Source organism: [Actinomadura] parvosata subsp. kistnae (assembly GCF_900323885.1).
Classification (GTDB): Bacteria; Actinomycetota; Actinomycetes; order Streptosporangiales; family Streptosporangiaceae; genus Nonomuraea; species Nonomuraea composti.
In genome coordinates, this window is record NZ_OOHJ01000022.1 from 168746 (window position 1) to 280600 (window position 111855).

A 111855-nucleotide genomic window follows, 5' to 3' on the forward strand; every position below is an offset into this window, starting at 1 on the left:
GAGATAGGAGGACAGCAGCGACGTGACCACCGCGAACCCGACCGGCCACCTGCGCCGCAGCCACACCCCCGCGCACGCCAGCGCCCCCGTCACCTGCTCCACGAACAGCAGCGCCTCCGGCTGGCGCTGCGCCTCCAGATCCATCAGCGACAGGAAGGTCAGGCCGCAGGCGAACAGGAACATGAGGATGTCGACGATCCAGTCGCGCGTCGAGCGCCGCACGCGCCCGCCCGCGCGGCCGTCGCCCAGCAACACCGACGGCAGCGCCCACCGGTATTCCTGGGCGATGGCGCCGTCTCCCCGCAGTTCCGTCACGTTCATCGAGGTTAGGGCCTTCCAAGGGTGCGGCGACAGCGACCAAAGTCGGTGTCCTTCTCGACCAACGGCGGACGCGGGCGCCCCGGCCTCCGGGCGAGGCTGGACGGCATGCAAGCGGTGCTGAGGGTGTCCGGCTGGCTGCTGCTCCTGCAAGGGGTGGGCGGCCTGCTGAACACCCTGCTCGGATGGTGGCAGTGGGCCCGTGCCCTGCTCGTGGTGGACCTGCTGCCGGTGTTGAAGGGATATGAGGTGTTCGCGGCCATCGTGATGGGGGTGCTCGGCTTCGCGCTGCTCGCCGTCGCCGAGTCCCTGGAGAGAGCGGAGGACGGCGAATGAACGCGACCCGGCTGCGGCCGCCGCGCCACCAGGTGGACCCGCGGGCCGTCGCCTGGTGGACGGTCCAGTGGCTCATCCTCATGGTGCCCGTCGCGGGGGCCGGCGTGGCCGCCTACTGGTTCCTCACCGAACGGCCCGGCTGGCTGGGCGCGGTCGTGGGGGTGTTCGCGGCGGGCTGCCTCGGGCTGGCCCTGGTCGCGCCCCGCGCCTCCTACCGGGTGGAGCGGTGGGAGGTCACCGACGAGGCCGTCTACATCCGGAAGGGGTGGCTCACGCACACCTGGCAGGTGGCGCCCATGTCCCGCATCCAGCGGGTCGACACCGCGCGGGGGCCGGTGCAGCGACTCTTCGGACTGGCGGACGTGACGGTCACCACGGCTTCGTCGGCCGGGGCCATCAAGATCGAGGCCCTGGACCACGAGGTGGCGGCGCAACTCGCCGACCGCCTCACCACCCTCACCCAGGCAACCCGGGAGACGCCACGTGAACGGCCCCTATGCCTCGGGAGGGGCACACGACCCGGGAAGGGCGGACGGCCCTGAGGGCGCGCACAACCCGAGAGGGACGCACGACCCGGCAGGCGCGCACGAGGTGGCGGGCGGCGCACCCCGTCCCACGGGCGGTGCACGTGATGCGGGAAACGGCGCAGGCCACCCGACAAGCTGGACGCCTGATCGGGGAGGCCAGGTGCCCGACGCGGGCAACGGTGGAGTTGCCACGGGCGGCACGACCCGCTGGGCGAACGGCCAGCCCAGCGCGGCGGGCGGCCCGCACGGCCTGGCGAGCGGCCCGCACGGCCCGAACGGCGGTGCGCATGGTGCCGAAGGGCGTGTGTCCGGGCCGGAGGGCGGGAGTCTGTGGCGGGGAGGCGGCGGGGCCTGGGCGGTCGGCGACGCGTCCCGGCCAGGGGCCGACGCGGCCTCGTCCTCCCCTCCCCAAGGGACAGCAGCCCGTACGGGCGTGAGCGGGCCGACGGAGTGGCGGGGGTTGGCGGCGCGGAGTTTGTGGGCGTCCGGGGTGAAGTCGCTGGCGATCGTCGCGGGGGCTTCCGCCGGGCTGGTGCGGTTCCTGGCGGGGCGGGACTGGCCGGTGGGTGGCGTGGTGGCCGCCTGCGCGGGTGCGGCGGTGCTGATCGTGGCCGCCGTGGTCGCGTACGACGTGCTGCGGCTGCGTGCCACGCGCTGGCGGCTCACTCCGGAACGGCTGGAGCTGCGGTCGGGGATCACCGTCCGGCAGCACCGGTCGATCCCGCGCGACCGGGTGCGGAGCGTGGACCTGCGGGCCGATCCGGTGAACAGGTTGTTCGGGCTGACCGTGGTCAAGGTGGGCACCGGGGAGCGGGCGGAGGACGGCGCGGAGCTCGCGCTCGACCCGTTGAGCAGGCACGACGCCGAGGCGTTGCGGCGCACGCTGCTGCACCAGGGCGAGGAGGCCGAGGAGGGTGGCGGGCCGCTGGCGGAGCTGAGCTGGGCGTGGATCAGGTACGCGCCGCTGTCGGTGTGGACGTTCACGGGCGCGGCCGTGGTGCTCGGCACGCTGTACAAGGCGCTCGACTCGTTCGGGCTGAAGGGGTTCACGACGCGGCTGGCGGTGGAGGGGTGGGCGTGGCTGACGGCGCGGCCGCTGGTGACCGTCCCGCTGGTGCTCGCGGTGAACCTGCTGGTGGGGGTGGTCGGCGCGGCGCTGCTGTTCGCGGAGTCGTGGGGACGTTACCGGCTGGAGCGCGAGCCCGGCCGGCTCCGGCTGCGCAGGGGGCTGCTGACCAGTCGTTCGCTGACGCTGGAGGAGCGCAGGCTGCGCGGGGTGGAGATCGGCGAGCCGCTGCTGCTGCGGCTGGGCGGCGCGGCCAGGCTCCGGTCCATCGCGACCGGGCTGGGCAAGCGCGCCGACGACGAGACCGAGGACGTGGCCGCCCTCACCCCGCCGATGCCGCGGGCCGTGGCGCTGCGGGTCGCCACCGCGATCACGGGTGCCGGGCTGCCCGCGCTGGCGGCGCATCCGCCGGCGGCCAGGCGCAGGCGGCTGGTGCGCGCGCTGGTGACGGCGGCGCTGATGATGTTCGTGATCGTTGCGGTGGCGGCACTGGACCGGGTGGGTGCCGGGCTGGGCGGCTGGGTGTGGCTGGTGCCGGTGGCGGTGCTGGCGTACGGGGTGTGGCATGCGGTGGCCGGGGCCGCGAGCCTCGGGCACGCGCTGACCGCTCGCCATCTGGTCGCCAGGAAGGGTGCGGTGGTCAGGCGTACGGTGGCGCTCGATCGCAGGGGCATCGCGGGCTGGACGTTCACCGAGTCGTACTTCCAGCGCCGCGCCGGCCTGCTGACGGTCTCGGCGACGACGGCGGCGGGACGGGGTCACTACGAGGTGCTGGACGTGGGCCGCGGCGGCGGCCTCGACCTGGCCGCGCGGGCCGTTCCTGGGCTGCTGGAGCCGTTCCTGACCCGGGAAAAGCAATGAGCCGCGAGATCCCCCACGGTTTGCCCATGCCCCTGTACTGGACAAACATGATCGCGCGGCTCAGGTGCTTGCAGACATAACGCTATTTGTCCCGCTTGCAACCGGGTTGCAGCCGCATTAACCGTTGCCACAAATCGTGAGTCAGAGTCACGATAGGCGGGACGCCGGGCGTGCGCGGAGGGGCGCCGCGCGGCATCGACCGGGGCGCCTCTCCTGGCGCCCCGGCCCTGCCCAGCCGAAGGCCCCGCCGGTCGCGAAGGCCCGAAGGGTACGAACCTACCCGGCCGACTTCTCCAGGTACGCCTTGATCACGGTGAGCGCGCCGGCCATGGCTTCCTTCTCCGGCATCATCACCACCTCGGGCGAGTTGGTCGCCTTGTCCTTGGGCCGCTGGTGGCCGCTGTAGTCGACCTGGATGACCACCGGCCCCTTGCGCACGATCACCGAGCCGCTGGAGGCGGAGACCTCGCCGCTCCTGCTCTGCACGTACTGCTGGTACGCCTGGTCGCCCAGCCCCTTGACGTCGGTCAGCGCACCCCAGGTGATGCCACCGATGGAGGACTTGGCGGTGGTCTTGGTACGCCCGTACTCGCTGGCGTAGAACGCCTTGGCCGCGGCCTCGTCCGCCGCCCCCGCCCGGTTCGTGAAGCGGTGCACGGTGATCAGCACGCTGCGGATCTTCGTGACGCCGGGGCCGCCGGACAGCTCGCGGTTGAGCCAGCGGCACTCGGTCTGGGTGTCGGCGCCGGCCGCGGTGCCGCGCGCCCGCGTGGCGGGCTGGGGCACGAGCCGGGTGGCCGTCTCCGTGACGGCCTGGCACTCGGCGGGGAAGGAGGCGAGCACGGTGGGCGACGGCGTCGCGCTGACGGTCGGCGAGACGGTGGCGGCGGCCGACGGCTCGGCCTTGGCGAGCACACCGGGGTTGCTCGCCTGCCAGGCCGCCACGCCCTTGGCGAAGTGCCCGATCAGGCCGCTGACCTCGCGGATGGCGTTGGCCTCCGTGACCGCCTGCGCGCTCTCGTTGCTCAGGATCTGGGCGTCCTTGCGCTGCTGGCCCGCCTGGAACTTGACCTCGATCGTCATGTCGCCGACGCGGGCGTGCGCGGTGCCGAACGCGTACCAGAGCAGCTTGCCGTCGCGGCGCCAGGTGTACTGGGCGAACGCGGCGTCGCCGACGCCCTGGACGTCCTTGACCGGGGAGACGTACTCCTTCTCGTCGGGGTCGAGCGACGGCTTGGCGGTCTCGCCGTACTTGCCGCCGCGGTACTCCATCTCGTACGACGTCTGCGCCATCGCCCGGCCGGTCTTGGCGCCCTCGCCCTTGTGCTGCTCGACCTTGACGTCGATCTCGCGGCTGCGCCAGAACTCGCCGAACGAGATGCGCTGGTTGATCCAGTTGCAGCCGAAGTTGACCGTGTAGTCGCTGTCTCTGGACGACCTGGAGACGGTCGCGCCGGGCACGAGCCGCTCGGCCTCCTCCTTGGGCAGCATGGCGCACACGTCGGGGGCCTTGGCGGCGGACGCGGGCTGCTGGGCGGGCGACGACGAGCGGGTGCCGGACGGGGCCGGGCCGCCGGAGCGCTGGCCGTACAGGAGGTAGGCCCCTACGCCGCCCGCCGCGACGAGCACGACGAGTGCGGCGGCGAGGGTGGGCATGAGCCAGGCCGGCCGCCGCTTCTGCGGGGGCTGCGGCATGGGCGGCACGGTCGGGGGCAGGTGGGGCGGCCCGCCCGGGTACCCGCCGGGCGGCGGTCCAGGCGGCCCAGGCGGTCCAGGCGGCATGGGAGGCATGGGAGGCATGCCGGACAAATACGGCCCCCAGACGGAGGCGGCCCAGCAGGTGACGGGCCAGCAGGTGACGGCCCGGCAAGCGGCGGCCCGGCAAGTGGCGGCCCAGCGGGTGGCGGTGGCTGAGGGGGCCGGCCCGGCGCCTGGTAAGGGTTGGTGGGCGGCTCGAACTCGCTACCGGGGTTCACGCGGACTCCTGAGGTTGCCCTGACTTGCGGGGAGACATGCTAGTCACGCCCTCCGCAAGGCGCCTACAGCATCTCTGACCGGCATGTCTCATTTCGCCAGCGCCGCCGCTACCAGCCGCGCCGCCGCGAGAGCGGTCTGCGGGTCCGCCATGGCGTCGGCCGCCTCGTCGCCGGGCGCGACGACGGCCGACACGTCCTCGCGGTGCCACACCACCTCTCCCAGCAGGTTGCTGGTGCGGAAGAGCAGGATGCTGTCGGCGGTGCCGCTCTCGGTGGAGTTGATGTAGAACTTGAAGCCGTTCTGGGCGATGGCCGTCTCCCCCACGCCGGTGACGTCCCTGACGGACCCGTACGCCTGCCGCTGCCCCATGCCCTCGGCGGCGGCGCGGGTGCTCTTCTCGCTGGCGAAGCGGCGCTGCGCCACCTGGGGGCCGTCGAGGTCGCCGGTGGGCCGCTCGGCCCAGACGCGGACGACGAGGCTGCGGGCGGGCAGCGTGCCCTCGCGGATGAGCCACTGGCACTCGCCGGGCCGGGTGAGGCTGCGTTTGGGGGTGCCTTTGACGAGTTGAGCGGCCTGGGCGTCGGTGAGCAGGGTGCACGGGTCGGGGGCGGTGGCGTACCTGCCGGTGTCCTGGCCGCCGAGCGTGGCGGCGGCGTACCAGCCGCCCGCGCCCAGCGCCAGGACGGCGGCGAGCGCGGCGGGCAGCAGCCACCACCTGCGGGGTCGCGCGGGGGCGGAGGCGGGGCCGGCGCCGGCGAGCCGGGTCAGCACCTGGCGGATCTGCGAAGCCGTGGGGCGGGCGGCCGGGTCTTTGGCGAGCATGGCCATGAGCAGGCCGCCCAGCTCGCGCCCGGCCCTGGCGGGGAACGGCGGCTCGTGCAGCAGCACCGCCGCGGCGACGGCGGCGGGCAGCGCCCGCTCGAACGGCGCGCGGCCCTCCACCGCCGTGTAGAGGCTCGCGCCGAGCGACCACAGGTCGGCGGACGGGCCGGACGGCTGCTCGTTGAGGCGTTCGGGAGCCATGTAGCCGGGCGAGCCGGCGCTGCCGAACACGTCGCCCCTGCCGCCCATGGGCGCGGCGATGCCGAAGTCGGTGAGCATCGCCGTGCCGTCGGACTCCAGCAGGATGTTGGCGGGCTTGACGTCCTGGTGCAGCAGGCCGTGCGCGTGGGCGACCTCCAGCGCCGACAGCACGCGCAGCCCGACGGCGGCGACGAACTCGGGCGGCAGCGGCCCCCGTTCCTTGATCACCTTGTCGAGCGAGCGGCCGGTGGTCAGATCCATGATGATCCACGGCTGGTCGCCTTCGAGCACCACGTCGTGCACGAGCACGATGGCGGGGTCGCGCAGCCGCCCGGCGGACCTGGCCTCGTGCATGGCCCGGTCGGCGAACTCGGCGCGCTCGCGCGGGCCGAGCCCTTCGGGCACGCGGACCTGCTTGACCGCGACCTGCCGGTCGAGCATCTCGTCGATCGCCCGCCACACCGTGCCCGCGCCGCCCTGGCCGAGGCGCTCGATCAGCCGGTAGCGGCCCGCCAGCAGGTAGAGGTCACTGGGCATCGCGCAACGCCCGCACGCTCGCCTGCGCGGCTTTCAGGGCCGCCTGCCTGATGTCCTCGTCGGTCGGCTTCTCGCCGAGCGTGGTGTACTCGACGTTCACGACGAGGTTGGCCAGCCGGTAGTAGACGTGGGCGGAGACGACGCGGCCCGTGGGGCCCTTCAGCTCGAAGCCGAACGCCTCCTCGCCGACGCCGGAGAGCTGCCGCACCGGCGTGCGCGCGGCCCGCATCGACTTCTTCACGCCGATCTCGGGCCAGGTCCAGTCGATGCTGTCGTACTTGGCCCAGTAGCGTTGCTGGTTCTGGAAGAGGGTGCGGGCCGAGGACTCGGTCATGGACCACGGGTCGACGGTGTCGGAGTCCTTCTGCACTTGCAGGCCCACGCCGGTGCCGGGCAGCGGCCAGCCGCACTTGGGGCCGACCTCGTCGGAGTCGGGCTGCCCCTTGGGCGGGCTCTGCGTGCGCAGCAGCCTGCCCACCTCCTGCTGGTCGATGAGCGTGCAGACGTCCATCGGCACGGTGAACGCGCCGGCCGCGCCGGCGTCGCCGCGGTCGAGCAGCACGAACGTGGTCGCGCCCGCCGCCGCGAGCACCGCGGCCCCGGCGGCGATCCAGAGCGTGGCCCGGCGCCGCCGCCCGGCCGCGCGCGGCGCCGTCACGTCGGCGTTGACCGGAAGCTGCGGCGCGGGGCCGCCCGCCGCGACCTGGCGCAGCGCTTGCAGGACCACACGCGGATCGGGCCGGGCGGCCGGCCGGTAGGCCATCATGGCGGTCACCACCGGCCCGAGCGGCCCCTGCATGGCGGGCACCGGCTGCGTGAGCGTGGCGCGGATGCGCTGGGCCGCCGAGCCCTCGTAGGCGGGCACGCCCCTGAGCGCGACGTGCAGCGTGGCGCCGAGCGACCACAGGTCGCTGGCCGGGCCGCCGGGCTCGCCCTCCAGCCGCTCCGGCGCGATGAACCCGGGCGAGCCGATCATCAGCCCCTGCTCGGTGAGCGTGGCCTGGCCCTCCTGGCGGGCGATGCCGAAATCGGTGAGCACGACCCGCCCGCTCTCGGTCAGGAACACGTTGCCCGGCTTGACGTCGCGGTGCTGCATGCCCTGGGCGTGCGCGGCCATCAGCGCCTCGAGCACGTCGGCGCCGACCCTGGCGGCGTAGTCGGGCGGCATGGGGCCGAACTCGCGCACGGTGTCGGCCAGGGTGCGGCCGCGCAGCAGCTCCATGACCAGCCACGGGCGCTCCTGCTCGACGACCACGTCGTGCAGCGCCACGATGCCGGGGTGGCGCAGCCGCGCCATGGCCTGCGCCTCGCGCACGGCCCTGGTCACCAGGTCGTGGCGCTCCTTGTCGGACATGCCCTCGGGCAGCGTGAGCTCCTTGACCGCGACATCGCGATCAAGCATCTCGTCCCTGGCCAGCCACACTTTCCCCATGCCGCCCGCGCCCAGCGGACGCAGCAGGGAGTATCGGCCGGCAAGTCTTCCCGCGGACATAAAGGGAAGGGTAACTAAGGATCAAGAGGGGTGCTTACTCGTTCCTGTCGGTCTTCGTCTCTATGGTCTTGGTTCGTGGATGCGGTTCAAGGCACTCTCGACGAGCTCGGCACGCCGCTGAGCGAAGTCACGTTCGTCGTGTTCGACCTCGAGACGACCGGCGGCGCGCCCGCCGAAGACGCCATCACCGAGATCGGGGCGGTCAAGGTGCGGGCGGGCGAGGTGCTCGGCGAGTTCTCGACGCTGGTCGATCCCGGGGGGCCGATACCGCCGTTCATCTCCGTGCTGACCGGCATCACCGACGCCATGGTGGTGGCCGCCCCCAAGATCGAGACGGTGCTGCCGAGCTTCCTGGAGTTCATCAGGGGGGCCACGCTGGTGGCGCACAACGCGGGGTTCGACACCCGCTTCATCAAGGCGGCCTGCGCGGCGCTCGGCTATCCCCCGCCGGGCAACCCGGTGGTCGACACGGTCGACCTGGCCAGGCGCGTGCTGACCCGCGACGAGACGCCCAACGCGAAGCTGGCCACGCTCGCCAGGTTCTTCCGCAGCCCTGTCGAGCCGTGCCACCGCGCGCTCCAGGACGCCAGGGCGACGGTCGACGTGCTGCACGGGCTGATCGAGCGGGCCGGGTCCTTCCAGGTGCACACGCTGGAGGAGCTGAAGTCGTTCGTCCGGGCGCCCACGCCGGAGCAGCAGCGCAAGCGGCACCTCGCCGAGTCGGTGCCGCACGCGCCGGGCGTCTACCTGTTCGAGGACGAGCGGGGCGAGGTCCTCTACATCGGCAAGAGCACCAACCTGCGCAACCGCGTCCGCTCCTACTTCACCGCCGGCGAGACCCGCCCCCGCATCCGCGAGATGATCGGCATCGCCGAGCGGGTGCGGCACATCGTCTGCTCGACCGCGCTGGAGGCGGAGGTGCGCGAGCTGCGGCTGATCGGCGGCGCCAAGCCGCGCTACAACCGCCGCTCCCGCTTCCCGGAGAAGATGGTGTGGCTCAAGCTGACCACCGACGTCTTCCCGCGGCTGTCGATCGTGCGCGATCTCAAGGACGACGGCGCCACCTACCTGGGCCCCTTCAGCAGCACGCGGCTGGCCGACGACGCCCGCATCGCGCTGCACGAGGCCGTCCCGCTGCGCCAGTGCACCCAGCCGATCTCGCTGCGCACCCGCCGGGCCGCGTGCGTGCTGCACGAGATGGGCCGCTGCGGCGCGCCCTGCGAGGGGAGGGAGAGCCCCGAGGAGTACGCCGTGCACGTCGAGAGCGCCCGCCGCGCCATGACCCTCGACGCCTCCCCCGTCTTCAGCGCGGTCGCGGCCCGCATGGAGCGGCTGTCGGTCGAGCAGCGCTACGAGGAGGCGTCGGTCGACCGCGACCGGCTGGCCGCGTTCGTCCGCACGGCGGCCCGCATGCAGCGGCTCAGCGCCATCACCCGCATCCCGCAGCTCGTCGCCGCCAGCCCGGCCTTCGGCGGCGGCTGGGACATCCACGTGGTCCGTTACGGCCGGCTGGCCGCCGCCGGGGTCATGCCGAAGGGCACGCACCCGACCCCGTTCGTCGCCTCGCTCAAGGCCACGGCGGAGGTGGTCATCCCCGGGCCGGGGCCGGTGCACGCGGCCAGCGCGGAGGAGACGGAGTGCATCCTGCGCTGGCTGGAGTCGCCCGGGGTGCGGCTGGTGGAGGTCGACGGCGAGTGGAGCCTGCCCGCCCAGGGCGCGGCCCGGCACAAGGCTCGCATTGACCTCGCTTACCGGCATCTCGACCAACGTCGCCCTCGGGAGGGGCGACCTTTGAGGTGAAACGATAGAGTTGATACATGGTCACGGCTATCGTCCACATCAATGCAGAGGTAGACCGGATCCCGGAGGTCGCCCAGACGATCGCCGAGATCCAGGGCGTCAGCGAGGTCTACTCCATCACCGGCGAGTACGACCTGCTGGCCATGGTGCGGGTCGCGGCGTACGAAGAGATCGCCGAAGTGGTGCCGGGGCGCATCAACAAGGTCGCCGGCGTCCTGCACACCGAGACGCACATCGCCTTCCGCGCCTACTCCAAGCACGACCTCGACGCGGCCTTCTCGATCGGCTTCCCCGAGGCCGACTGACCCGCGCCGGCACGTCCCACGGACAACGCCGAACGGGCCCGGACGAGATTCGTCCGGGCCCGTTCGGTTTGTGGCGTCAGGGTCAGTGCGTGATGCTGCGGTCGTCGCTCCCGCCGCTGCCGATGGCGGCGTGCTCGTCCTCGTGCTCGTGCCCGTGACCGTCGTCCAGCGGGATCTTCTCCCCGCCGTACGCCCTGGACATGCGCCCGCGCAACTTGCCGAGCGGCCCGCGCATGCCCTTCGGCGGGATGCCCGAGCTGTCCTCGTCGACCGGCAGCATGGGCACCGGCTCCTTGCCCCGCATGTGGGCCTCGATGTCCTCCGACGGCGGCGTGTGGACCTCGATGAACTCACCGTGCGGCAGCCGCTTGATCACGCCGGACTCCACACCGTGCGAGACGATCGCCTGGTCGGAGCGCTGCAGGCCGAGGCAGATCCGGTAGGTGATCAGGTAGGCCAGCGCCGGCCCGACGAAGACCAGCACGCGGCCCGCGTAGGTCGTGTGGTTCAGGCTCACGTGGAAGTTCGCGGCGATCTCGTCGTTGGCGCCCAGCAGCCACAGCACACCGTAGAACGTCATCGCGGCGATGCCGATCGAGGTGCGGTGCGGGTTGTTGCGCGGCCGGTCGGCGATGTGGTGCTCGCGGTTGTCACCGGTCACCCAGCGTTCCAGGAAGGGATACAGCGCCAGGCCGGTCATGATGATGCCCATGGGCACCAGCGCCGGGATGATGACGCTCAGCGGCAGCGTGCCCGCGTTGGCGGTGCCGAAGAGGTTGATCTCCCAGGGCGGCATGAGGCGCAGCGAGCCTTCGAGGAAGCCCATGTACCAGTCGGGCTGCGAGCCCGCGGAGATGTCGGCCGGGGTGTAGGGACCGAACAGCCAGATCGGGTTGATCTGGGTGAAGGTCGCCAGACCGCTGATCACGCCGAGCGTGAACAGGAAGTACGCGCCCGCCTTGGCCATGAAGGCCGGGTAGAACGGCGCGCCGACCACGTTCTGGTTGGTGCGGCCCTTGCCCGGCATCTGCGTGTGCTTCTGCACCCACATGAGCACCATGTGCGCCGTGACCAGCGCCAGGAGGATGCCCGGGATGAGCAGGATGTGCAGCGAGTAGAACCGGGAGATGACATCCTCACCCGGATACTCCCCGCCGAACAGGAAGAACGTGATGTACGTGCCCACGAGCGGCAGCGAGATCGCCACGCCCTCGGTGATCCGCAGACCGGCGCCGGAGAGCAGGTCGTCGGGGAGGGAGTAGCCGGTCAGGCCCTCGGCCAGCGCCAGGGTCAGCAGCAGCACGCCGATGATCCAGTTGATCTCGCGCGGCTTGCGGTAGGCGCCCGTGAAGAACACCCGCAGCATGTGGACCGTCATGCCGGCCACGAAGAGCAGGGCCGCCCAGTGGTGCATCTGCCGCATGAGCAGACCACCACGGACGTCGAAGCTGATCTCCAGCGACGACGCGTAGGCCTCCGACATCATGACGCCCTTGAGCGGCGCGTACGAGCCGTCGTAGGCGACCTCCATCATGCTGGGCTTGAACCAGAGCGTCAGGAACGTCCCGGTCAGCAGCAGGATGACGAACGAGTAGAGCGCGATCTCACCCAGCAGGAACGACCAGTGGTCGGGGAAGATCTTGCGCAGGTTGCGCTTGAGGAAGTTGGCGCCACCGAGGCGCTCGTCGAGGAAGTTCGACGGGCCGGCGATGGCCTTCGGCGTGGCCTTCAGCTCGCTCATGCCTGGCCTCCCTTCTCCCTGGCGGCGGCCTCGGCGTCACCGCGCTCCCAGTAGCTGGGCCCGACCGGCACCTCGAAGTCGCCCTGGGCGATGAGGTAGCCCTCGGCGTCGACGGTGATCGGCAGCTGCGGCAGCGGCCGCGCGGCCGGACCGAAGATGACCTTGGCGCCGTCGGCGGCGTCGAACGTGGACTGGTGGCACGGGCACAGGATGTGGTGCGTGTTCTGCTCGTAGAGGGCGGCTGGGCAGCCCACGTGCGTGCAGATCTTGGAGTACGCCACGATGCCGTCGTGGGTCCAGTTGAGCCTCGTGCCGCTCTTGATCTCTTCCGGACGGAACTTGATCAGGATCAGCGTGGCCTTGGCCAGGGCGTTGAGGTCGTGCTGGTAGCCCTCGGGGACGACCGACAGGATGCCGCCGGGCGAGTTGAAGTCGGCGGCCCTGATGGGCTGGCCGGTGCCCTCGACGACGAGCCTGAGCGGCTTGCCCTCCTTGGTCTTGGTGCCCCACACCGTGTGGCGCAGCTCCTTGTTGAAGCGCGCGCCCGGCATCCGGCTGTTGTCCAGGTCGCGCAGCAGCACGAGCGGGACCAGGCCGAGCGGCGCCGCCGCCAGCAGCAGCGTGCGGCGCAGCAGCTTGTGCTTGACGAAGCCGCTCTCGTTGGCCCCCCGCACGAAGGTCTCGGCGACGACGTCACGGTCGGCCTCGTCGGAGGCCATCGTGTGGCGCTCCTGGATCAGGGAGTACTTCGGCATGATCTGGCGGACCCAGATCACGATGCCGACGGCCAGGCCCAGGATCGCGATGGTGAGCGAGCTGCCCAGCGCCAGGTTCGAGGTGCCCGTGGCCTCCGGGCTGCCGACCTGGAAGTACACGTAGGAGATGATGAAGGCGATGGCCGCGAGGAACGTGATCGTGAAGCAGAGCGCCACGATCTTCTCGGCCTTGCGGGCCTTGACCGGGTCCTGCAGCGTCACGCCGGGGACATCCTGGTCGGCCTCTGTCGTTTCCGCGGTGCCGAGCATCGAGGTGCCCGGCGCGGGGGTGCCGATGACGCGCTTGGGCACGCGCTCATCCGGCTGCTCGATCTCGTGCTCGTTGTCTGTCATGACTTCTGTCGCTTCTTCGCGGTGATCCAGATGGCGGCGAGTGCGAGGGCGGCGATGCCCACCACAAACGCTACGAGACCTTCGGTGACCGGGCCAATACGCCCGAGGGCGAAACCTCCCGGGTCCCTCTGCTCGCGAACCTGGGTGATGTAGGCGATCATGCTGCGCTTCTCTTCGGGCGTGATCGTCGTGTCGTTGAAGACCGGCATGGCCTGCGGACCCGTGACCATCGCCTCGTAGATCTGCGTCGGCGTCGCCTCGTTGAGGTTGGGCGCGTACTTGCCCTGCGTCAGGGCGCCACCGGCACCGACCCAGTTGTGGCACTGGATGCAGTTGGCGCGGAAGAGCTCGCCGCCCTTGCCGGCGTCACCGAGCTTCGGGTCGACCTGCTCGGCCCCGGGAACCTGCGGGCCGCCGCCGAGCGACTGCACGTAGGCCGCGATCTGCCGGGTCGTCGTCTCGTTGACCCACGGGGCCGGGGGCTTGCGGGGCGCCTGCGGGCCGGGCGCGGCGGCCGGCATGCGGCCGGTGCTCATCTGGAAGTCGACGGCCGCGGCCCCGACGCCGATGAGCGTGGGCGCCGTCGTGGTGCCCTGCGCGTTGGTGCCGTGGCAGCTCATGCAGTGCTTCTCGAACAGGCTCCTGCCCTCGGCCACGTCGTCGACCTTGCCTGCCGCCAGAGCCGCGTCGGCAGGCTTACCCGCCTGGACAAAGGCGGCGTATACCATCCCGACCAGCGCCAACGCCAAAATCAGGACGGCGTATCTCGCGAGGGGATGCCGCCGCCAAGCGGTGATCCTAGTCACAGAGATCCCGTTCCTTAACGAATGATGTAGATGGTCGCGAAAAGACCGATCCAGACGACGTCTACGAAGTGCCAGTAGTAGGACACGACGATCGCGCTGGTGGCCTGCTCATGCGTGAAGCGCTTCGCGGCGTACGTGCGTCCCAGCATGAACAGGAACGCGATCAGGCCACCGGTCACGTGCAGGCCGTGGAAGCCCGTCGTCAGGTAGAACACCGAGGTGTAGGCGTTAGCGGACAAGGTCGCGCCCTCTGACGCCAGCTCCATGTACTCGTAAAGCTGCCCGGCGACGAAGATCGCGCCCATGAGGAAGCTGACGATGTACCAGAAGCGGAGCTTTCCGACCTGCCCCTTCTCTGCGGCCCACACGCCAAGCTGGCACGTCACACTCGACAGGACCAGGATGATCGTGTTGACCGTCGCGAACGGGATGTTCAGGTGAGCGCCCTCGGCGAGCTCCATGCCCGCCTGGTGCAGTGACGGGCCCCATTCGAGGCCCTTGCCCTCGCTCACCGACCGGATGGTGAAGTACATCGCGAACAGCGCCGCGAAGAACATGAGCTCGGAGGACAGCCAGACGATCGTGCCCACACTGACCAGGTTGGGTCTGCGGTACGACTGTGCTGTCGTCGTCGAAGTTATTGCGGATGCTGTCGCCACGGGCAGCATTATTGCGGCTCCGGTGGTCGGTCCGGCGCACGACCCCCCGTTAGCAGGTACAAACCGGGACCCAACCTGGGATAATTGCCACATAACACCCACCAGGCATGGTGGCCTGGGTATGTATCGCGGCACACCGGTACGATCCCAGGTGACCATACCGCTTCGACTGATAGTGAGCGCGACCGATGTCCACTGGGAGCACCGACGAGAAGATGAAGGTCCTCGTCTACAGCGACGACGCCGCAACCCGGGCCGAGGTGATCCAGGCCATCGGCAGGCGCCCCGCGGCCGACGTACCGCTCGTGGAGATCGTGGAGTGCGCCACCGAGCCCAAGGTCCACCAGTGGCTGGGCTCCGGCGAGATCGACGTGGCGATCCTCGACGGCGAGACGCAGCCCGCCGGCGGCATGGGCGTCTCCCGCCAGGCCAAGGACGAGGTCTACGACTGCCCGCCCATCTGCCTCATCATCGCCAGGCGCGACGACCGCTGGCTGGCCGAGTGGTCCAAGGCCGACGCCGTCGTGCCGCAGCCCCTGGAGCCCATGGTCCTGGCCGACACCGTGGCCGACCTGATGCGCCGCCGCAACTCCACCCGTCTCAACGCTAAGTAGGTGCCCATGGACTCCCGGACGACCTGGCCCTCCCTGCTTTCCGCTCTCCTGTCCGGAGAGCACCTCACTTCCGACGAGTCGGCCTGGGCGATGCGGGAGATCATGTCCGGCGCCGCGACGCCGTCCCAGATCGCCGGCTTCGTGATCGCGCTGCGCGCCAAGGGCGAGACCGTGGCCGAGGTCGTCGGGCTCGCCCGCACCATGCTCGACCTCGCCACGCCGCTGAGCGTCGAAGGGCCGGTCGTCGACATCGTCGGCACCGGCGGCGACCGGGCCCACACCGTGAACGTCTCCACCATGGCCGCCATCGTGGCCGCCGCGGCGGGGGCCAGGGTCGTCAAGCACGGCAACCGCGCCGCCTCGTCCTCGTGCGGCGCCGCCGACGTGCTGGAGCACCTGGGCATCCGGCTCGACCTCACCCCCGAGCAGACCGCCCAGGTGGCGCGCGACGCGGGCATCGCCTTCTGCTTCGCCCCCGTCTACCACCCCGCGCTGCGCTTCGCCGGCCCCACCCGCAAGGAGATCGGGGTGCCCACGATCTTCAACTTCCTGGGCCCGCTCACCAACCCCGCCCGCCCGTCCGCGCAGGCCATCGGCGTCTACGACCCCAACATGCTGCCCGTCCTCGCCGGCGTCTTCGCCGAGCGCGGCGTCTCCGCCCTCGTCTTCCGCGGCGACGACGGCCTCGACGAGCTCACCATCGCCGCCACCTCCACCGTCTGGGTGGTCAGAGACGGCACCGCGACCCAGACCACGTTCGACCCGGCGGTGCTCGGCATCCCGCGCGCCGACGTCGGCGCGCTGCGCGGCGGCGACGTCGCCTTCAACGCCCAGGCGGTGCACGACCTGCTGCGCGGCAAGACCGGCCCGGTACGCGACGCCGTGCTCCTCAACGCGGCGGCCGCCCTGGTCGCCCTCGACGGGCCCGGCGACGACCTCGACTCGGCCATGATCGACGGGTACGCCCGCGCGGTCCAGGCGGTCGACTCGGGCGCGGCCGCGGCCACCCTCGACCGCTGGATCGAAGCCAGCAGCTCCTTCCGCCCCGCCTCCTGACGTCCCCTCTGCCGGGCTCCCCACCTTCTCACCGGAGCCCGGCCCCTCGCTCACAGGACGCACCACCGGCGGCTCCCGCGCCCGCACGTCCCCTTTGACGCCTTTGCGCGCCCCAGAAGCATCTCAGGGCCGCACCGGGCGCAGGCGGTGGCGAGGGACGGCGGCAAGTGGCGGCGGACGGCCGCGCCGCACGCCGGCCCGACGAGAGCCGCACGCAGGCATGAGGTAGGGCAGCGCCGCGCAGCCGGTAGCGAGACGGCGGCGTCGGGCCGCCTCCGCAGCGTCAGGCGTCGGAGCCCGCGGCCCACAGGCGCGGCAACGCAGCCCGCAGGCGCGGCAAAGCAGCCCGCGTGCGCGGCCAAGCGGCTCACGTGCGCGGCAAAGCAGCTCGCGTGCGCGGCAAAGCAGCTCACGTGCGCGGTGAACCGGCTCACGTGCGCGGCAAAGCAGCTCGCGTGCGCGGCGAACCGGCTCACGTGCGCGCCAAAGCAGCCCGCAGGCGCGGCAGAGCGGCTCGCGGGCGCGGCAGAGCGGCAGCACCCGGGCGTGGGCGTGGCTTACGCAGCAGCGCCACCCACGGGGCCCAGCGTCAGCACGCAGCCGGCAGTGCGGGCGGCCTAGGCAAGACGGCGGCGCTGTCTGGCAACGCGCGCCCCAGCCAGAGCGCCTCAGCCAGAGCGCCGCAGCAGGCGCCCCAACGCAACGCCCCAGCACGCGCCTCAAGCACGGCGTCGCAGCACGTGCCTCAGGCACGGCGGCGTCGCGTGCCTCGAATGTGGCGGCGCGGGCAAGGTGGCAGCGCTCGGCGCGTGACGCGAGGGGTCCTGGCGCCGCTCGCGACCCAGCAGGCGGCCCCGTGTGGCGACATGGCCGTCCGGGGCGGGTCAGCGGAGGGCGAGGGTCGGGCCCGCCTTCAGGGAGCTCCACTTGAGCCACTGCCGCCAGTTCTGCTGCCAGTGCCCCCACCCGTTCGTGGGCTCCAGCTTCCGGGGCGACCCCGTGATGATGATCGGATCCCCGATCAGGGTGTTCTTGATGAACCAGGCGGCGTTGTCCGGGCTGACGTTCACGCATCCGTGGCTGACGTTCGAGTTCCCCTGTGACCCCACCGACCAGGGCGCGCTGTGCACGTACTCGCCGCTGTTGGAGATCCGCACGGTGTTGTACACGGTGAGCCGGTAGTAGCCGGGCGAGCCGGGCCCGATGCCGGGTGAGGTCATGACGGTGACGGGTTCGCGGGACATGGCGAGGTGGATGCCGGAGGTGGTGTAGTACTTCCACTGGCCGCCCTGCCCGGCGCTCATGGGCATGGTGCGGATCTTCTTGCCGTTGCGGCGGACGACGAGCACGTGCTCGTCGGTGCTGCCTCGGGTGATCTGCGATCGGCCGATCTTGAAGTCGAGGCGGACGTCGCGTTTGCCGTACATGCCGGGCGCGCCGCGCACTCCGGCGAGCTTGGCCTCCACGCGGACCTTGGTGTGGGCGGGCCAGTACTTCTCGGGGCGGAAGTCGACGTGCTGGCTGTCGAACCAGTGCCAGGCCCCTTCGACGGGTTTGGAGCTGTGGACGGTGAGGTTGCGTTCGATGGCGATCCGGTCGGTGATGGGCTTGTCGAAGGCGATCATGATGGGCATGCCGATGCCGACGGTGAGGCCGGTGTCGTCCTTGTTGGGGGTGATGGTCTCGATGTCGAACGTCTTGTCGCCCTTGACGGTGGAGAACGCGCTGCGGGTCTCGCTCGTCCGCCCGGCGGGGTCCACGGAGACGGCGGTGACCGTGTAGGCGGTGCCGGGCCGGGCGGTGCCGAGGCTGCGCCAGCGGGTGCCGTCGGAGCTCAGGACGCCCTTGAGCGGCCCGCCTTGCCTCCTTCCACGCGTACGCTCTTCAGCGTGCCCCCGTGGACGGACACGACCACGGGCTGGTCCGTGGGCACGTTCGTGCTCTTGTCCGCCGGAGACACCCCTACGGGGGCGCCCGCGCCCCGCCTGCCATGGCGACCCCTTCGGGGTCGTCGGCGGGGGCCGCCGAGCACGCCGTCAGCAGCGCCAGGGCCAGCAGGCCGGCCGTTCCATACGCTCCGCGCCCCACGAGTACTCCCTCGTCCACGATCGAGCCACTTCTGCCTCCTTTATTACCCTGGGTGATCAGATGGCCACATCCGCCCACTGGTAAAGAACACCAAAAAGCGGGCGTCCTCCCCCAAGGGAGAACGCCCGCTCCGGGTGTGCGTGGCTCAGTGCGAGAAGTGGCCCCGGTAGTACTGGAACACGAACCCGATCATGGCCATGATCACGAGGAAGACCCCGATCAGGAACATCCAGAAGCCGATCACGAACCCGGCGAAGGCGAAGGCCGCCGCCAGGCACAGGAACAGCGGCCACCAGCTGCTCGGGCTGAAGAAGCCCAGCTCGCCCGCGCCGTCGCTGATCTCGGCCTGCTTGTTGTCCTCCGGCTGCGCGCCGATGCGGCGCGCGGTGAACATCAGGTAGTAGCCCACCATGAACGCGAAGCCGACCGAGATGGCCATGGCGGTCGTGCCGACGGGCTCACCCTTGCCGGTGGCGGCCTTCGTCCAGAACCAGTAGGCGATGTCCACGCCGGCGAAGAACAGGCCGCACAGCAGGAACAACCATCCCTGCACCTTCATCAGGACTCAACCTCCGGGTGGTCGGACTTGGTGGAAGCGTGCGGGAACCGCTTGTCGAAGGCGGGGCGCTCGGACCGGATGCGCGGCAGCGAGGTGAAGTTGTGCCGCGGCGGCGGGCAGCTAGTCGCCCACTCCAGCGAGTTGCCGTAGCCCCACGGGTCGTCCACGGTGACCTTGGGCGCGCTGCGCCAGGTCTTCCAGACGTTGTAGAAGAACGGCAGCGTCGAGGCGCCCAGGACGAACGCGCCGACCGACGACAGGAGGTTGAGGTCGGTGAAGCCGTCGGCCGGGCTGTAGTCGGCGTAGCGGCGCGGGAAGCCCGCCATGCCGAGCCAGTGCTGGACGAGGAACGTGGTGTGGAAGCCGATGAACAGCAGCCAGAAGTGCAGCTTGCCCAGCTTGTCGTCGAGCATCTTGCCGGTGAACTTGGGCCACCAGAAGTAGAACCCGGCGAACATCGCGAACACGACGGTGCCGAAGACCACGTAGTGGAAGTGCGCGACGACGAAGTAGGTGTCGCTGATGTGGAAGTCGAGCGGCGGCGAGGCCAGGATGACGCCCGTCAGGCCGCCCAGGAGGAAGGTGATGAGGAAGCCGACGGAGAACAGCATCGGCGACTCGAAGCTGAGGTGGCCGCGCCACATCGTGCCGATCCAGTTGAAGAACTTCACGCCGGTCGGCACGGCGATGAGGAACGTCATGAACGAGAAGAACGGCAGCAGCACCTGGCCGGTCGGGAACATGTGGTGCGCCCAGACCGTGATGGACAGACCGGCGATCGAGATCGTCGCGCCCACGAGGCTGATGTAACCGAAGATCGGCTTGCGGCTGAAGACCGGGATGATCTCGGTCACGATGCCGAAGAACGGCAGCGCGATGATGTACACCTCGGGGTGGCCGAAGAACCAGAACAGGTGCTGCCAGAGCAGCGCGCCGCCGTTGTCGGAGGCGAAGATGTGCGTGCCGAGCTTGCGGTCGGACTCCAGCGCGAGCAGGGCGGCGGCCAGCACGGGGAAGGCCATCAGCACGAGCATGCTGGTCAGCAGCACGTTCCAGGTGAACATCGGCATGCGGAACATGGTCATGCCGGGCGCGCGCATGCAGATGATCGTGGTGATGAAGTTGACCGCGCCGAGGATCGTGCCCAGACCCGACAGGGCCAGACCCATGATCCACAGGTCGCCGCCGATGCCGGGCGAGTTGATCGCGTTCGACAGCGGCGTGTAGGCGAACCAGCCGAACGAGGCGGCGCCGCCCGGGGTGAAGAAGCCGGAGACGGCGATGAGGCTGCCGAACAGGTAGAGCCAGTAGCTGACCATGTTCAGGCGCGGGAAGGCGACGTCGGGGGCGCCGATCTGCAGCGGCATCAGCTCGTTGGCGAAGCCGGCGAACAGCGGCGTCGCGAACATCAGCAGCATGATCGTGCCGTGCATGGTGAACAGCTGGTTGAACTGCTCGTTGCTGGTGAACTGCAGCCCCGGCTGCGCCAGCTCGGCCCGCATGACGAGGGCCATCACGCCGCCGATGAGGAAGAAGGCGAACGACGTGATCAAGTACATGTGCCCGATGATCTTGTGATCGGTCGAGGACATCCACTTGGCGATGATCTGGCCCTTGGTGCTACCCGAGGGCCGGACCGGCGCGGTCGTCAGGGGTTCGTGAATGGCGGTCACTGGGCACTCCCAGCCTGGGTCGTAACGTACTGGTTCCACTCGTCCGCACGGACGAGCTTCACCGAGAAGAGCATCCTGCTGTGGTCGACACCGCACAGCTCGGCACAGCGGCCGGCGTAGACGTTGGGCTTGTCGAGCGTCGTGATCTGGAACTTCCGGCCGGGGTCACCCTCGGGGATGCCCGGGATGACGTCCCGCTTGAACAGGAACTCCGGCACCCAGAACGAGTGGATGACGTCGTCGGTCTCCAGGTCGAACTCGACCTTGGTGTTCACCGGCAGCACGAGCTGCGGGCCCTGGTGGAAGTCGCTCACCGGCACACCTGCGACGGGCTTCAACGTCTTGCCGTTGACGGTCGTGGTGAAGCGCCAGCTCCACTGGAAGGCCTCGACCTTGACCTTGACCGGCGCGTTGCCGTCGACCTTGGCCAGAGCCTCGCTGTCGCGGGCGGTGAAGAAGAAGAACACCGACACCATCACCAGCGGGATCAAGGTGTAGAGCATCTCGATCGGCAGGTTGTAACGCACCTGCGGCGGCAGCTCGGCCTTGGCCCTGCGCTTGCGGTGGAAGATGCACGCCCAGATGATCAGGCCGATGACGACGGCACCCGTGGCGAGTGCGGCGATCCAGGCCCCGTTCCACAGATTCTGGACGATCCCGCCCTGCTCGGTGATGTGGTCGGGAAGAAGGCCGCGAGACCAGTCGGCCTCGGGGACGTCATTAGCACACGCCGTAGCAGTGGCCAGCAGCAACGCCAAAGCGGCGGCGCGCGGCACCCTGCGCCGGGCCAACGAACGCCGCGTCGTACGGCGAGTCGGACTCACGGATCGCCTACCCCACAGATGAAGCCCAAGAGTCTTTCCCTTGGGCGCTCGTATTGCTCTTTCTGCATCAAGCACAGACTGACAAGCAGACACATTAGCGTGCAGGGGCCTCGCCCTACCGCGCGACCCCTCGGTGGCGCCGCAAGTGGGACGATGAGTCTCGTGGCTTACTTCGACGCGGCTTCGAGCGAACCGCTCCACCCTCAGGCGCGCGAGGCGCTGCTGGCGGCGATCGACTCCGGCTGGGCCGACCCCGCGAGACTCTATGGCGAGGCCCGCCGCGCGCACCTGCTGCTGGAGCAGGCTCGCACGGAGGTGGCCGAGGTGCTCGGCGCCCGCCCCGACGAGGTGTCGTTCACCGCGTCGGGCACGCAGGCCGTGCATCTCGGCGTCCTCGGCACCCTACACGGAAGGCGCAGGGCCGGGCGTCATCTCGTGGTGAGCGCGGTGGAGCATTCCAGCGTGCTGCACGCCGGTCAGGTCCACGAGCGGGAGGGCGGCACGGTCGAGACGGTGGGCGTGGCGCTGAACGGGCGGGTGCACCTCGACCGGTTCGCCGAGGCGGTCGCGCGGCCCGGCACGGCTTTGGCGTGCCTGCAGACGGCCAATCACGAGGTCGGCACGTTGCAGCCGGTCGAGCAGGCCGCCGAGGCGTGCCGCGAGCACGGGGTGCCGCTGCTGGTGGACGCGGCGCAGACGGCGGGGCGGCTGCCGGTGCCGCCGGGCTGGTCGGTGCTGACGGCCAGCGCGCACAAGTGGGGCGGGCCCGCCGGGGTGGGCGTGCTGGCGGTGCGCAAGGGCACGCGGTTCCGCTCGTACCTGCCGGAGGACGAGCGGGAGCGGCGGCGGGTGCCGGGCTTCGAGAACGTGCCGGCGATCGTCGCGGCGGCGGCGGCCCTGCGCGCGGCGGCGGCCGAGGCGGAGCGGGAGCAGGCGAGGCTTTCCTCGCTCGTCGAAAGGATCAGGGAGACGGTCCCGAGGATCGTTCCTGACGTGGAGGTCATCGGCGACCCCGTTGACCGGGCGCCGCACATCGTGACCTTTTCGTGCCTCTACGTTGACGGGGAGGCGCTGCTGGGCGAGCTGGACAAGGCCGGATTCGCCGTATCGTCCGGAAGCTCGTGCACCGCTAGTACGCTTCGTCCATCGCACGTCCTCGAAGCGATGGGCGTGCTCACGCATGGGAATGTCCGGGTGTCGCTGCCCAGGGGCGCTTCCGCCGGCGAGGTCGACAGGTTCCTCGCCGTGCTGCCCGATCTGGTGCGCCGCATCCGCCAGGACGCGGGAGTCGCATGACCGAGGTGACGCAGCCGGCTTTGACGATCGACGCGCTGGGGAAGAAGTGCCCTGTCCCGATCATCATGCTCGCCGAGCAGATCAACCACGTCCCGCTGAACGCCGTGGTGGCCGTGCTGGCCGACGATCCCGCGGCCTACACGGACGTCCCGGCGTGGTGCAGGCTGAAGTCGCACCGGCACGTGGGGTCGTACGAGCTGCCGGAAGGCGGCTGGGCGATCCACGTCATGCGGAACTACTGAGCTTCCGGCCGTCCGCAAATCCCTGATTGGGCTCTGTCTGGTGGGTAGGGGCCCTGCGTACGAGTCCATCGACATGCAGGGGAAAGCCATGATCAGCGGACAACCGAACGAGACCGCCCGCGACGTCATGAGCACGGGAGCGGAGTGCATCGGCGCGCACGAGACCCTCGACCGGGCGGCGCAGATGATGCGTAACAGCGACGTGGGCGCCCTGCCCGTGTGCGGGCCGGACGACCGGGTCACCGGCATCATCACCGACCGCGACATCGTCATCAAGTGCGTGGCCGCCGGTCACGACCCGGCGCGGGTGACGGCGGGCGAGCTGGCCACCGGCCTGGTCTGGGTGGCGTCGGACGCCACCGTGGAGGAGGCGCTGGCGCGCATGGAGGAGCACCAGATCAAGCGGCTGCCGGTGATGGACGGAGGCCGCATCGTCGGCATGATCAGCGAGGCCGACCTGGCCAGGCACCTGCCCGACGACCAGCTCGCCGAGTTCGTGCACCGGGTGTACGCCTTCCGCTGACCGCACGCGGGCGTCGATCGTCGAGGCCGTCCCCTGCTCCGGGACGGCCTCGCTCATGTCACGGGTGGTAGCAGCGGACGTGCTCGCCGACCTCGGCGGCGGCCTCGGCACCGTACGCGGCGGCGAAGCGCTCCATGAAGCCCTTCTGCCCCAGTTCGTACTCCTGCCCGCCGACGCGCTCCAGCACGTGCGTGGCGGTGAGGTTGCCGATCTGCCCGCACCGCTCCAGCGACAGGCCCCAGGCCAGGCCGGACATGAAGCCGGCGCGGAAGGCGTCGCCGACGCCGGTGGGGTCGGCCTTGCCGCGCTCGGGGGCGGGGGCGACCTGGATGGAGGGCTCGCCGGCGCGGTCGATGACGGCGCCCTTGGGGCCGAGCGTGGTGACGCGGACGCCGACGCGGGACAGGATCTCCTCGTCGGACCAGCCGGTCTTCTGCTCGATGAGCCCCTTCTCGTAGTCGTTGGAGAACAGGTAGGCGGCGCCGTCGACGAGCTGGCGGATCTGCTCGTCCTCCATGCGCGCGAGCTGCTGGGAGATGTCGGCGGCGAACGGGATGCCGCGCTGGCGGCACTCGTCGGTGTGGCGCAGCATCGCGTCGGGGTCGTTGGGGCTGATCAGCACCAGGTCGAGCCCGCCCACGCGGTCGGCGACGGGCTGCAGCTCGATGAGCCGCGCCTCGGCCATGGCGCCGGTGTAGAACGAGGCGATCTGGTTGTGGTGCTGGTCGGTGGTGCACAGGAAGCGGGCGGTGTGCTGGGTCTCGGAGACGTGCACGGAGCCGCAGTCCACGCCGTGGCGCTCCAGCCAGGAGCGGTAGTCGGCGAAGTCGTTGCCGACGGCGCCCACGAGGATCGGGTTGAGACCGAGGCAGGCCATTCCGAAGGCGATGTTCGCGGCGCAGCCGCCGCGCCGGATCTGGAGATCATCGACCAGGAACGAGAGTGACACCCTGTCGAGCTGCTCGGCGATGAGCTGATCGCCGAAGCTTCCAGGAAAGGTCATCAGGTGGTCTGTCGCGATTGAGCCGGTCACGGCAATGCGCACGGGATTCTTCTTCCTCGTTGTCAGCAGGCCAATAGGCCCCACGAGAATACGCGAAGGTCCCGCGCGCACAAAGGCGAGCGGGACCTGCTTCGAGCGCCGTTCGAGCGCTAGTTGAACGAGTCACCACAGGCGCACGAGCCCGTGGCGTTGGGGTTGTCGATCGTGAACCCCTGCTTCTCGATCGTGTCGACGAAGTCGATGGAGGCGCCCATCAGGTAGGGGGCGCTCATCCGGTCGGTGACCACGCTGACCCCGCCGAAGTCCGACACGACGTCGCCGTCCATCGAACGGTCGTCGAAGAAGAGCTGGTAGCGCAGGCCGGAGCAACCTCCCGGCTGCACGGCGACCCGCAGCTGCAGGCCCTCCTCGCCCTGCTGCTCGAGCAGGCTCTTGACCTTGGCGGCGGCCGCGTCAGTCAGGATCAGGCCCTGTGCCGTGGTCTCGCTGCTCTCAACCGTCATCTGCTGACTCCCTAACCCGGCTGTCTGTTTCTGACGTCCTACTAATGACGCTACCAACACCTGGGCGTTGCCACACATTCCCGGGGGTCCGCTCACTCCTCTGGGGCCCGGAATAACCACAAGGTCCCATGTGTCATGATGAGTATCGTCAAATCGACGATAAGGGGGTACGGCCATGGCTGCCCAGACGGGACTGCCGCTCTACGTCCTCGGCCGGGGTGCCGATCCGCACAGCGAGAAGGGGGTCGACTGCCCCGGCGAGCTGCCGCCCGCCTCCGATCCCGACCTCGTGGACCGCGCGCGCAAGGCGAAGGAGGCGCTCGGCGAGCGCCTGTTCGTGCTCGGCCACCACTACCAGCGTGACGAGGTCATCCAGTTCGCCGACGTGACCGGCGACTCCTTCAAGCTCGCCCAGCAGGCCGCCGCCCGGCCCGAGGCCGAGTTCATCGTCTTCTGCGGCGTGCACTTCATGGCCGAGTCGGCCGACATCCTGACCACCGACGCCCAGAAGGTCATCCTGCCCGACATGGCGGCCGGGTGCTCGATGGCCGACATGGCCACGTTCGACCAGGTCGAGGAGTGCTGGGAGGCCCTGGAGGACGCCGGGCTGGCCGACCAGGTGATCCCTGTCACGTACATGAACTCCAGCGCCGACATCAAGGCGTTCTGCGGCAGGAACGGCGGCGCGGTCTGCACCTCCTCCAACGCCCGCCGCGCCCTCGACTGGGCCTTCGAGCAGGGCCAGAAGGTGCTGTTCCTGCCCGACCAGCACCTCGGCCGCAACACGGCGGTGCTGGAGATGGGCATGTCGCTGGAGGACTGCGTGGTGTGGAACCCGCACCGTCCCAACGGCGGGCTCACCCAGGAGGAGCTGGAGCGCGCCAGGATGATCCTGTGGCGCGGCCACTGCTCGGTGCACGGCCGCTTCACGGCCGAGTCGGTGGACGACGTGCGCGCGCGCATCCCCGGCGTGAACGTGCTCGTGCACCCCGAGTGCCGGCACGAGGTCGTGCTCAAGGCCGACCACGTGGGCTCCACCGAGCACATCATCAAGACGCTGGAGGCCGCGCCCGCCGGGTCGAGCTGGGCCATCGGCACCGAGCTGAACCTGGTCAAGCGCCTGGCCCAGACCTTCCCCGACAAGAACATCTCGTTCCTCGACCGCACGGTCTGCTACTGCTCCACCATGAACCGGATCGACCTGCCGCACCTGGTGTGGGCGCTGGAGTCGCTGGTGCTCGGCGAGGTCGTCAACCAGATCACCGTCGACGACGACACCACCCACTGGGCCAAGGTCGCCCTCGACCGCATGCTGGCCCTGCCGTAGAGCCGTCTCCGGGCTTCAGGCGAACTCGTAGCCGAGCGTCACCTGCACCCTGAGGCTCTGGCGGCCGGGGCTGAGCGACGGCTCACTCTCGGCCGCCATCGTCTGCGGCGCCATCCCCCGCAGGGGCCGCGGGGGGCCGCCCGCGCTCTCCTGCACCTCCACCACGCGGCCCAGCGGGCGGCCGGCCAGCTCGGCGTACTGGGCCGCCTTGGCCGCCGCCTGCCGGAACGCCTTCGCCCGCGCCTCGGCCAGCGCCGGGCCGGGCTCGGACACCTCGAAGGCCACGCCGTGCAGCCTGGCCTCCTCGCCCACGCCCACGACGGTGTCGATGACGTGGTCGCCCCTGCCGATGTCGCGCACGACGATCTCGAGCCCCTGCGCCGCCCGGTACGCCGACACCTTCGGGTACGACTCGTACTCGGGGCCCAGGGACAGCTCCGACGTGGACAGGTCGTCAGGTGCGATGCCCGCCTGCCGCAGCGCCTCGCCCAGCCGCGCCGCCGCGGCCCGCACGGCGGCGAACGCCTCGCCCGCCGACGCCCTGCGCACCTCGACGCCCGCGTACAGCCGCAACGTGTCGGGCGCGACCAGGACGGAGCCCTCGCCGCTCACCGTGATGTCCACGAGATCCCAGCTCCCCTCGGGTGGGTTCGGACCTGATCCTAGGTCGGCGGGCGCGGCTACGGGGAGACCCGGCTGAACCGGAAGCCCATCCTGTCGAACTCCGCCTTCTCCCGCGCCGTGGCGATCACCCGGGCCGCCCTGCCCGCCAGATCGGTCACCACGGCCTCGTACCCGCCGCCGCGCTCCCGCCACACCGCCACGTGGCCGTCGTCCCACCAGCCGATGAGCCGGTTGCTGGCCACCGGGATCCGGACCGGCTCCGCGCCGCCCGAGGTGGGGTACGCGCACAGCGAGGTGCCGGCCGCGGCGCAGTGGGCCAGGAACCGGGTGCCCGACGGCGAGACGTCGTCGCCCTCCACCCACACCGGCGTGCCCACGTCCGACAGCGTGCGCAGGGGTTTGCCGTCGAGGTCGTAAAACCTCATCCGGCCGCCGGACCACGTGCCCACGGCCCGGCCGCCGGCGTCCCAGAAGAAGCGCCACTCCCCCGCGCCCTCGTCCGTGATCCGGAACGCCCGGCCCTTCTCCAGGGCCACGTCGACGATGCCGAAGCCGTACTCGGTGGCGTCGCCGTCGCTGCCCCGGTAGAGGGTGACCAGGCCGTACCTGCCGTCGGGGGACCAGCGGGGCGTGGTGGGGAAGATCGGCTTGCGGCTGACCTCGACGACCCGCCGGCGGCCGGTGACGTGGTCGACGACGGACACCGTGGCGAACAGGTCGGTGCTGTAGTCGACGTCGGTGCCCAGGGCCAGGTTGGTGGACGGGTCGAGGGCGTACTCGAAGTAGCGGGTCTCGGGGGTGAAGCGGCCGGTGGCGTGCTTCCTGACGTACAGGCGCCGGCCGCCGTCCACGGTGTAGGAGGCGAGCCTGATGGGGTCGCCGTCGCGCTCCTCCAGCCGTACCGACGTGCCGGGGAGGGTGAGCGGGCGGGCGGCGGGCGCGGTCGCCGGGGCCGGGAACGGCGTGCCGACGACCGCGTTCGTGCGTCCGGCGGTGCCGGACAGGCGGGCGGCGGTGAACGCGCCGGCCGCCACGAGCACGAGCACGCCCGTGACGCCGCCCGCCACCACCCAGCCGGTACGGCCGCGCCCGCCAGGCCGGCCCACCGTGGCCGTGCCCTGCCGCAGCAGGCCCGTGGCCGATCCCGTCGGGGAACCGGCCGGTGAACCCGTCGGCGCGGCGGGCTCGGGGGCGCCCGGGGGCTCCTCCACCGGCCGCCGGCCGGTCACGTCGGTGGGGCCCTCCGGATCCCCCGGCGGCTGACGGCCGGGCGCGTCGGCGGAGGTCGCGCGGCCGAGCAAACGCATGAGGGCCTCGCTCGCCGACGGCCGCCGCGCGGGGTCCTTGGCCAGGCAGTCGTTGACCAGCGCGCGCAGGGCCGGATCGGTCAGGCACGCGGTGTCGGGCTCGGCGTGCATGATCCGGTTGACCACCGCGGGCACGCTGTCCTGCCCGAACGGCGGCTGCCCCGACGCCGCGAACACCAGCGTGCACGCCCACGCGAACAGGTCCGACTTCTCCCCCGGGCCCGACTCCGAGAGCTGCTCGGGCGCCATGTACGACGGCGTGCCGATGACCGAGCCGGTGAGCGTCGAGGCGATGTCGAGCGCCTTGGCGATGCCGAAGTCGATGACGCGCGGCCCGTCGGGGGCGAGCACCACGTTCGACGGCTTGAAGTCGCGGTGCACGATGCCCGCCTGGTGGATCGCGACCAGCGCCGTGACGGTGCCGACCGCCAGCCGGTGCAGGGTGGTGCCCGAGCGGGGGCCCTGCTCGCGTACGACGTCGGCCAGAGTAGGGCCCTCGATGTACTCGCTGACGATGTACGGCCGCCCGCCGAACAGGCCCGTGCCGACGACCTGGGCCGTGCAGAACGGCGCCACCCGCCTGGCCAGCGCCACCTCACGGACGAACCGCTCCGACGCCCCGGCGTCGCCCGCCAGGTCGGCGCGCAGCAGCTTGAGCGCCACCTGCGTGCCCTCCGGGCTCGTGGCGAGGTAGACGATGCCCTGCCCGCCCTCCCCGAGCCGCCCGGCCAGGCGGTACTCGCCCACCGTCGCGGGGTCCCCTGGTCTCAGGGCCGCGAGGTCCGGCATCGGCGACTCCCCTGTACGGCGTCCTTGCCGCCATTCTTACGGGTGAGCCGGGGTTCCGTCATGTGTTCGGGCAAGGGTACGTGATCTGGAACGGCGCTCGGCGGGACCGGGCGGGCGGCTCGGGCGGGCTTCGCGGGCGTGCGGCGCGGGTGGAGGCGTCCCGTACCCGGCGGGCGCGCGGCTCAGGTGACGGCGTGGGCGACGGCCTGCGGGGCGCGGAGCTGGAGGTGGCGGCCGGCGCGCGGCAGGCGCACGTGCTCCGCGGCGAGCGCGTCCGCGAGCCGTTCGGCGCAGCCGTCCGGGTCGCCGGCGCTGAGCACGGTGACCGGCACGTCCGGGAACGGCTTCTCCTCGCGCAGCCGGCGCAGGTCGGCGGCCATGCCGCGGCGGGCCAGCCACTCCCCCACCGCGGCGGCGAGCACCCGGCCCGTGCCGTAGACCCCCGACGGGTCGGGCAGCCCGGTGAGCAGCCGGTGCGCGGGCGGCCCCGCCAGGCGGGCCAGGGCCGTCGCGCCCCAGGTGCGGCCCAGCGCGGGCAGCCACCGGCAGGCGGTCCTGGCGAACGGCAGCGGCCGGCGCTCGGCCGTGCACGCGGGCTCCACGAGGACGAGCCTGGCCAGGCACAGCGGGTGCAGCCGGGCGAACGCCTCCGCGTGCCAGCAGGCGACCCCGTGGGCGACGAGCGTCACCTGCTGGGGGTGCGCGGGCGACAGCGCGGCCAGCCGGGCGGCCTCGTCGTACAGGGTGGGCGGAACCGGCGCGCAGGGGCTCAGCCCGAGCCCCGGCCGGTCGAAGCGGATGACGCGGTGCCCGACCGCGAGCCGCGCGGCGACGGCGTCCCAGTGGAACCAGGCGCCCGCGAGCCCGGCCGTGATCAGCACCACCGGCCCGGCCCCCTGCACGACGACGTGTGCCCGCCCGCGCCCGCCCGGCCCGGGATCGGCCCCCGCGCGGCTCCAGAGGGGCTCGTCATCCGCGCGAACCCCATCGGCGCCGCTCCAAGCCGGGGCGTCGTCCGTGCGGACGCGGGCGCCGCCCACGCCTCCCATGCGGCCGGGCGCGATCCGTGGCCCGGCCTCGTCGGCGGCGGCGTCGTCGGCGACGAGCAGGCGGAGGGCGACGTACACGAGCCACACCGCGATCATCGTGAGCTGGGCCCGGTGGGCCAGCCCGACGCCGTGCCCGGCGGCCTGGGCGCCCGCGGTGAGCAGGGTGGCGCCCAGGGTCAGCCAGGTGAACAACCACGACGCCCGCGCCCGCCACCGCGCGCTGAGCAGCACCATGGCGACCAGCACCGCGATCGTGCCGAGCACCCGCGCCGCCGCGTGCGCCACGTGCGCGGCGGAGGCCCCCTGACGCCCGCACAGGGGGTCGCTGAGTGCGGCGCAGTCGAGCGGGAACAGCCCGGCCACCACCGTGAGGAGCCCGAACGCGGCCAGCGCCAGCCAGCCCGGCCACTCGCGGGCCACCCTGGGCACCAGCGCCACCCCGGCCAGGCACGCCAGCCCCGTCAGCACGTCGCTGACCCGGAACAGCCGCGTCCACGGCTGGTTCCTGGCGGCGAGCTCGCTGACGTACCCCTCGGTCCGGTCCACGGCGGGGGTGGTGAACTGGCCGGTCACCCAGGCGCTGGCGAGGACCGCCGTCACGATGAACGCGCAGGCGGCGAGCACGAACAACCTTCGCTCCACGTGACAATTAGATCACTATGGGCTACGGCCGCCCATGAGCGCCCCGGTCAGAGCCCTGGAGCGCCCCAGACAGGGAACCATCGGCCGAGGTCCTTCTCCAGTGGCAGCTCGCCTTCGAGGGCGCCTCTGGCCTGCAGTTCGAGCGGGTTGTCGCGCTTCTGCCCCGCCATCGGGGCGAACGGGTAGAAGGTGCCGCGTTTGTACAGGTAGACGACGGCCAGCCGCCGTCCGTCGGGTGCGGCGAACGACACCAGCGAGCACAGCAGCGAGGGCCCGAACCCGGCGCCCTCCAGCGTGGAGTTGACCGCGTGCAGCTCGGTGACCAGGTCGCCGAGCGCTTCCGAGGTACGCCGGACCAGCAGCCAGGTGTAGCCGTAGCCGTCGTCGGACTCCTCGACGCGCTCCCCCAGCAGCGCCTTGGCGTCGCTCTCCGCCGTGGCGAACGCGCCGCCCTCCGCCGCCCTGAACGCCACGGAGCCGAGACCGGTGGGCGTCAGCCCCGTCGCGGCCTGCAGCGTCACGGCCGCCGACGGCAGCGCGAACAGCGCGTCGAGGTTGGGCTTGACCGGTTTCGTCCGGCCGAGCAGCGCGTCGAGCCAGCCCATGCCTGCTCAGCCCCTTCCGAGCTGCTGAGAGATGGCGGCGAGTTGTTCGAGCCGGCGCTCCAGCGTCGGGTGCGTGGAGAACAGGTTCGCCAGCGACTGCCCCCTGGCCAGGGCCGGGGCGAAGTAAAAGGCGTTGAACGGCTCCGCCTCGCGCAGGTCGCGGGTCGGGATCCTGGCCATCTCGCCGCTCACCTTGGTCAGCGCGCTGGCCAGGGCCGACGGGCGCTGCGTGAGCAGGGCGCCGGCCCGGTCGGCGGCCAGCTCCCGGTAGCGCGACAGGGCGCGGGTGAGCAGGAAGCTGACGGCGTACACGACGACGGACACCAGCAGCACGATCGCGCCGACGGGCAGCCCTCCCTGGCCGCCGTTGCGGCGGCCACCGAGCCCGCTGTAGAGCGCGAACCTGGTCATCAGCCCCGCCACGATGCCGAGGAACGAGGCGATGGTCATGACGGCCACGTCGCGGTGGGCGACGTGGGACAGCTCGTGGGCGATCACGCCCTCCAGCTCCTGCGGCTCCAGGCGGCGCAGGATGCCGGTCGTCACGCAGACGACCGCTCTGTTCTGGTTGCGGCCGGTGGCGAACGCGTTGGGGACGTCGGAATCCGCGATCGCCACCCGCGGCTTGGGCATGTCGGCCAGCGCGCACAGCCGGTCGATGAGGCCGTGCAACTCAGGGGCCTCCTGCGGCGAGACCTCCCGCCCGTGCATCGCGAACAACGCGATGCGGTCGGACAGGAAGTACTGCACCAGCAGCAGGCCGCCCGCCAGCACGAGGACGGTCAGCGCCCGGACGCCGAGGGCGATCAGGACGCCGACGAACACGACGTAGAGCAGCCCGAGCAGGAACATCGTCACGACCATGCGGCTGGTCAGGCCGCGGTCGGACGCGAACCGCGTGCGCACGGGATCAGCCCGGGATGAGGCCTTGGTCGCCCAGCATCTCCCGGACCTCCTCGATCGAGGCGTCCGCGGGGGGAAGGATCAGCTCTGACGGCTCAAGGCTGTCGTCGGGAAGCGCCTTGCCCACGTGGCGCACCTTGTCGAGCAACGCGTGCAGCTTGACCCTGAACGCCTTCTCGTCGCTGGCCTCGATGGCCGCTTCGAGCTCGCTGTCGAGCTCGTTGAGCACGGAGATGTCGTCGGCGGAGATCTCCACCTGACCCTCGCCCATGATCCTGACGATCATGCGCCCTCCCCAGGCTGGCGGTACTGCTGGGTCTGGCCGCCCTGCTGCTGGGGCTGCGCCTGCGGCTGCGGCTGGGCCTGCTGCTGCGGGCGGCCCTGCTCGATCGCCGACTGCGGCGCCGGGCCCTGGCCCAGCTCGGCCTTCATCCTGGCCAGCTCCAGCTCGACGTCCATGCCGCCGCCCATGCGGTCGAGCTCGGCTTGGATGTCGTCGCCGCGGGTGCCGCTGAAGTCGTCGAGGGCGCCGCTGGCCAGCAGCTCGTCGATCGCGCCGGCGCGGGCCTGCATCTGCGCCGTCTTGTCCTCGGCGCGCTGGATCGCCAGGCCGACGTCGCCCATCTCCTCGGAGATGCCGGAGAACGCCTCGTTGATGCGCGTCTGCGCCTCGGCGGCGGTGTAGGTGGCCTTGATCGTCTCCTTCTTCGTGCGGAAGGAGTCGACCTTGGCCTGCAGCCGCTGGGAAGCCGTGGTCAGCTTCTCCTCCTCGGCCTGGAGGTTGTCGTGCTGCACCTTCAGGTCGGCCATCTGCGTCTGCAGGCTGGACCGGCGCTGCAGCGCCTCACGGGCGAGGTCTTCGCGCCCGACGGACAGCGCCTTGCGGCCCTGGTCCTCCAGGCGCTGGGCCTGCTTCTCGAGCCCGCTGATCTGCAACTCCACCCTCTTGCGCGAGGTGGCGACGTCGGCCACCCCCCTGCGCACCTTCTGCAGCAGCTCGAGCTGCCGCTGATAGGAGTAGTCAAGGGTCTCGCGCGGATCCTCCATCTTGTCCAGGGCCTTGTTGGCCTTGGACTTGAAGATCATCGAAAGTCTCTTCATCACGCTCATGCGCGTCGGCCGTCCCCTTCTAGGTCGTGCTGGTGTCAATCCCAATGCAGCGCAGCCGCCTTGGGATTACCCTACGCATAACGCACGGGGGCGTCACTAAGTTGCAGTCCAGGTAGGGTTGACGCGTGTTGCGACGCCGTTCCCAAACCTCCGTGGACGACACCCCCGTCCCCGTTGACGATCCTAAGCCCCAGGGTAAAGGTCGTCCCACACCCAAGCGCCGGGAAGCCGAGGGCAAGCGGCGCCAGTACGTCTCCGCGCCGAAAGACCGCAAAGAGGCGTACCGGCAGATGCGGGCCAAGCAGGCCGCCGAGCGCGAGAGGGCCCGCCAGGGCATGCTCGCAGGTGACGAGCGGTATCTTCCCGTTCGTGACAAGGGCCCCGCGCGCAAGTTCGCGCGCGACTGGGTCGACTCGCGGCGGCTGCCGAGCCAGTATTTCCTGCCGTTCTCGCTAGTGATCCTGCTGGCCACCTGGGTCCCGTGGCCGATGGCGATCCGCGCGCAGGTGCTCGGCTACGTCGTCACGATCGGCTGGCCGATCATGATGATCGGCGTGCTCGTCACCTCCGTCTACGTGTCGTGGAAGGTGAAGAAGCTCGTCGCCGAGAAGCTGCCGAACGAGAGCGTCAAGGGCGTGGGCTTCTACGCGGCGATGCGGGCGCTGCAGATCCGCAAGCTGCGCTTCCCGCCGCCCCAGGTGCTGCCCGGCGGCAAGCCCGTCCAGCCCAAGCGCTAGCCGCTACGCCTGCTCCCACCGCAGCAGGCCGCGCGTGACCGCGGGCCGCCGTCCTTCGAGCGGGGTGCCCTGCTCCAGGGCGTCGGCGACGGCCCGCACGAGCGCGTGGTACGACGGCATGCGCGGCTCCGTCGCGCCCCCGACCACGGCTCCGCCCGCGGAGTCCACCGCGGCGAACGTCCCCTCCTCCCGCTGATAGAGGAACGGGATCAGCCGGCCGTTCCAGTGCTCGCCGGCGGGGTCGGTGCGCTGGCGCGCGCACAGGGCGCGCCAGGCGTCCCTGATCTCGCGCGTGCTGAGGTTCGTCGCGCCTTCCGACCAGAACCCGAGGCCGAACCCGTACGCGCCGCGCGAGCCGTTGTGGCGCAGCAGGGAGGCGCGCAGGTCGTCGGGGAAGTCCACGCCCATCTGCGCCTCGGCGATCGCGATCGTGCGGGCCCTGCCGGGCGCGCCCAGCGTGCGGTACGTGCGCGGCGCGTTCGCCTTCAGCCACCGCTCGATCCGCCGCCACTGCCGGTTCACGGCCTGCCTGACCCGCGGGTCGATCGGCCGCACGGTCACGGGGCGGGGCGCGGGCGAGCAGCCGGGTCGGGCGTCGCCGTCGGCGCGGCGCTCGGCACCTGCGCCGGAGCCTGGGTCGGCGCCTGGGTCGGGGCTTGTGCCGGGGCCTGCGTCGGCGGTTGGCTCGGCGCCTGCGTCAGGGTCTGGGCTCGGGCCTGCGCCTGGCCGGCGTGCCCCGTCGTGGCCGGTCGGCCGCTGTCCGGGAGCAGGGCGGCCGTCAGGGTCACCGCGACGATTCCCGCGATGCCCGCCCACACCAGGCCCATCCGCGTGCGGCGGGCCGCAGGAGCGGGGGCCGGGGGGACGGTCAGCCTTTCTGGCATGCGGGCGCGGCGGCGCAGCCGTACCGCTATCGCGGTCAGGATGGCCGCCGTGAGCGCCAGCCGTACGAGCTTCAGCACGTCGCGCACCCTATCCCGAATCGGATCATCCCATGTGCCGGGATTAAGGTCGGATCCATGGAATTCCGTCACCTCGGTCGCAGCGGTCTCATGGTCAGCGAGATCAGCTACGGCAACTGGCTCACCCACGGCTCCCAGGTCGAGGAGGACGCCGCCAAGCAGTGCGTGCAGGCGGCGCTCGACGAGGGCATCACCACGTTCGACACCGCCGACGTCTACGCGGGCACGAAGGCGGAGGAGGTGCTCGGCCGCGCGCTCAAGAGCGTCCGCAGGGAGTCGCTGGAGATCTTCACCAAGGTCTACTGGCCGACCGGGCCCGGCAAGAACGACCGCGGCCTGTCGCGCAAGCACATCACCGAGTCCATCCACGGCTCGCTGCGCCGCCTGCAGACCGACTACGTCGACCTGTACCAGGCGCACCGGTACGACGCCGAGACTCCTCTTGAGGAGACGCTCAAGACGTTCGACGACCTCGTCCGCCAGGGCAAGGTCCTCTACGTCGGCGTGAGCGAGTGGACCGCCGACCAGATCGCCCAGGCCCTCAAGATCGCCGACGAGATGGGCTTCGACCGGATCGTGTCGAACCAGCCCCAGTACTCCATGCTGTGGCGGGTCATCGAGTCGGAGATCGTGCCGCTGTGCGAGCAGGAGGGCGTGGGCCAGATCGTCTGGTCGCCGATCGGCCAGGGCGTGCTGACCGGCAAGTACCTGCCCGGCCAGCAGCCGCCGGAGGGCTCGCGCGCGACCGACAAGAGCGGCAGCGCGATGATCTCCCGGTTCATGAACGACGACGTGCTCACCCGCGTCCAGGAGCTGAAGCCGATCGCGGCCGACCTGGGGCTGTCGATGGCGCAGCTCGCGATCGCCTGGGTCCTGCAGAACCCGAACGTCTCCAGCGCCATCATCGGCGCCAGCCGGCCCGAGCAGGTGCGTGACAACGTCAAGGCGGCCGGCGTCAAGCTGGAGGCCGACGTGCTCAAGCGCATCGACGACGTGCTCGGCTCGGTCGTGGAGCGCGACCCGGCCAAGACGCAGAGCCCGCCCAAGCGCCCGTAGCGTCCCGGGCATCGAAAACCCCTTGAGCCGCCACGGCGCTCAAGGGGTTTCTCGTGTGATCGCCCGGTCACTCCTGACGCAATGACAAACCCGTGTACTCGACGCGGTCCTCATCGAGCAGGGCGACCTGCTCGACTCCCGATTCCAGCAGGTCCCGCCAGTTTTCGCCGAGCCACGACTCCGCGTCCGCCTGGCTCGGAAAAACCTCTCGCGGCAAGGGGCGGTCCGTTACCTCACCACCGTTTGCATTTTCATAACGCCATCGCCATGTCATGCCATACGCTCCTTCTCCGCGGCTTCGCCGGCGCACCCTCCGCAGGCACTGGAACCCTACTCCCGAGTCCGCCTGACTCTCCTTTACCTCCTCCGCCGCCGCTTCACCCTCACGCGCGGGGCGGCTCGCGGCCGCTTGTACGCTCGGCGCGGTGAAAGTCCTTCTCACCGGTACGGCGGGCGGCGCGGGCTGGCCCGAGCCCGGCTGCCGCTGCGCCTCCTGCTCGGCCCTGCCTCCGGCCCACCGCCGCCCGTTCGGGCTCGTCGTGGACGGCGCGATCCCCTTCCCCTTCGCCGATCCCCCCGCCGGGTACCAGGTCCGCGCGGGCGGGCTGGGGCTGGCCGGGCCCGACGGCTCCCGGCTGCTCTGCCTGCCCCGGGACCGGCCCGTGCCTTCCGACGAGAACAGGTACGACATGGTGCTCATCGACCTCCTCGACCGGCCGGAATGCCTCGGGGAACTGCGGCGGGCCGGCCTGGCGGACCGGGCGACGACGGTGGTGGCGGTGGGGCTCGATCACCGGGTCAGGTCGGAGGAGGAGCTGTCCCGGCGGCTGCGGCTCTGGGGCGCGATCGCCGTGCCCGACGGCGCCGAGCTGGAGGTCGTGTCAGGGGGGACCGGCGAGGCAATGGTGCGGCGGGCGCTGCTGCTCGGCGGGTCGCGGTCCGGCAAGTCGGCCGAGGCGGAGCTGCGGCTGGCGGCCGAGCCGTACGTGACGTACGTGGCCACCGGGCCGGACGGGGCGGGCGACGGCGAGTGGGCGGCGCGGGTGCGGGCGCACCGGGAGCGGCGGCCCGCCCACTGGGACACCGCCGAGACGACGGACCTGGCCGGCACGATCCGCGCGGCCACCATGCCGCTGCTCGTCGACGGCCTCGGGACGTGGCTGGCGGCGGTGTTCGACGAGCACGGGGCGTGGGAGGGGGATCGCGCGCCGGTCGCCGCCCGCTGCGACGACCTCGTGGCGGCGTGGCGGCAGGCGCCGGAGCCGGTCGTGGCGGTGTCGGACGAGGTGGGGATGGGCGTGGTGCCCGCCACGGCGAGCGGGCGCGCGTTCAGGGACGCCCTGGGACGGCTCAACGAGCGCCTGGCGGCCGAGTCGGAGTACGTGGCGCTCGTGGTCGCCGGCCGCCTCATCGAGCTCTGAGCCTCGGCCCGAGGGGTCAGGAGCGGGCGGCCCGGGCGTACCAGCGGCCGTCCACGCGGTCCACGTGCAGGGGGCGGCCGAAGCAGTCGCTGAGGTTGGCCGGGGTGAGCACCTCGGCGACCGGGCCCGCGGCGAGCACCCTGGCGTCGCGCATGAGCATGGCGTGCGTGGTCGTCGCCGGCACCTCCTCCAGGTGGTGGGTCACCGTGACGGTGGTCAGCACGGGCCGGGTGGCGGCGAGGTCCTCGACGGCGGTGATGAGGTCTTCGCGCGCGGGCAGGTCGAGCCCCGCGAACGGCTCGTCGAGCAGCAGCACCGCCGGGTCGGCCATGAGCGCCCTGGCGACCCTGATCCTGGCCCGCTCCCCCTGTGAGCACACGCGGAACTTCCGCTCGGCCAGGTCCTTGCAGCCGAGGTCGGCCAGCAGCCGGTGGGCGCGGTCGTGCTCGGCGTCGCCGTACTTGTCCCACAGCGGCACGCTCGTCGCCGTGTGCCCGGTGAGCACCACGGTGTGCGCGGTGGCGCCCTCCTCCTCCATCAGCTCCTCGTCGATGAGGCGCTGGCTCTCCGCGACGAGGCCGATGTGGCGGCGCAGCTCCCGCACGTCGACCCGGCCGAGCCGGTGCCCGAGCACCTTGACGGTGCCCTCACTGGGATGGCGCACGGCGGCCGCCAGCGACAGCAGCGTCGTCTTGCCCGCGCCGTTGGGGCCGAGGATCACCCAGTGATCGCCGTAGTCCACCTGCCAATCGACGCCGTCCAGTAGCGCTTTGCCGACAACCCGGACACCTACGCCTTCCAGTTCAACCACGTGCATCCCGCCACACTAGTGGGCCCTAGGATCCTGCGTTATGCGGCTGATGGACGGGCTGAGGTTCGCCCTGGGCACGTTGAGCGTGTTACCCGTGCGGGTCGAGCGGGTGGATCGGCAGGTGGCGGGGCAGGCGATGACGCTGGCCCCGGCGGTGGGGCTGCTGCTCGGGCTGCTCGCGGGGGCGGCGCTGCTGCTGCCCGCGCCGCCGCTGCTCGGGGCCGCGCTGGCGCTGGGGCTGCTGGCGCTGCTCACCCGCGGCCTGCACCTCGACGGGCTGGCCGACCTGGCCGACGGGCTGGGCAGCGGCAAGCCGGCCGACCAGGCGCTCGACATCATGAAAAAGTCCGACATCGGGCCGTTCGGCGTGGTGACGCTGGTGCTGACGCTGCTCGTCCAGGTCGCGGCGCTCGCCGACGCCGGCGTCTGGGCGCTGGTGACGGCGTGCGTGGCGGGGCGGCTGGCCCTGACGTGGGCCTGCCGCTCCGGCGTGCCCGCCGCCCGCCCAGACGGGCTGGGCGCGATGGTGGCGGGCACCGTACGGCGCCCGGCCGCCTGGCTCACCACCGTGGCGGCGCTGCTCGCCGCCGCCGTGATCGGCCTGCTCACCGCCCCCGGCGCCGGCCTCTGGGCCTGGGACGGGAACGACGAGCCGGCTCGCGAGCTGCCGGCCCGCTACATCTGCATGGCCGGCTCGTGCCCGGAGCCCGCCGAGCCCGGCCTGCGGTACGACACCGGCCCGGACGCGTTCGCGACCGCGGTGGCCGTCTCCGAGGAGGACGCGAGCCCTCCGGGCCGGTTCTCGGGGGTCGTGGTGGCGCCGGTGGCGCTGCTCGCCGGGCTCGGGGCCGCCCTACTGCTGCTCGGGCACGCCCGGCGCCGTCTGGGCGGGATCACCGGGGACGTGCTCGGCGCCCTCGTCGAGACGGCCGCCGCCGCCACGCTCGTGGTGTACGCCATCCTCGGGTGAGGCGGGCCAGCCCGGGTGCGGCGGGCGTACCGGGAAGAAGCGGAGCAGCACGAGGGCCAGCAGCGCGAGCAGCGCCCAGCCGACCACGCCGGTGAGGCCGGCGAGCAGCTCGTTCGGCGGGTGGGCGGCGTCGCCCAGCAGCAGCGCGACCGAGGCGATGGCGTTGACCGCGCCGTGGGCCACGACGGCGGGCCACACGCTCCCGGTACGCAGCCGCAGCCACCCCATCACCAGCCCGAGCAGCACGCAGAAGCCGATGAACACCAGCGCCGCCCAGGAGCCCAGCCTCGGGTAGTTGTAGCCGAGCAGCGTCAGCGGGGCGTGCCAGACGCCCCAGATGAAGCCGGACAGCAGCAGCCCGGCGAGCACGCCGTTGGTGGAGGTGAGCCGGGGCGCCAGCCAGCCGCGCCAGCCCCATTCCTCCCCGAGCGCCGGGATCGCGTTCAGCACGGGCCCGGCGACGACGGCGATGACGATCTGCGTGATGGCGGGCGTGGTGAGGTCGGCGGGCGGCGTGACGCCCTGGGCCCGCCAGACCGCCTTCAGGAGGCTGAGGTGGTCGAGGTCGAGCGTGACCAGTCCCACGGCGGCGCTGATCCCCACGGAGAGGAACGCGAGCAGCGGCACGCCCAGCCACGCCGCCAGCATGAGGGCGACGGTGCGGCCCTTGCGCTCGCCGAGCGTCAGGCCCGTCCGCCTGGCCCACTGCCGGAACGGCGTGCGGGAGACGGCCCACACCCCGAGCACGCCCACGCTGGGCGTGAACATCATGAGCGTGCCCAGCACCATCATCAGCGGCGAGCCGAGCCCGCCGCCGAACCACAGGGGCAGCGCGACGGCCCAGGACAGCCCGAAGGCCAGGACGGTGAAGACGAGCAGAGGTCTTTTCATGAGGGGACTCGCTCCGCTATGAGGGCGTTGATGAGGGAGGCGCCGCGTTCGGCGTCGTCGATGCTGATCGCCAGCCGCCCGCCGGAGCGGTAGCGCAGGACCAGGCATTCGCCGCCGCGCAGCATGATGGTGGCGCGGCCGGGCAGCCCGCGGAAGCCCCAGCCGCCGACCTCGCCGGGCGTGAGCCGCTCGCACCAGGCCGACTCGACCTTCGACAGGGGGATCCGGCGCGCCGGCCAGCCGAGCGGGCCGAAGCCGATCGTGACCGCGTCGTCGCCGGCCCGGACGGAGAGCGCCGAGCCGGCCAGCGCGGCGACGAGCACGATGGCGAAGCCGGGCAGCAGCCGGGGCACGAGCCCGCCGGAGGTCACGCCGAGGATGGTGAGCGCGCCGGTGACGGCGACGCCGGCCAGCGCAAGGGCGCTGACGGCGGCGAGCCACCGGTTGTCCACGCGGCTGACCCAGACGGCCCGCTGGCCCGCCCGGAGCCTGAGCGCGGGCGGCGCCGCGTCCCGGGAGGACTGCTCGTCGGGGGCGCCCCTGCCCAGGTAGCCGACCAGGGACCCGGCGACGGCCGCGGCGGCGATCACCAGCGGGACGTGCCAGCCGGGCAGCAGGGTCGCGCGCCAGGAGGGGGCGTCAAGGTTGACGGCCAGTGTGGAGGCGTCCGCGCCGAGCAGGAGCACCCCGGACGCGGCCATGCCGGCGTAGGAGGTGACCCGCGCGGCGCGCCGGTCGCGGGCCCGGCCGAGCAGGAGGAACAGCAGCCACAGTCCCGTCCACAGGATCACGGTCGTGATCACGTGGACGGTGACCGAGTTGGAGCCGTCGGGCACGGCGCCCGAGGTGCCCCAGTGGGTGGCCATGGGGTCGGGGAGCCGGTCGCGCAGCGCCAGGGGCCCCAGGAGCAGTGCGGCGGCCACGGCCAGCCACCACACGACGGCGACGACACGGGCTCTCACGTCAGTTCCTCCACGATGGTGATGAGGTCTTCACGGCTGTAGCCGTACTTCTTGGCCTCGTCGAGCAGTTCGCGTGCGCGTTGCACGAGCAGGGCGCGCCCGTCGGCGCGGCGCGCCACGCTGACGCCGCGGCCCCTCCTGAACTCCAGCAGCCCTTCGTCGCGCAGGTCGCGCAGCGCGCGCAGCACGGTGTTGGGATTGATGCCCAGCGCGGCGGCCAGGTCGCGGGCCGGCGGCAGGCGATCGCCCGGCCGGTAGGAGCCCTCGCCGATGGCGCGGCGGATGGCGCCCGCCACCTGTTCGTGGAGGGGGCGCGCGTCGTTGAGATCGAGCGTCAGCAGCATGGTGCTAATGACACTAGCACCATTAATCAGATCGTGCTGACCGGCGATTGGTAGGATGAACCCCTGTTTGTGAGTACGTAGAAGACGTGGATAGCATCGGTTTACGTGACCACTGTGCGGCTGAACTCAGCAGATCCCGTCTCTGTCGACACCGACGCGTTGATCGTCGGTTTCCGCCCCGGCCAGGACGGCCCCGTGCCCGCGGTGGGCGCCGAGTCCCTGGAAGCCGCCTTCGGTGGCAAGCTCGCCGCGTCGCTCGGCGCCGTGGCGTTCACCGGCAAGGCGGGCGAGCTGGCCAAGCTGCCGACGTTCGGCGCCATCGCCGCCCCCGTGCTCGTCGCCGTGGGCCTGGGCGACTCCCCCGCACCCGAGGGTCTGCGCCGCGCCGCCGGCGCCGCCGTCCGCTCACTCGCCGGCACCGCGCGCGCCGTGCTCGCGCTGCCCGCCGGCACCCCCGAGGAGGCCGAGGCGGTCGCGCTCGGCGGCCTGCTCGGCGCCTACGCCTTCACCCGCTACCGCACCGCCGGCGAGCAGAAGGCCCCCGTCGCCGACCTCACGGTGGTCTCCGGGCAGCCCGGCGACGTGGCCGAGCGCGCGAGCGTGCTGGCCGAGTCGGTCTCCCTCGTCCGCGACCTGGTCAACACCCCGCCGTCCGACCTGTGGCCGGCCAGGTTCGCCGAGCTCGCCGAGCAGGCGGGCGCCGAGGCCGGGCTGAGCGTCGAGGTGCTCGACGACAAGCAGCTCAAGGACGCCGGCTACGGCGGCCTCATCGGCGTCGGCCAGGGCTCGGTCAACCCGCCGCGCCTGGTCCGCCTCGCCTACAGCCACCCCGAGGCCGGCAAGACGCTCGCGTTCGTCGGCAAGGGCATCACGTTCGACTCCGGCGGCCTGTCGCTCAAGCCGTCCGCCTCGATGGACTGGATGAAGTCCGACATGGGCGGCGCCGGCGCCGTGCTCGGCGCGCTCATCGGCATCGCCCGCCTCGGCCTGCCGGTCAACGCCGTCGGCTACCTCTGCCTGGCAGAAAACCTGCCGAGCGGCACCGCGCAGCGCCCCTCCGACGTCATCCACAGCTACAGCGGCAAGACCGTCGAGGTGCTCGACACCGACGCCGAGGGCCGCCTGGTCCTCATGGACGGCATCGCCCGCGCCGCCGAGGACAACCCCGACCTGATCGTCGACGTGGCCACCCTCACCGGCGCCCAGATCGTCGCGCTCGGCTGGCGCACCGCCGGCGTCATGGCCAACGACGACGCCATCAGGGAGCTCGTGGTCGAGGTGGCCACCGAGGCCGGCGAGGGCGCGTGGGGCATGCCGCTGCCCGACGAGCTGCGCAAGGGCCTCGACTCCCCCGTCGCCGACATCGCCAACCTGCACCCCGAGCGCTGGGGCGGCATGCTGGCCGCGGGCATCTTCCTCAAGGAGTTCGTGCCCGAGGGGGTGCGCTGGGCCCACATCGACATGGCCGGGCCCGCGTTCAACAAGGGCGAGCCGTACGGTTACACACCGAAGGGCGGCACGGGCGCCATCACCCGCACCCTCATCGGACTCGCAGAGCGGCACGCGAGCATCTGAAACAAATGAAAAGATGACGGCATCACGAACACCCCGACAAGGAGCCTTCCCGTGGCCTATGACATCGTCGTCCTAGGGGGCGGCAGCGGCGGTTACGCCTGTGCCCTGAGGGCGGCTGAGCTGGGCAAGTCGGTCGCCCTGATCGAAAAGGACAAGATCGGCGGCACCTGCCTGCACAGGGGATGCATCCCCACGAAGGCCCTGCTGCACTCCGCCGAGATCGCCGACGAGACCCGCGAGAGCGAGTCGTACGGCGTCAAGGCCCGCTTCGAGGGCATCGACGTCCAGGGCGTGCACGCCTTCAAGGACAAGATCGTCACTCGGGCCTGGAAGGGCGTGCAGGGCCTGCTGAAGGCCGCGGGCGTCACGATCGTCGAGGGCGAGGGCCGTCTCGTCGGGCCCGACCGGATCCAGGTGGGCTCCGAGGTCTACGAGGGCCGCAACATCGTCCTGGCCACCGGCTCGGCCCCCAAGACGCTGCCCGGCCTCGAGATCGACGGTGAGCGCGTCATCACCAGCGAGCACACGCTCAAGATGGACCGCGTGCCCAGCTCGGTCATCGTGCTCGGCGGCGGCGTCATCGGCGTCGAGCTGGCCAGCGTCTACCGCTCGTTCGGCGCCGAGGTGACGATCGTCGAGGCGCTGCCGCACCTGCTGCCCACCGAGGAGGAGTCCAGCTCCAAGCTGCTCGAGCGGGCCTTCCGCCGCCGCGGCATCAAGTACGAGCTGGGCGTCTTCTTCGACAGCGCCAAGACCACCGAGACGGGCGTCGTCGTCACCCTGGCCAACGGCAAGACCCTCGACGCCGAGCTGCTGCTCGTCGCCGTCGGCCGCGGCGCCGTGTCGGCGGGCATGGGGTTCGAGGAGCAGGGCATCGCCATCGAGCGCGGCGCGGTCGTGGTCGACGAGCACTGCCGCACCTCCGTGCCCGGCGTCTACGCCATCGGCGACCTGATCCCCACCCTGCAGCTCGCGCACGCCGGGTTCGCCGAAGGCATCATGGTGGCCGAGCACATCGCCGGCCTCAACCCGCCGCCCATCGACTACGCGGGCGTGCCGCGCATCACCTACTCCGACCCCGAGGTGGCCTCCGTGGGCCTGACCTCGGCGCAGGCGGCCGAGCGCGGCATCGAGACCGTCGAGCAGGTCTACGACCTGGCGGGCAACCCCAAGAGCCAGATCCTCGGCACCTCGGGCGCCGTGAAGGTCATCGCCCAGAAGGACGGCCCGGTCGTGGGCGTCCACATGGTGGGGCGGCGCATCGGCGAGCTCGTCACCGAAGGCCAGCTCATCTACAACTGGGAGGCCCTGCCCGCAGAGGTCGCCCAGCTCATCCACGCACACCCGACCCAGTCCGAGGCCATGGGTGAGGCGATGCTGGCCCTGGCCGGCAAGCCGCTGCACGTACACAACTAGTCCAGCCCTCGAGATCAGAACGCGAGAGAAGAATAACGATGCCGGTCTCCGTACAGATGCCCCAGCTCGGCGAGAGCGTTACCGAGGGCACGGTAACCCGTTGGCTGAAGAAGGAGGGCGAGCGCGTCGAGGCCGACGAGCCGCTCCTCGAGGTGTCGACCGACAAGGTCGACACCGAGATCCCGTCGCCGTCCGCCGGCGTGCTCACCAAGATCGTCGTCGCTGAGGACGAAACGGTCGAGGTCGGCGCCGAGCTCGCGATCATCGACGAGAACGGCCAGCCGGGCGCCGCGGCCCCCGCTCCCGAGGCGGCCCCGCGCCGGCTCCCGAGCCCGAGCCCGCTCCGGCCCCGCAGCCCGAGCCCGCGCCCGCCCCGCAGGCCTCCTCGATCCCGCAGCCGGCCCCGGCCCAGCCCGCCCCGGCGCCCGCGCCCGCCCCGGCCCCGGCCCGGCCCCGGCTCCCGCGCCCCAGGCCGCTCCCGCGCCGCAGGCCGCTCCCCCGGCCCAGCCGGCCGCGCCCTCCGGCGACAGCCCCTACGTGACGCCGCTGGTGCGCAAGCTCGCCAACGAGCACGGGGTCGACCTCGACTCCATCAACGGCACCGGCGTCGGCGGCCGCATCCGCAAGCAGGACGTCCTGGAGGCCGCCAAGGCGCAGCGCGAGCAGGCCGCGGCCGCCGCCCAGCCGGCCGCCCAGCCCGCCGCGCAGGCTCCCGCCCCGCGCAGGCCGCCGCCCCGGCCCCGGCCGCCCAGGCCCCCGCCGCGGCGCCCGAGCCCGTCGAGGTCGACACCACCCTGCGCGGCCGCACCGAGAAGATGTCGCGCCTGCGCCAGACGATGTCCAAGCGCCTGGTCGAGTCGCTGCAGACGGCCGCCCAGCTCACCACCGTCGTCGAGGTCGACGTCACCAAGATCGCGCGGCTGCGCGACCAGGCGAAGGCCGACTTCCAGCGGCGCGAGGGCGTCAAGCTCACCTTCATGCCGTTCTTCGAGATGGCCGCCATCGAGGCGCTCAAGCAGCACCCCAAGCTCAACGCGACGATCAACAACGAGACCATGGAGGTCACGTACTTCGACGTCGAGCACCTCGGCATCGCGGTCGACACCGAGCGCGGCCTGATCGCGGCCGTCATCAAGAACGCCGGCGACCTCAACCTCGCCGGGCTCGCCCGCAAGACCGCCGACCTCGCCGAGCGCACCCGCGCCAACAAGGTGACGCCCGACGAGATCACCGGCGGCACGTTCACGCTGACCAACACCGGCAGCCGTGGCGCCCTGTTCGACACGCCGATCCTCAACCAGCCGCAGGTCGGCATGCTGGGCACCGGCGCCGTCGTCAAGCGGCCCGTCGTGATCGACACGCCTGAGGGCGAGGTCATCGCGGTCCGGTCCATGGTCTACCTCGCGCTGACCTACGACCACCGCCTGGTCGACGGTGCCGACGCGGCCCGCTTCCTGACGACGATCAAGCGTCGCCTGGAGGAGGGGCGCTTCGAGGCGCAGCTCGGCCTCGCGTAACCCGGCCTCTCCGGGTCTCTGATCGGCCGGGCGGCTCCCACGGGACCGCCCGGCCCTTCACTGTCCCGGCCCTCTCGCACGGGCCGCCCACCGTCCCACGGCCGGACGCCCTCCCACGACCGGACGCCGTCCCACGGCCGGGCGTCGTCCCGCAGGCGCTCGCCGTCCCCTCGATCGGTTACACGCACGCCGTCACCGCAAGCGCGTCTCATCACCCGGGGCCCGCCCTCACGCGCGCTTGGCAGCACGCGGCGCTCAGCGCACGAGGGCGATCACGCCGGCACGCCCCGTCATCCGAACGCGCCCGTCACGTGGGCAGGCGCTGCCCCTGGGCGGGCGCCGTCACGCGGGGCGGGCGCCGTCATGCGGGGCGGGCGCCGTCATGCGGGGCGGGCGGTGGAGTGCAGCGCGGCGGTAGTGCGCGGAAGCGGCCGCGGGGTCATGAGGCGGGCGCGTTCCTGAGGTCGCCGCCCGGCGGAGGCGGTCGTGTCCCGAGGCGCTGGCCCAGCTCCCCTTCCCTGGCAGGCGCCCGTCGGAGGGCGGCGTGTGCGGGGCGTGTGGAGCGGCAGGTGAGGGGGTCCGGCGTAGTGTGAAGGTATGGCGATCATCGTGACGGGCGCGTCCGGGCTGCTCGGGACGGCGCTGGTGGCGGCGCTGCGGGCCGGTGGGCGGGAGGTGGTGCGGCTGGTGCGCAGGCCGCCCCAGGGGGACGGCGAGGCGTTCTGGGACCCGGCGGAGCAGGTGGTGGACCTGGCCGCGCTGGACGGGTCGGAGGCCGTCGTGCACCTGGCGGGCGCGTCGATCGCCGGGCGGCGCTGGACGCCGGCGTACAGACGGGAGCTGGTCGAGAGCCGCACGCGGGGCACGCGCGTGCTGGTGGACGCGCTGCGCGAGCTGTCGCGCCCGCCCGAGGTGCTGCTGTCGGCCTCCGGCATGGACTTCTACGGCGACACCGGCGACCGGCTGATCGACGAGGGGCAGGGCAAGGGCCGCGGGTTCCTGGCCGACCTGTGCGAGGCGTGGGAGGCCGAGGCGCGGCGGGCGGGCGAGGCGGGCATCAGGACGGTGCAGGCGCGCACGTCGCTGGTGCTGAGCAGGGACGGCGGCGCGCTCGGCCGGATCCTGCCGATCTTCAGGATGGGCCTGGGCGCGCCGCTCGGCACGGGCCGGCAGTACTGGTCGTGGATCAGCGTCGACGATTGGGTGGGCGCGGCCCTGCACGTGCTGCGGACCCCGGGCATCGAGGGCCCGGTGAACTTCTCGGCGCCGCAGCCGGTCACGAACGCCGAGTTCACCAGGACGCTCGGCAAGGCGCTGCGGCGCGGCACGGTGCCGATCCCGGTGCCGGCGTTCGCGCTGGCGGCGGGGCTGGGCGCGTTCGCCCGCGAAGGACTGCTGGTCAGCCATAGGCTGGAGCCGGCCAAGCTGACGGCCGGCGGCTACCGCTTCGCGCATACCCGTCTCGACGAGGCCCTGCGCGCCGTACTGTAGTTTTCCCCGTCCATCCTTCTAGCATCCTGGAGACATCCGACATGAGCCGGTCAGGGCAGTCGCACATCCTCGCCATCGGGGGCGGGTCGTTCCGTGCCAGCAGGCGCCACGGCCAGATCGAGGCCGGCGGGCTGCTGCGGTACGGCCTCGACCTGACCGGGCAAGACCGTCCGAAGCTGGGCCTGGTGGCCACCGCCACGGGCGACTCGGCCGACTGGCTGCTGAAGATGTACGGCGCGTTCGCGGGCTGGGACGTCGAGCTGAGCCACCTGACGGTGTTCCCGATGCCGAACGTGCCGGATCCGCGGGCGTGGATCCTGGAGCAGGACATGATCTATGTCAGCGGTGGCAGCGTGGCCAACCTGATGGCGTTGTGGCGCCTGCACGGGCTCGACGAGGCGTTCGAGGAGGCGTGGCGGGCCGGGGTCGTGCTGTCGGGGCAGAGCGCGGGCGCGCTGTGCTGGCACGTCGGCGGCAACACCGACTCCTTCGGGCCGGATCTGCGGGTGTGGGCCGAGGGGATGGCGCTGCTGCCGTTCTCGTGCGGGGTGCACTACAACTCCGAGCCGCAGCGGCGGGAGCTGCTGCAGCGGTCGGTGGCCGAGGGCGAGCTGCCCGGCGGGTACGCCGCCGACGAGGGCGTGGCCCTGCACTACGTGGGCACGGAGTTCATCCAGGCGGTGAGCGTCGAGCCGGCCGGTTACGCGTACAAGGTCGAGACCGACGACGCCGGGAAGGTAAAGGAGTTCAGGATCGAGCCTCGTTTGCTGACCCCCTGATTACCCTTCGAGGGTGAGGGAACGGCACAATAGGCTCATGCGCCCCATCCCCGGGGACGATCCCCACGCACTCGCCATCGTCCGCCTCGGTGTCGACGTCCCCTACGAGCAGGCCTGGTCGTTGCAGCGCTGGGTGCACGGCAAGCGGGTCGCCGGAGAGCTCACCGACACCGTCCTGATCCTCGAGCACGCGCCCGTCTACACGGCGGGCAAGCGCACCGCCCCGCACGAGCGGCCCTCCGACGGCACCCCCGTCGTCGACGTCGACCGCGGCGGGCGGCTCACCTGGCACGGTCCGGGGCAGCTCGTGGCCTACCCGATCGTGGCGGTCTCCGACGTGGTGGCGTTCGCCTGCCGCCTGGAGGACGCGATGATCCAGGTGTGCGCCGACTTCGGCGTCACCGCGAGGCGGGTGGCCGGCAGGGCCGGGGTCTGGGCGCTCGGCGACCCGGCTCTCGGCCTGCCCGACCGGCAGCTCGGCGCGGTCGGGCTGCGGATGGCGCGCGGGGTGACCATGCACGGCTTCGCGCTCAACTGCGCCAACGACCCTCGCTGGTTCAACCGCATCGCGCCGTGCGGCATCCCCGACGTGGGCGTCTCCTCCCTGTCGGCCGAGACGGGGCGGCGGATCGTGGTCGAGGAGGTCATGCCGATCGCGGAGAAGCGGCTGGCGGAGGCGCTCGGCAAGGAGCCGTTCGACCTGCACGAGGAAGACCTGCTCCGCCGCTGACGCATTGGTCCGGCGACGACCTCCTGCGCCGGGCGGATCCGTGCGGCAAGCACCTCCTGCGCCGGGCGGATCCGTGCGGCAAGCACCTCCTGCGCCGCCGGCTGGAGAGGTTGACCAAATCGGCATCTGGTAGCCGCGCGTTCCGGGCTTACCATCGCCTTTGTGACGCGTCTTTGCGCCCTCGTGCTCGCGCTCGTGGTGCACCTGCTGACGCTGGCGTTCGTCGCGCTGGGCGGGTGGATCATCCTGCGTGAGCCAGGATCGATACTGTCGTGGCTCCTCGGCGGCGTGAGCCTGGCCATCGGGTGGGCGTTGCGGCCCCGCCTGGGCCGGCTGCCCGCCGACGCCGACATGCTCGACCGCGCCGCCGCCCCCGAGCTGTACGCGGTGGCGGACCGGGTGGCCGACCGGGTGGGGGTGAAGCGGCCCAGCAAGGTCGCGGTACGTGACCTCGCCACCCGCACCGGCTACGACCGGATCGGGGTGGCGCGCACCCCCGTGCTCGTGGTCGGGCTGCCCCTGTGGCTGGCGCTGTCGCCCAAGCAGCGGGTGGCCCTGCTGGCCAGGACGTACGCGCGGCTGCCGACGGGTGACGAGCGGGTCGTGACCGAGGCGCTGGCCACGCTGGAGTGCTGGCGCGACGCCCTGGTGGGCCCGGGCGCCGGGCCGCTGCAGGCCCGCTCCGACGCCCAGGACAAGATCGCCACCACCGCCCCGATGGCGTACGACGCGATGGCCTCCCCGTTCGGCGTGACGGGGCTGCTCGGCCGCCTGGTCGGCCGGGTGCTCGGCGGCCCGGTGCTGCTCACCCGGTACGTGCTGACCCGCCTGGCGCGCGCCGGCGAGAGCCGCGTCCAGGCCAGGCACCGGGCGCTGGCATTGCGCGTGGCCACGGAGGAGGAGCTGGCCGAGCTGGAGACGCTGGAGGAGCGCGGCGGCTACGTGGCGCCGATGCAGGCGGCGGCGCTGCGGGGCGAGAGCGTGTCGGCGATCCGGCGTACGGTGCTGACGAAGTTCCAGCTCACGGCGGACGGCGTGTTCCCCTCGGCCCCGCACAGCGAGCTGCTCGGCAACGAGCAGTCCGACCGGATCGACGAGGAGCTGGCGGCGCACTACGCGCGGGCGATCCGCGGCTTCGGCCTCATCTCCTGACCCTCTACCAGGTCGCTGTCGCGGCGGACGTAAGCTGAGACCGTGACCGTTGCTCCTGAAGGCCGAAAGCTCCTCCGCCTGGAGGTGCGTAACGCCGAAACCCCTATCGAGCGCAAGCCCCCGTGGATCAAGACCAAGCTGAGGACGGGCCCCGAATACACCGAGCTGAAATCGCTCGTGCGCCGGGAGGGCCTGCACACGGTCTGTGAAGAGGCGGGCTGTCCGAATATCTACGAGTGCTGGGAGGATCGCGAGGCGACCTTCCTGATCGGCGGCGACCAGTGCACCCGGCGCTGCGACTTCTGCCAGATCGACACGGGCAAGCCCAAGGAGTACGACCGCGACGAGCCGCGCCGGGTCGCCGAGTCCGTCCAGCAGATGGGCCTGAAGTACGCGACCGTGACCGGCGTGGCGCGCGACGACCTGCCCGACGGCGGCGCCTGGCTCTACGCCGAGACCGCGCGCCAGATCCACGCGCTGCTGCCCGACTGCGGCGTCGAGCTGCTGGTGCCCGACTTCAACGGCAACCGCGAGCAGCTTGAGGAGGTCTTCTCCAGCAAGCCCGAGGTGTTCGCGCACAACGTCGAGACGGTGCCGCGGATCTTCAAGCGCATCCGTCCCGCCTTCCGCTACGAGCGCTCGCTCGCGGTGATCACGATGGCGCGCGAGGCCGGGCTCGTCACCAAGTCCAACCTGATCCTGGGCATGGGCGAGACGCGCGAGGAGATCGTCGAGGCCATGCGCGACCTGCACGCGGCCGGCACCGACCTGCTGACGATCACCCAATACCTGCGGCCGACGCCGCGCCACCACCCGGTGGAGCGGTGGGTGAAGCCGGAGGAGTTCGTGGAGCTGCAGGCCGAGGCCGAGGCGATCGGGTTCGCCGGGGTGCTGTCGGGGCCGCTGGTGCGCTCGTCGTACCGCGCGGGCCGGCTCTACAAGCAGGCCATCGAGGCCCGCCAGAACGCCTGAACGCCGAAGGGCCGTCGAGGCCCGCCAGAACGCCTGAGCAAGACCGTCGAAGTCGGCTGAGTGTGGCTTCGTGAGAGCCCCGGGATGACCTCCCGGGGCTCCTTCATGTCGGGAAATATGGCGTTTCTTCCGGGTGCGCGTGAACGGGCTAGCATGACAGGCCCCAGCCGAGGGAGGGCGACGCGCATGGCCGTTCTGATCCGCACCAGTGACCTGCCGGCCGCACGTCGCCACGACGCCTGGCGCGGCATCGTCTGCGACACGCTCGGTCCGCTCGACCTGCGCATCGACCCCGACGCGCCGTTACACGGCGAGATCGAGTTCGGCAAGCTCGGCAGCGTGGGCGTCGGCCGCATCCAGACCTCCACCCCGCACAGCGTCCACCGCACCTCCGGCCTGATCCGCCGCGACAACCTCGAGCTGTACCGCGTGGTGCTCACCCTGTCGGGCAGCCCGCGCCTGTCGCAGGACGGCCGCAACACGCAGCTCAGCCGGGGCGAGTTCGCGATCTACGACTTCTCCCGGCCGTACGAGCTGGCCTACGACTCGGCGGTGTGGCTGGCGGTGTTCAGCGTGCCGCGCGGGCAGCTCGCCGTCCCGGCCGACGCGGTGGCGGAGCTGGCCGCGCTGCCCATCACGGCCGAGTCGGGGCCGCCGCGCTGGCCGTGCCGCTGCTGCGGCGGGTGGCGCTGGACCATGACACGTACCGGCCCGGCAGCGCCGCGCGGCTGTCCAGCGTGGTGGCGGACCTGGTCAGCGCCGCCGTGGCGGAACGCCTCGACCAGGCCCGGTCGCTGCCCGCCGACGCCCGGCAGCGGACGTTGCTGATGGAGGTGCACGCGTTCATCGAGCGGCGGCTGGGCGACGCCGAGCTCGACCCGGCGACCGTCGCCGCGGCCCACCACATCTCCGTGCGTTACCTGCACCGGCTGTTCGAGTCGGAGAACACGACGGTGGCCGCCTGGATCCGGCAGCGCCGCCTCGAACGGTGCCGCGCCGAGCTGATCTCGGGCGGCAAGCAGTCGGTCAGCACGATCGGCGCCCGCTGGGGGCTGCCGGATGCCGCCCATTTCTCCAGGTTGTTCCGGCAGGCGTACGGGATGCCGCCGGCGGAGTACCGCCGCGCCCACACCGTGCGCTGACCCTCAAGGCACCCACCTCCCGTGCGCTGATCCTCAAGTTCCTTGGCACCCAGATCCAAGACCGGCGGGGCCCTCCCGCAGCACACTTGAGTCACAACACGCGCAAGAGAAGGGATGCGGAGATGCAGCTTTTCGTCAACGTCCCGGTCAAGGACCTGGACCGGTCGACCAAGTTCTTCACCGAGCTCGGCTTCAACCTGTTCGGCATGGGCCAGGGCCTCGCCTCGGTCATCATCAGCGAGCAGACGCAGGTCATGCTGCTGGAGGAGCCGGTGTTCGGCTCGTTCACCACCAAGGAGATCGCCGACGCGAGCAAGAGCACCGAGGCGATCCTGGTGCTGGGCGTGGAGAACCCGGCCGCGGTCGACGAGCTGGTCGACAAGGCCCTGGCGGCCGGCGCCACCCCGGCGGGCGTCCCGCAGGAGGGCGGCCCCGTTACCAGCGCGGCTTCGCCGACCTGGACGGCCACCACTGGGAGGTGCTGTGCCTGGTGCCGCCGGCCGAGTGAAGCGGGACACGATCATGCCTGATGTGGTGAAGTCACCCGACGGGACCCTCATCGCCTACGACCGGCACGGTGAGGGGCCCGCGGTCGTCCTGGTGCAGGGCGCGTTCACGGACCGGCGGCATCCGCTCATGACCGCGATCGCGACCGGGCTGTCGCGGTGGTTCACGGTCTACAACTACGACCGGCGCGGGCGCGGCGGCAGCGGCGACACGCAGCCGTACGCGGTGGAGCGGGAGGTCGAGGACCTGGCCGCCGTCATCGGGGCCGCCGGCGGGTCGGCCATGGTGTTCGGCGGGTCGTCGGGCGCGGCGCTGGCCCTGGAGGCGGCAGTCGCGATCCCGGGCATCACGAAGCTGGCCGTGTGGGAGCCGCCCTACCACGTGGACGACAGCGCGCCCGCCCTCCCCCTCGACCTCGCCGAGCGGCTCTCCCTGCTGGTCGAGACGGGCAACCGCGCGGAGGCGGTGGAGCTGTTCCTGGTCGAGGCGGCCGAGGTGCCGCGCGAGGCCGTGGCGGGCATGCGGTCGCACCCCGCGTGGGCGGAGATGGAGGCGGTGGCGCACACGCTGGCGTACGAGGCGGCCGTGCTCGGCCCCGGCAACGCGCTCCCCGCCGCCCTCCTGGCCGACATCACGCAGCCGACGCTGGTGCTCAACGGCGCCGACAGCCCGGCGTGGATGGCGAACGCGGGGCTGGAGGTGGCGGCGGCGGTGCCGGGGGCGGTGCGGCGCGTCCTGGAGGACCAGACGCACAACGTGGCGCCGGAGGCGCTGGTACCCGAACTGCTGGAATTCTTCGTGACCGCCTGACGCACCCGGCGCCAGGCGGGCGCATCCGACGGGGACGCCCGGCAGGCGCAGGAAGCGGACACGTCCAGGCGGCGGCCTCGGGACGGCTTTACATAACGCGAAGATAACAAACCTATCGGGCACTCGGTTTTCTGGGTGACACTGTGCTCGTGGACCTCGATGAACTGATCTCCCGCCTCGACCTGCCCACCAAGATCAGCCTGCTGACCGGCGCCGATATGTGGTCGCTGCCCCCGCTGCCCGAGATCGGGCTCGACCGGCTCGTGATGAGCGACGGCCCCATCGGCGTACGGGGCGAGCAGTGGAGCGCCGGCGACCCCTCGATCGCCCTGCCCAGCCCGACGGCACTGGCCGCCACCTGGGACGTGGAGCTGGTCCGGCGGGCCGGCCGGCTGCTCGCCCAGGAGGCGCGGCGCAAGGGCGTGCACGTCCTGCTCGCGCCCACCCTCAACCTGCACCGCTCCCCCCTCGGCGGCCGGCACTTCGAGTGCTTCTCCGAGGACGCGTTCCTGACGGGCGAGATCGGCGCGGCGTACGTCGAGGGCGTGCAGGAGGGCGGGGTCGCCACCACGCCCAAGCACTTCGTGGCCAACGACTTCGAGACCGACCGCTTCACCGCAGACGTGGTGGTCGGCGAGCAGGCGCTGCGGGAGCTGTACCTGCGGCCGTTCGAGCGGGTGGTGCAGGCCGGGGCGTGGGGCGTGATGACGGCCTACAACTCGGTGAACGGGACCACCATGACCGAGCACTCCGAGCTGGTGAACGGCGTGCTGAAGGGCGAGTGGGGCTTCGACGGGTTCGTCGTGTCGGACTGGACGGCGGTGCGCTCGACCGAGGCCGCCGCCCTCGGGGGCACCGACGTGGCCATGCCGGGGCCGTCGGGGCCGTGGGGCGAGCTGCTGGAGGCGGCCGTACGCGAGGGCCGGGTGCCGGAGTCGGCCGTGGACGACCGCGTCCGCCGCATCCTCCGCCTGGCCGAACGCGTCGGCGCCCTCCGCCCGGACGACCGCGCCGGCACCGCCGGCCCCGCGCCGATCGACGGGGTGGCCTTGGTGCGGGAGATCGGGGCCCGGGCCTTCACCCTGCTGACCAACGACGGCGTTCTGCCGTTGCGGGGCAGCCCGACGCTGGCCGTCATCGGGGCGGCGGCCCGGGAGGCGCGCGTGATGGGCGGTGGGAGCGCGCAGGTCTTCCCCGATCGGGTCGTCTCGCCGCTGCAGGGACTGTCCGAGCGCACCGGCGTCCGGTACGCCCTGGGCACCGATCCGCGCATCCGCCTGGCCCCGATCCCCGGTCCCGTCACGGCGGAGTTCCTGGACGAGGCGGGGGTGGTGCTGAGGGAGGAGCGGCTGGCCGGCGGCGAGGCTCGATGGCTGGGGCAGTTGCCGCCTGGCGTGGAGGCCGGGCGGCTCAGGAACGTCCGGTTGCGGGCGGCGTACACGGCCGAATCGAGCGGCGAGCACGAGCTGTCGGTGGCCGGGGTGGGCGCGTTCACGCTCACCGTGAACGGCGAGGTCGTCCTCGACGAGAGCATCGGGCTGGACGGTGGCGATCCGGCCGCCGCGTTCCTGTCACCGCCGGAGAGGCGGGTCGCCGTGGCCATGGCGGCCGGGGAGACGTACGAGGTGGTCGTCACGCATCCGGCCGGCACGTTCGGCGGGATGGCGGTGGTGTCGTTCACGCTCGGGCACGCGGACCCCGCGCCCGGCGAGGACGAGCAGCTGGCCGAGGCGGTGCGGGTGGCCCGCGAGTGCGACGTGGCGGTGGTGGTGGCCGCGACGACGCCGGAGGTGGAGAGCGAGGGGTTCGACCGGGCGGACCTGCGGCTGCCGGGGCGCCAGGACGAGCTGATCAGCGCCGTGGCGGCGGCGAACCCGCGCACGGTGGTCGTCGTCAACGCGGGCTCGCCGGTGGAGATGCCGTGGCTGCCGGAGGTGGCGGCGGTGCTGCTGACCTGGTTCCCGGGGCAGGAGGCGGGGCCGCGCTGGCGGACGTTCTCTTCGGTGACGCCGAGCCCGGCGGGCGGCTGCCCACGACGTGGCCGGAGCGGCTGGCGGACGCGCCGGTGTCGGCGGTGACGCCCGTGGACGGGAAGGTGTGCTACGACGAGGGCGTGTTCGTCGGCTATCCGGCGTGGCGGCGGGCCGAGCGGGCGCCGGCGTTCTGGTTCGGGCACGGCCTCGGGTACACGACCTGGTCGTACGACTCGATCGCGGCCGAGGGCAGCACCGTGACCGTGGCCGTCACGAACACCGGCACGCGCCCCGGCCGGGAGGTCGTGCAGGTGTACGCGGGCCGCGCCGGACGCTGGCCGCGTTCGACGTGGTCGAGGCGGAGCCCGGGCAGACCGTGGTCACGACGCTGTTCCTGCCGGAGCGGGCCTTCCAGGTGTGGGAGGACGGCTGGCGCACGGTCGAGGGCGGGCACCTGGTGGAGGTGGGCCGCAGCGCGGCGGATCTCAGGCTGTCGGCAACGGTGAAGATCTAGTCACAGCCGGAGAACGGCCGGGGCGCGTTTTCCATAGTGCACCAGTTGGTTTGTATCCTTCTGAGCATGGCAAAGTCCGAGGACTCAGAGAAGCCGGGGCGCATCAAGCAGCTCCGCATGATCGCGCAGATCATCAAGCAGGCCAACCCCAAGGGGATGCCGATCGTCTTCCTCTCGGCGGTGGGCACGCTGGCTGTGGTCGTCGTGATCGGTCTGGTCACGGGCTACCTGTGGTATTCGGTGTTCATCGGCGTCCTGGCCGCGCTCACCGTCGGCCTGGTGGTGTTCGGCCAGCTCGCGCAGCGGGCCCAATACTCGATCCTGCACGGCCAGACCGGCGCGGCGGCGGCCGTGCTGCAGGGCATGCGCGGCAACTGGCAGGTGACCCCGGCCATCGCGGTCAACCGCGACCAGGACCTCGTGCACCTCGTGGTGGGGTACCCGGGTGTCGTGCTGGTGTCCGAGGGGCCGGGCAACCGGGTGGCGAAGATGCTGAAGGCCGAGAAGCAGCGCATCTCGCGGGTGGTGCTGGGTGTCGAGATCTACGACGTTCAGTGTGGTGACGGCGAGGGGCAGGTGCCGCTCGGCAAGCTGCAGCGGCACCTGATGAAGCTGCCGCGCAACCTGAAGAAGCCGTCGGTCAACGAGGTGAAGGACCGGCTGCGTTCGCTGCCGCGCAACATGCCGATGCCGAAGGGCCCGATGCCCAAGGGCGCCCGCATGCCGCGCGGCCCGAAGATGCGCTAGTGCCGTCCCCTGCGTCCCGGCCGGAGAGACGCCGGTGCCGTCCCCCTCGTCACAGGCCGAGGAGGCGCCGGCGTTGTCGGCTTCGTCGCGGGCCAATCGGGGCTGGTGGGACGGCAATGCCGACGACTACCAGGTCGAGCACGGCTCCTTCCTGCGCGACGACGGGTTCGTGTGGGGCCCTGAGGGGCTCGACGAGGCCGACGCGCGGCTGCTCGGCGACGTGCGCGGCCGGCAGGTGCTGGAGATCGGCTGCGGCGCCGCCCAGTGCGCCCGGTGGCTGGTGCGGCAGGGGCGCGGGTGGCGGCGTTCGACATCTCGCACCGCCAGCTCCGCCACTCGCAGCGCATCGACCTCGACACGGGGGTGCGCGTCCCGGTGGTGCAGGCCGACGCGGAGGCGCTGCCGTTCGCCGGCGGCTCCTTCGACGTGGCCTGCTCCGCCTACGGGGCGCTGCCGTTCGTGGCGGACCCCCTGGCGGTCTTCCGTGAGGTGCGCCGGGTGCTGCGGCCGGGCGGGCGGTTCGTGTTCTCGGTGAGCCATCCTGTCCGGTGGGCGTTCCCGGACGATCCGGGGCCGCGGGGGCTGACGTCCGACCGGTCGTACTTCGATCGCACGCCGTACGAGGAGCGTGACGAACGCGGCGCGCTCACCTACGTCGAGCACCATCGCACGATGGCCGACTGGGTGAATCTGCTGGCGGCCTCCGGGCTGACGATCGCCGGGCTGGTGGAGCCCGAGTGGCCCGAGGGGCATGAGCGGGTGTGGGGCGGCTGGAGCCCCCTGCGTGGCCGTCACCTTCCCGGCACGGCCATCTTCACCTGTGTGAGTTTTTAGCGCGCGTACCTGGCGGCCATGGCGTGGAAGACCTCCTTGGGCTCCCAGCGGGTCTCGTCGAGCATCCTGATGACGCCGTACGAGCCGAGGTCGTCCTCGCCGAAGCGGTTGTAGGCGGCGTAGGTGAACCACAGGGCGGTCTCCACGCCCTCCGCCTCGAAGATGTCCAGCAGTTCGTGGAAGTAGCGGACCTGCTCGCCCTCGTCGCGCACCGCGCCCTCGGGCACCACCCAGGCCATGCCGCCCAGGTCACCCGCCCCCTTGTAGGCGCAGGTGCCGAACTCGGTGACGGCGACCGGCTTGCCGTGCGTGAACAGGGCGCGCAGCTCGTCGGTGTAGTCGTGGGCGTTGTAGGCGGCGCGGTAGGCGTCCGAGCTCACGATGTCGAACGGCGTCCAGTCGATCCGCTCCCAGGGCCCCGCGGCGTAGGTGATCCGCCCGCCGAACACCGGCCGGACCGCCTCCATCATCTGCGCGAGGTAGGCGTTGAAGCGCGGCATGACGTCCGTCATCAGGCCGCGCCACCAGTTCTCGTCGCCGGCCCCCATCATGTCGAGCCGGTCGCGGTAGCTCTCGCCCTCGATGAAGCCCTTGCCGAAGGCGCTGGTCTCGCAGCCGGTGACGTAGACGACCTCGGCGCCCGAGCGGCGCAGGCTCTCGGCCAGCTCCGCGCCCGCCGCGAGGGCGGGGATCAGCTGCTCCTGGTCGAGGTCCACGGGGAACGGCGCGAACCACACCTCCAGCCCGGCGGCGGCGGCCCGCTCGGCGGCGACGGTCATGCGCCGCGGGTCCATCCCCGAGATCCGGACCACCTCGCAGTGCAGGTCGTCGGCGATGACGCGCATGTCGCGGGCGACGGTCTCGGGGTCGAACGTCTCGCGGGACGCTGAACCCGGCAGGAACCCCGTGTCATAGTTGATCCCCTTTTTCACGATTTTTCTCCCTCGATGGATGAGAAGCCGTGCTCCAGGAGGTCGAAGGCCAGCTCGATCTCCTCCCCCAGCGACCGTTGCGCCTCCTCCAGCGGGACGCCCGTGGACAGCCGGTGGAAGAACGCCTCCTGCAACGTGGTGATGGCGGCGGTGACCTGCCCCGCCAGGAGCCACGGCACGAGACCGCGGCCGGGCATCGCCTCCCCGAGCGCGGCGGCCAGCTCGGAGCGCTCGCCCATGTTCGTCTGGTACACGCCGGCGAGCAGGGCGGGGCTCGACGAGATGACCCGCACCCGCACCAGCAGCCCCTCGACGTCGAGCCCGCCCATGCCCTGCCGGGCCATCCCGCGGTAGTGCTCGCGCAGGGCGTCGAGCGGCGACTGGCCCTCACGCCGCCCGGCCACGATCGCCGCGTGGTCGTCCTTGATCGCGTCGAGGACCAGGCACTCCTTGCTCGGGAAGTAGTTGAACAGGGTGACCTTGGCGACCCCGGCCGCCTCGGCGACCTCGTTGACCGTCACGGCGTCGTAGCCGCGCTCGTCGAACAGCCGCAGTGCCACCTCGGAGATCCGCCGCCGGGTCTCCTCCTTCTTGCGCTCCCTGAGCCCCGCCATCATGCGGACAGCATAAACCGTACCGGGTATAAATTTAAACCCGGTACGGCTTTCAGGCTGACGGACTACATCCGGACGACCATCGTGTTGGACGCGCGGTCGTGGATCCCCCGGTGGTCGCGATCCCAGATCGCGGCCGGGACGACCAGCGCCAGCAGCACCGTGCGCACCGCGACCGGCAGCAGCCTCGGGTCGCCGCCGTCCATCGCGGCGACCCTGATGCCCATCAGCCGGTGCCCGAACGTCTGGCCCATCCACCCGACCAGCACGAGGTACTGCAGCGCGAACACCAGCACCGGCGCCCACGGCGACTCGGCGGGGTTCATCCGGAGCAGCAGCTGCACGACCACCCACGTGCAGATCATCCAGTCGATGACGAGCGCGCCGATCCTGCGGCCCCAGCCCGCGATCGACCCGCTGCCCTCCTCGGGCAGCCCCAGGCGCTCGCCGGGATATCCGAGATCGATACCGGCGGACCTGACCCCGCCCAGCCAGGTCTGCGTCCACCGAGGCTCGTTCCTGCTCATGCCTCCACGGTAGCCGCCCGGGGGGCCGGTCCGGATTGTGACCCAACCGCGTCACCGACCGGCCATCATGGACGCCATGCCACACGGGGATGATCTAGACCAGCGCTTCAACGAGCTGGTCGCGCAGATAGACGCCGAGCAGCAGCGCAAGATGCGGGCGGCGGCGAAGAAGGGCGCCAGGGCGTCACGGCGGGCCAGGAACGCGGAGCGGGAGCGCTTACGCCCCGCCGCCACCGCCTGGGAGGACCCGGCGCCCCGGCGCGGGGGCAGGCGGATCTGGCCGGCGCTGGCGGGGGTGACGGCGGTGGTCACGGCCGCGAGCCTCGTCCTCACGCTCCGGCCCGGCCTGCTCACGCCGGTGGGCGCGGTGCCCGAGGAGACGATGCCGGAGGAGACGATGCCGGTGGCGGCCCCGCCGGCCTCGATGAACGCGGGGCCGGTCCCCGAGGAGACGACACCGGTGCGGCCCACCGCGCAGGGGCCGTTCGCGGGCTCACCGGCGGAGGGGTGGGCCGAGGGCGCCGACGGTTTCGACCTGCCCAAGGCCAAGGCGACCGGCGGCCTGTCGGAGAAGGACGTGGCCAAGGGGATCGAGCGGACGCGCGCGTTGCTGTCGGCCGCCCACCTCGACCGCAAGACGCTCTTCGGGGGCCATCCGGCGGCGTTCGTGAAGCTGCTCCCTCGCGACGAGCGGTCGTGGTTCACCAAGCGGCTGCACCGCGAGGGCCGCGACGGCACCCGCTCGTGGGTGACCAGCTTCGCGCCCAAGACGGCCGAGCGGGCCAGCGACGTGGTCAAGGTGCGCGGCAGGACGAAGCTGTCGTCGTTCCGGCTGGACGGGCGCAGGGGCGCCAAGCTGGAGACCGACCACATCATCGTGCACGCCGTCCAGCGGCCGGGGCAGCCGGAGACCGCCATCCGCCTGGTGACGCGCCAGCGCGGCACGTTCCTGATCTACCGGGAGGGGGAGGAGCTGGTCGTCTGGGTGCGGCAGATGGGCGGGAGCGCGACGCCGGCCCGGTGCGACGTGGACGACGCCTACATCCACCCCTTCTACGCCGACTCCGCCCCCAGTACGAAGCGGCCGGAAGGCGCGCCCGTGGACCCGTACGACCTGGACGCGCCCGACCCCGACGGCGACTGCCACGCCTCCAAGCGCACGTGAGCACGCCCCCCGCGACGGCTTTGCGGCACCCTGACCCTGCGTAACACGTGCGAAACAATCGAGACACCGTACGGAAACGGCCGCGCCCTAGCGTCGCAATGATGGCCAGTCCCCAGGGAGGTTCGAGAGTGTTCAACTCCGCCGACGACGTCCTGAAGTTCATCAGTGACGAAGGGGTGCAGTTCGTCGATGTCAGGTTCACCGACCTGCCGGGGACGACGCACCACTTCACCTTCCCGGTTGAAAACTTCAGCGCGAGCGTCTTCACCGACGGACTCATGTTCGACGGCTCGTCGATCCGCGGCTTCCAGCAGATCCACGAGTCCGACATGCTCCTGCTGCCCGACCCGTCCAGCGCCGTGGTGGACCCGTTCCGCCAGCACAAGACGCTCAACCTGAACTTCTTCGTGCACGACCCGCTGACGGGCGAGGCCTACAGCCGCGACCCGCGCAACGTCGCCCGCAAGGCGGAGGAGTACCTCAAGGGCACGGGCATCGCCGACACGGTGTACTTCGGCCCGGAGGCCGAGTTCTACATCTTCGACGACGTCCGCTTCGAGACGAAGCAGAACGCCGGCTACTACTACATCGACTCCATCGAGGGCGCCTGGAACACCGGCAAGGCCACCGAGGGCGGCAACCTCGGTTACAAGCCGCGCTACAAGGGCGGCTACTTCCCCGTCCCGCCGATGGACCACTTCACCGACCTGCGCTCGGAGATGGTGCGCAACCTCATCGAGGTCGGCATCGACGTCGAGATGCAGCACCACGAGGTCGGCACGGCCGGTCAGGCGGAGATCGACTTCAAGTTCGGCACGCTGCTGAAGACGGCCGACAACCTCATGCTCTACAAGTACGTGATCAAGAGCACGGCGCTGGAGTACGGCCACACGGTCACGTTCATGCCCAAGCCGATCTTCGGTGACAACGGCTCCGGCATGCACTGCCACCAGTCGCTGTGGAAGGACGGCTCGCCGCTCTTCTACGACGAGGTCGGCTACGCGGGCCTGTCCGACACCGCCCGCTACTACATCGGCGGCCTGCTCAAGCACGCGCCGTCGCTGCTGGCGTTCACCAACCCGACGGTCAACTCCTACCACCGGCTGGTGCCGGGCTACGAGGCGCCGGTCAACCTGGTCTACTCGCAGCGCAACCGCTCGGCCTGCGTGCGCATCCCGATCACGGGCTCCAACCCGAAGGCCAAGCGCATCGAGTTCCGCGTCCCCGACCCGTCGTGCAACCCGTACTTCGCGTTCTCGGCGATGCTGATGGCCGGCATCGACGGCATCCGCAACAAGATCGAGCCGCCGGAGCCGGTCGACAAGGACCTCTACGAGCTGCCGCCCGAGGAGGCCCGCAACATCCCGCAGGTGCCTGGCTCGCTCACCGACGTGCTCAACGCGCTGGAGAGCGACCACGACTACCTGCTCGAAGGCGGCGTGTTCACGCCTGACCTGATCGAGACGTGGATCTCGTACAAGCGGGAGAACGAGGTCGACCCGATCCGGCTGCGCCCGCACCCGCACGAGTTCGAGTTGTACTACGACGTGTAGTCGTCCCGTCACGGCCCGGCATCCCACGAGGTGCCGGGCCGTTTCGCGTTGAGGGAGGGCCCCATAGGGTGTGATGATCGCGAGATGACTCCCAGTCGAACGGATGAGACATGACCCCCTCCTCGCCGCTCACCCGCAGGGGCCTGCTCAAGCTCGGCGCCGGTGTCGCCGCCACCACCGCGCTGGCGCCCGTGAGTGCCGCCTCCGCCGCCGAGGGCCGCTTCGAGCTGACCGCCCCGTCGACGTCCCTGATCTGGCGCAAGGCCCTCCAGGACGAGACGGTCCTGCAGTCGTTCGCCATCGACAACGCCCACGGCCACATCTACACCGTCCAGGTCAAGAACGGCGCCGGCTCCGACGCGGCCGGCCACCTGTGCCTGACCAAGCTCAGCCTGACGGGCTCGATCCTCGGCCACATGTACCTCATGGGCTTCGGCCACGGCGTCCAGATCGGCGTGGAGCCGTCGGGCTCGGCCGCCTACCTGTGGACGGAGACCGACGGGGTGCCCGTGGAGAACAGCTCGCGGGGCACCCGGCTGTGCCGCTTCAAGTTCGTCAACGGGCAGACGCTGACCACGTCGTCGTCGGCGCTCACCAAGTACTCCCTCGTGCCGGGCGCCACCAACACGACGTGCACGATCGACCCGTCCACCGACCGGCTGGTGACGCGCTACTGGAGTGAGGGCTCGTTCAGGTTCGCGGTGTTCCCGCTGGCGTCGGTCAAGGCGGGCGCGCCCGAGAAGCTGCACGACATCGCCCAGCCCGCCGGCCTGGGCACCTTCCAGGGCTACGCCGCCTACGGGAACTTCGTCTACATCCTGACCGGCAACTCCTACGACATCAGCCCGCCGCCCGGCAACACGTACATCACCTGCCTCGACCTGCGCACCGGCGAGCAGGTGCAGCGGGCCAGGAGCGTGGCGGGCCAGTCGCTGAACTACCGGGAGCCGGAGGGCATGGGCATCCAGATCGTGTCGGGGGCGCCCCGGCTGTGCCTGGGCCTGGCCTCCGAGCCGGGGCCGCGGCTGGCCAGCATCTTCTACAAGAGCGAGCTGATCTGACGGGTCAGGCCGGGAACTCGAAGCGGGGCGCGGCCGGGGTCAGGATCGCCGACTTCGGGGTGACGGGCCAGAGCGTGTTGAGCTCGTCGGCGAGCGTGGCCACCAGCGCCTCGACGTCGGCGGCGGCGGTGTCGTGCAGCGCCTCCGCGACGATCAGCACGTTGGCCGTGCTGTCACGCACGGCCGAGTGGCCGCTCTGGCGGTTGGTCCAGCGGCGGGCGTGCGCCCGGCCGGCCGCGTCGGCGAAGATCACCTCGCCGGCGGGCGGCTGCTCCGTCGCGCCGCCGAAGGTCATGTACGTCTCGTCGCCCGCGGCGTACCGGACCTCGACGTGGGAGGTGATGCGGGAGACGTCGAAGACGGCGATGGGGACGGCGTAGGCGATGGACACCGCGTTGCACAGGTCGATCAGGGGGTGCAGGCGCGGCAGCGCGCCTTCCTTCCTGAAGCGGCGCAGCAGCGCCTCGGAGGCGCACCGGTATTGGGTCGGCTTGAGCCCCATGCGGGCGAAGGTGCGCCGCCACGCCTGGATCTCCGGCAGGTCGCTCTCGGAGGCGCCGGCCAGCCGGGCGGCAGCCCGCTCGGCGTGGGCGGCGATGCGCGCCCCCGCGTCGGCGTCGGGGGTGATGCCCTCGGCGTAGAGGGCCGCGGGGACGAGCTCGGGGAAATCGCGCCAGATGTCGCTCGAATGCTGGAAGAACACGTGCACCCCATCGTCGTGGCCGCTGAGCCTCTCACGATACTCCGATCACCGCGCGGCGGGCGGCAACGGCGTACCCGGCGCAGGTCAGCGCCGCCAGGACGGCCGCCGTCAGCAGGGGCTGACCGATGACGCCCATGACCGCGACGCCGAGCGTGGCGCCGACCTGGCGGAAGGCGTTCAGCACGCCGCCGGCGGTGCCGGCCGTGCCGGGCGGGGCGCTGTTGACCATCCCGGCCATGAGGGCGGGCAGCACGAAGGACAGGCCGAAGCCCAGCACCACGAGCCAGGGGATGAGCACGTCGGTGAGCGCGGTGCCCGCCAGGCCGGCCGCGATGAGGGCCAGGCCGCCGAGGATGGGCGGGCGCGGGCCGTAGCGGGCCACGAGGCGGCCGGTGAGCAGCGGGTTCACCGTCATGGGCAGCGTCAGCGGCAGGAACGCGAGCCCGGCGGCCATCGGGCTGAGGTGCTGGGTGTCCTGGAGGAGCAGGGTCAGCACGAACAGGGCGCCGGAGAAGGCGAAGTTGGCCACCGTGCCGGCGAGCAGCTCCGGCCAGGTGGCGGCGAGCAGGCCGCCGGGCAGGGCGGGGGCGTGGCTGCGCCGCTCGGCCAGCACCAGGGCGGCCAGGACGGGCAGGGCCAGCAGGGCCGCCACGGGGGCTGCGTCGATCAGCGCCTCGGCGACCAGGCCGAGCAGGGCGCAGGCCAGCACCTGGACCCACCAGTCGATCATGCGGCTGCCGCGCGGCGAGGTGACCTTGCGCATGGCCAGCAGGCTGATCAGGGCGATGGGCGGGTTGAGCAGGAAGACGGCGCGCCAGCCGTACAGGTCGACGAGGACGCCGCCGAGCAGCGGGCCGGCCGCCAGCGCGCTGCCGGTGATGGCCGCCCACAGGCCGGTGGCGCGGGCCCGGGCGGCGGGCTGCGGGAACATCTCGGCGAGCAGGCCGAGCGAGCCGCCCGTGCACAGCGCGCCCGCCACCCCGAGCAGGGCGCGCAGGCCGATCAGCACACCCAGGTTCGGGGCGGCGGCGCTGAGCAGCGAGATCACGCCGAACGACGCCACGCCGAGCTTGAAGACGCGGGCCGCGCCGTACCGGTCGGCGACCGCTCCCCCGGTGAGCAGGCAGGCGGCGAAGGCGACCGTGTACGCGTTGACCGCCCACTGCTGGCCGGCCAGCGAGCCGCCGAGCGATTCCCGCAGATCGGGCAAGGCGATCGTCAGGACGGTGGTGTCGAGGATCACCAGGAAGTAGGCGAGGGAGAAACCGAACATGCCCTTCAGCCTGCTGAAACGCGGTGCCCTGGCTCAACAGGCGCTGCCGCAGGGAGCATTCGGGAAAGCCTTATGCTGGTTCGCATGGAGTTGCGGCAGTTGAAGGGGTTCGTGGCGGTGGCCACGTCCGGCTCCGTCACGGCGGCCGCCAATGACCTGGGCCTGGCTCCCGCCTCGGTGTCGGAGCAGGTGCGCAGGCTGGAGGCCGGGCTCGGCGTCGCGCTCTTCGAGCGTACGGCGCGCGGCATGCGGCTGACCGAGCCGGGCACGGCGCTGCTCGCGCGGGCGCAGGGCCTGCTCGACCACGCCGACGAGGTGCGGCGGGCCGTGACGGGCGCGCGCCGGCGGGTGCGCATCGGCGCGCTGGAGATGCTGGCCGCCGCCAAGCTGCCCGCCGTGATCCGCCGCCTGGCCGAGCGCCGCCCCGACCTCGACGTGAGCGTGGAGTCGCGCACCCGGCAGTCGCTGCTGGACGCGGTGGCGGGCGGGCGGCTGGACGCCGCGCTGCTGCTGGACCTCGGCGACCGGGTCGGCGGGCTGGGGTTCGCCCGGCCGGCCGGGATGGACCACGTGGACGTGGGCGAGGTGCGGCTGTCGCTGGTGGCGGCGCCCGACGGCGACCGGGAGCCGCTGCTGGTCAGCCCGTCGGGCTGCTCGATCCGGCTGGCGGCCGATCAGCTGTTCGGCGCGGAGGTGCCGCGCAGGGAGCTGTCCAGCATCACCACCGCCCGCGAGTGGTCCAGGCAGGGGCTGGGCGCGGCGCTGCTGCCGGACTTCGCGCTGGGCTCCGACCTCGACTCGGGGGCGCTGGTGGAGCTGGGCCTCGACGCGCCCGCGCTGGCGCTGCGGCTGGTGTGGATGCGGGAGCGCGAGCCGTCCCTGCGCGACGTCCTGTACGCCCTGAGCGCCTCTTGACCGCTCTCAGGGCCGCTTGAGCCGGTAGAGCACGTGCCGCCGCAGCGGGCTGCCCTCGGGCACCCGGGGATGGTCGAAGTCCTCGGCCGGATCCCTCGTCATGCCGAGCCGGCGCATCACCGCCTGGGAGCGCACGTTGGACGCGGCGGTCATCGAGATGATGCCGTCGAGCCCGGCCTCCTCGAAGGCGTACCGGGCGGCCCGTCTGGCGGCCTCGATCGCGTACCCGTGGCCCCACGCCGGGCGCGCCAGCCGCCAGCCGATCTCCACGGCGGGCAGGAAGGGCGCCTCGAAGGTCTGCAGCGCGAGCCCGGCGAAGCCGATGAACGCCCCGCTCTCCCGCACCTCCAGCGCCCACAGCCCGTAGCCGAGCCGGTCGAACTGCTCCTCGATCCGGTCCACCATCGCATCGCTCTGCGCCCGGGTGAGCGGGGCCGGGAAGTGCTCCATCACCTCGGGATCGGCGTTCATGGCCGCGAAGGGCTCCTTGTCCGCCTCGCGCCATCGGCGCATGATCAGCCGTTCCGTCTCCATCCGGCCCAGGGTACGCGCCCGGGGGCGTCCGCTCAGCGCCGCGACTTGATGCCGGTGATGCGCCGGAACACGTCCCACCAGAACGGCGCCCCGAACAGCAGCGCCACGTACGTCAGCAGGAAGCCCGGCCAGTGGCTCGGCGTCGTGATCCGGCCCCACCAGACCGGGAAGTTGCCCTGCACGCTCGGGTCGCCCTGCGCCGGGATCGACACGCTGACCATCGCCTGCCCCATCAGCTTCACCAGGGCGGGCTCGCTCAGCAGCTCCGTCACGCACGGCACCGGGTCGCCGCCCGTGCACTGCTGCTTCAGCTCGTTGTACGCGTCGGGCCCCGCCTCCGTCACGGCCGTCACCGAGGCGCGGAAGGCGTTGTCGCGCAGCAGCGTCTTGGCGTACTCGAAGCCGTCCATGGAGAACAGCAGCGTCACCACGACGCCCAGCAGGGCCACCGCCCACTTGACGTAGCGGCGGTAGAGCATGGACAGCCGCTGCATCTCGCCGTCGAACCAGGTCTCCACCCCCTTCCTGAACCGGTCGAGGTCGCCCTGCGCGCTCTCCCACACGCCCTTCAGGTGGCCGTAGAGCGGGCTGTCGATGCGCTGCAGCTTGTTGAGGAACTCGGGGATGTTCCCGTTCTCGGTCGCGGCCAGCTCCATCACGGCCACCGCGAACCGCTCCGGCGGGATGTTCGCGATGCTCGTCCTGCCGCGCTTGCGGTGGTCGATCTCCCGTACCCGCGCGTACAGGAGGTTCATCATGGAGTCGCTGGTCTTCGTCGCGGGCATCTCGCCGGGGTCGGCGGGCGCCGGCTGGTTGCTGTGCTTCGGACGGGGGTCGGGGCCGAACGGCAGCGCGACCAGCACGTCACGGAGGCTGCCGGGCAGCCACGACGGCGCCTTGTCCCCGACTCCGTCCAGGGTGTCCCTGAGGTAGGCCCACAGGAACTTGCTGCGGATGGACAGCACCCGCACGAACGCCTCGTTGAGGCCGCTCACCAGCAGCGACAGCAGCAGGAACGCCACCACCAGGCCGAGGGCCAGATCCACGTATACGGATAACACCGCGCCTTGATACACCCACGCCGTGTATCAGCGCAATGACGCACGGCATTGCGCGGAAGGGGTCAGGCGCCGTAGAAGACCCGGTCCATGACTTTGCGGGCGCGGCGGGTGACGCGCCGGTAGTCGTCGAGGAAGTCCTCGGAGCCGTCGGGCGGGTAGCCGAGGGTCTGCGCGAGCATCCGGCGCTCTCCCCCGTCGCGCGGGACGCTGTCGCCGGGACGGCCCTTCATCAGCATGATCGCGTCGCGGACCCGCGAGGCGAACCGCCAGGACTCCGCCAGCACCGCCTCGTCGTCCGGATCCAGCAGCCCCTCCCCCACGGCGGCCCGCAGCGCCTCCAGCGTGCGGGTGGTGCGCAGGGACGGGCGCTCGCCGGCGTGGCAGAGTTGGAGGAGCTGGGCCACCCACTCCACGTCCGACAGCCCGCCGGGCCCGAGCTTGGTGTGCAGGGCGGGGTCGGCGCCGCGCGGCAGCCGCTCGGCCTCCATGCGGGCCTTGAGCCGCCGGATCTCCCTGATCGCGTCGTCGCGCAGGCCGCTCTGCGGGTAGCGCAGCTCGTCGATCATGGCGGTGAACGCCGCCCCCAGCTCGGCGTCGCCGGCCGAGAAGCGGGCCCGCAGCAGGGCCTGCGCCTCCCACGGCGCCGACCAGCGGGAGTAGTAGGCGCGGTAGGAGGCCAGCGTGCGCACCAGCGGGCCCTGGCGGCCCTCCGGGCGCAGGTCGGGGTCGATGAGCAGGGGCGGGTCGGGGGCGGGCAGCGACAGCAGGCGGCGCAGCTCGTTGGCGACGGCGAAGGCGGCGTCGCCGGCCTCCCGCTCATCGGCCCCGGGCCGCGGCGAGTGCACGAACATGACGTCGGCGTCGCTGGCGTAGGAGCACTCCATGCCGCCCAGCCGGCCCATCGCGATGATCGCGAAGGAGGTGACGGGCGGGACCTTGCTGAGCGCGGCGTCGAGCGCGGCCTGGAGGGTCACGTCGTTGAGCCGCGACAGGGCGGTGCCGACGGTCTCGATGTCGATCAGGCCGGAGATGTCGGCCACGGCGGTGCGGAACAGCTCTTTGCGGCGCAGCGCCCGCACCGCCGTGACGGCGCCCTCGGGGTCGCCGGCGTAGCGGGACACGGCGGCGGACGCCTCGCCGAGCAGCGACTCCGGCGGGCGCACGGCCAGCTCGTCGTCGGAGCCCAGCATCGCCACCGCGTCGGGGGCGTGCATGAGCAGGCCGGTGGCGTAGCGGCTGGTGCCGAGCACGCGCGCCATCCTGGCCGCTACGGCGGTCTCGTCGCGCAGCAGCCGCAGGTACCACGGCGTGCTGCCCAGCTTGTCGCTGACCTGGCGGAACCCGAGCAGCGCGGCGTCGGGGTCGGGCGTGTCGGCGAACCAGCCGAGCATGACCGGCAGCAGCGTGCGCTGGATGGCGGCCCGCCGGGACACGCCGGTGGACAGGTTCGCGATGTGCCGCAGCGCGCCGCGCGGATCGACGTAGCCGAGCGCCTCCAGCCGGGCCGCCGCCGCGGCGGTGGACAGCCGCGCCTCCGACTCGGGCAGCCGCGCCACGGCCTGCAGCAGCGGCCGGTAGAACAGCTTCTCGTGCAGCCGCCGCGCCTCCATCGCGTGCCGCCGCCACCGCGCCGTGAACTCGCCGACGGGGTCGGCCTGCATGCCCAGCGCCCGCCCCAGCCTGCGCAGATCGTCGTCGCCGGTGGGCACGACGTGGGTGCGGCGCAACCGGTGCAGCTGCAGCAGGTGCTCGACCTGTCGCAGGAACGTGTACGCCTCCGCCAGCCCGCGCGAGTCGTCGCGGCCGACGTAGCCGCCCCGCGACAGGGCCGCCAGCGCCGGGAGCGTGGCCCTGCGGCGCAGCAAAGGGTCGAGCCGGCCGTGCACGAGCTGCAGGAGCTGCACGGCGAACTCGATGTCGCGCAGCCCGCCCGGCCCCAGCTTGAGCTGCCGCTCGCCCTCGGCCCGCACGTGGGCCTCGACGCGGCGGCGCATGGCCTGCACGTCCTCGACGAAGTGCTCGCGGGTGGCGGCCGACCACACCATCTCGTTGACCGCCTCGACGTAGGCGCCGCCCAGCTCCAGGTCGCCGGCCACGGGCCGGGCCTTGAGCAGCGCCTGGAACTCCCACGTCTTGGCCCAGCGGCGGTAGTAGGCGAGGTGGCTGGCCAGCGTGCGCACCAGCGGCCCCGAGCGGCCCTCCGGGCGCAGCCCGGCGTCGACCTCCCACAGCGAGCCCTCGGGGGTGGTGGCGGAGCAGGCCCGCATCATGGCCTGGGCCAGCCGGGTGGCGGCGCGCAGCGCCTTGGCCTCGTCGGCGCCCTCCCTCGGCTCCGCCACGAAGATCACGTCGACGTCGCTGATGTAGTTGAGCTCTCTGGCGCCGCACTTGCCCATGCCGATGACCGCGAAGCGCACCTCGCCGGCCTCGACCTCGGTGCGGGCGACGGCGAGCGCGGCCTCCAGCGCGGCGCCGGCCAGGTCGGACAGCTCGGCGGTGACCTCGCCGAGCGTGGCCTGGCCGGTCAGGTCGCGGGCGGCCAGGTGCGCCAGGCGGCCCCGGTAGGCGACGCGCAGCGCCGTCAGCGCGCCGGTGCCGCCCTCGGCCGCGCGCGGCTCGCTCTCGCCCGGCTCGGCGCCGACCGCCCGCAGCAGCTCGGCCCTGGCCTCGCCGAGCCGCTGCTCGGCCAGGCGGGCCACCTGGCCGGGGTGGCGGACCAGGTGCTCGCCGAGCGCGGCGCTGACGCCGAGCACGGCCAGGAGCCTGCCGCGCAGGACCTCGTCGGAGCGGACGGCCTCGAGCACGGCCGGCTCGCGCTCGATCAGGCGGATCAGCGAGACCAGCGCCTGATCGGGATCGGCCACCTCGACCAGGGACTCCAGGATGTCGTCCAGGTCGGCCTCCGACTGGCGGACGAGCTGCGCCGCCCTGACGGCGTCGGCGAAGCCGAGCTTCGCGAGGCGCGCGGCGGTGGATTCGATCCTGGGCACCCCTCCATCTTGACAGCTCTTGCGTGTTTCGCCGTAACATGCGAACGCAACGTTGCGTTGTGTTTTGAGGGGGTCGAGATGGCGGCAGGACGGGTTCCGGCAGGAGTGGCGTGGGGGTTGCTGGCCGCCTGGGCGGTGCACGACGCCGAGGAGCTGGCGACGATGGCGCGGTGGACGCGGGCGGCGCGGCCCCGCCTGGAGGAGCGCTTCCCGCGGGTGCCGTGGGAGCGGATCGAGGTGTCGCAGGCGCACGCGAGCGTGGCCATCGGGCTGATGGGCGGGGTCATGGCCACGGCCTCGGCGCTGGGGGCGCGCACGGGCGGGCGGAGCGCGATGTTCCAGGCGGCGCTGGCCGGGTTCGGGGTGCACGGGGTGGTGCATCTCGCCCAGGCCGCGCTCTTTCGCGGGTACACGCCGGGCGTGGTGACGGCGCCGGTCGTCGTGATCCCGTACGCGGTGTGGGCGTGGCGGCGGCTGCGGCGGGCCGGAGTGCCGGCGACCGGGCCCGGGGCGGCCGTGGCGGCGTTCCCGCTGGTCCTGGCGGGCGTGCACGTCGGCGCGCACGCCCTCACCTCAGGGAGGAAGAAGGTCAGGCGGGACGGCCGTTCCTGACCGCACGCGAGGTGGCGCTCAGGCGGGCGTTTCGGCCCGCACGCGAGGTGACGCTCAGGCGGGGCGGCCGTTCCTGACGATGTCGGCGAACGCGCGCGCCACCGGGCGCCAGGTGGCCACCAGCGCGCTCTCGGCGGCCTTCACCCCGGCGTTGAGCTCCTCGGCCGTATCCAGGCCGGAGTCCGCCGTCCACGAGGCGAAGATCTCCGGCGTGGCCTCGGGGTGGAACTGCACGGCCCAGGCCGCCTCGCCGAGCCGGTAGGCCTGGTTCGGGTACTGGGCGCCGGTCATCAGCGGCACGGCCCCGTCGGGCAGCCGCGTCATGGCGTCCTGGTGGTACTGGATCGCCACGGCGGTGGTGATGCCCGACAGCAGGGGGTCGGTGGCGGCGGCGGGCAGCGCGACGACCTCGCGGGCGCCCACCTCCAGCCCGTTGCCGCCGCGCTCCACCGTCCCGCCGCACGCCAGGGTGAGCAGCTGCGCGCCTAGGCAGATGGCCAGCGTGGGGGTTGCGTCGTCGACGGCGCGGCGCAGCAGGTCGCGGGTGGCGGGCTGCCAGGGGCTGCGCTCGTCCTCCCAGGCCGCCGCCGCGCCGCCGAGCACGACGAGCCCGTCCGCCGCCCGCTCGGGGACCTCCTCCCCCAGGTACGGCCGCACGACCTCGCAGGCGACGCCGAGCCACTGCGCGAGGTAACCGAGCCCGGCCTCGGCCTCATGTTCGATGACGGTGATTCGCATATGAGGAATTATGTGGAGATTATGAGGATTGACGAGGTCGGCGGTCTGCGGATCGCCACGTTCGGAACGGGACCGCGCACGATCATCGCCGTCCACGGCATCACCGCCTCGCTCATGGCCTGGGCCGGGGCCGGGCGGCGGCTGCCGGAGGGCTGGTCGCTGGTGGCCATGGACCTGCGCGGGCGCGGGCACAGCGCGGGCCTGCCCGGCCCGTACGGGCTGCCCAGGCACGCCGAGGACGTGCTGCGCGTGGCCGACCACGTCGGAGCCGGCCCGGACGCGGTGCTGACGGGCCATTCCATGGGCGCGTACGTGGCGGCGCTCGCCGGCGCCCAGCGCGAGTTCGCCAGGGTCGTGCTGGTGGACGGCGGGATCCCGCTGGCGCCGATCCCCGAGGGCACGGACCCCGACGCGGCACTGGAGGCGGCGCTCGGCCCGGCGCTGGCCCGGCTGCGGCAGACGTTCCCGTCGGCGGAGGCGTACGTGGACTTCTTCAAGGCGCACCCGGCCTTCGCCGGCCGCTGGAACGCCGACGTCGAGGCGTACGTGCGCTACGACCTGACGGGCCCCGAAGGCGCGCTGCGCTCCCGCGCGGCGGGCGAGGCGGTGCTGGCCGACGGCCGGTGGCTGCACCTGGAGCGGGAGGCCATCGGGGCGGCGCTGACGGCGATCAAGGCGCCGCTGTTCCTGCTCAGGGCGCCGCGCGGGCTGCTCGACCAGGAGACGGGGATGCTGCCCGACGACCTGGTGCGGCCCTGGAAGGAGCGGCTGCCGGGGCTGCGCGACGAGGTGGTGCCCGACTGCAACCACTACACGATCCTGTTCGACGAGCGCTGCGTGGCCACCGTCGTGGACCGGCTGACCGCCTAGAACGGCGAAGGCCCCCGAGAGCGGCTCGGGGGCCTTGGTCCGTTCGTCAAAGGGAGCCCAGAAAGAGAGCTCAAAAAGGAAGCTCAGCGTGGAGCGATCCACGTGGCGCGGGCGGCGGCGACCAGCGTGCCGTCCACCTCGTAGATGGCGCTCTGGCCGAACATCTTGCGGCCGTCGCGCCCGGTCGGGCGGGCCACCACCGAGTAGCGGCCACCCGGCAGCACCGGGCGGTGGATCTGCACGGCCAGGCGGCCGAGCAGGGCGCTCTCACCGGGGCCGAAGTGCGCCCAGCCGGTGATGCAGTCGAGCACCGCGCCGACGATGGAGGCGGGCACGCCGTCCTCGCCGGTCACGGTGAACGGCACCCGCCAGCCGGCCGCCACGAGGTCGCTGCCCTCCACCGGGCCGGGGAAGATCCGCAGGCCGTCACCGGGCTCGCGCAGGCCGCAGGCGAAGCACTCCGCGAACGGGTGCGCCTTGAGCCCCGCGAACCCGGCCTCGGCGCGGGCCGCGTCGTTGAACGGCACGAACCCGGGGCCCTCCAGCTCCTCGGCCACGGGGATCGCCTCGACGAGCAGCTTGTCGCCGTGCGAGAGGGACACCGTGTTGGCCACGTGCTCCAGCCGCAGCTCGGTCTCCAGCGGCGTGGGGGCGTGCAACGTGACCTCGACGGCTGATCGGCCACCGTTCAGCGCCTCCGCCATGGTGCCCGCGATCCAGCCGCCGTTGGCGACGCCCACGGGACCACGGAAGCGCTGGGGAACGGTCAACACGGTCTGCAGGGCAGCCGTCGTCATGCCACACCCTCCTATATCGCCACACAAGGCGAGAAGTCCGGAAATATCATAAAGAGCAGGCCGATTTTACTGGACTCCCGGTTTACCTAGGATGCGGGGGTCCGGTGGCTGCTCGGTACGTCTCCATAACGCCTTGAAGGGGCCCGAAACTTCCCCCACCGGGTAACGAGACGCTAGGCGCCGCGGATCACGCGGATGTGACTCGGGGGTCAGAAGCAACGAAAATCGGCCCCACTCGGAAACCGCTCCGGGAGTGAGGCCGATCAAGGCGTTGGCAGTACCTTAACGAGGTTTCCCGGCCGCCGCGACCAAACGGCGGATTCTCGCCGATCACGGAGCGGGGTGCGCGTCTCGGCCCATCCTCGGAGAGGCTGGTACCACGCGCCCTATGCTGGCGCGGCAGGGGTAGGTACGGCGGATCGGGCGGAAGGGTGTTGCGTGTGGAGGGGGCGAGGCTTCGGTACCCGCCGGGGGCCCTGGTCATCCTGACGGGGCTGCCGGGAGCGGGCAAGACCACGCTGCTGCGGCGCCTGTACGGCATGCACGGCGCCGAGAGCCTGCCCGTGACCTCCGGCGCGGTGGCGGTGATCGACTCGGCGCAGTCGAAGCGGCACTGGCAGGGCCGGCTCGCGTGGGCGCCCTACCCGGTGCGCCGCGCGGTGGTGTTCGTCACCCATGTGACGCGCATCCGGCAGGCCCTGACGCAGGGGCACGCGGTGGTGGCGCACAACCGGGGCTGCGGCCCGTACGTGCTGCGGGGTTTCGCCTGGCTGGCGCGCCGGCACGGCGCGGACTTCCACCTGCTCCTGCTCGACGCCCCGCCGGACGAGGCGCTGGCGGGGCAGCGGGCCAGGGGCCGGGTGGTGGCGGCCCGCACGTTCGCCCGGCATCAGCGCAGGTGGGACAGCCTGCTCGCGCGGGTGAAGGGCGGCGACCCGGCTCCGGCGGCCGGGGCGCGCATCATGGACCGGGCGGAGGCCGGGCTGCTGGAGGCGATCGTGTTCGACTCGATCAGCGGCACCGGCCCGCGCCGGCCGTCGCGGACGTAGGTCAGAGCACGGGCAGGTAGCGGCCGAGCTCGAACTCGGTGACGTGGCGGCGGTACTCGCGCCACTCGCTGCGCTTGTTGCGCAGGAAGAAGTCGAAGACGTGCTCGCCCAGCGTCTCGGCCACCAGCTCGCTGCGCTCCATGACCTCGATCGCGTCGTTGAGCGAGCCGGGCAGCGGCTGGATGCCGAGGGCGCGCCGCTCGGCGCTGGTCAGGGTCCAGACGTTGTCCTCGGCGGCGGGCGGCAGGTCGTAGCTCTCCTCGATGCCCTTCAGCCCGGCGGCCAGGATCAGCGCGAAGGCCAGGTAGGGGTTGCAGGCGGAGTCGAGCGAGCGGAACTCGATGCGGGTCGAGCCGCCCTTGTGCGGCTTGTACATGGGCACCCGGACCAGGGCCGAGCGGTTGTTGTGGCCCCAGCACACGTAGGAGGGGGCCTCGCCGCCCAGCCCGGCGATGGCCTCGGCGCCGCCCCACAGCCGCTTGTAGGAGTTGACCCACTGGTTGGTGACGGCGGTGATCTCGGCGGCGTGCCGCAGCAGCCCCGCGATGAACGAGCGGCCGATCTTGGACAGCCGGTAGTCGGTGCCCGCCTCGTAGAAGGCGTTGCGGTCGCCCTCGAACAGCGACATGTGCGTGTGCATGCCGGAGCCGGGGTGCTCGGTGAACGGCTTGGGCATGAACGAGGCCCAGATGCCCTGCTCCAGCGCGACCTCCTTCATGACCAGGCGGAAGGTCATGATGTTGTCGGCCGTGGTGAGCGCGTCGGCGTAGCGCAGGTCGATCTCCTGCTGGCCGGGCGCGCCCTCGTGGTGGCTGAACTCGACGGAGATGCCCATCGACTCGAGCATCATGATCGCCTGGCGCCGGAAGTCGTGGCCGGAGCTGTGGGGCGTGTGGTCGAAGTAGCCGCCGGAGTCGATCGGCTCGGGCCGCTGGCCGGGCTCGGGACGGTTCTTCAGCAGGAAGAACTCGATCTCGGGGTGGGTGTAGAAGGTGAAGCCCATGTCGGCGCACTTGGCGAGCGTGCGCTTGAGCACCCAGCGCGGGTCGGCGTGCGACGGCGTGCCGTCGGGCATGAGGATGTCGCAGAAGATGCGCGCCGCGCCCGGCGTCTCGCTGCGCCACGGCAGGATCTGGAACGTGGCCGGGTCGGGCTTGGCCAGCATGTCGGACTCGTAGACGCGGGCGAAGCCCTCGATGGCCGACCCGTCGAACCCGATGCCCTCGGCGAAGGCCCCTTCCAGCTCGGCAGGCGCGATCGCGACGGACTTGAGGAAGCCGAGCACGTCGGTGAACCACAGCCGGATGAACCGGATGTCGCGTTCCTCGAGTGTGCGGAGCACGAACTCCTGCTGGCGGTCCACAGCATCCCCTCGTTCGACGGACGGTATCGGGTCACACACCAGCATGCCGTGTCCGTGTTTCGCACACGTTACGGGGGGTGCCGGTGCGAGCCTCGCTGACAAAGGGCCCGCCCCGACTTACTGTGATCACGCAGTCAGTCTCGGGGGAGGCATTGGTGGCCATCGACCTGCTCAATCACAAGCTCGATCGGGCGTTCGACCACATCGACGCGAGCGGCAACGGCGTCGTCGAGCGCGAGGACCTGCTGGGGCTGGGCGCCCGCATCCTGGTGGGCTTCGGGGAGTCCCCCACGTCGGTCACCGGGGCGAGTCTCGTGGAAAGCTTCGACCGCATCTGGTCCACCCTGTCGGAGACGCTGGAGCGCGACGGCGACTCCGGCATCGCGCGCCCCGACTTCCGCAGGGGCATGACGGCGGCGTTCGTCGAGGGCGACCGCTACGACGCGGTGTTCCGGCCGGCCACGGTCGCGGTGGCGGAGCTGTGCGACGGCGATGACGACGGGCAGATCGGGCCGGGCGAGTTCCGGACCATGCTGTGCGCGTTCGGGGTGGCCTACGACGACGTGGACGAGGCGTTCGACCGGCTCGACCGGGCGGGCAGGGGCGCGCTGACCGTGGAGGAGCTGGTCGTGGCCGCCGCCGACTACTACCGCGGCGACGACCCCAACGCCGCCGGCAACTGGCTGTTCGGGCCCCTGTGATGACCACCACGACGACCGGCACCACCGTGTTCGCCGCCGTGCGCAGCACGGTGCGCACCGCGCTGCGCTCCGCGCTGACGTCGCTGCTGCCGCTGCCGCGCAGGGGCGGCTCGGCCGCGCTGGCGCTGCTGCCGCTGACCGAGCGGGTGCCCGCGATGGCGGCGCCGTGCCGGATGCACCCCGCCGTGTACGCGATCGAGGCCGCGGTCATCGACTGGGCCAGGCGCACCGGCCTGCGCGCAGACCCGGGGGTCGGCTACCACCGGATGGCGGGCCGGGCGTTCGCCGAGTTCGACGCGGCCGCGGCGGCGCTGTTCGCGCAGTGGCTCACCTGGCTGTTCCACCTGGACGACGAGCTGGATGAGCACTCGGGCCCGCTCGAGATCTTCCACGGCATGCTCAAGGGCAGCTCGCGCCACCCGCTGGAGGCGGCCTTCGCCGACCTGTGGCGGGTGACGAGCGTGCGGATGAGCGACCGCTGGCGGGCCAGGTTCGCGGTGGGGTTGCAGCGCCAGTACGACGCCTGCCGCGCCGAGGCGGAGAACCGCGCGGCGGGCCGGATGCCGACCCTGGAGGAGTACCCGGCGCTGCGCAGGGGCACCGTGGGGCCGTACCTGTACGACCTGGTGGAGCCGTGCCTGCGGGTGGAGGTGCCGGTGTGGCTGCACGAGTCGGACCCGTGGCGGCAGCTCGTGGACGCCTGCAGCGACGTCACCGCCTGGTGCAACGACGTGGCGTCGCGGCCGAAGGAGCGCGGCGACGTGCACAACTTCGTGGTGCTGGCGATGCGGCAGCTCGGGCTCGGCGAGCGGGAGGCGACGGCCTGGGTGCTCGACCGGATCGCGGGGCGCTGCCTCGACATGCGCAAGGCGGCCCGGCGGCTGCCGCTGGACGACCTGGAGCCAAAGACGGCCAGGGACGTCAGCAAGGTGGCGTGCGCGTACCTGGCGGCGCCGCGCGCCCACCTGGACTGGCTGCTGGAGTCCCAGCGCTACGCGTAGGGGACTCCCGGGCGTAGGGGGCTCTCAGGCGTGGGGGGCTCTCAGGCGTGGGGGCGGGGCCGGCGGCGAGCATGTCGCCGGCCAGGGTGCGGCGGTAGACGACCTGCTTGCCGATGCGCATGCCGACCGCGAGCCCGCCGCCGCTGAGCACGCCGAGGTGCTGGCTGACCGCGCCGGGCGTGAGCGCCATGCGGGCGGCCAGCGCGGAGGTGGTGGCGGGCTCGGCGAGCGCGAGCAGGATCGCGGCCCGGCTCCTGCCGATCAGCGCGGACAGCGCGCCGGGCGCGGGCGGCGGGCCCTGCTCCCAGAGCGTGCCGACGCCGTGCACGGGGTAGACGAGCATCGGCTGGTACGGCGCCGTCATCACGGCCACGGCGGGCCAGTAGAACGCGCTGGGCACGAGGATGAGCCCGTCGCCGTTGAGCCCGCCGTCGGCGCACCAGGGCCGGTCGATGAGCAGCCGCTCCCCCGTCCACACCACGGCCGGGTCGAGCCCGGCGAACAGCTCGCGGGCCCCGCCCCGGGCGAGCTGCCGCGAGCGGCGCAGCACGTCCCGCTCCAGCAGCGCGTACACGCGGGGCCAGAACTCGGCGAAGCACTCCTCCCAGTACGTCTCCAGCGCGTCCGCGACCCTGGACACGCCGGCGGCGGGGTCGGCGGCGAAGCGGGCCAGCGCGGCCGGGTCCGTGCCCTGGATCCGGCCGATCTCCCGGCGCGCCTGCTCGGGGTCGGTGCGCCTGACCCGGTCGAGCTCGGCGGCGAAGTCGGGCAGCGGCGTGTCGGGCGGCGGGGTGATGAAGTCGGCGAGGTAGCCGGTGGGGGGCACGAGCGCGAACAGCTCCGACAGGTCGAGCCCGGCCAGCCGGGGCCGCACGGCCTTGATCCAGGGCAGGTGGATCGACTGCCTGGCGGGCTGCTGGAGGGTGCGCAGGCTCGCCACCAGCTCCCACAGCGGGGAGAACGCGAACCGGATGCGCGCGACGTCGTCGGGCGTCAGCACCCACGTGATGGACATGCTTTTAGTCTGCGCTAAATCGTTCGCCGGACAAAGCCGGAAATCTCACTCTTTGAGGCGTGTCGAGCTCTACCGTCGAGAAGACCTCTTTCCTCAAGGCGCAGGTCGCCGGGCTGCCCCGCCCGTTCTGGGCTCTTTGGGGCGGCACGCTGGTGAACCGCCTGGGGACCATGGTGATGCCCTTCACGGGCGTCTACCTCACCCAGAGCCGCGGCCTGTCCGTGGCCGCCGCGGGCCTGGTGATGGGCCTGTTCGGGGCGGGCTCGCTGCTGTCGCAGCTCGTGGCGGGCGTGCTGACGGACCGCATCGGGCGGCGGGCCACGCTGTCGGGCGGCATGCTGGCCACCGCCGTCTGCATGCTGGCGCTGGGCTACAGCACCTCGCTGCCCGCGATCCTGGCCTCGATGTTCGCGCTCGGCCTGGTGGTGGACGTCTACCGGCCGGCTTCGAGCGCGCTGGTCGCCGACCTCGTCTCCCCCGAGGAGCGGCCCCGGGCGTACGGGCTGCTGTTCTGGGCGATCAACCTCGGTTACTCGGTGGGCATGACGGCCGGCGGCTGGCTGGCGGGGCTCGGGTTCGTCTGGCTGTTCTGGATCGACGCGCTGTCCAGCGTGGTCTTCGCCGTGCTGGTGTGGCGGGCGGTGCCGGAGACCCGGCCGGAGACGAGGCAGAAGACCGGCGGGTTCGGGGTGGTGCTGCGCGACCGGGTGATGGTCGGGTTCACGCTGGTGGTGCTGGGCAACGCGCTGGTCTACGCGCAGACGATGACCATGCTGCCGGTGGCGATGACCGGCGTCGTGAAGCTGTCGTCCCAGGAGTTCGGGCTGGCCATGGCCATGAACGGGATCCTCATCGTCATCGTGCAGCCGCTGGTGTCCGGCCGGCTGGGGCGGATGGACCCGGCGCGCACGTTCGCGCTGGGGGTGGCGGTGATGGCCGCGGGGTTCGCGATGACCGCGTTCGTGACCAGCACGCTCGGGCTGGCGGTGACGATCGCCATCTGGACGGCCGGCGAGATCATCACGGCCGGCATCCCGGGCGCCATCGTGGCCGCGCTGGCGCCCCCCGAGCTGCGCGGGCGCTACTCGGGGCTGTTCGGGCTCGCGTGGTCGCTGGCGGCGGTGCTGGCGCCGCTGGCCGGCGGGCCGCTGCTGGAGCTGGGGCCGCGGGTGCTGTGGTTCACGATCGGCGGGGTCGGCCTGGCGGCCGCCGCCGGGATGCTGCTGCTGGGGCCTGCCGTGCGCCGCCGTGACCCGGTATCGTCGCTCTGACCAGGTGCGGAGCGCGTTGAGAAAATTTTGATCGGACGTTGGCAGCCCACCGATAATTTTCACCCGGTCACGGGGTGGGAAGGGCGGATGGGATGCGCCGCGCAGGTCTGGCGCGAGGCGTGGCGATCGGGATGGCCACGCTCGCCGTGGTGTTCGAGCTCACCGACATCTGGGTGACGGCACAGCTGCCCCAGCCGTCGTGGACGCCGCTGCCGCTCGCGCCCGAGGACATGGCGGGCACGGCGTTCTCCGTCTTCGGCGCGATCCTCGTGCACAGCAGGCCGCGGCTGGTGATCGGCTGGCTGCTGTGCGCGGGCGGGCTGAGCGCCGCGGCCAACATCCTGACGGCCAACACCTTCCACCTGCTCCACGGCGACCCCGCCGCGGGCCGCCCGATCATCAACCTCACGTGGCACGTGCTGCAGCTCACGCTCGGCGTGCTGCTCCCCCTCCTCTACCCGGCGGGCAGGCTGCTGTCGCGGCGCTGGCGCTGGGTGGTCGTGCTGGCCGTGGCGGGCATGGCCCTCGACTGGGCCGGCGTGCTGAGCGGGCAGGGCGCGCTCAGACACCCCGCCCACTGGACGGTGTCGGCGGCCATGACGCTGGCGTTCGTCTCGCTCGTGGTGCGGTTCGCGCGCGGCGACGCGACCGAGCGGCGCCAGCTCCTCTGGGTGATGGTGACGCTGCCGGGGCTGCTGGTGCCGTGGGTGCTGGGCGACCCCTTCTGGTGGCTGGCCACGCTCTTCATCCCGCTCATCCCGGCGGCCATCGCGGTGGCGGTGCTGCGCTACCGGTTGTTCGGCATCGACACGCTGATCAGCCGCGCGCTGATCGGCACCGGGCTGATCATCGTGACCACCGGCGTGTACGTCGCCGCCAGCGCCGCGAGCAGCATCTTCCTCGCCGAAGTGGACCGGGTGGCGGGCGTCGCGGCGGCGGTGTTCGCCGGGGCCGCGTTCCAGCCGATGCGGCGCGGCATGCAGCGCGGCATCGACCGGCTCCTGTACGGCAGCACCGGCGTGCCCGGCACGCTGGCCAGGCGGCTGCGGCACCGGCTGCAGCACGCCGACCCAGTGCACGGCCTGCTCGCCACCCTCGACACGCTGCGCGAGGGCCTGTCGGTCACGGGCGTGACGGTCGAGCTGGACGGCGCCGTCACCACGTCCGGCACCGTCTCCGCCGGCGCGCCCGCGCGGGTGATCCCGCTGGTGTGGCACGGGGAGCCGGTCGGGCTGCTGCTGGTCGGGCCGACCGACCGGCGCAGGTTCCCCGCCGCGCACGACGAGCGGGTGCTCGCCACGCTCACCCCGTACATCGCCGACGCGGCGCACGCGGTGCGGCTGACGGCCGCGTTGCAGCGCTCGCGCGAGCGCATCCTGACCGCGCGCGAGGAGGAGCGGCGGCGGCTGCGGCGCGACCTGCACGACGGGCTCGGCCAGTCGCTGACCGGCATGGCCATGTCGATCAACGCCGCGCGGCTGTCCGTGCGCACCGCGCCGGAGCGCGCCGACCTGCTGCTGGCCGAGCTGCGGGCCGGCATGGACGCCGTCAGCGGCGACATCAGGCAGCTCGTGTACGGCCTGCGCCCGCCGGCGCTCGACGAGCTGGGCCTGGCCGGGGCGCTGGCGGAGCTGGCCGGCGCCCCGGTCGAGGTCTCCGGCCGCCTCGACGGGCTGCCCGCGGCGGTCGAGGTGGCCGCGTACCGGATCGTGCAGGAAGCGCTCACCAACGCGCGCAAGCACGCCGGCGCCGCCACGATCACGGTCGCGCTGCGGCGCGGCGAGACGCTGCGGATCACCGTCACCGACGACGGGAGCGGGATCCCGGCGGACGCCCGGCCGGGGGTCGGGCTGGGCTCGATGCGCGAGCGGGCCGCCGAGCTGGGAGGCACGTGCGTCGTTCGCGACGCGGCCGGAGGAGGCACGGTGGTGGAGGCCGAGCTACCGCTCTGAGCACGATGCGATATCTCCCCATATACCCAGGCCCGTTCTCCCTCTACAGTTACGCCTGACATGCTGACTTTCACCGCTCTCGGACCGTTCCAGGCCTGGGCCGACGGAGCCCCCCTCGACCTCGGCGGCCAGCGGCAGCGGGCGGTGCTCGCGCGCCTGCTCGTCGCCGGTGGCCGCGCCGTGCCCGTGCACACCCTCATCGACGAGCTCTGGCCGGGCGAGCCCCCGGCGCAGGCCCTGTCCACCATCCAGGGCTACGTCTCGCGGCTGCGCCGCGCGCTGGAGCCCGGCCGCGCGCCGCGCGAGGAGGCGGGGGTGCTGGTGTCCGCGCCGCCCGGGTACGCGCTGCGCGCCCGTACCGAGCAGGTGGACGCCTGGCACTTCGAGAGCCTGGCCAAGTCCGACGGCCCGCCCGCGCGGGTCTGGGAGGCCATGGAGAGCGCGCTCGGGTTGTGGCGGGGGCCGGCGCTGGCCGAGTTCGCCGAGCTGAGCTGGGCCGCGACCGAGGCCGGGCGGCTGGAGGAGCTGCGGCTGATCGCCGTCGAGCGGCGCGCCGACGCCGGGCTCGCGCTGGGGCGGGCGACGGCGCTGGTGGCGGACCTGGAGGCGCACGCGTCGGCGTACCCGCTGCGGGAGGAGGCGTGGCGGCTGCTGGCCGTGGCGCTCTACCGGATGGGGCGCCAGGGCGACGCGCTGGCGGCGCTGCGCAGGGCGCGCGCCGTGTGGCGGGACGAGCTGGGGCTGGACCTGTCGGCGGGGCTGAAGCGGCTGGAGGCCGACATGCTGGCCCAGCGCCTGGAGGAGCCGCCCGTCGCCGTCACCGATCCCGTGGTGGAGAGCCCCGTGGACGGGCCGGTGCTGCGGGTGCTGGTGGCCGACGACCAGGCGCTGGTGCGTACCGGGCTGAAGGCCATGCTGGACAGCGAGGCCGGGTTCGCGCTGGCGGGCGAGGCGGCCAACGGCGAGGAGGCGATCGCGGGCGTCCGCGCGACGCGGCCCGACGTGGTGCTGCTCGACATCCAGATGCCGCGCCTCGACGGCCTGGCCGCCGCCCGCCGGATCCTGGCCGGCGAGCGCCCGCCGAAGGTCGTGATGATGACCACGTTCGGCAGCGACGAGAACCTGTACGCGGCGCTGCGGGCGGGCGTGAGCGGGTTCGTGCTGAAGACGTCACCGCCCGAGCAGATCCTCGCCGCGCTCCGGGCGGCCGCGGCCGGGGACGCGCTCATCGACCCGGCCGTGACCACGCGGCTGATCTCGGCGTTCACCGGGCGCCCGGACCCGGACTCCCCTCCGGCGCTGGCCGGGCTGCCCGACGACCGGCTGGACGTGCTCAAACTCGTCGCGCGGGGGCTGACCAACCGGCAGATCGGCCAGACGCTGGCGTTGCCGGAGGAGGAGGTGGGCCTGGTGGTGAAGTCGCTGCTGGAGCACCTCGGGCTGTTCGACCGGGCGCAGCTCGTGATGGCCGCGTACGAGTCGGGCCTGGTCACCCCTGGCGGTAAATGACCGGCTTTTCGTCGCTTTGACGATAAAAATCGGGGCGTACTAGGCTGGTCACGTGGCACAACTCCGCATTGCCCTGGCACAGACGAACCCGACCGTCGGCGACCTGAGCGCCAACGCCGACAAACTGATCGCGTGGACCCGCGACGCGGCGGAGCGCGAGGCCCATCTCGTGGTCTTCACCGAGATGTTCCTCACCGGCTACCCCGTGGAGGACCTCGTGCTGCGCACGTCCTTCGTGGACGCCAGCATCCGCACGCTGGAGGAGGTGGCACGCAGGCTGGAGCGCGAGGGCCTCGGCGACCTGCCCGTCGTCGTCGGCTACGTCGACCGCGCCGGCCTCGCCCCCCGCGTCGGACAGCCGAAGGGCGCCCCGCTCGACGCCGCCGCCCTGCTCCACAAGGGCGCGGTCGTCACCCGCACCGCCAAGCACCACCTGCCGAACTACGGCGTCTTCGACGAGTACCGCTACTTCGTGCGCGGCGACCGGCTGCCCATCTTCCGGCTGCACGGGGTGGACGTCGCCATCGCGGTGTGCGAGGACCTCTGGCAGGAGGGCGGCCCCGTGTCCGTCGTCGGGCAGGCGGGGGCCGGGCTGCTCGTGGTGCCGAACGCCTCGCCGTACGAGAAGGAGAAGGACGACGTACGACTGGAGCTGTGCGTGCGGCGCGCCCGCGAGGCCGGCTGCGGCCTCGTCTACGTCAACCAGGTCGGCGGGCAGGACGAGCTGGTCTTCGACGGCGACTCCATCGTGGTCGACGGGGCGGGCGAGCTGGTGGCGCGGGCCGGGCAGTTCAAGGAGGAGCTGCTGGTCGTGGACCTCGACGACCTGCCCGTCTCCGACGCCGAGCCCGGCACCTACCCCTACGACGCCGGCGACGGCTCCACCATCACCGTCGAGCGGCTCGTGCTGTCCTCCGAGCCCGTCGCCCCGTACCCGCCCGTCCCCGCCGCCGTCCCCGAGCGGCTCGACCTGCACGCCGAGGTCTACTCGGCGCTCGTCCTCGCGGTCCGCGACTACGTGGCCAAGAACGGCTTCCAGTCCGTCATCCTCGGCCTGTCCGGCGGCATCGACTCCGCGCTGACCGCCACCATCGCCTCCGACGCCATCGGCCCCTCGCGGGTCAACGTGGTGCTCATGCCCTCCCGCTACTCCTCCGACCACTCGCTGGCCGACGCCCAGGAGCTCGTCCGCAGGCAGGGCGTCAACGCGCAGGTCGTGCCGATCGCCGACATCGTCAACGCCTTCGAGAAGGAGATCGACCTGTCGGGCCTGGCCGCCGAGAACCTCCAGGCCAGGGTGCGCGGCATGATCCTCATGGGCCTGTCGAACGAGCACGGCCACCTCGTGCTCACCACCGGCAACAAGAGCGAGCTGGCCACCGGCTACTCCACCCTCTACGGCGACTCCGCCGGCGGCTTCGCGCCCATCAAGGACGTGCCCAAGACGATGGTGTGGGAGCTGTCCAAGTGGCGCAACGCCCACTCCGACCCCGACTTCCTCCTCCAGGCCGAGCGGCCGATCCCCGAGAACTCGATCGAGAAGGAGCCGAGCGCGGAGCTGCGGCCCGACCAGCGCGACACCGACTCGCTGCCGCCGTACGAGGTGCTGGACCGGCTGCTCGACGACTACGTCGAGAAGGACATGGGCTCGCAGGAGCTCATCGCGGCCGGGCACGACCCGGCGCTGGTGACGCGGGTGATCCGGCTGGTGGACCTGGCCGAGTACAAGCGGCGGCAGTATCCGCCCGGCCCCAAGATCACGCCCAAGAACTTCGGGCGTGACCGCCGCCTGCCCATCACCAACCGGTGGCGCGAGACCACCGGCTGAGGCCCCTTGAGGAAGCGTAACCTGTAGGTTACGCTTCCTTGGCATGGCGGCCGAGGCATGTGGAGACGACGCATGTAGAGACAGCGCACGTGGCGTTGAGGCGGCCGGGGCGCGCCTTGACGAGGTGGCGGGCGCCGTGGCCGACCCGGTGCGGCGGCAGATCCTCGAGCTGCTGCTGCGGGGCGGGCCGCGGCCGGCCGGTGACGTGGCCGAACGCTTCGCGATCAGCCGCCCCGCCGTCAGCCGCCACCTGCGGGTGCTCCGGCGCAGCGGCCTCGTCCGCGACGAACTGGTCGGCCGGCAACGCCTCTACACGCTCGACCCCGGGCCGTTCGAGGAGCTGGTCGCGTGGCTCGGCCCCTTCGTGCGCCCGTCCGGATGGGAGCACCGCCTCGACGCGCTGGAGACCGAGGTGTACCGCACGCGCCGCGAACGCCGTACCAGAGGGGACGCCGGGCAGGGCGTCACCGGACAGGAGAGCACCGCATGAGCCTCACCCCCACCGGCCGGCTGTTCAGCACCGAGCACGGCACCGACCTCGTCCTCACCCGCACCTTCCGCGCCCCCGCCGAGGACGTCTGGGCGAGCCTCACCGAGCCCGAGCGCACCGCCCGCTGGTTCGGGCCGTGGGAGGGCGACGCCGAGCCCGGCGGCACGGTCAAGGTGCGGCTCGTCTTCGAGGACCAGCAGCCCTGGTACGACCTGCGCATCGACGCCTGCGAGCCGCCCCGCCGCCTGGCCGTCTCGTCCCTCGACGAGCACGGGGCCTGGCACCTGGAGCTGGTGCTGGAGGAGGCGGGCGGGGTGACGGAGCTGCGGTTCGTCCAGCACCTCGACACGACGGACGGCGTCGGGGAGATCGGGCCCGGCTGGGAGTACTACCTGGACCTGCTCGTCGCGTCACGTGACGGGTCGCCGGCGCCCGGCTTCGACGCGTACTACCCGTCGATGCGCGCGTACTACACGGAACTCGCCGCCCCCGGCCGCTGACCGACGCCGCTCCACCATCGCACCCTGGAATTGTCGGTGGCTCCTGGCACAGTGGCCCGGTGGCTCAACCCCTGAAAGACCTGATCAACGAGCGCTCGGTGGCGGTGCTGGCCGACGGGCTGAGCGCGGCCTGGCCGGCGTTCCCGCGCGCCCGCTTCACCGCGCGGGCCCTGACCGGCCTCGACGGCCTGGAGCTCAAGGCCCGCGTGACGCACGTGGCCGCGGCCCTGCACGACGCGCTGCCCCTGCCCTATCCGGAGGCCGCCGCGCTCGTGCGCGAGTGCGCCGCCACGCTCGACATGTGGAGCGGCTGGCCGGCCACCGAGCACACCGCCACCCACGGCCTCGGCCACCTCGACGACGCGATGCGGACGCTGGCCGCGCTCACCCCCTACGCGACGGGCGAGTTCGCCGTCCGCCCCTACCTGGAGCGTTACCGCGACGACGCCATCAAGATCATGCTCGAGTGGGCCGAGTCACCCGACGAGCACCTGCGCCGGCTGGCCTCGGAGGGCTCCCGCCCGCGCCTGCCGTGGGCGAGCCGGGTCGGCTGGCTGATGACGCCGGGCCCCACCCTGCCCCTGCTCGACCGGCTGCGCGACGACCCGAGCGAGTACGTCCGCCGCTCGGTCGCCAACCACGTCAACGACCTCGCCAAAGACCACCCGCAGGTGGCCCTGGAGCTGCTGGCGAAGTGGCGCGCCGGCGGCGGCTCCCACGTGGAGCGGGTGCTGCGGCACGCGGTGCGCGGCCTGCTGCGGGCCGGCCACCCCGAAGCGCTCGCCCTGGTGGGCGCCACGCCGGGCAGCGGCGCCGTCGACGCCCTGTCCCTCGACTCCGCCACCGTCGCCGTGGGCGCCAAGCTGGCCTTCACGGTCACCGTCACGGCCGAGACGGCGGGGCCGGTGCTCCTGAAGTACGCGGTGCGGCGGGCCGGCTCGCGGCGCGTGTTCCACCTGGGGCAGCGGGAGGCGAGCCGGCCCGGCCAGACGTTCACGGTCCGCAAGACCCACTCCTTCCGCCCGGTCACCACCCGCGACGAGCCGCCCGGCGCGCGGGAGCTCGACGTGATCGTCAACGGCAGGGTGGCCGCGACCGTCCCGTTCACGCTGACCCCGGCCTCGTGACGTACCAGGGAGGGCTTCCATGACGGACGCGGCACGCGACGTGGACCTGCTCCGGATCGAGCTGGGCGTCATCTGGCGCCTGGACGAACGCGGCCGCCTGCCCGGCCCGGAGACCCTGGTGATCGGCGCGGCCCCCGACGGCCTGACCGCCGCCGTCGCCGGCCACGTCCCCGACGACCTGGCCACTCACCTGCTCTCCCTCATCACCGGAGCCGCCCTCCCGCCCCCTGGTGTGCCTCCGGGGGTCCTGGCCGACTGCCGGGAGCTGCTGGGTGGCGAGCGGGTGAAGGTGACCGGAGGCCCGAGCTACCTGGTGGTCCCGCCGGTTCAAGCCGACGTCACGGTCGAGGTGCTGCGATCCGACTCGGCCGAGCACGTCCGGCTCGTCCGCTCCTTACCGCGTCCCGCCTCCTGGGAGGAGGACGAATGGGCAGGCTCACGAGCCTCAGCGCGGGCACGCCCTGGGCGATGGTCGCGGAGGACGGCCACGTGGTCTCGATCTGCCACAGCGCCCGCCTCACCCCGGCGGGCGCCGAGGCCGGCACCTGGACCTCACCGGCCTACCGCGGCCGCGGCTACGCCGCCGCCACCACCTCCGCCTGGGCCGCCCAGTTCTCGGGGATCCCCCTGTTCTACAGCACGAGCGCGGACAACCACTCCTCACAACGGGTGGCCCGCCGCCTGGGCCTGCGCCCGCTCGGCTGGATCTGGCACCTCACCATCTGACCCCGCCCCTCACCGGCTGGCCCCGCCCCTCACCACCTGACCCGCCCCTCATCGCCTGGCCCCGGGCCTCGCCGCCCGGCCGCGCGCCTCACCTCCTGGCACAAGCCTCCCCGTCGCCGGAGAGGCGCGGACGTGCGTCCCCCTCACGCACCCGTGTGCAGGACCTCGCGTTCCCAGGCGTCGCGGGGCTGGGTGTGCAGGCGCCAGTAGTGCTGGGCGATGGCGTCGGGGTCGAAGGGCGTGCCGGGGGCGACGGCGCCGGCGACGGTGACGCTGGCGGCGTGGACCCCCGACGGCCCGTACTCCTCATCGAGCATCGCCACCAGCGTCCGCACGCCGGCCTTGCCCAGCGAGAGGCTGACGTAGGCGGGCTTGGGCTCGGGCATGCCGCCGGTGACGATGAACGTGCCGCTGCCGCGCCGCGCCATCGCGGGCACCACGTGCGAGGCCGTGACGAGTGCGCCCACCACGTTCACCGCCCACGCGTCGAGCTGCGCCCGCGCGTCGGCCTCGCCGATCGAGTCCGGGCGGATGATGGCGGCGTTGTAGACGACCACGTCCGGCGTGCCGAGCGCGCCCGTCGCCGCGTCGAGCGCCGCGCGCAGCTCGCCCTCGTCGCCGCAGTCGGCCCGGTACGTGAGCACCCCGTCCAGCCCGAGCCCGCTACCGGTACGCGAGATCAGCCCCACGTCCAGCCCCTCCTCCAGGAACCGCCGGGCCACCGACCGCCCGATCCCCGGCCCCGAACCGACGATCACCGCTGCGGGCATGGATCCACTCCTTCACGTTGTTCGCAAACATGACGCCCACGACGGTAAGGCGTCACATGGATGTGAAGGTCAAGGAGCTCATGAGGATCGGTGACCTGGCCCGCGAGACCGGGGTCAGCAGGCGGCTGCTGCGTTACTACGAGGAGCAGGGCCTGCTGCGGCCCCGGCGGCTGGCGAACGGCTACCGCGAGTACGGCGACACGGACGTGGCCGCCGTCCGCCACATCCGTACGATGCTCGCCGCCGGCCTGCCCACGGCGGTGATCGCGCGGCTGCTGGCCTGCGTCCACGACGACGGCGACCGGATGGTGCCGTCCGCGTGCCCCGGCATGGTCTCCAGCCTCCAGCGCGAGCGCCGCCGCCTCGCCGAGACGATCGACCGGCTCCAGACCTCCCAGCAGGCCCTGGACACCATGCTCGCGACCGTCCTGGAGCAGCGCTCCTGATCCTCCCGGTCACCGCCGCCCGCGATCGCCAGGCCCAGGACCGCCGGTCGCACGCCGGCCCGGGATCAGGGGCGCAGGCCGGTTTGTGCCTCTCCCGTCGCCGGGTCGTAGGGGACGGAGAGGTGCTGGTGCACCATCATCCACCTGCCGCCGCGCCGCTCGAACACCCGCGTCCCCCGCGACCAGCTCTCCCCCGACTCCCCCACCCGTACCAGGTCGAGTCCCCACGAAACCGCCAGGTCCTCCCGGACCAGCACCGTGAGGTCAGGGTTGGACAGGGTGATGGGCGCGTCGCCGGCCGCCGCCAGGCCGCGGGCGCACACCTGCCGCACCGCGTCCACGCCGACGTGCTGGAGTGGCGCGTCCTGCTCGTACGACACCACGTCCTCGGCGATGGCGGCCATCATGCCGTCGAGGTCCTTGGCGGCGGTGCCGGCGTACCAGCGCTCGTGCACCTGCCGCACCTCCGCCTCCGCGGCCCCTTGGTCGCCGATCGGGAACGAGTGGTGCTCGTGGGCGACGACCCACCGCCCGCTCTCCTTCCTGAGCCCGAACGTGATCCGCAGCCGGGCATCCGGGTCGTCCGCGATGGGGCCGCAGCGGAGCAGGGCGCAGGCGAAGGCGACGTCGGCCCCGGCCGTCACGTCGAGCGATGCGATGTCGAACGCGACGCCCTGCGCGAGCCAGTCGAAGAACGGCGGCCACGCCTTGCGGTACGCCTCGATGCCGTGCAGGTTCTCCGGCACGTCGTGCATCACGATGTCGTCGGCGTGATCGGCGACGACCCCGTCGAGGTCGCCGGCGCGCACGGCCGCGGCCCAGCGCTCGATCAGGGTGCGGATGTGCTGCTCATCGGTGGTCATGGATCTTGCCTCCGGATGGGTGGATGGGATGGCCGGTCGGATGCTTCCGGGGTTACAACCCGCGCCGTCCGCCGAACTCATCGCCCGCCACCGCCTCGAAGGAAGCTAGGCGCCGTCCGGCAGGCCGAAGGTGGTGAGGTCGGCGTCCAGGAACGACACCACCTCGGCGATCCGGGTGCCGCGCAGCACGAGCAGGTCCAGCCCGCCCGGCACGTACCGGCCGGCCTCCACGTCCCACATGTACGTCCCGAACGCGACCTGCCCGTTCGCCTCCGCCGCCAGGAACCGCCACCGCCGCCGCAGCGCCCCCTCCTCCAGGAACGCCCGGATGCCCGCGTGCCCCTGGTACCAGGCGGTCAGCGGCGGCATCGAGTACTTGGCGTCCTCGGTCAGCAGGGACACGATGGTGTCGACGTCCCCGGCCTCCCAGGCGTCCGCGTACCGGCGGGCCAGCTCCCGCCGCCCCTCGTCGCCCAGCTCGCGCAGGGTCCGCTGCTGGGTGGCGGCGGGGAGCAGGCCGCGCAGCGTGGTGCGGGCGCGTTGCAGGGCGCTGTTGGCGGCGGCGACCGTGGTGCCGAGGAGGTCGGCGCTCTCGCGGGCGCTGTATCCGAGCACGTCGCGCAGCAGCAGGACGGCCCGCTGCAGCGCCGGCAGGTGCTGGAGTGCCGCCACGAACGCCAGCTCGACGCTCTCGCGGGCGAGCAGCCGCGCTTCGGGGCCCAGCTCGTCCGTCCAGCTCATCAGCCGGTCGGGGTACGGCTCCAGCCACGCCACCTCGGTCGCCGGCGCGGCACCGGGGCTGAGGTCGGCGGGCAGCTCGCGGCGGCCCCGGCGGTCGATGAGGGTCAGGGCGCGGTTCGTGGCGATCTTGTAGAGCCACGGCCTGATCGGCCCCCGGTCCTCGAACCGGTCGAGGCCCCGCCACGCCCGGTCGAGAGTCTCCTGCACGGCGTCCTCGGCGTCGTGCGCGGAGCCGAGCATGCGGTAGTAGTGGGCCCGCAGCTCGTCCCGGAACGGGCCGACCAGCCGCCCGAACGCCTCCTCGTCCCCGCTCCTGGCCGCCGCCAGCAGCTCGCCCTGCGCGCCGCCGGGTTCCTCGGCCCAGGTCCGCGTCATCGGTCACCTACCTCGTATCGCATGCCGAGATCCACGAGGTCACCGTCCCAGCCGTCCTTCGATCCCGTCGAGGATGAGCCCGAGCCCAAGGAGGAACTGGGCGTCGAAGTCGGCGTCCTGCACCCGGCTGAGCCGGGCGAGCTCGCCGGCGTGCTCGTCCAGGTGCCCGGCCACCCGGGCGCGGATCTCGGCGTCCGCGGCGGGCGTGCGTACCTTCTGCCACCAGATGTTCTCCGCCGCGACGAACCCGTTGACGTACGACGACAGCGTCCCCACGGCGGCGGTCAGCACCGGACCGTCCAGCCCGGCCTCGGCCAGGGCGGCGTAGAACAGCCGGGAGCGGGCCAGCGCGTTGGGCCCGAGCAGCGGGCGGGTGGCGGTGAGGGCGGGCACCCAGGGGTGGCGGCGCATGACGGCGCGGCTCTGGCCGAGCTGGGCGGTGAGCAGGTCGCGCCACGGCAACGGCTCCCGGGGCGTCCCGATCTCGCCGATGACCTCGTCGAGCGCCAGGTCCAGGACGTCTTCCTTGCTGCGGACGTACTCGTACAGGGACATCGTCCCGGCGCGCAGCCGCGCGGCGAGAGCGCGCATGGAGAACCCGGTCACGCCCTCGGCGTCGAGGAGCGCGACGGCGGCCTCGACGATGCGCTCGCGCGACAGCCGGGGCCGGCGCGGGCGGGCGTCCTCACGGAACCAGATCGTCTCCGGCATGTCCCCGAGCCTTTCCGTGCACTGTACGGAAAACCGTACGGCTAGCTTAGGTCACTCCGACGAACCCCGACGGAGGAGAGGCGACGTGATCGAGGAGCAGTGGCGGCGGGACTACGCGATGCTGGCGTTGCGGATCGACCGGCTGGCGACGGGCGGCGCGAGCGGCACCGCGCTGATCTACCGGGGCCCGGCCGAGTGGCGGGCGGCGGTGGCGGCGGAGCCGCCGGCCGTCGCGGGGACGCTGGCGGAGGAGGCGGAGCGGCTGATGGAGTGCGCGCCGTCCGCCTACCTCCGGGCGCACGTGCGCGCCATCCGCGCCATGGCCCGCCACCTGGGCGGCGAGCGGCTGCCACTGGCCGCGTACGGGCGGGAGTGCCTGGGGCTGGAGCCGCGGTGGGTGCCGGAGGAGGTGTTCGAGCAGGCGCACGCCGACCTGGACCGGGCCTTGCCGAGGTCCGGTGCCGGCCCCCTGGCCGAGCGGCTGAGGGCGTGGCAGGAGGCGCACACGCTGCGCGCCGTCGAGCGGCTGCCGGAGCTGGTGGACCGGGCGGTGGCGGAGACGCGGGCCCGGACGGACAAGATGATCATCCCGCTTCCGGCGGACGAGGTGGTGGAGTGCCGGCTCGTGGAGGGGGTGGGCTTCCACGGGGCGGGCGAGTACGAGGGCGGCCTGAAGTCCACGATCCACATCAACCGGGCGATCCCCTTCAACGTGGCCGACCTGCTGTACCTGGTGGCGCACGAGGGACATCCCGGGCACATCGCCGAGTCGATGCTGAAGGAGCTCCGCCTGGGGGCGGGGCAGTGGGTGCGGTTCATGCTCTCGCCGTCGTTCGTGCTCAGCGAGGGGCTGGGGCTGCTGGCGGAGGAGCTGATCTTCCCCGGCGACGAGGCACAGGCGTGGCTGAGCGCGAACGTCCTGCCTGAGCTGGGCATCCGTCCGGACGGCAGCGATTTCGCGGCCGTGCACCGGGCCAGGAACGTGTTGTGGGGCGTCTGGGGGAACGCCGCGTTCCTGGCGGCCGAGGGCCGGGGCGAGGCGGAGCTGGCCGCGTACCTGGGAAGGTGGTCGCTGTACGGCGACGGCGAGGTGGCGGCGGCGCTCGGGCTGCTCAAGCCGTCGCCGATGGGCCCGTACCTCTTCGGATATTTCCACGGATGGGACCTGCTGCGGCGGTGGGTGACCGGCCCCGAGCGGGCGCGGCGGCTGCTCACCGAGCAGCTACTTCCCAGCGACGTGACCGCCTGAGGTGCGGTCATCCGCCGCAGCACGCCCGTCCGAGGCGCGCTCATCGGCAGCACGCCTATCCGAGGTGCGCCGGGCGATGAGCTGCTCCACGCCGTCGAGCAGCAGGTCGAGGCCGAAGCGGAAGTCGGCGTCGTCGACCCAGCTCTCGGCCCCGCGGAAGACGCCGGCGCGCACGGCGGCCGACAGCGCGGGGTAGGTGCCGGGGTCGAGCACTTCGGCCAGCAGCTCGCCGTAGTCGGCGGCGCTGTCGATGCCGCTGTCCGCGTACTCCTGGAGACCGGTGCCGGCCGTGTGCACGATCGCTGCGTCGGTCAGCGCGTAGCCCGCCAGGGTGCTGGCCACGTTGATCTTTTCGCCGTCGTCGAGGCCGGTGCCGTCGAGGGCGGCGAACGCCCGGTCGAGCCAGAGCAGCCGCCGGGGGCCGAGGGGCGGGGCGAAGTTCGCGATCGGGAGCACCCAGGTGTGCCGCAGCACGATGTCGCGCTGGATGCGGGTCCACAGGGCGAGGTAGTCGCGCCAGGGCCGGCCGGACGGGTCGGGCGGGTCGGGGGCGACGGCGTCGGCCATCAGCACGAGCAGGTCGTCCTTGCTGCCGATGTAGCGGTAGAGCGCGGTGGCGGCGACGCCGACCCGGGTGGCCACGCTGTTCATGGAGACGCCGGCGAGCCCTTCGGCGTCGGCGATCTCGATGGCGGCGGCGGTGATCGTGGCCAGGTCGAGCCGGGGCCGCGGCCCCCTGCGCGGCACCGGCTCGTGCCCCCACAACCGCCGCAGCACGGGGGGCAGCCGGTCTTCGGCCATCGAATCTCCTCCTTGACTCACTCCTAGGATTCTGCATTACCTTAAAACTATGAACGTCATACACAGTACGCCATTCACAGATGCCATCCTCGCCCGGGGGCTTACCAAGTCCTTCGGCGGGACCCGGGTGCTGTCCGGGATCGACCTGACCGTCCCCACCGGCTCGCTACTGGCCCTGCTCGGCCCGAACGGCTCGGGCAAGACGACGACCGTACGCATCCTGACCACGCTCCTCCCCCCGGACGGCGGCACCGCCACCGTGGCCGGGCACGACGTGACGCGCGCGGGCCCGCAGGTGCGCCGCGCCATCGGGCTCACCTCGCAGCAGGCCACCGTGGACCCGTTGCTGACCGGCCGCGAGAACCTGGAGTTGTTCGCCGGCCTCTGCCACCTGGGCCGCCGCCAGGCCCGGCGCCGGGCGGCGGAGCTGCTGGAGCGCTTCGGCCTGGACGGCGCCGCCGACCGCCGGGCGGGCACGTACTCGGGCGGCATGCGGCGGCGCCTGGACCTGGCCGCCAGCATGGTGTCGGCGCCGCGGATCCTGTTCCTGGACGAGCCCACCACCGGCCTCGACCCGCGCAGCAGGGCCGGGCTGTGGTCGGTGATCCGCGAGCTGCTCGCCTCCGGCACCACCATCCTGCTCACCACGCAGTACCTGGAGGAGGCCGACCATCTCGCCGACCGCGTCGTGGTCATCGACGGGGGCCGCGTCGTGGCTGACGACTCCCCCGCCGCGCTGAAGCGCCAGGTCGGCAGCGAACGCCTCGCCCTGCGCCCCGCGAACCCCGCGGACCTGCCCCGCGCCGGCGCCACCCTGCCCGCCGCCCACCTCGACCCCGGCTCCGGCGAGCTGACGCTGGCTCTCCAGGGCCCCGACCACCTCCGGCACACGCTGGACCTGCTGCACGGCGCCGGCATCCCGATCGAGCGCGTCGAGCTGCGCACCCCCACCATGGACGACGTCTTCTTCGAGCTGACGACGGTGGCGGCATGAGCAGCCCCAGCATCACCGCCGCCGGTGATCTGCGCCGCCTGGTCGGCCGCGACCTGCGCCGCGAGCTGCGCGTCCTCGACGGCCTGATCGTCAACACGGCCCTGCCCGTCATGATCATGCTCATGTTCGTGTACGTGTTCGGCGGCGCGATCACGACCGGCTCCAGCGGCCTCGACTACATCGACTTCGTCGTCCCCGCCGTCCTGCTCATGTCCGGCGGGTACGGCGCCGCCCTGACCGCCGTCACCATCGCCGAGGACATGACCGGCGGCATGATCGACCGCTTCCGCACGCTGCCGATCAGTGGCTGGGTCGTCCCCGCGGGCCACGTCGTGGCCTCCGTGATCCGCAACGTGGCCTCCTCGGCCATCGCCCTGGCCGCCGCGCTCCTGCTCGGCTTCCGCCCCGACGCCACGCTCACCGACTGGGCGCTCGTGCTGGCCCTGGTCACCGGGTACGTGCTGGCGATGTCCGCGCTCGCGGCCGTGTGGGGGCTGCTGGTCCGCTCGTCCCAGGCGGCCGGGGCGTTCAGCTTCGTCGTGCTCTTCCTGCCGTACGTGTCGGACGGCATCGTCCCGGCGCAGACCATGCCGGGCCTGCTGCGCGACTTCGCCTACAACCAGCCGCTGACGCCGATCATCGAAACCATGCGGTCGCTGCTGCTCGGCCTGCCCATGGGATCGTCGGCGGCCGTGGCGACCGCGTGGCTGGCCGGCGCGGTCGTGGTGTGCGTGCCGGTGGCGGCGGTGCTGTTCCGCCGCCGGACCGCCTCACGCTAGCAGCAGCGTCAGGCCGCCCGTCGTGTAGCAGACCATCAGCACGAACAGCGGGATCTGCCCCGCCACCGCCCGCGCCGGCGGCAGCAGCCGGACCGAGCGGTCGTGGGCGGCCACCACGCCCGCCACGTGGCCGAGCACGATGGCCAGCACCTGCACGGTCGCGATCGTGCCGGGCGCGACGGCGTTCGGGTCCGCCTCGGCGTCCATTCCGAGCGCCAGGACGACCGCGTGCCGGCCCTCGATCACCAGCAGCGAGAAGTAGTGCGCGACCAAGTAGCCGACGGCGATCGGCAGCAGCGAATGGGCGAACCGGCCCGCCAGCCCCTTCGTGCCGCCGATCAGCCCGGCCACGCCGAGGCAACCCGCGTACAGCAGGGCCACGCCGGCGACGGTCGCCAGCAGCCCGGCGGTGCCCAGGCCCGTGCGGCCGATCGGCGCGGTCTGCAGCGCGTTCACCCAGAACGGGCTTCCGGACAAGCCGTCGTAGGCGGTGCCGCCGAGCAGCACGCAGACGGTGGCGACCAGGCCGGGGGCCGGGGCGACGGCATCGAGGCCGTCGAACGGGTTGCGCAGCACGCGGGTGCCGTCCGCGCGCCTGCCCAGGGGCGACAGGTGGCCGATCAGGGTCGAGTACACCTCGAACGGGTCGCCGCGCTCCAGCCAGGCGTGGCCGTAGGCGAGGGTGCCGGCGAGCTGGGCGGCGGCGTACAAGGCCAGGAAGAGCAGCAGCGTCGCGGGCGCGGCGGGCTCGGGCGCGACCAGCTCCGTCCAGGTGAACGCGAGCAGGCCCGCCGCCGCCGGCCAGTACCCGAGCCGCGCCGGGTACTCGCGGCGGGGACGGTCCGGCAGCAGCCGGAACGGGTTCAGCGCCCGCCACACGGGGCCGAGCAGCAGCGACGCGGGCACCAGGCCGACCCAGAAGAGCACGTACACCAGGTACGGGCCGGCGTTCTCGGTGGCCGGGCCGACCAGCAGCCAGCCGAGAGCGTAGGCGGCGGCCAGGAGCGCCAGGACCCGCCCGATCCCCCGGGCCCGGCCCGCACGTCCGGCGAGCCACGCCCGGCCGGGCAGCCGCAGCCGGGCGGGAAGCAGCAGCCGGACGGGGTGGCCCGCCAGGTCGCCGCGGAAGCGCGAGTCCGCCCAGAGCAGGCCGAGCGCGAGGAACGAGACGACGAGCGCGGCGAACGCGCCCGCGTAGGCGTAGAAGATCGGGATCGGCAGATCGGACCGCTCCCCGACCCCATGCGCGACCACCCCGGCCGCCGTCATCGGACCGCGAGCTGGGTCAGGACCAGTTCGCTCCGGTGGGTCTCCACCTGGAACACGCCGGTCAGGTCCGCCGTGAACCGCAGGGTCGCGGGCACGCCCGGCCGCAGCTCGGCCACGAGGTCGTAGCCGTGCACGTGCACCTCGTCGGCCACGTCGCTGGTGACGGTGATGCTGACCTGCCGCCCCCGCCCGACCTCCAGCCAGCCGGGAGGCGGCTCGACGCGGCCGCCCGCGATGGTGATGCGGGCATCCGCCTGCCCGCTCGGCGCGCCCGTCGCCACCTCGTGGCTGTTGCCCGGGTCGCGATGCGTCTGCGACAGCGGCCCGCACCCGGCGACCAGCGCCCACGCCAGCGCACAAGCCAGGAGCCCGGCTCTCACGTGGCGACCCCGGCCTGGTCGGCGGGCTGTTCGGCCGGAGTCCTGGCCCGCCGGGGCGCGAGGACGACGACCGCGCACAGCACCCAGAGCCCGGTGACCGCCCCTCGGATCCACCCCGGCCCGAGCGGGACCACCGGGATCAGGTACACCAGCCGGTCGAAGGCGTCCGCGCAGGCCAGCGCCCCCACGACGATCGTGAACCAGCCGAACACGGGCCGCCCCGCGCGCAAAGCCGACCCCAGGCACAACCACCACGCCCCCATGAGCAGCAACGCCGCCCCGGCCTGCGCCGAGCTGCCGAGCGCGGCGGCCACGACGTCGAGGGCGAGGCCGAGCGCGCCGGCCACGGTCCCGGCCGCGATCAGCCGGCGCGCGCGGCGGGTCAGCCCGCTCCAGCGCCGCCACCGCCACCAGAACAGCCCCGCCAGCAGCCCGAGCACGAGCGATCCGCCGAGCGCGAGCTGCGCCTCCACCTTGCCCAGCCCCGACGCCCGAACCAGTCGCACCCGGCGGGCAGCCGCGCGTCGGCGGCGCTGAAGTCGGCGCACAGGTACAGCTTGACGAGCTTGACCGGCTCGGCGAGCAGCCGGCGGGTCCCGCCCGACAGCTCGGGCGCCCGGGCGGCGCAGACGGGCAGCACCACGGGCGAGGAGGGGCCCGTGTTCCCCTGCCAGCAGTTGCCGGTGCCCTGGCCGTCCCACCAGACGTCGAGCCCGTTCGGCCGCCGCTCGCCGGTGGGGCTGACGCCGAGGACGTTGCCCTCGAACCGGTTGAAGTCGGAGGTGTCGGCCTGCTTGCCGAGGTCGTTCTCGCCCCTGATGAACGCCGGGACGCCGAAGAGCTGGAAGCCCGCCCGCCGGTGCCCCCACACCTGGTTGTTCCTGAAGACGTTGTAGTTGCCGCCGGCCACGATCACGCCCGTGCCCGGGGGCACGCCGACCTGCGAGCACACGACGCCCCGCTCGTAGCCGCGCTCGGCGGGCGGCCTGGCGCAGGTGCCGTCGCGGGTGTGCCGGTAGTAGTCGCGGTTGTTGTCGTGGATCCTGTTGTTCTCGAACCTGGCGTGGTTCTGCGGCAGGCCGGGGTGGGACGGCCAGAGGCTGTCCATCGTGGCGCCGACCATGTTGTCGTAGAAGTCGTTGTCGTGCACCCAGAGCGAGTCGCCCGCGGTGCCCGAGTAGCCGAGCGCGTTGTCGTGGCTCTTGCAGCGGCGGATCTCGATGGCGTAGCGGGGCACGTCGTGGCCGCGGCCCTGGTTCAGGTTGGAGGCGCTGCCCGGGTAGAGGCCGCCGTCGCCGTTGCCGTACGCCTTGCAGTCGGTATAGAGGCCGTGGTCGCTGGCGAAGGTGAGGAAGCCGTACTCGTCGTTCCAGCGGGTCAGGACGCGGTCGATGACGAACCCGTCGGTCTCCAGCACGTACAGGGAGTTGAACGTGGTGCGCTGGGCGGTGAGGTTCCTGAAGTAGACGCCGTCGGCGCGGTCGGCCCGGATGGCGTTCAGCTTGCGGTACTCGGCGTCGATGACGACGTCCAGCGGGCCGGCGCCGGTGCCTTCGATCTGCAGGTCCCGCTTGCCGAGGATGGCGACGAGGTTCTGGTTGTGGGGGCACTGGAGCTGCTGCTCGTAGCTGAGGATCTGGTAGCCCCAGGTGGACCAGCGGGCGGGCAGGCGGGCGCAGGCGCCGGTGGGCGGGGGCTGGCTGGGCTCCTCGCGGTAGAGGCCGGGCAGGACGGCGATCGTCATTCCGGGGCGGTTCACCCGGTCGACGGCCTCCTGGAGGTGCCGCACCCCTTTTTCCTGACATTTCGCGAAAAGGGCGAGATTTCGGGTTTTGAGGTCGGCCGGAAATTGTGCGATTCGGCGTTCAAAATCGGCTTTGTCGGTCTTGCAGACGAGCAAGTCGGGCTCGCCCTGCCGCAGGACCGGCACCGAGCCCGTACCGTCCGGGAACGAGACCGGGCGCTCCTCATGGGCCAGGGCCGCGCCGCCGCCGGCCACCAGCAGGCCAGACGTCAAGAAGACGATGGACGCGAGCTTTCGCAGAGGGCCCATGGCCGCGAGACTAGAACAAGGCTCATCTTCTGCCTAGGCCGAAAGATCCGGAAATAGTGGTGCCCCGCGGAGTCGGCCATCCGTGCAACTCCGTGGGGCATTCCGGGATGCTAGCCACCCCGCCTACATTTCTTCTCCATACCGGGCGGACGGGCTCAGGGAGCCATGCCGGCCAGGGCCGCGTCCACGACCCGCTCGGCCAGGTCGAGCGACAGGTCGCCGGCCGGCCCCACTTGGCGTGCCACAGCATGGTGCCGGAGATCAGCGCCATGCCCATGTCCACGTCGAGGTCGGCGCGCAGCTCGCCGGTGGCGATGCCGCGCTCGATCACCACGCGCATCGCCTCCCTGCGCGGCTCCACCGCCCGCTTCAGGAACCGCTCGAAGAGCTGCGGGTAGCGGTCGGCCTCGCTCATCGCGATGTTCATCACGCAACGGCTGCGGGCCTGGCCGTGCTCCCTGCGCATCGCGTCGACCAGCGCGATCAGGTCGTCACGCACGGACGTGCCGGACAGCGGGGGCAGCGGCGCCTTCAGCGTGGACAACGCGTCGACGACCAGGTCTTCCTTGTTGGACCAGCGGCGGTAGATCGTGGTCTTGCCGACGCCCGCCCGCGACGCGATCGCCTCGATCGTCAGCTCGGACACGCCCATGCCCTCGCCGATCAGATCGAGGGTCGCGTCGATGATCGCCTTCTCGGCCTTCTCGCTGCGCGGACGGCCCGCTGGGCGGGCAGTCCCGGATTCCTGGATCGTCATCGCGGCCTCACCATACCTCGCCGGCGCGGGCACGCCGGTCTACAGGGCGGCGAGGCACGTACGCGCCGCCACCCGCCGATCGTTCAGGACGACCCGGCGCGCCCGCGCGGCCGCCCCTTGATCCCCCGGGACGAGCCGGCGCGCGCCCGCCGCCGCCCGCTGATCCCTCAGCACGAGCCGGCAGGTACGCACCGCCGCCCGCTGATCGCTTCATCGGCCGGGCCGCCCGTCATCCGCGGGACGACGTCAGCACCGGCTCCTTCTGCTCCGCGTGCTTGGCGAAGCGGGGCTTGCCGGGCATCCACAGGGCCACCACCCCGATGCCGAGCAGCCCGATCACCGCCGACACCATCGCCGTGACGTGCATGCCGTCGACGAACGCGGTGAACGCCGGCTGGATCAGCGCCTGCCCCTTGGCGCCGAGCTCCTGCACGACCCCCATGGTCGCCATGATCGACTCACCGGCGGCGTGCCGCACGCCCTCCGGCAGAGCGGTCAGCGCGGGCTCCATCTCGCCCCGGTAGCTGGACGACAGCACCGAGCCGAGCACGGCCACGCCGAGCGCGCCCGACACCTGGCGGACGGTGTTGCTCATGGCCGAGCCGACACCCGCCTTCTCCCGGGGCAGCGCCTCCATGATGGCCGTGGTCGCGGGCGGCATGATGTTCGCCATCGCGGCGCCCTGCACGAAGAAGATGACCTCGATGAGCACGATCGGCGTGTTCTGGTCCATGAGGGCGTAGCTGCCCAGGGCCAGGGTGACCACGACCATGCTGACGGTGGCCGACAGCTTGGCGCCGAACCGCTCGTTCACCCGCTGGCTGAGCGGCGCGAAGATCAGCTGCGCGGCGGCGAACGGGATCATCAGCGCGCCCGCCTGGATCGGCGTGAATCCCAGCACGATCTGCAGGTAGAACGTGAGGAAGAACATCCCTCCCATCATCGCGAAGAACACGATGCCCATCATGCCGATGGCCGAGCTGAAGCGGACGTTACTGAAGCTGCGCACGTCGAACACCGGGTGGTCGATGCGCCGCTCCCACCACACGAACACGCCCAGCACCGCCACGCCGACCAGCGTCGGCACCAGCACCTCGGCGCTCGCCACGGTGCCCACCTCGCCGCCGCGGATGATGCCGTACACGAGGGCCACCAGACCGATGATGGACAGCACCACGCCGACCGGGTCGAGCTTGGACGGCTTCGGGTCGCGCGACTCGGGCACCACGGCCGCGATCAGGATCATGCTGATCACCACGATCGGCACGTTGATCAGGAAGACCGAGCCCCACCAGAAGTGCTCGATCAGCAGGCCGCCCGTGATCGGCCCGACGGCCACCGCGAGCCCCACGCCACCGGCCCACACGCCGATGGCCTTGCCCCGCTCGGCCGGCGGGAACACGTTCGAGATGATCGCCAGCGTGGCCGGCATGATGGCCGCACCACCGATGCCCATCGCCGCCCTGGCCAGGATCAGCTGCATCGGATCCTGCGAGTAGGCGCTGGCCAGCGAGGCCAGGCCGAACAGCAACATGCCGATGAACAACATGCGCTTGCGACCTGTTCGGTCGCCGATCACGCCGAACGTGAACAACAGGCCGGCGAACACGAGCGTGTAGGAGTTGATCGCCCACTCCAGCTCGCTCTGGGTGGCGCCCAATCCGACCGTCTCGTCGGCGATGGTCTTCATCGCCACGTTCAGGATCGTGTTGTCGAGCACCACGGCCAGCAGGCTGAACACGAGCACGCCGAGGATGCCCCAGCGGCGTGGGTGTCCGGTGTTCGGGTCCATGTGAAGGTCCTTAATTTCGATACGTTTGAGTTTCGCAACGTCACCGTATCGCAAGCCATTCCGATACGCAACGGTCCCGTTTCGTAAACCTTGGGTAAACTCCCACCCCCACCCACCCGAACCCCTGGCCCGAGGCGGCCCTCCCCGCAGCTCACCGGCCCTCCGCCGCCTCCGGCCGCGAACACGCCCTCCCGGCTCATGCGGGCTCCCGCACACACCGCCCGCGCCTGCTGGCCGCCCCCTGGCTCGGAGCCGCGCATGAGAACCGCCGACGCAGGCACCTCACCGTCGCCGCACAGCACACGACCGACAGGCCCGCTCCGGCCTCCCGGCGTAGGCACCACCGCCGCACGGCACGCGACCGGTAGGCGCGCCGCCCAGGGCGCCTCGCCACCCGCGCGCCGTACCGCACGAGCGCCTCGGCGGGTGCCTCGCCACGCGCACGCCCCCGACGCACCCGTGCAGGGCGCCTCGCCCCACGCCTCCAGGCGCGGCACGTGCCCAGCAGGCGTGCCCTGGCCGCACACCTCACCACTCGCCTGCCGCACCCGGGCGCCGGCGCGCCTCCCCAGGCCACTGCCCCGCACAGCGCCTCCCGACACAGGCGGCGCACCGGCCTCCGGGCGCAGACACCTCGCCCCTGCCGCTCGGCACGCGACCGGCAGGCGCGCCCCGCCCAGGGCGCCTCGCCACCCGCACGCCGTACCGCACGGCGCCAGCGCACCTGCGCAGGCCGCTGCCTCGCACCACGACGCCCGGCGCTGGCACGCGTCCGGCAAGCGTGTCCCGGCCGGACACCTCGCCGCCCCACCCCGCTGCGGCCACGCCCCGGCACGACCCCCGCCCGGGCTCCTGGCGCCGCGGCGGCGAGAGGGTGTGCGGTGGGGCCCGGCGGGGATCGCGGTGGGCAGCCGCGCGGGGCGCGGACGGGCGCGATGCCCCGGGAGCAGCCCCCGCTCACCCCCGGGGGCAGCCCGCCGACCGGGCTCACGCACTGGACGGCGCCGGGCTCACTCCCGCGACAACCCCGCTTTCTCCACCTCCGCGAGCTCGGCCGCCTCCTCCTCCAAGGACATCGCCCCCGACGTGGCGGGGCGGCGGCGCCAGAAGGGGAGGGCGGTCAGGACCATGGCCACGCCGACGAGCCCCGCCAGGACGAACGCCCACTCCGGCCCCGCCCCGTCGATGACGGCGCCCGCGATGGGGGCCGAGGCTGCGCCGCCGATCAGCAGGGCGGTGCCGTGGAAGCCCATCGCCTCGCCGCGGGCCGCGCTGGGCACCCACCGGCTGAGGACGTCGACCGTGGACGACAGCGCGGGCGCGCACAGCAGACCGGCGGGCAGGAGTGCCAGCACCAGCCAGTGCCAGCCGCCCCCGACGAACGCGACGGGGATGGTCAGCGCCCCCATGGCCGCGATCAGGGCCAGAGGGGAGAAGCCGCGCGACAGCCCGCCGTACACGAAGCCGCCGACGAGCGAGAACACGCACCAGATCGCGACCGCGAGCCCGACCCACACGGTCTGGTCCGCCTTGTTCATGGTGGCGACCAGGGACAGCTCGGTCGCGGTGAGCACGAACGTGGCGGCCGCGGCCGTGCCGAGCAGCGCGACGAACGCGGGCGTGAGCCACTGCCGCCTCGGCACCTTGACCGACTCCGCCTCCAGCTCGGCGGCCGAGCGGACGGGCGGGTTGAGCACGATCAGGCCCAGCCCCGCCGCCGTCAGGCCGACGCCGATGGCCGTCAGCGTCACGCCGCTGCCGAACGTCGTGATGCCCGCCACGGCGAGCGCCGGCCCCGCCATGTAGGACAGCTCGACCAGCATCGAGTCGAGTGCGAACCCGCTGCGCCGCTGCTCGACCGGCACCATGGCCGCCAGGCACTGCCGCGTCACGCTGAACACCGGCAGCGCGAGCAGCCCCGCCACCGCCGCCGCCACGAGCAGGACGGGGAACGGCAGCGCCCACGCGCTCGCCCAGAACGCCGCCTGGGCCACGGTGGTGACGGCGAGCACCGGCCGCAGGCCGTGCTTGTCGACGAACCGGCCCGACAACGGCGAGCCGATGGCCATGCCGATCGTGCTGGCCATCGAGATCAGCCCGGCCGGGCCGTAGTCGAGCCCCATCACCTCGGCCACGTGCAGGGTCAGCGCCATGCCCACGGCCGTGGCGGGCACGCGGGCCAGCAGCCCCACCAGGAGCAGCGTGGGGACGCCGGGAATTTTGAGCAGGCGCCGGTAAGGGTCGAGAGCCATGGTGTTCGTTACCTCCGACGTCGATTCTGGCAAGAGGCACCGACAGTTCTGCCACTGGTTTTCGTGGATGACAGCGCGTGACATCATCGGAGTGAGTCCGGGGACGCCACTGGGGCGCCTCGAGACGTTCTGGAGGGTGATCACTATGTCCTCTTCAACCACGCTGTACGGCGGCGCGTCCGGGCGGCGCGTCACCGTCCGCGACCTCGCCGCCGCCAAGGAGCGCGGAGAGCGGTGGCCCATGGTCACCGCCTACGACGCGATGACGGCGCGGGTGTTCGACTCGGCGGGCATCCCGGTCCTGCTCGTGGGCGACTCGGCGGCCATGGTCGTCTACGGTTACGACTCCACGCTGCCCGTCACGGTCGACGACCTCCTGCCGCTCACGGCCGCCGTCGTGCGCGGCTCGTCGCGGGCCATGGTGGTGGCGGACCTGCCGTTCGGGTCGTACCAGGGGTCGCCGCAGCAGGCGCTGGAGTCGGCGGCGCGGTTCATGAAGGAGGCCGGGGCGCACGCGGTCAAGCTGGAAGGCGGACGGCGGGTCCTGCCGCAGGTGGAGGCGCTGGTGTCGGCCGGGATCCCGGTCATGGCGCACCTCGGGCTGACCCCGCAGTCGGTCAACGTCATGGGCGGCTACCGCGTACAGGGGCGGGGCCAGTCGGGCGACGAGCTCATGTCCGACGCCAAGGACCTGGAACGGGCCGGGGCGTTCTCCGTGGTGCTGGAGTGCGTGCCGGCCGAGCTGGCGCAGCGGGTGACGACGTCGCTGGCGATCCCGACCATCGGGATCGGGGCGGGGGCGGCGACGGACGCGCAGGTCCTGGTGTGGCAGGACCTCATGGGGCTGACGCCCCGGCCGGCCCGGTTCGTCAAGCGGTACTCCGACCTCGCCGGCGAGATGGACCGCGCCGTACGGGCCTTCGCCGACGACGTGATGTCCGGCCGGTTCCCCGCGCCCGAGCACACCTACACCTGAGCCACCGGAGGCACCCCGCCGCTCAGGACACCCTGAGGACGCCCGCTCGCCGTGAGCGGGCGTCCGCGCGTGTGTCAGGGCCTGCGCGTGTGTCGGGGCCCGCGCATGTGCCGTGCCCGCGCATGTGCCAGGCCCGCGCGCGTGTCAGGGTCCCGCGCGCGTGTCAGGGTCCCGCGCGTGTGTCAGGGTCCCGCGGTTGTGTCGGCGTCAGGACGTGGTCAGCGTGGCCGGGTCGGTGTTCGAGCCGCACACCACCACCGCGACCCGTTCGCCCGGTTCGGGCTGGTAGGCGCCGGACAGGAGCGCCGCGTACGCTGCGGCGCCCGCGTGCTCGGCCGCCAGCCGGTGCCGCTCCCAGAGGGTGCGCCGCGCCGAGACGATCGCCTCGTCCGTCACGAGGACGCTCTCGACCCGTGGCCCGGACAGCACCTCGAACGCCAGCCCGCCGATCTTGCTGGCGCCGAGCGCGTCCGCGCCCACGCCGCCGACCTCGACCTGCACCGGCTCGCCCGCCTGGAGCGCCGCGTTGAGGGTCGGGATCCGCTCGGGCTCGACGGCCACGATCTTGGGCCCGGAGCCGGGGGTGGAGCCGGCGGTGCCGAGGGTGATGCCGGCCGCGAAGCCGCCCCCGCCGACCGCGACCAGCACGGTGTCCAAGGCGGCGCCCTGCGCCGTGTCCAAGGCGGCGCCCTGCGCCGGGTCCGGCGCCCCGTCCGGCGCCGCGCCGACCTGCTCCACCAGCTCCAACCCGGTGGTCCCCTGCCCCGCCACCACCTCAGCCTGGTCGTAGGCATGGACGCTGAGCGCCCCGGTCTCGGCGGCGCGTTTGGCGGCGGCGTCGGCGGCCTCGGAGTAGATGGCGCCCGTCTGGACGATGTGCGCCCCCAGCGCCCGCAGCCCGTCCACCTTGACGGGGCTGGTCACCTCGGGCACGTAGATCTCGGCCCGCACCCCCAGCGCCCGCGCCGCGAAGGCCACGGCCAGCCCGTGGTTGCCGCCGCTGGCGGCGATCACCCCGCTGTCGGGCAGCTCGCCGGCGGACAGGATGCGGTTGAACGCCCCGCGTACCTTGAAGGACCCGGCGTGCTGCAGCAGCTCCAGCTTCAGCCAGAGCCCGGGCGAGATCTGGATCACGGGTGTGCGGAGCACGTGCCCGGCGATCCGCCGTGCGGCGGCGAGCACGTGCTCATGAGTAACGGTCGTCACGATCGTCAAGGCTATGCCAGGGCCTGGGACAGGTCGGCCCACAGGTCGTCGGGGTGTTCGATGCCGGCGGCGACGCGGACGGTGCCCTCGCCGATGCCGCTGCGCCGCAGCTCCTCGGGGGCGAGGGAGCGGTGGGAGGTGGAGGCGGGGTGCAGGACGAGTGTCTCGACGCCGCCGAGTGAGGGGGCGAGCAGCGCCACGCGTACGGAGCTCATGAACTTCTCCCCCGCGGCCCGCCCGCCGGCCAGGTCGAACGAGAACACGCCGCCGAACCCGCCGGGCAGCAGCTTGCCGGCCAGCTCGTGTGACGGGTGCGTGGCCAGGCCGGGCCAGTGCACGGCGGTGACGGCGGGGTGCTCGGCGAGCCGGGTGGCGAGGTGGTGGGCGTTGTCGCAGTGGCGTCGCATGCGCAGCGCCAGCGTCTGCATGCCGCGCAGCGTGAGCCAGCTCGCGAACGGGTCGGGCGAGGCTCCCAGCTCGATGGCGAAGTGCCACAGCTCGTCGTAGAGCTCGCGGCCGGACAGGACGACGACGCCGCCCACCACGTCGGTGTGCCCGGACAGGTACTTGGTGGTGGAGTGGACGACGATGTCGGCACCGTGCTCGATGGGGCGGCACAGCAGGGGCGTGGCGAAGGTGTTGTCGACCACGGACAGGATCCCGAGGTCGCGGGCGACCTCGCACATGGCGGGCAGGTCTGCGACCAGGGTCATGGGGTTGCTGATGGTCTCCAGGTAGACGAGCCGGGTCTCGGGGCGGACGGCGGCGCGCAGGGCGGCGGGGTCGTTCTCGGGCACGTACGTGACGGTGATGCCGAACCGGGCGACCAGCTCGTTGATCATGGCGGCGGTGCCCCCGTACAGGGAGCGCTGGGCCACGAGGTGGTCGCCGGGCTTGAGCAGCCCGAACAGCACGACGTTGATGGCGCCCATGCCGGAGCCGGTGGCGATGCCGTGCGCGCCGCCTTCCAGCCCGGCGACGGCCAGCTCCAGGGAGCGCACGGTCGGGTTGCTGTAGCGCCCGTACACGTACGCCCCGTCGGGGCGCCCCATCGACTCGGCCATCACGGCGGGGTCGTCGAAGGTGAAGCCGGAGGTCTGGTAGATCGGCACGCTGATGGGACGGCTGCCCTCGATGGGCGGCTGGGGGACGTGCACGGCCCTCGTCTCTGGGCGGAGTTCGCTCATGGTTCCAGCATTCCTGGCCAGGAGAGCCGATATCAGAGCCAATGCGGCAGAATTGGTCCATGAATGGGGCCAATCTGGATGACCTCGTCGATCTCCTCGGGCGTTGGGCGTCGGGGCGCGGGCCGCTGTACCTGCTGCTCGCCGCCCGCCTGCGGGCGCTGATCGACGACGGCGTGCTGGCGCCGGACGAGCCGCTGCCGCCCGACCGGGTGCTGGCCAGGCGGCTGGCGGTGGGGCGGGGCACGGTGGTGGCCGCGTACGATCTGCTGCAGCAGGAGGGCCGGCTGGTGCGCCGCCAGGGCAGCGGCACGCGGGTGGCCGCGCTCGACCTGCCCGCGACCCGCACCACCGACGGCGTGGCGGCCAACCCGCTGCTGCTGCACATCCTGCACCCGCCGGACAACGTGCAGCTGCTGACCTGCGCGGCCCCGCACGACCCGCCGCCCGCGCTGTGCGAGGCGTACGCGCAGGCCGCCGGGCGCCTGCCCGGCCTGCACGAGATGGGTTACCAGCCGGCCGGCAACCCGGAGCTGCGGGCGGCGCTGGCCGCGTACTACACCGGCCGCGGCCTGCCCACGACCCCCGACGAGATCGTCGTGACGACGGGCGCCCAGCAGGCGCTCACCCTGCTCACGGCGCTGCTGGTGGCGCCGGGCGACACGGTGCTGACGGAGACGCCGACGTATCCGGGCGCGCTGGAGGCGTTCCGGCACGCGGCGGCGGTCGTGCGGCCCGCGGCGAGCATCGAGGACGTGCGCGAGCGCCCGGCGCTGGCCTACTTCGTCCCGTCGGTGCGCAACCCGGACGGCGCGATCATGGACAACCCGTCCCGCAGGCGGCTGGCCACGCTCGCCGCCGAGCACGACGTGCCGCTCATCGACGACGAGGTCCGCGCCGAGCTGTGCTTCTCCGGCGAGACGCCGACGCCGCTGGCGGCCTTCCACCGGGGCGAGCAGATCATCACGGTCGGCTCGCTGAGCAAGCTCGTCTGGGGCGGCCTGCGGGTGGGCTGGATCCGCGCCGCCCCGCCGCTGGTCTCGCGGCTGGCCAGGCTCCGGGCCGTGCACGACCTGGGCGGCGAGGTGGTCAGCCAGCTCGCCGCCGCCGCGCTGCTGCGCCGTCTCGACGAGGTCCGCGCCGCGCAGCTTGCCACGTCGCGCGCCCGCCACGACCACCTGTGCGCCGAGCTGCGCTCCCGGCTGCCGTCCTGGACGTTCGAGCCCGCCCGCGGCGGCCAGACCCTGTGGGTACGCATCCCGCACGGCGACGTCGACTCCTTCGCCCAGGTGGCGCTCCGGCACGGCGTGGCCATCCCGCCCGGCCGCTCCTTCGACCCGTTGGGCGCCTACGCCGACCACATGCGCCTGCACTTCCTCTTCCCCGAGGAGGAGCTTTCGCGAGCGGTGAACAACCTGGCCCTGGCCTGGGCCTCCTACGACGGAGCCGGTCGTGCGGTCTCCCGGCACCCCCTCGTCGTCTGACAGGGTGGGACGCATGCAGACGACGTTCGTACTCGTGCACAGCCCCTCCGTCGGGCCCTCGACGTGGGGCGCGGTGGCCGAGTCGCTGGAGCGCCGCGGGCATGCCGCCGTGGTGCCCGACCTGACCGGCGTCTCGGCGGGCGGGGCGCCCTATTGGCCGCGCGTGGTGGCGGCGGTGCGGGCCGCCGTCCCCGCCGGCGGTCCCCTCGTGCTGGTCGTGCACAGCAACGCCGGGTTCTTCCTGCCGGTGATCAAGGAGGGGCTCGACGGGCGGGTGGTGGCGTGCGTGTTCGCCGACGCGCACATCCCGCCCGCCGAAGGGCTGGTCAAGACCGCGGAGGAGGCGTTCCTGCCGTTCCTGCGCGACCTCGCGGGCCCCGACGGCGTGCTGCCGCGCTGGACCGACTGGTGGGACGAAGAGGACGTGGTGGCCATGCTGCCCGACCCCGCCGTCCGCATCCGCGTGGCCGCCGAGCAGCCGCGGCTGCCGCTCGACTACTACACGCAGCCGATCCCCGTCCCCTCCGGCTGGGACTCCGTCCGGTGCTCCTGCCTCTGGTACGGGCCGCCGTACGAGACGGTCGCCGAGGAGGCCGCGCGCAGGGGCTGGCCGGTGACCCGGGTGGCCGGCATGCACCTGCACCAGATCGTCGACCCCGAGGGCGTCACCGACGCGCTGCTCAAGCTGTCCGGGAAGTCGTGAATTCTTCACTGTCGCCCGGTGAGCCCGCCCGGCGACAGTGGAGCGCATGACAGCTATCGAAGTGCACGGGCTGCGCAAGAGCCACCAGGGGTTCGAGGCGGTGAAGGACGTCTCGTTCGAGGTGGCGGAAGGAGAGATCTTCGCGCTGCTCGGCAGGAACGGCGCGGGCAAGACCACCACGATCGAGGTGCTGGCGGGCTTCCGGCGGGCCGACGGCGGCACCGTGCGGGTGCTCGGCCTCGACCCGCACGCCGACCGCGCCGCCGTGCGCCGGCGCACCGGCATCATGCTGCAGGAGGCCGGGTTCTTCCCCGACCTGACGGTCGCGCAGACCGTCGACACCTGGCGCGACTTCACCTCCGCGCCCCGCCCCCGCGACGAGGCGCTCGACCTGGCCGGCCTGCGCGCCAGGGCCGGCACCAAGGTGCGGCAGCTCTCCGGCGGCGAGAAGCGCAGGCTCGACCTGGCGCTGGCCCTGCTGGGCCGCCCCGACCTGCTGTTCCTCGACGAGCCGAGCACCGGCATGGACCCCGAGGCGCGCGCCGCCACCTGGGACGTCATCCGCGACCTGGCCGGGCAGGGCACCACGATCCTGCTGACCACGCACTACCTGGAGGAGGCGCAGCGCCTGGCCGCCTCCATGGCGATCATGGACGAGGGGCGCATCGTCGCCTCCGGCGGCATGGCCGAGACACTCGCCGCCCGCAGCGGGCGGGTGGCCTTCCGGCTGCCCGCGCACGTGGACCCCGGCGCCCTGCCGCTGCCGGTCACCGTCGAGCAGGGGCTGGCCGTGTGCCGCGCCGAGGACCCCGACCTGGCCGCGCAGACGCTGCTGACGTGGGCGGCCGAGCGCGGGCTGCGCCTGGCGGGCCTGGAGGTCCGCACCGCCACCCTCGAAGACCTGTTCCTGGAGCTGAGCGCCCGATGAGCCGGTTCGTGAAGAAGTCGACCCCCTCCCCGCGCCCGTCACTGGATTCGTCTCTGGAGAGGTACGCCCGATGAGCCTGACCGCCACCTACCGTCTCGGCACCCGCCTGTTCTGGCGCGACAAGTCCATGCTGTTCGCCTCCGTGATCACGCCGGTCGGCCTGGCCGTGGGCCTGCCCACGCTGATGCGCCACGTGACCACCGGAGGCGTCGCCGACGCCGCCGCGGTCGCGCACGCCTCGCTCTCGATCCTGCTGGCGATCACCGCGTTCATGAACATCACCGTGGCCCTGACCGCCCGCCGCGACCAGCTCGTCCTGAAGCGGCTGCGCTCGACCCGGCTGACGGACGGCCAGCTCCTGCTGGGCCAGATCGCCAGCACGGCCACGCAGACCGTGGCGCTCATCGTAGTGTGCACGGTCGCGGTGCGCTTCGCCGCCGGCGTCCCCCTGCCCGCGAACCCCCTGGCCTTCGCCGCCGTCACGATCGCGGGCTCCGTGGTGATGTCCCTGCTCGGGGCCGCGTACACGGCCGTGGTCCCGCGCTCGGAGCTGGCCGCCGCGTACACCATGCCGGTCTTCCTGGTCGCCGCGGTGGCGGCGGGCGCGATGGGCCCGATCCCGGTGCCCTCCTGGCTGCGCCCCGTCCTCGACCTGCTG

111 protein-coding genes and 4 pseudogenes (2 of these 115 only partly in view) are annotated in these 111855 nt (G+C 72.5%); 58 read left to right on the forward strand and 57 right to left on the reverse strand.

Annotated features, from left to right (window positions below):
- A protein-coding gene (locus tag KIS93_RS43560; RefSeq protein ID WP_230466423.1) for a sensor histidine kinase crosses the window boundary here: on the reverse strand, window positions 1-315 show its 5' end (the start). The gene continues 954 nt to the left of window position 1, outside the view; 315 of the gene's 1269 nt are visible here — the first part of the coding sequence; it begins with the start codon at window positions 313-315; its stop codon lies beyond the left edge, outside the window.
- Between the two features lie 111 nt (window positions 316-426).
- Between KIS93_RS43560 and KIS93_RS43565 the strand changes: the two genes are divergently transcribed.
- The 3 genes and pseudogenes from KIS93_RS43565 (at window position 427) to KIS93_RS43575 (ending at window position 3108) form a co-directional block, all read left to right on the forward strand.
- Window positions 427-654 carry a hypothetical protein gene (locus KIS93_RS43565; protein WP_155128166.1) on the forward strand — a complete coding sequence of 76 codons (228 nt, stop codon included), beginning with the start codon at window positions 427-429 and terminating at the stop codon, window positions 652-654.
- Window positions 651-1141, forward strand: a pseudogene (locus KIS93_RS43570) (PH domain-containing protein). The gene KIS93_RS43565 and the pseudogene KIS93_RS43570 overlap by 4 nt, the downstream one beginning before the upstream one ends.
- A gap of 530 nt (window positions 1142-1671) precedes the next feature.
- A complete protein-coding gene (locus KIS93_RS43575; RefSeq protein ID WP_186404775.1) occupies window positions 1672-3108 on the forward strand; it encodes a PH domain-containing protein in 1437 nt (478 codons plus the stop codon).
- Between the two features lie 276 nt (window positions 3109-3384).
- Here the strand turns inward: KIS93_RS43575 and KIS93_RS43580 are convergent, their stop codons facing one another.
- From KIS93_RS43580 to KIS93_RS43590, 3 genes are all read right to left on the reverse strand, one after another.
- Window positions 3385-4803 (reverse strand): hypothetical protein, encoded by a 1419-nt coding sequence (locus KIS93_RS43580; RefSeq protein WP_080041184.1) that lies wholly within the window; start codon window positions 4801-4803, stop codon window positions 3385-3387.
- A gap of 369 nt (window positions 4804-5172) precedes the next feature.
- The gene (locus tag KIS93_RS63820) at window positions 5173-6645 is read right to left on the reverse strand and encodes a serine/threonine-protein kinase (protein WP_080041185.1); all 1473 of its coding nucleotides are present in this window, start codon (window positions 6643-6645) and stop codon (window positions 5173-5175) included.
- Window positions 6635-8137: a serine/threonine-protein kinase gene (locus tag KIS93_RS43590; RefSeq protein WP_080041186.1), complete on the reverse strand. Its 1503-nt coding sequence runs from the start codon at window positions 8135-8137 to the stop codon at window positions 6635-6637. The genes KIS93_RS63820 and KIS93_RS43590 overlap by 11 nt, the downstream gene beginning before the upstream one ends.
- A 75-nt stretch (window positions 8138-8212) precedes the next feature.
- Between KIS93_RS43590 and KIS93_RS43595 the strand changes: the two genes are divergently transcribed.
- Together KIS93_RS43595 and KIS93_RS43600 are read left to right on the forward strand one after the other, a co-directional pair.
- Window positions 8213-9937 (forward strand): DEDD exonuclease domain-containing protein, encoded by a 1725-nt coding sequence (locus KIS93_RS43595; protein WP_080041187.1) that lies wholly within the window; start codon window positions 8213-8215, stop codon window positions 9935-9937.
- Window positions 9938-9954: 17 nt separating this feature from the next.
- The gene (locus KIS93_RS43600) at window positions 9955-10242 is read left to right on the forward strand and encodes an Lrp/AsnC family transcriptional regulator (protein ID WP_080041188.1); all 288 of its coding nucleotides are present in this window, start codon (window positions 9955-9957) and stop codon (window positions 10240-10242) included.
- A gap of 82 nt (window positions 10243-10324) precedes the next feature.
- Here the strand turns inward: KIS93_RS43600 and qcrB are convergent, their stop codons facing one another.
- Genes qcrB through ctaE form a run of 4 tightly spaced genes read right to left on the reverse strand, consistent with a single transcriptional unit; the run spans window position 10325 to window position 14566 of the window.
- Window positions 10325-11983, reverse strand: coding sequence for a cytochrome bc1 complex cytochrome b subunit (qcrB, locus tag KIS93_RS43605; RefSeq protein ID WP_080041189.1), 1659 nt, complete (start codon window positions 11981-11983; stop codon window positions 10325-10327).
- On the reverse strand, window positions 11980-13092 hold the full coding sequence (gene qcrA / locus KIS93_RS43610; RefSeq protein WP_080041190.1) for a cytochrome bc1 complex Rieske iron-sulfur subunit: 1113 nt from the start codon (window positions 13090-13092) through the stop codon (window positions 11980-11982). The genes qcrB and qcrA overlap by 4 nt, the downstream gene beginning before the upstream one ends.
- A complete protein-coding gene (qcrC, locus tag KIS93_RS43615; protein WP_155128170.1) occupies window positions 13089-13898 on the reverse strand; it encodes a cytochrome bc1 complex diheme cytochrome c subunit in 810 nt (269 codons plus the stop codon). The genes qcrA and qcrC overlap by 4 nt, the downstream gene beginning before the upstream one ends.
- Window positions 13899-13912: 14 nt before the next feature.
- Window positions 13913-14566 carry an aa3-type cytochrome oxidase subunit III gene (gene ctaE, locus KIS93_RS43620; protein ID WP_080041192.1) on the reverse strand — a complete coding sequence of 218 codons (654 nt, stop codon included), beginning with the start codon at window positions 14564-14566 and terminating at the stop codon, window positions 13913-13915.
- 179 nt (window positions 14567-14745) lie between these two features.
- On the opposite strand from ctaE, the gene KIS93_RS43625 reads away from it, so the two are divergent.
- Window positions 14746-15171 (forward strand): hypothetical protein, encoded by a 426-nt coding sequence (locus tag KIS93_RS43625; protein WP_080041193.1) that lies wholly within the window; start codon window positions 14746-14748, stop codon window positions 15169-15171.
- A 6-nt stretch (window positions 15172-15177) separates the two neighbouring features.
- A complete protein-coding gene (trpD, locus tag KIS93_RS43630; protein ID WP_168010223.1) occupies window positions 15178-16227 on the forward strand; it encodes an anthranilate phosphoribosyltransferase in 1050 nt (349 codons plus the stop codon).
- 884 nt (window positions 16228-17111) lie between these two features.
- On the opposite strand, the gene KIS93_RS43635 is transcribed toward trpD, so the two are convergent.
- From KIS93_RS43635 to ctaC, 5 genes are all read right to left on the reverse strand, one after another.
- The gene (locus KIS93_RS43635) at window positions 17112-18065 is read right to left on the reverse strand and encodes a L,D-transpeptidase (RefSeq protein WP_246005489.1); all 954 of its coding nucleotides are present in this window, start codon (window positions 18063-18065) and stop codon (window positions 17112-17114) included.
- 124 nt (window positions 18066-18189) lie between these two features.
- Window positions 18190-18315, reverse strand: a complete 126-nt coding sequence (locus KIS93_RS67830; protein ID WP_281261997.1) for a hypothetical protein — start codon at window positions 18313-18315, stop codon at window positions 18190-18192.
- Window positions 18316-18460: 145 nt separating this feature from the next.
- Window positions 18461-18874 carry a cytochrome c oxidase subunit 4 gene (locus tag KIS93_RS43640; protein ID WP_080041195.1) on the reverse strand — a complete coding sequence of 138 codons (414 nt, stop codon included), beginning with the start codon at window positions 18872-18874 and terminating at the stop codon, window positions 18461-18463.
- Window positions 18874-20547 (reverse strand): aa3-type cytochrome oxidase subunit I, encoded by a 1674-nt coding sequence (gene ctaD / locus KIS93_RS43645; RefSeq protein ID WP_186404776.1) that lies wholly within the window; start codon window positions 20545-20547, stop codon window positions 18874-18876. Before ctaD ends, KIS93_RS43640 begins: the two co-directional genes overlap by 1 nt.
- Complete coding sequence (ctaC, locus tag KIS93_RS43650; RefSeq protein WP_246005450.1) at window positions 20544-21338, reverse strand: aa3-type cytochrome oxidase subunit II; 795 nt, start codon at window positions 21336-21338, stop codon at window positions 20544-20546. Before ctaC ends, ctaD begins: the two co-directional genes overlap by 4 nt.
- Window positions 21339-21524: 186 nt before the next feature.
- Here ctaC and KIS93_RS43655 point away from each other — a divergent pair, with 186 nt between their 5' ends.
- From KIS93_RS43655 to KIS93_RS43665, 3 genes are all read left to right on the forward strand, one after another.
- Entirely contained in the window at window positions 21525-22667 is a 1143-nt protein-coding gene (locus KIS93_RS43655) for a cysteine desulfurase family protein (protein WP_230466425.1), read from the forward strand.
- Window positions 22664-22909 (forward strand): sulfurtransferase TusA family protein, encoded by a 246-nt coding sequence (locus KIS93_RS43660; protein ID WP_080041198.1) that lies wholly within the window; start codon window positions 22664-22666, stop codon window positions 22907-22909. Before KIS93_RS43655 ends, KIS93_RS43660 begins: the two co-directional genes overlap by 4 nt.
- An 88-nt stretch (window positions 22910-22997) precedes the next feature.
- On the forward strand, window positions 22998-23432 hold the full coding sequence (locus tag KIS93_RS43665) for a CBS domain-containing protein (protein ID WP_080041199.1): 435 nt from the start codon (window positions 22998-23000) through the stop codon (window positions 23430-23432).
- Between the two features lie 58 nt (window positions 23433-23490).
- Here the strand turns inward: KIS93_RS43665 and KIS93_RS43670 are convergent, their stop codons facing one another.
- Together KIS93_RS43670 and erpA are read right to left on the reverse strand one after the other, a co-directional pair.
- Window positions 23491-24477, reverse strand: coding sequence for a carbohydrate kinase family protein (locus KIS93_RS43670; RefSeq protein ID WP_080041200.1), 987 nt, complete (start codon window positions 24475-24477; stop codon window positions 23491-23493).
- Between the two features lie 107 nt (window positions 24478-24584).
- Complete coding sequence (gene erpA / locus KIS93_RS43675) at window positions 24585-24938, reverse strand: iron-sulfur cluster insertion protein ErpA (RefSeq protein ID WP_043638338.1); 354 nt, start codon at window positions 24936-24938, stop codon at window positions 24585-24587.
- 175 nt (window positions 24939-25113) lie between these two features.
- Between erpA and nadA the strand changes: the two genes are divergently transcribed.
- The gene (gene nadA, locus KIS93_RS43680; RefSeq protein WP_080041201.1) at window positions 25114-26265 is read left to right on the forward strand and encodes a quinolinate synthase NadA; all 1152 of its coding nucleotides are present in this window, start codon (window positions 25114-25116) and stop codon (window positions 26263-26265) included.
- Between the two features lie 15 nt (window positions 26266-26280).
- On the opposite strand, the gene KIS93_RS43685 is transcribed toward nadA, so the two are convergent.
- The 7 genes from KIS93_RS43685 to KIS93_RS43715 all read right to left on the reverse strand — a co-directional run bounded on the left by KIS93_RS43685 (window position 26281) and on the right by KIS93_RS43715 (window position 33294).
- Window positions 26281-26889, reverse strand: a complete 609-nt coding sequence (locus tag KIS93_RS43685) for an SIMPL domain-containing protein (protein WP_080041202.1) — start codon at window positions 26887-26889, stop codon at window positions 26281-26283.
- 56 nt (window positions 26890-26945) lie between these two features.
- Window positions 26946-28985, reverse strand: coding sequence for a serine/threonine-protein kinase (locus KIS93_RS43690; RefSeq protein ID WP_080041203.1), 2040 nt, complete (start codon window positions 28983-28985; stop codon window positions 26946-26948).
- Between the two features lie 182 nt (window positions 28986-29167).
- Window positions 29168-30676, reverse strand: a complete 1509-nt coding sequence (locus KIS93_RS43695; protein ID WP_080041204.1) for an alpha/beta fold hydrolase — start codon at window positions 30674-30676, stop codon at window positions 29168-29170.
- Window positions 30677-30723: 47 nt separating this feature from the next.
- Window positions 30724-31281 carry a PspA-associated protein PspAB gene (pspAB, locus tag KIS93_RS43700; protein ID WP_080041205.1) on the reverse strand — a complete coding sequence of 186 codons (558 nt, stop codon included), beginning with the start codon at window positions 31279-31281 and terminating at the stop codon, window positions 30724-30726.
- Between the two features lie 6 nt (window positions 31282-31287).
- A complete protein-coding gene (gene htpX / locus KIS93_RS43705) occupies window positions 31288-32187 on the reverse strand; it encodes a zinc metalloprotease HtpX (protein WP_080041206.1) in 900 nt (299 codons plus the stop codon).
- Between the two features lie 4 nt (window positions 32188-32191).
- A complete protein-coding gene (pspAA, locus tag KIS93_RS43710) occupies window positions 32192-32470 on the reverse strand; it encodes a PspA-associated protein PspAA (protein ID WP_080041207.1) in 279 nt (92 codons plus the stop codon).
- Window positions 32467-33294 carry a PspA/IM30 family protein gene (locus KIS93_RS43715; RefSeq protein WP_080041208.1) on the reverse strand — a complete coding sequence of 276 codons (828 nt, stop codon included), beginning with the start codon at window positions 33292-33294 and terminating at the stop codon, window positions 32467-32469. Before KIS93_RS43715 ends, pspAA begins: the two co-directional genes overlap by 4 nt.
- A gap of 152 nt (window positions 33295-33446) precedes the next feature.
- Here KIS93_RS43715 and KIS93_RS43720 point away from each other — a divergent pair, with 152 nt between their 5' ends.
- A complete protein-coding gene (locus KIS93_RS43720; RefSeq protein WP_230466427.1) occupies window positions 33447-34031 on the forward strand; it encodes a DUF3043 domain-containing protein in 585 nt (194 codons plus the stop codon).
- A gap of 3 nt (window positions 34032-34034) precedes the next feature.
- On the opposite strand, the gene KIS93_RS43725 is transcribed toward KIS93_RS43720, so the two are convergent.
- Together KIS93_RS43725 and KIS93_RS43730 are read right to left on the reverse strand one after the other, a co-directional pair.
- Entirely contained in the window at window positions 34035-34592 is a 558-nt protein-coding gene (locus KIS93_RS43725) for an SMI1/KNR4 family protein (RefSeq protein WP_186404777.1), read from the reverse strand.
- A complete protein-coding gene (locus KIS93_RS43730; RefSeq protein WP_186404778.1) occupies window positions 34589-34993 on the reverse strand; it encodes a hypothetical protein in 405 nt (134 codons plus the stop codon). Before KIS93_RS43730 ends, KIS93_RS43725 begins: the two co-directional genes overlap by 4 nt.
- Window positions 34994-35050: 57 nt before the next feature.
- Between KIS93_RS43730 and KIS93_RS43735 the strand changes: the two genes are divergently transcribed.
- Window positions 35051-36049, forward strand: coding sequence for an aldo/keto reductase family protein (locus KIS93_RS43735; protein WP_080041211.1), 999 nt, complete (start codon window positions 35051-35053; stop codon window positions 36047-36049).
- 67 nt (window positions 36050-36116) lie between these two features.
- On the opposite strand, the gene KIS93_RS43740 is transcribed toward KIS93_RS43735, so the two are convergent.
- A complete protein-coding gene (locus tag KIS93_RS43740; protein WP_080041212.1) occupies window positions 36117-36323 on the reverse strand; it encodes a hypothetical protein in 207 nt (68 codons plus the stop codon).
- Between the two features lie 151 nt (window positions 36324-36474).
- Here KIS93_RS43740 and KIS93_RS43745 point away from each other — a divergent pair, with 151 nt between their 5' ends.
- Window positions 36475-37470, forward strand: coding sequence for a bifunctional adenosylcobinamide kinase/adenosylcobinamide-phosphate guanylyltransferase (locus tag KIS93_RS43745; RefSeq protein WP_080041213.1), 996 nt, complete (start codon window positions 36475-36477; stop codon window positions 37468-37470).
- A gap of 16 nt (window positions 37471-37486) precedes the next feature.
- Here the strand turns inward: KIS93_RS43745 and KIS93_RS43750 are convergent, their stop codons facing one another.
- Window positions 37487-38287, reverse strand: coding sequence for an ABC transporter ATP-binding protein (locus KIS93_RS43750; protein WP_080041214.1), 801 nt, complete (start codon window positions 38285-38287; stop codon window positions 37487-37489).
- Window positions 38288-38321: 34 nt separating this feature from the next.
- Between KIS93_RS43750 and KIS93_RS43755 the strand changes: the two genes are divergently transcribed.
- A complete protein-coding gene (locus KIS93_RS43755) occupies window positions 38322-39251 on the forward strand; it encodes an adenosylcobinamide-GDP ribazoletransferase (RefSeq protein ID WP_080041215.1) in 930 nt (309 codons plus the stop codon).
- On the opposite strand, the gene KIS93_RS43760 is transcribed toward KIS93_RS43755, so the two are convergent.
- From KIS93_RS43760 to KIS93_RS43770, 3 genes are read right to left on the reverse strand one after another with little or no spacing between them, the layout of a single operon-like run.
- On the reverse strand, window positions 39135-40142 hold the full coding sequence (locus KIS93_RS43760) for a CPBP family intramembrane glutamic endopeptidase (RefSeq protein ID WP_080041216.1): 1008 nt from the start codon (window positions 40140-40142) through the stop codon (window positions 39135-39137). The two genes, KIS93_RS43755 and KIS93_RS43760, sit on opposite strands and share 117 nt — an antisense overlap.
- On the reverse strand, window positions 40139-41104 hold the full coding sequence (locus tag KIS93_RS43765; RefSeq protein ID WP_080041217.1) for a hypothetical protein: 966 nt from the start codon (window positions 41102-41104) through the stop codon (window positions 40139-40141). Before KIS93_RS43765 ends, KIS93_RS43760 begins: the two co-directional genes overlap by 4 nt.
- The gene (locus tag KIS93_RS43770) at window positions 41101-41448 is read right to left on the reverse strand and encodes a GntR family transcriptional regulator (protein ID WP_080041218.1); all 348 of its coding nucleotides are present in this window, start codon (window positions 41446-41448) and stop codon (window positions 41101-41103) included. The genes KIS93_RS43765 and KIS93_RS43770 overlap by 4 nt, the downstream gene beginning before the upstream one ends.
- 105 nt (window positions 41449-41553) lie before the next feature.
- Here KIS93_RS43770 and KIS93_RS43775 point away from each other — a divergent pair, with 105 nt between their 5' ends.
- The 14 genes and pseudogenes from KIS93_RS43775 to KIS93_RS43835 all read left to right on the forward strand — a co-directional run.
- The gene (locus tag KIS93_RS43775; RefSeq protein WP_080041219.1) at window positions 41554-43023 is read left to right on the forward strand and encodes a leucyl aminopeptidase; all 1470 of its coding nucleotides are present in this window, start codon (window positions 41554-41556) and stop codon (window positions 43021-43023) included.
- Window positions 43024-43074: 51 nt separating this feature from the next.
- Complete coding sequence (lpdA, locus tag KIS93_RS43780) at window positions 43075-44439, forward strand: dihydrolipoyl dehydrogenase (protein WP_080041220.1); 1365 nt, start codon at window positions 43075-43077, stop codon at window positions 44437-44439.
- Window positions 44440-44495: 56 nt separating this feature from the next.
- Window positions 44496-44645, forward strand: a pseudogene (locus KIS93_RS66225) (biotin/lipoyl-containing protein); the annotation flags it as partial.
- 609 nt (window positions 44646-45254) lie between these two features.
- Window positions 45255-45956, forward strand: coding sequence for a 2-oxo acid dehydrogenase subunit E2 (locus KIS93_RS66235; RefSeq protein WP_246005490.1), 702 nt, complete (start codon window positions 45255-45257; stop codon window positions 45954-45956).
- Window positions 45957-46553: 597 nt separating this feature from the next.
- Window positions 46554-47447, forward strand: a complete 894-nt coding sequence (locus KIS93_RS43790; protein WP_080041222.1) for a TIGR01777 family oxidoreductase — start codon at window positions 46554-46556, stop codon at window positions 47445-47447.
- 41 nt (window positions 47448-47488) lie between these two features.
- On the forward strand, window positions 47489-48226 hold the full coding sequence (locus tag KIS93_RS43795) for a Type 1 glutamine amidotransferase-like domain-containing protein (RefSeq protein ID WP_080041223.1): 738 nt from the start codon (window positions 47489-47491) through the stop codon (window positions 48224-48226).
- 37 nt (window positions 48227-48263) lie between these two features.
- Window positions 48264-48956, forward strand: a complete 693-nt coding sequence (gene lipB, locus KIS93_RS43800) for a lipoyl(octanoyl) transferase LipB (RefSeq protein ID WP_080041224.1) — start codon at window positions 48264-48266, stop codon at window positions 48954-48956.
- Window positions 48957-49118: 162 nt separating this feature from the next.
- A complete protein-coding gene (locus KIS93_RS43805) occupies window positions 49119-50108 on the forward strand; it encodes a M48 family metallopeptidase (protein WP_155128176.1) in 990 nt (329 codons plus the stop codon).
- 42 nt (window positions 50109-50150) lie between these two features.
- A complete protein-coding gene (gene lipA, locus KIS93_RS43810) occupies window positions 50151-51080 on the forward strand; it encodes a lipoyl synthase (protein ID WP_080041226.1) in 930 nt (309 codons plus the stop codon).
- Window positions 51081-51266: 186 nt separating this feature from the next.
- The gene (locus KIS93_RS43815) at window positions 51267-51908 is read left to right on the forward strand and encodes a cupin domain-containing protein (RefSeq protein WP_186404779.1); all 642 of its coding nucleotides are present in this window, start codon (window positions 51267-51269) and stop codon (window positions 51906-51908) included.
- Complete coding sequence (locus KIS93_RS43820; protein ID WP_186404780.1) at window positions 51845-52222, forward strand: helix-turn-helix domain-containing protein; 378 nt, start codon at window positions 51845-51847, stop codon at window positions 52220-52222. The genes KIS93_RS43815 and KIS93_RS43820 overlap by 64 nt, the downstream gene beginning before the upstream one ends.
- A 122-nt stretch (window positions 52223-52344) precedes the next feature.
- Window positions 52345-52752: a VOC family protein gene (locus KIS93_RS43825; RefSeq protein ID WP_222107858.1), complete on the forward strand. Its 408-nt coding sequence runs from the start codon at window positions 52345-52347 to the stop codon at window positions 52750-52752.
- A complete protein-coding gene (locus KIS93_RS43830) occupies window positions 52745-53539 on the forward strand; it encodes an alpha/beta fold hydrolase (protein ID WP_080047051.1) in 795 nt (264 codons plus the stop codon). Before KIS93_RS43825 ends, KIS93_RS43830 begins: the two co-directional genes overlap by 8 nt.
- Before the next feature lie 266 nt (window positions 53540-53805).
- A pseudogene (locus tag KIS93_RS43835) lies at window positions 53806-55607 on the forward strand (glycoside hydrolase family 3 C-terminal domain-containing protein); the annotation flags it as partial.
- A 56-nt stretch (window positions 55608-55663) separates the two neighbouring features.
- On the opposite strand, the gene KIS93_RS68475 reads toward KIS93_RS43835, so the two are convergent.
- On the reverse strand, window positions 55664-55792 hold the full coding sequence (locus KIS93_RS68475) for a hypothetical protein (protein WP_335673929.1): 129 nt from the start codon (window positions 55790-55792) through the stop codon (window positions 55664-55666).
- A gap of 69 nt (window positions 55793-55861) precedes the next feature.
- Here KIS93_RS68475 and KIS93_RS68480 point away from each other — a divergent pair, with 69 nt between their 5' ends.
- The 3 genes and pseudogenes from KIS93_RS68480 (at window position 55862) to KIS93_RS43845 (ending at window position 57607) form a co-directional block, all read left to right on the forward strand.
- Complete coding sequence (locus KIS93_RS68480) at window positions 55862-56026, forward strand: hypothetical protein (RefSeq protein WP_335673930.1); 165 nt, start codon at window positions 55862-55864, stop codon at window positions 56024-56026.
- A gap of 66 nt (window positions 56027-56092) precedes the next feature.
- Window positions 56093-56773 (forward strand): DUF4191 domain-containing protein, encoded by a 681-nt coding sequence (locus KIS93_RS43840; protein WP_080041229.1) that lies wholly within the window; start codon window positions 56093-56095, stop codon window positions 56771-56773.
- Between the two features lie 34 nt (window positions 56774-56807).
- Window positions 56808-57607 (forward strand): annotated as a pseudogene (locus KIS93_RS43845) (class I SAM-dependent methyltransferase).
- On the opposite strand, the gene KIS93_RS43850 reads toward KIS93_RS43845, so the two are convergent.
- The 3 genes from KIS93_RS43850 to KIS93_RS43860 all read right to left on the reverse strand — a co-directional run bounded on the left by KIS93_RS43850 (window position 57604) and on the right by KIS93_RS43860 (window position 59680).
- Window positions 57604-58539 (reverse strand): hypothetical protein, encoded by a 936-nt coding sequence (locus KIS93_RS43850; RefSeq protein WP_080041231.1) that lies wholly within the window; start codon window positions 58537-58539, stop codon window positions 57604-57606. The pseudogene KIS93_RS43845 and the gene KIS93_RS43850 sit on opposite strands and share 4 nt — an antisense overlap.
- On the reverse strand, window positions 58536-59156 hold the full coding sequence (locus KIS93_RS43855) for a TetR/AcrR family transcriptional regulator (RefSeq protein ID WP_230465421.1): 621 nt from the start codon (window positions 59154-59156) through the stop codon (window positions 58536-58538). Before KIS93_RS43855 ends, KIS93_RS43850 begins: the two co-directional genes overlap by 4 nt.
- A gap of 62 nt (window positions 59157-59218) precedes the next feature.
- Entirely contained in the window at window positions 59219-59680 is a 462-nt protein-coding gene (locus KIS93_RS43860; RefSeq protein ID WP_080041232.1) for an RDD family protein, read from the reverse strand.
- A gap of 76 nt (window positions 59681-59756) precedes the next feature.
- Between KIS93_RS43860 and KIS93_RS43865 the strand changes: the two genes are divergently transcribed.
- The 3 genes from KIS93_RS43865 (at window position 59757) to KIS93_RS43875 (ending at window position 63459) form a co-directional block, all read left to right on the forward strand.
- Window positions 59757-60845: a hypothetical protein gene (locus tag KIS93_RS43865; RefSeq protein ID WP_155128179.1), complete on the forward strand. Its 1089-nt coding sequence runs from the start codon at window positions 59757-59759 to the stop codon at window positions 60843-60845.
- Between the two features lie 128 nt (window positions 60846-60973).
- Window positions 60974-62398: a type I glutamate--ammonia ligase gene (gene glnA, locus KIS93_RS43870; protein ID WP_080041234.1), complete on the forward strand. Its 1425-nt coding sequence runs from the start codon at window positions 60974-60976 to the stop codon at window positions 62396-62398.
- A gap of 110 nt (window positions 62399-62508) precedes the next feature.
- Window positions 62509-63459, forward strand: coding sequence for a phage baseplate protein (locus KIS93_RS43875; protein ID WP_080041235.1), 951 nt, complete (start codon window positions 62509-62511; stop codon window positions 63457-63459).
- 4 nt (window positions 63460-63463) lie between these two features.
- Here the strand turns inward: KIS93_RS43875 and KIS93_RS43880 are convergent, their stop codons facing one another.
- Window positions 63464-64162, reverse strand: coding sequence for a B3/B4 domain-containing protein (locus KIS93_RS43880; protein ID WP_080047054.1), 699 nt, complete (start codon window positions 64160-64162; stop codon window positions 63464-63466).
- Window positions 64163-64193: 31 nt separating this feature from the next.
- Entirely contained in the window at window positions 64194-65435 is a 1242-nt protein-coding gene (locus KIS93_RS43885) for an MFS transporter (RefSeq protein ID WP_080041236.1), read from the reverse strand.
- A gap of 84 nt (window positions 65436-65519) precedes the next feature.
- On the opposite strand from KIS93_RS43885, the gene KIS93_RS43890 reads away from it, so the two are divergent.
- The gene (locus KIS93_RS43890) at window positions 65520-66350 is read left to right on the forward strand and encodes a LysR family transcriptional regulator (protein ID WP_080047055.1); all 831 of its coding nucleotides are present in this window, start codon (window positions 65520-65522) and stop codon (window positions 66348-66350) included.
- A 6-nt stretch (window positions 66351-66356) separates the two neighbouring features.
- Here the strand turns inward: KIS93_RS43890 and KIS93_RS43895 are convergent, their stop codons facing one another.
- The 3 genes from KIS93_RS43895 to KIS93_RS43905 form a co-directional block, all read right to left on the reverse strand.
- Complete coding sequence (locus tag KIS93_RS43895) at window positions 66357-66884, reverse strand: GNAT family N-acetyltransferase (RefSeq protein ID WP_080041237.1); 528 nt, start codon at window positions 66882-66884, stop codon at window positions 66357-66359.
- Window positions 66885-66916: 32 nt separating this feature from the next.
- A complete protein-coding gene (locus KIS93_RS43900) occupies window positions 66917-67945 on the reverse strand; it encodes a hypothetical protein (RefSeq protein ID WP_080041238.1) in 1029 nt (342 codons plus the stop codon).
- A gap of 62 nt (window positions 67946-68007) precedes the next feature.
- The gene (locus KIS93_RS43905; protein ID WP_080041239.1) at window positions 68008-70935 is read right to left on the reverse strand and encodes a bifunctional [glutamine synthetase] adenylyltransferase/[glutamine synthetase]-adenylyl-L-tyrosine phosphorylase; all 2928 of its coding nucleotides are present in this window, start codon (window positions 70933-70935) and stop codon (window positions 68008-68010) included.
- A 78-nt stretch (window positions 70936-71013) separates the two neighbouring features.
- Between KIS93_RS43905 and KIS93_RS43910 the strand changes: the two genes are divergently transcribed.
- Window positions 71014-71547 carry an HXXEE domain-containing protein gene (locus tag KIS93_RS43910; protein WP_186404781.1) on the forward strand — a complete coding sequence of 178 codons (534 nt, stop codon included), beginning with the start codon at window positions 71014-71016 and terminating at the stop codon, window positions 71545-71547.
- Window positions 71548-71601: 54 nt separating this feature from the next.
- Here the strand turns inward: KIS93_RS43910 and KIS93_RS43915 are convergent, their stop codons facing one another.
- Window positions 71602-72285 carry a type 1 glutamine amidotransferase gene (locus KIS93_RS43915; protein WP_080041241.1) on the reverse strand — a complete coding sequence of 228 codons (684 nt, stop codon included), beginning with the start codon at window positions 72283-72285 and terminating at the stop codon, window positions 71602-71604.
- Window positions 72286-72306: 21 nt separating this feature from the next.
- Between KIS93_RS43915 and KIS93_RS43920 the strand changes: the two genes are divergently transcribed.
- Window positions 72307-73155, forward strand: coding sequence for an alpha/beta fold hydrolase (locus KIS93_RS43920; protein ID WP_222107860.1), 849 nt, complete (start codon window positions 72307-72309; stop codon window positions 73153-73155).
- An 83-nt stretch (window positions 73156-73238) separates the two neighbouring features.
- Here the strand turns inward: KIS93_RS43920 and KIS93_RS43925 are convergent, their stop codons facing one another.
- Window positions 73239-73952, reverse strand: coding sequence for a PaaI family thioesterase (locus tag KIS93_RS43925; protein ID WP_080041243.1), 714 nt, complete (start codon window positions 73950-73952; stop codon window positions 73239-73241).
- Window positions 73953-74392: 440 nt separating this feature from the next.
- On the opposite strand from KIS93_RS43925, the gene KIS93_RS43930 reads away from it, so the two are divergent.
- Entirely contained in the window at window positions 74393-75001 is a 609-nt protein-coding gene (locus KIS93_RS43930; RefSeq protein ID WP_230465422.1) for an ATP-binding protein, read from the forward strand.
- 1 nt (window position 75002) lies between these two features.
- Here the strand turns inward: KIS93_RS43930 and KIS93_RS43935 are convergent, their stop codons facing one another.
- A complete protein-coding gene (locus tag KIS93_RS43935; protein ID WP_080041245.1) occupies window positions 75003-76364 on the reverse strand; it encodes a glutamine synthetase family protein in 1362 nt (453 codons plus the stop codon).
- Between the two features lie 155 nt (window positions 76365-76519).
- On the opposite strand from KIS93_RS43935, the gene KIS93_RS43940 reads away from it, so the two are divergent.
- Both KIS93_RS43940 and KIS93_RS43945 read left to right on the forward strand, forming a co-directional pair.
- The gene (locus KIS93_RS43940; protein ID WP_080047056.1) at window positions 76520-77065 is read left to right on the forward strand and encodes an EF-hand domain-containing protein; all 546 of its coding nucleotides are present in this window, start codon (window positions 76520-76522) and stop codon (window positions 77063-77065) included.
- On the forward strand, window positions 77065-78066 hold the full coding sequence (locus tag KIS93_RS43945; RefSeq protein WP_080047057.1) for a terpene synthase family protein: 1002 nt from the start codon (window positions 77065-77067) through the stop codon (window positions 78064-78066). Before KIS93_RS43940 ends, KIS93_RS43945 begins: the two co-directional genes overlap by 1 nt.
- Here KIS93_RS43945 and KIS93_RS43950 read toward each other — a convergent pair.
- Window positions 77987-79081, reverse strand: a complete 1095-nt coding sequence (locus tag KIS93_RS43950) for a DUF5937 family protein (protein WP_186404782.1) — start codon at window positions 79079-79081, stop codon at window positions 77987-77989. The two genes, KIS93_RS43945 and KIS93_RS43950, sit on opposite strands and share 80 nt — an antisense overlap.
- Before the next feature lie 59 nt (window positions 79082-79140).
- Here KIS93_RS43950 and KIS93_RS43955 point away from each other — a divergent pair, with 59 nt between their 5' ends.
- From KIS93_RS43955 to KIS93_RS43990, 8 genes are all read left to right on the forward strand, one after another.
- On the forward strand, window positions 79141-80352 hold the full coding sequence (locus KIS93_RS43955) for an MDR family MFS transporter (RefSeq protein WP_080041247.1): 1212 nt from the start codon (window positions 79141-79143) through the stop codon (window positions 80350-80352).
- Between the two features lie 92 nt (window positions 80353-80444).
- The gene (locus tag KIS93_RS43960; RefSeq protein WP_186404783.1) at window positions 80445-82304 is read left to right on the forward strand and encodes a sensor histidine kinase; all 1860 of its coding nucleotides are present in this window, start codon (window positions 80445-80447) and stop codon (window positions 82302-82304) included.
- Window positions 82305-82364: 60 nt separating this feature from the next.
- On the forward strand, window positions 82365-83813 hold the full coding sequence (locus tag KIS93_RS43965; protein WP_080041250.1) for a BTAD domain-containing putative transcriptional regulator: 1449 nt from the start codon (window positions 82365-82367) through the stop codon (window positions 83811-83813).
- Between the two features lie 52 nt (window positions 83814-83865).
- Complete coding sequence (locus tag KIS93_RS43970) at window positions 83866-85641, forward strand: NAD+ synthase (protein WP_080041251.1); 1776 nt, start codon at window positions 83866-83868, stop codon at window positions 85639-85641.
- A 124-nt stretch (window positions 85642-85765) separates the two neighbouring features.
- Window positions 85766-86131 carry a metalloregulator ArsR/SmtB family transcription factor gene (locus KIS93_RS43975; RefSeq protein ID WP_418113026.1) on the forward strand — a complete coding sequence of 122 codons (366 nt, stop codon included), beginning with the start codon at window positions 85766-85768 and terminating at the stop codon, window positions 86129-86131.
- On the forward strand, window positions 86128-86631 hold the full coding sequence (locus KIS93_RS43980; protein ID WP_080041253.1) for an SRPBCC family protein: 504 nt from the start codon (window positions 86128-86130) through the stop codon (window positions 86629-86631). The genes KIS93_RS43975 and KIS93_RS43980 overlap by 4 nt, the downstream gene beginning before the upstream one ends.
- A gap of 59 nt (window positions 86632-86690) precedes the next feature.
- Window positions 86691-87758 carry a hypothetical protein gene (locus tag KIS93_RS43985; RefSeq protein WP_080041254.1) on the forward strand — a complete coding sequence of 356 codons (1068 nt, stop codon included), beginning with the start codon at window positions 86691-86693 and terminating at the stop codon, window positions 87756-87758.
- 426 nt (window positions 87759-88184) lie between these two features.
- Entirely contained in the window at window positions 88185-88484 is a 300-nt protein-coding gene (locus KIS93_RS43990) for a GNAT family N-acetyltransferase (RefSeq protein WP_080041256.1), read from the forward strand.
- Window positions 88485-88627: 143 nt separating this feature from the next.
- Here the strand turns inward: KIS93_RS43990 and KIS93_RS43995 are convergent, their stop codons facing one another.
- Window positions 88628-89254, reverse strand: a complete 627-nt coding sequence (locus KIS93_RS43995) for an SDR family NAD(P)-dependent oxidoreductase (protein WP_080041257.1) — start codon at window positions 89252-89254, stop codon at window positions 88628-88630.
- An 80-nt stretch (window positions 89255-89334) separates the two neighbouring features.
- Here KIS93_RS43995 and KIS93_RS44000 point away from each other — a divergent pair, with 80 nt between their 5' ends.
- Window positions 89335-89700, forward strand: coding sequence for a MerR family transcriptional regulator (locus KIS93_RS44000; RefSeq protein ID WP_080047058.1), 366 nt, complete (start codon window positions 89335-89337; stop codon window positions 89698-89700).
- A gap of 65 nt (window positions 89701-89765) precedes the next feature.
- Here the strand turns inward: KIS93_RS44000 and KIS93_RS44005 are convergent, their stop codons facing one another.
- From KIS93_RS44005 to KIS93_RS44015, 3 genes are all read right to left on the reverse strand, one after another.
- Window positions 89766-90563 (reverse strand): nuclear transport factor 2 family protein, encoded by a 798-nt coding sequence (locus KIS93_RS44005; protein ID WP_080041258.1) that lies wholly within the window; start codon window positions 90561-90563, stop codon window positions 89766-89768.
- A 105-nt stretch (window positions 90564-90668) separates the two neighbouring features.
- Window positions 90669-91679: a sigma-70 family RNA polymerase sigma factor gene (locus tag KIS93_RS44010; RefSeq protein ID WP_080041259.1), complete on the reverse strand. Its 1011-nt coding sequence runs from the start codon at window positions 91677-91679 to the stop codon at window positions 90669-90671.
- 39 nt (window positions 91680-91718) lie between these two features.
- Window positions 91719-92390 carry a TetR/AcrR family transcriptional regulator gene (locus KIS93_RS44015; protein WP_080041260.1) on the reverse strand — a complete coding sequence of 224 codons (672 nt, stop codon included), beginning with the start codon at window positions 92388-92390 and terminating at the stop codon, window positions 91719-91721.
- An 85-nt stretch (window positions 92391-92475) separates the two neighbouring features.
- Between KIS93_RS44015 and KIS93_RS44020 the strand changes: the two genes are divergently transcribed.
- A complete protein-coding gene (locus KIS93_RS44020; protein ID WP_230465424.1) occupies window positions 92476-93639 on the forward strand; it encodes a hypothetical protein in 1164 nt (387 codons plus the stop codon).
- Here the strand turns inward: KIS93_RS44020 and KIS93_RS44025 are convergent.
- On the reverse strand, window positions 93613-94440 hold the full coding sequence (locus KIS93_RS44025) for a TetR/AcrR family transcriptional regulator (RefSeq protein WP_080041261.1): 828 nt from the start codon (window positions 94438-94440) through the stop codon (window positions 93613-93615). The two genes, KIS93_RS44020 and KIS93_RS44025, sit on opposite strands and share 27 nt — an antisense overlap.
- A gap of 49 nt (window positions 94441-94489) precedes the next feature.
- Here KIS93_RS44025 and KIS93_RS44030 point away from each other — a divergent pair, with 49 nt between their 5' ends.
- Both KIS93_RS44030 and KIS93_RS44035 read left to right on the forward strand, forming a co-directional pair.
- The gene (locus KIS93_RS44030; RefSeq protein WP_080041262.1) at window positions 94490-95434 is read left to right on the forward strand and encodes an ATP-binding cassette domain-containing protein; all 945 of its coding nucleotides are present in this window, start codon (window positions 94490-94492) and stop codon (window positions 95432-95434) included.
- Window positions 95431-96213 carry an ABC transporter permease gene (locus KIS93_RS44035; protein WP_080041263.1) on the forward strand — a complete coding sequence of 261 codons (783 nt, stop codon included), beginning with the start codon at window positions 95431-95433 and terminating at the stop codon, window positions 96211-96213. The genes KIS93_RS44030 and KIS93_RS44035 overlap by 4 nt, the downstream gene beginning before the upstream one ends.
- Here the strand turns inward: KIS93_RS44035 and KIS93_RS44040 are convergent.
- The 8 genes from KIS93_RS44040 to KIS93_RS44065 all read right to left on the reverse strand — a co-directional run bounded on the left by KIS93_RS44040 (window position 96205) and on the right by KIS93_RS44065 (window position 104716).
- Window positions 96205-97467 carry a hypothetical protein gene (locus tag KIS93_RS44040; RefSeq protein WP_246005451.1) on the reverse strand — a complete coding sequence of 421 codons (1263 nt, stop codon included), beginning with the start codon at window positions 97465-97467 and terminating at the stop codon, window positions 96205-96207. The two genes, KIS93_RS44035 and KIS93_RS44040, sit on opposite strands and share 9 nt — an antisense overlap.
- 11 nt (window positions 97468-97478) lie before the next feature.
- Window positions 97479-97862, reverse strand: coding sequence for a cupredoxin domain-containing protein (locus KIS93_RS44045; RefSeq protein ID WP_080041265.1), 384 nt, complete (start codon window positions 97860-97862; stop codon window positions 97479-97481).
- Window positions 97859-98302: a hypothetical protein gene (locus tag KIS93_RS66240; RefSeq protein ID WP_246005452.1), complete on the reverse strand. Its 444-nt coding sequence runs from the start codon at window positions 98300-98302 to the stop codon at window positions 97859-97861. The genes KIS93_RS44045 and KIS93_RS66240 overlap by 4 nt, the downstream gene beginning before the upstream one ends.
- The gene (locus tag KIS93_RS44050) at window positions 98245-99915 is read right to left on the reverse strand and encodes a right-handed parallel beta-helix repeat-containing protein (protein WP_246005453.1); all 1671 of its coding nucleotides are present in this window, start codon (window positions 99913-99915) and stop codon (window positions 98245-98247) included. Before KIS93_RS44050 ends, KIS93_RS66240 begins: the two co-directional genes overlap by 58 nt.
- A 22-nt stretch (window positions 99916-99937) precedes the next feature.
- Entirely contained in the window at window positions 99938-100672 is a 735-nt protein-coding gene (locus KIS93_RS44055; protein WP_246005454.1) for a TetR/AcrR family transcriptional regulator, read from the reverse strand.
- 39 nt (window positions 100673-100711) lie between these two features.
- Window positions 100712-100846, reverse strand: coding sequence for a hypothetical protein (locus KIS93_RS67835; RefSeq protein ID WP_268966880.1), 135 nt, complete (start codon window positions 100844-100846; stop codon window positions 100712-100714).
- A gap of 55 nt (window positions 100847-100901) precedes the next feature.
- Window positions 100902-102464, reverse strand: a complete 1563-nt coding sequence (locus tag KIS93_RS44060) for an MFS transporter (RefSeq protein ID WP_080041268.1) — start codon at window positions 102462-102464, stop codon at window positions 100902-100904.
- A 1010-nt stretch (window positions 102465-103474) separates the two neighbouring features.
- A complete protein-coding gene (locus tag KIS93_RS44065; RefSeq protein ID WP_080041269.1) occupies window positions 103475-104716 on the reverse strand; it encodes an MFS transporter in 1242 nt (413 codons plus the stop codon).
- Window positions 104717-104861: 145 nt separating this feature from the next.
- On the opposite strand from KIS93_RS44065, the gene panB reads away from it, so the two are divergent.
- Window positions 104862-105692 carry a 3-methyl-2-oxobutanoate hydroxymethyltransferase gene (gene panB, locus KIS93_RS44070; protein WP_080041270.1) on the forward strand — a complete coding sequence of 277 codons (831 nt, stop codon included), beginning with the start codon at window positions 104862-104864 and terminating at the stop codon, window positions 105690-105692.
- A gap of 207 nt (window positions 105693-105899) precedes the next feature.
- On the opposite strand, the gene KIS93_RS44075 is transcribed toward panB, so the two are convergent.
- Window positions 105900-106898 (reverse strand): serine/threonine dehydratase, encoded by a 999-nt coding sequence (locus KIS93_RS44075; protein WP_230465425.1) that lies wholly within the window; start codon window positions 106896-106898, stop codon window positions 105900-105902.
- 11 nt (window positions 106899-106909) lie between these two features.
- A complete protein-coding gene (locus tag KIS93_RS44080) occupies window positions 106910-108085 on the reverse strand; it encodes a trans-sulfuration enzyme family protein (RefSeq protein WP_080041272.1) in 1176 nt (391 codons plus the stop codon).
- A gap of 59 nt (window positions 108086-108144) precedes the next feature.
- Between KIS93_RS44080 and KIS93_RS44085 the strand changes: the two genes are divergently transcribed.
- From KIS93_RS44085 to KIS93_RS44100, 4 genes are all read left to right on the forward strand, one after another.
- On the forward strand, window positions 108145-109566 hold the full coding sequence (locus KIS93_RS44085) for an aminotransferase-like domain-containing protein (RefSeq protein ID WP_080041273.1): 1422 nt from the start codon (window positions 108145-108147) through the stop codon (window positions 109564-109566).
- 13 nt (window positions 109567-109579) lie between these two features.
- Window positions 109580-110269 (forward strand): alpha/beta hydrolase, encoded by a 690-nt coding sequence (locus KIS93_RS44090; RefSeq protein WP_080041274.1) that lies wholly within the window; start codon window positions 109580-109582, stop codon window positions 110267-110269.
- A 46-nt stretch (window positions 110270-110315) separates the two neighbouring features.
- On the forward strand, window positions 110316-111197 hold the full coding sequence (locus KIS93_RS44095; protein ID WP_080041275.1) for an ABC transporter ATP-binding protein: 882 nt from the start codon (window positions 110316-110318) through the stop codon (window positions 111195-111197).
- A 70-nt stretch (window positions 111198-111267) separates the two neighbouring features.
- Window positions 111268-111855, forward strand: the 5' portion of a protein-coding gene (locus KIS93_RS44100; protein WP_080041276.1) for an ABC transporter permease. The gene runs 129 nt beyond the window's last position; 588 of the gene's 717 nt are visible here — the first part of the coding sequence; the start codon lies at window positions 111268-111270; its stop codon lies off the right edge, out of view.

Bases quoted from the DNA above. Each gene is read 5' to 3' on its own strand.
- KIS93_RS43660 (WP_080041198.1), top strand. From the start codon at position 22,664: ATGACCGAGGTGACGCAGCCGGCTTTGACGATCGACGCGCTGGGGAAG.
- KIS93_RS43715 (WP_080041208.1), bottom strand. From the start codon at position 33,294: ATGAGCGTGATGAAGAGACTTTCGATGATCTTCAAGTCCAAGGCCAAC.
- KIS93_RS44055 (WP_246005454.1), bottom strand. From the start codon at position 100,672: ATGACGATCCAGGAATCCGGGACTGCCCGCCCAGCGGGCCGTCCGCGC.
- KIS93_RS43920 (WP_222107860.1), top strand. From the start codon at position 72,307: ATGAGGATTGACGAGGTCGGCGGTCTGCGGATCGCCACGTTCGGAACG.
- KIS93_RS66235 (WP_246005490.1), top strand. From the start codon at position 45,255: ATGTCGCGCCTGCGCCAGACGATGTCCAAGCGCCTGGTCGAGTCGCTG.
- KIS93_RS43965 (WP_080041250.1), top strand. From the start codon at position 82,365: ATGCTGACTTTCACCGCTCTCGGACCGTTCCAGGCCTGGGCCGACGGA.
- KIS93_RS43860 (WP_080041232.1), bottom strand. From the start codon at position 59,680: ATGAGCAGGAACGAGCCTCGGTGGACGCAGACCTGGCTGGGCGGGGTC.
- KIS93_RS43640 (WP_080041195.1), bottom strand. From the start codon at position 18,874: ATGAAGGTGCAGGGATGGTTGTTCCTGCTGTGCGGCCTGTTCTTCGCC.
- KIS93_RS44000 (WP_080047058.1), top strand. From the start codon at position 89,335: ATGAGGATCGGTGACCTGGCCCGCGAGACCGGGGTCAGCAGGCGGCTG.
- KIS93_RS43815 (WP_186404779.1), top strand. From the start codon at position 51,267: ATGGCCGTTCTGATCCGCACCAGTGACCTGCCGGCCGCACGTCGCCAC.
- KIS93_RS43625 (WP_080041193.1), top strand. From the start codon at position 14,746: ATGTCCACTGGGAGCACCGACGAGAAGATGAAGGTCCTCGTCTACAGC.
- KIS93_RS43690 (WP_080041203.1), bottom strand. From the start codon at position 28,985: ATGCCGGACCTCGCGGCCCTGAGACCAGGGGACCCCGCGACGGTGGGC.
- KIS93_RS44095 (WP_080041275.1), top strand. From the start codon at position 110,316: ATGACAGCTATCGAAGTGCACGGGCTGCGCAAGAGCCACCAGGGGTTC.
- KIS93_RS43990 (WP_080041256.1), top strand. From the start codon at position 88,185: ATGGGCAGGCTCACGAGCCTCAGCGCGGGCACGCCCTGGGCGATGGTC.
- KIS93_RS43925 (WP_080041243.1), bottom strand. From the start codon at position 73,952: ATGACGACGGCTGCCCTGCAGACCGTGTTGACCGTTCCCCAGCGCTTC.
- KIS93_RS43770 (WP_080041218.1), bottom strand. From the start codon at position 41,448: ATGCTGCTGACGCTCGATCTCAACGACGCGCGCCCCCTCCACGAACAG.
- KIS93_RS44015 (WP_080041260.1), bottom strand. From the start codon at position 92,390: ATGCCGGAGACGATCTGGTTCCGTGAGGACGCCCGCCCGCGCCGGCCC.
- KIS93_RS44025 (WP_080041261.1), bottom strand. From the start codon at position 94,440: ATGGCCGAAGACCGGCTGCCCCCCGTGCTGCGGCGGTTGTGGGGGCAC.
- KIS93_RS43795 (WP_080041223.1), top strand. From the start codon at position 47,489: ATGAGCCGGTCAGGGCAGTCGCACATCCTCGCCATCGGGGGCGGGTCG.
- KIS93_RS43945 (WP_080047057.1), top strand. From the start codon at position 77,065: ATGACCACCACGACGACCGGCACCACCGTGTTCGCCGCCGTGCGCAGC.
- KIS93_RS44050 (WP_246005453.1), bottom strand. From the start codon at position 99,915: ATGGGCCCTCTGCGAAAGCTCGCGTCCATCGTCTTCTTGACGTCTGGC.
- KIS93_RS43750 (WP_080041214.1), bottom strand. From the start codon at position 38,287: ATGCACGTGGTTGAACTGGAAGGCGTAGGTGTCCGGGTTGTCGGCAAA.
- KIS93_RS43840 (WP_080041229.1), top strand. From the start codon at position 56,093: ATGGCAAAGTCCGAGGACTCAGAGAAGCCGGGGCGCATCAAGCAGCTC.
- KIS93_RS43565 (WP_155128166.1), top strand. From the start codon at position 427: ATGCAAGCGGTGCTGAGGGTGTCCGGCTGGCTGCTGCTCCTGCAAGGG.
- KIS93_RS43825 (WP_222107858.1), top strand. From the start codon at position 52,345: ATGCAGCTTTTCGTCAACGTCCCGGTCAAGGACCTGGACCGGTCGACC.
- KIS93_RS43655 (WP_230466425.1), top strand. From the start codon at position 21,525: ATGAGTCTCGTGGCTTACTTCGACGCGGCTTCGAGCGAACCGCTCCAC.
- pspAA (WP_080041207.1), bottom strand. From the start codon at position 32,470: ATGATCGTCAGGATCATGGGCGAGGGTCAGGTGGAGATCTCCGCCGAC.
- KIS93_RS43950 (WP_186404782.1), bottom strand. From the start codon at position 79,081: ATGTCCATCACGTGGGTGCTGACGCCCGACGACGTCGCGCGCATCCGG.
- KIS93_RS43855 (WP_230465421.1), bottom strand. From the start codon at position 59,156: ATGATGGCGGGGCTCAGGGAGCGCAAGAAGGAGGAGACCCGGCGGCGG.
- KIS93_RS43760 (WP_080041216.1), bottom strand. From the start codon at position 40,142: ATGAAAAGACCTCTGCTCGTCTTCACCGTCCTGGCCTTCGGGCTGTCC.
- KIS93_RS43580 (WP_080041184.1), bottom strand. From the start codon at position 4,803: ATGCCGCAGCCCCCGCAGAAGCGGCGGCCGGCCTGGCTCATGCCCACC.
- KIS93_RS43865 (WP_155128179.1), top strand. From the start codon at position 59,757: ATGCCACACGGGGATGATCTAGACCAGCGCTTCAACGAGCTGGTCGCG.
- qcrA (WP_080041190.1), bottom strand. From the start codon at position 13,092: ATGACAGACAACGAGCACGAGATCGAGCAGCCGGATGAGCGCGTGCCC.
- KIS93_RS43790 (WP_080041222.1), top strand. From the start codon at position 46,554: ATGGCGATCATCGTGACGGGCGCGTCCGGGCTGCTCGGGACGGCGCTG.
- KIS93_RS44010 (WP_080041259.1), bottom strand. From the start codon at position 91,679: ATGACGCGGACCTGGGCCGAGGAACCCGGCGGCGCGCAGGGCGAGCTG.
- KIS93_RS63820 (WP_080041185.1), bottom strand. From the start codon at position 6,645: ATGCCCAGTGACCTCTACCTGCTGGCGGGCCGCTACCGGCTGATCGAG.
- panB (WP_080041270.1), top strand. From the start codon at position 104,862: ATGTCCTCTTCAACCACGCTGTACGGCGGCGCGTCCGGGCGGCGCGTC.
- ctaE (WP_080041192.1), bottom strand. From the start codon at position 14,566: ATGCTGCCCGTGGCGACAGCATCCGCAATAACTTCGACGACGACAGCA.
- erpA (WP_043638338.1), bottom strand. From the start codon at position 24,938: ATGACGGTTGAGAGCAGCGAGACCACGGCACAGGGCCTGATCCTGACT.
- KIS93_RS43755 (WP_080041215.1), top strand. From the start codon at position 38,322: ATGCGGCTGATGGACGGGCTGAGGTTCGCCCTGGGCACGTTGAGCGTG.
- pspAB (WP_080041205.1), bottom strand. From the start codon at position 31,281: ATGGGCTGGCTCGACGCGCTGCTCGGCCGGACGAAACCGGTCAAGCCC.
- KIS93_RS43980 (WP_080041253.1), top strand. From the start codon at position 86,128: ATGAGCCTCACCCCCACCGGCCGGCTGTTCAGCACCGAGCACGGCACC.
- KIS93_RS43890 (WP_080047055.1), top strand. From the start codon at position 65,520: ATGGAGTTGCGGCAGTTGAAGGGGTTCGTGGCGGTGGCCACGTCCGGC.
- lipB (WP_080041224.1), top strand. From the start codon at position 48,264: ATGCGCCCCATCCCCGGGGACGATCCCCACGCACTCGCCATCGTCCGC.
- KIS93_RS43995 (WP_080041257.1), bottom strand. From the start codon at position 89,254: ATGCCCGCAGCGGTGATCGTCGGTTCGGGGCCGGGGATCGGGCGGTCG.
- KIS93_RS43600 (WP_080041188.1), top strand. From the start codon at position 9,955: ATGGTCACGGCTATCGTCCACATCAATGCAGAGGTAGACCGGATCCCG.
- KIS93_RS44080 (WP_080041272.1), bottom strand. From the start codon at position 108,085: ATGAGCGAACTCCGCCCAGAGACGAGGGCCGTGCACGTCCCCCAGCCG.
- KIS93_RS43735 (WP_080041211.1), top strand. From the start codon at position 35,051: ATGGAATTCCGTCACCTCGGTCGCAGCGGTCTCATGGTCAGCGAGATC.
- KIS93_RS43885 (WP_080041236.1), bottom strand. From the start codon at position 65,435: ATGTTCGGTTTCTCCCTCGCCTACTTCCTGGTGATCCTCGACACCACC.
- KIS93_RS43895 (WP_080041237.1), bottom strand. From the start codon at position 66,884: ATGGAGACGGAACGGCTGATCATGCGCCGATGGCGCGAGGCGGACAAG.
- KIS93_RS43590 (WP_080041186.1), bottom strand. From the start codon at position 8,137: ATGTCCGCGGGAAGACTTGCCGGCCGATACTCCCTGCTGCGTCCGCTG.
- KIS93_RS44060 (WP_080041268.1), bottom strand. From the start codon at position 102,464: ATGGACCCGAACACCGGACACCCACGCCGCTGGGGCATCCTCGGCGTG.
- KIS93_RS44090 (WP_080041274.1), top strand. From the start codon at position 109,580: ATGCAGACGACGTTCGTACTCGTGCACAGCCCCTCCGTCGGGCCCTCG.
- KIS93_RS44085 (WP_080041273.1), top strand. From the start codon at position 108,145: ATGAATGGGGCCAATCTGGATGACCTCGTCGATCTCCTCGGGCGTTGG.
- KIS93_RS43910 (WP_186404781.1), top strand. From the start codon at position 71,014: ATGGCGGCAGGACGGGTTCCGGCAGGAGTGGCGTGGGGGTTGCTGGCC.
- KIS93_RS43960 (WP_186404783.1), top strand. From the start codon at position 80,445: ATGCGCCGCGCAGGTCTGGCGCGAGGCGTGGCGATCGGGATGGCCACG.
- qcrB (WP_080041189.1), bottom strand. From the start codon at position 11,983: ATGAGCGAGCTGAAGGCCACGCCGAAGGCCATCGCCGGCCCGTCGAAC.
- KIS93_RS43875 (WP_080041235.1), top strand. From the start codon at position 62,509: ATGACCCCCTCCTCGCCGCTCACCCGCAGGGGCCTGCTCAAGCTCGGC.
- KIS93_RS43665 (WP_080041199.1), top strand. From the start codon at position 22,998: ATGATCAGCGGACAACCGAACGAGACCGCCCGCGACGTCATGAGCACG.
- KIS93_RS43740 (WP_080041212.1), bottom strand. From the start codon at position 36,323: ATGACATGGCGATGGCGTTATGAAAATGCAAACGGTGGTGAGGTAACG.
- KIS93_RS44030 (WP_080041262.1), top strand. From the start codon at position 94,490: ATGAACGTCATACACAGTACGCCATTCACAGATGCCATCCTCGCCCGG.
- KIS93_RS43915 (WP_080041241.1), bottom strand. From the start codon at position 72,285: ATGCGAATCACCGTCATCGAACATGAGGCCGAGGCCGGGCTCGGTTAC.
- KIS93_RS44035 (WP_080041263.1), top strand. From the start codon at position 95,431: ATGAGCAGCCCCAGCATCACCGCCGCCGGTGATCTGCGCCGCCTGGTC.
- KIS93_RS44065 (WP_080041269.1), bottom strand. From the start codon at position 104,716: ATGGCTCTCGACCCTTACCGGCGCCTGCTCAAAATTCCCGGCGTCCCC.
- nadA (WP_080041201.1), top strand. From the start codon at position 25,114: ATGGCTGCCCAGACGGGACTGCCGCTCTACGTCCTCGGCCGGGGTGCC.
- KIS93_RS44005 (WP_080041258.1), bottom strand. From the start codon at position 90,563: ATGACCACCGATGAGCAGCACATCCGCACCCTGATCGAGCGCTGGGCC.
- KIS93_RS43830 (WP_080047051.1), top strand. From the start codon at position 52,745: ATGCCTGATGTGGTGAAGTCACCCGACGGGACCCTCATCGCCTACGAC.
- trpD (WP_168010223.1), top strand. From the start codon at position 15,178: ATGGACTCCCGGACGACCTGGCCCTCCCTGCTTTCCGCTCTCCTGTCC.